This window comes from Streptomyces sp. NPDC001536, from assembly GCF_042894505.1.
In the GTDB taxonomy this organism is placed as follows: domain Bacteria; phylum Actinomycetota; class Actinomycetes; order Streptomycetales; family Streptomycetaceae; genus Streptomyces.
The window spans coordinates 398,879-514,221 of record NZ_JBIAVQ010000002.1 but is presented as its reverse complement, the minus strand read 5'-3'; the positions used below and the strand labels follow the sequence as shown (position 1 = coordinate 514,221).

87 protein-coding genes and 2 pseudogenes (2 of these 89 running past the window's edge) are annotated in these 115,343 nt (G+C 71.8%); 44 read left to right on the top strand and 45 right to left on the bottom strand.

Annotation, left to right across the window (positions count from 1 at the left end; genetic code table 11):
- Positions 1–138: pseudogene (locus ACFY0U_RS07420) on the bottom strand (glycosyl hydrolase); it reaches 1,130 nt to the left of the window's first position.
- Between the two features lie 8 nt (positions 139–146).
- Between ACFY0U_RS07420 and ACFY0U_RS07415 the strand changes: the two are divergent.
- Together ACFY0U_RS07415 and ACFY0U_RS07410 are read left to right on the top strand one after the other, a co-directional pair.
- Positions 147–1,208: an N-acetylglucosamine kinase gene (locus ACFY0U_RS07415; protein ID WP_388631614.1), complete on the top strand. Its 1,062-nt coding sequence runs from the start codon at positions 147–149 to the stop codon at positions 1,206–1,208.
- Positions 1,209–1,257: 49 nt separating this feature from the next.
- Positions 1,258–3,480 carry a glycoside hydrolase family 3 N-terminal domain-containing protein gene (locus ACFY0U_RS07410; RefSeq protein ID WP_388631611.1) on the top strand — a complete coding sequence of 741 codons (2,223 nt, stop codon included), beginning with the start codon at positions 1,258–1,260 and terminating at the stop codon, positions 3,478–3,480.
- Here the strand turns inward: ACFY0U_RS07410 and ACFY0U_RS07405 are convergent.
- From ACFY0U_RS07405 to ACFY0U_RS07380, 6 genes are all read right to left on the bottom strand, one after another.
- Entirely contained in the window at positions 3,470–4,351 is an 882-nt protein-coding gene (locus tag ACFY0U_RS07405; RefSeq protein ID WP_388631608.1) for a carbohydrate ABC transporter permease, read from the bottom strand. The two genes, ACFY0U_RS07410 and ACFY0U_RS07405, sit on opposite strands and share 11 nt — an antisense overlap.
- The gene (locus ACFY0U_RS07400) at positions 4,348–5,355 is read right to left on the bottom strand and encodes a carbohydrate ABC transporter permease (protein WP_388631605.1); all 1,008 of its coding nucleotides are present in this window, start codon (positions 5,353–5,355) and stop codon (positions 4,348–4,350) included. Before ACFY0U_RS07400 ends, ACFY0U_RS07405 begins: the two co-directional genes overlap by 4 nt.
- A 2-nt stretch (positions 5,356–5,357) precedes the next feature.
- On the bottom strand, positions 5,358–6,734 hold the full coding sequence (locus ACFY0U_RS07395) for an extracellular solute-binding protein (protein ID WP_388631602.1): 1,377 nt from the start codon (positions 6,732–6,734) through the stop codon (positions 5,358–5,360).
- A gap of 164 nt (positions 6,735–6,898) precedes the next feature.
- The gene (locus tag ACFY0U_RS07390) at positions 6,899–7,546 is read right to left on the bottom strand and encodes a peptidyl-prolyl cis-trans isomerase (RefSeq protein ID WP_388631599.1); all 648 of its coding nucleotides are present in this window, start codon (positions 7,544–7,546) and stop codon (positions 6,899–6,901) included.
- Positions 7,546–11,772: an NEW3 domain-containing protein gene (locus ACFY0U_RS07385; RefSeq protein ID WP_388631595.1), complete on the bottom strand. Its 4,227-nt coding sequence runs from the start codon at positions 11,770–11,772 to the stop codon at positions 7,546–7,548. The genes ACFY0U_RS07390 and ACFY0U_RS07385 overlap by 1 nt, the downstream gene beginning before the upstream one ends.
- A gap of 109 nt (positions 11,773–11,881) precedes the next feature.
- Positions 11,882–12,763, bottom strand: coding sequence for a MurR/RpiR family transcriptional regulator (locus ACFY0U_RS07380; protein WP_388631592.1), 882 nt, complete (start codon positions 12,761–12,763; stop codon positions 11,882–11,884).
- 176 nt (positions 12,764–12,939) lie between these two features.
- On the opposite strand from ACFY0U_RS07380, the gene ACFY0U_RS07375 reads away from it, so the two are divergent.
- Entirely contained in the window at positions 12,940–13,704 is a 765-nt protein-coding gene (locus ACFY0U_RS07375) for a sugar isomerase domain-containing protein (protein ID WP_388631589.1), read from the top strand.
- Between the two features lie 78 nt (positions 13,705–13,782).
- On the opposite strand, the gene ACFY0U_RS07370 is transcribed toward ACFY0U_RS07375, so the two are convergent.
- Positions 13,783–16,803 carry a beta-N-acetylglucosaminidase domain-containing protein gene (locus ACFY0U_RS07370; protein WP_388632377.1) on the bottom strand — a complete coding sequence of 1,007 codons (3,021 nt, stop codon included), beginning with the start codon at positions 16,801–16,803 and terminating at the stop codon, positions 13,783–13,785.
- A 133-nt stretch (positions 16,804–16,936) separates the two neighbouring features.
- Here ACFY0U_RS07370 and ACFY0U_RS07365 point away from each other — a divergent pair, with 133 nt between their 5' ends.
- From ACFY0U_RS07365 to ACFY0U_RS07345, 5 genes are all read left to right on the top strand, one after another.
- Positions 16,937–18,133: an MFS transporter gene (locus tag ACFY0U_RS07365; RefSeq protein ID WP_388631586.1), complete on the top strand. Its 1,197-nt coding sequence runs from the start codon at positions 16,937–16,939 to the stop codon at positions 18,131–18,133.
- 29 nt (positions 18,134–18,162) lie between these two features.
- A complete protein-coding gene (locus ACFY0U_RS07360) occupies positions 18,163–19,926 on the top strand; it encodes a beta-galactosidase (protein WP_388631583.1) in 1,764 nt (587 codons plus the stop codon).
- Positions 19,926–22,244: a beta-galactosidase gene (locus ACFY0U_RS07355; RefSeq protein ID WP_388631581.1), complete on the top strand. Its 2,319-nt coding sequence runs from the start codon at positions 19,926–19,928 to the stop codon at positions 22,242–22,244. Before ACFY0U_RS07360 ends, ACFY0U_RS07355 begins: the two co-directional genes overlap by 1 nt.
- 126 nt (positions 22,245–22,370) lie before the next feature.
- On the top strand, positions 22,371–23,438 hold the full coding sequence (locus ACFY0U_RS07350) for a LacI family DNA-binding transcriptional regulator (protein ID WP_388631578.1): 1,068 nt from the start codon (positions 22,371–22,373) through the stop codon (positions 23,436–23,438).
- A 213-nt stretch (positions 23,439–23,651) separates the two neighbouring features.
- Entirely contained in the window at positions 23,652–26,681 is a 3,030-nt protein-coding gene (locus tag ACFY0U_RS07345) for a SpoIIE family protein phosphatase (protein ID WP_388631575.1), read from the top strand.
- Positions 26,682–26,690: 9 nt separating this feature from the next.
- Here ACFY0U_RS07345 and ACFY0U_RS07340 read toward each other — a convergent pair whose 3' ends face one another.
- The 3 genes from ACFY0U_RS07340 to ACFY0U_RS07330 all read right to left on the bottom strand — a co-directional run bounded on the left by ACFY0U_RS07340 (position 26,691) and on the right by ACFY0U_RS07330 (position 31,352).
- The gene (locus ACFY0U_RS07340; protein ID WP_388632375.1) at positions 26,691–28,517 is read right to left on the bottom strand and encodes a SpoIIE family protein phosphatase; all 1,827 of its coding nucleotides are present in this window, start codon (positions 28,515–28,517) and stop codon (positions 26,691–26,693) included.
- A 691-nt stretch (positions 28,518–29,208) separates the two neighbouring features.
- Positions 29,209–30,666 carry a sensor histidine kinase gene (locus tag ACFY0U_RS07335; protein WP_388631572.1) on the bottom strand — a complete coding sequence of 486 codons (1,458 nt, stop codon included), beginning with the start codon at positions 30,664–30,666 and terminating at the stop codon, positions 29,209–29,211.
- The gene (locus ACFY0U_RS07330) at positions 30,663–31,352 is read right to left on the bottom strand and encodes a response regulator transcription factor (RefSeq protein WP_307024620.1); all 690 of its coding nucleotides are present in this window, start codon (positions 31,350–31,352) and stop codon (positions 30,663–30,665) included. Before ACFY0U_RS07330 ends, ACFY0U_RS07335 begins: the two co-directional genes overlap by 4 nt.
- A 150-nt stretch (positions 31,353–31,502) precedes the next feature.
- Between ACFY0U_RS07330 and ACFY0U_RS07325 the strand changes: the two genes are divergently transcribed.
- The 4 genes from ACFY0U_RS07325 to ACFY0U_RS07310 all read left to right on the top strand — a co-directional run bounded on the left by ACFY0U_RS07325 (position 31,503) and on the right by ACFY0U_RS07310 (position 37,621).
- Positions 31,503–32,843, top strand: a complete 1,341-nt coding sequence (locus ACFY0U_RS07325) for a ferric reductase-like transmembrane domain-containing protein (protein ID WP_388631569.1) — start codon at positions 31,503–31,505, stop codon at positions 32,841–32,843.
- Between the two features lie 10 nt (positions 32,844–32,853).
- A complete protein-coding gene (locus ACFY0U_RS07320) occupies positions 32,854–33,579 on the top strand; it encodes an FMN-binding protein (RefSeq protein ID WP_388631566.1) in 726 nt (241 codons plus the stop codon).
- 2 nt (positions 33,580–33,581) lie between these two features.
- Entirely contained in the window at positions 33,582–34,322 is a 741-nt protein-coding gene (locus ACFY0U_RS07315) for an FAD:protein FMN transferase (RefSeq protein ID WP_388631563.1), read from the top strand.
- A 197-nt stretch (positions 34,323–34,519) separates the two neighbouring features.
- Complete coding sequence (locus ACFY0U_RS07310; protein ID WP_388631560.1) at positions 34,520–37,621, top strand: ATP-binding protein; 3,102 nt, start codon at positions 34,520–34,522, stop codon at positions 37,619–37,621.
- Here ACFY0U_RS07310 and ACFY0U_RS07305 read toward each other — a convergent pair.
- From ACFY0U_RS07305 to ACFY0U_RS07250, 12 genes are all read right to left on the bottom strand, one after another.
- Entirely contained in the window at positions 37,611–38,828 is a 1,218-nt protein-coding gene (locus tag ACFY0U_RS07305; protein WP_388631557.1) for a cytochrome P450, read from the bottom strand. The genes ACFY0U_RS07310 and ACFY0U_RS07305 overlap by 11 nt on opposite strands.
- Before the next feature lie 148 nt (positions 38,829–38,976).
- A complete protein-coding gene (fxsT, locus tag ACFY0U_RS07300) occupies positions 38,977–42,306 on the bottom strand; it encodes an FxSxx-COOH system tetratricopeptide repeat protein (RefSeq protein ID WP_388631554.1) in 3,330 nt (1,109 codons plus the stop codon).
- The gene (locus ACFY0U_RS07295) at positions 42,303–43,604 is read right to left on the bottom strand and encodes a CHAT domain-containing protein (protein ID WP_388631551.1); all 1,302 of its coding nucleotides are present in this window, start codon (positions 43,602–43,604) and stop codon (positions 42,303–42,305) included. The genes fxsT (ACFY0U_RS07300) and ACFY0U_RS07295 overlap by 4 nt, the downstream gene beginning before the upstream one ends.
- Positions 43,594–45,510, bottom strand: a complete 1,917-nt coding sequence (locus tag ACFY0U_RS07290) for a magnesium chelatase (protein ID WP_388631549.1) — start codon at positions 45,508–45,510, stop codon at positions 43,594–43,596. Before ACFY0U_RS07290 ends, ACFY0U_RS07295 begins: the two co-directional genes overlap by 11 nt.
- On the bottom strand, positions 45,507–46,448 hold the full coding sequence (locus ACFY0U_RS07285) for an AAA family ATPase (RefSeq protein ID WP_388631546.1): 942 nt from the start codon (positions 46,446–46,448) through the stop codon (positions 45,507–45,509). The genes ACFY0U_RS07290 and ACFY0U_RS07285 overlap by 4 nt, the downstream gene beginning before the upstream one ends.
- The gene (locus ACFY0U_RS07280) at positions 46,445–46,807 is read right to left on the bottom strand and encodes a CU044_2847 family protein (protein WP_388631543.1); all 363 of its coding nucleotides are present in this window, start codon (positions 46,805–46,807) and stop codon (positions 46,445–46,447) included. The genes ACFY0U_RS07285 and ACFY0U_RS07280 overlap by 4 nt, the downstream gene beginning before the upstream one ends.
- A 77-nt stretch (positions 46,808–46,884) precedes the next feature.
- Positions 46,885–48,021, bottom strand: a complete 1,137-nt coding sequence (locus tag ACFY0U_RS07275; RefSeq protein ID WP_388631540.1) for an FxsB family cyclophane-forming radical SAM/SPASM peptide maturase — start codon at positions 48,019–48,021, stop codon at positions 46,885–46,887.
- A gap of 62 nt (positions 48,022–48,083) precedes the next feature.
- Positions 48,084–48,293, bottom strand: a complete 210-nt coding sequence (locus ACFY0U_RS07270; RefSeq protein ID WP_388631537.1) for a YxD-tail cyclophane-containing RiPP peptide — start codon at positions 48,291–48,293, stop codon at positions 48,084–48,086.
- A 112-nt stretch (positions 48,294–48,405) separates the two neighbouring features.
- Positions 48,406–51,393: an FxSxx-COOH system tetratricopeptide repeat protein gene (fxsT, locus tag ACFY0U_RS07265; RefSeq protein WP_388631534.1), complete on the bottom strand. Its 2,988-nt coding sequence runs from the start codon at positions 51,391–51,393 to the stop codon at positions 48,406–48,408.
- Positions 51,394–51,472: 79 nt separating this feature from the next.
- Complete coding sequence (locus tag ACFY0U_RS07260) at positions 51,473–52,729, bottom strand: FxsB family cyclophane-forming radical SAM/SPASM peptide maturase (protein ID WP_388631531.1); 1,257 nt, start codon at positions 52,727–52,729, stop codon at positions 51,473–51,475.
- A 35-nt stretch (positions 52,730–52,764) separates the two neighbouring features.
- On the bottom strand, positions 52,765–52,962 hold the full coding sequence (locus tag ACFY0U_RS07255; protein ID WP_388631528.1) for a hypothetical protein: 198 nt from the start codon (positions 52,960–52,962) through the stop codon (positions 52,765–52,767).
- Between the two features lie 15 nt (positions 52,963–52,977).
- Positions 52,978–54,060 carry a hypothetical protein gene (locus ACFY0U_RS07250; protein ID WP_388631525.1) on the bottom strand — a complete coding sequence of 361 codons (1,083 nt, stop codon included), beginning with the start codon at positions 54,058–54,060 and terminating at the stop codon, positions 52,978–52,980.
- Between the two features lie 496 nt (positions 54,061–54,556).
- Here ACFY0U_RS07250 and ACFY0U_RS07245 point away from each other — a divergent pair, with 496 nt between their 5' ends.
- Genes ACFY0U_RS07245 through ACFY0U_RS07235 form a run of 3 tightly spaced genes read left to right on the top strand, consistent with a single transcriptional unit; the run spans position 54,557 to position 57,020 of the window.
- Positions 54,557–55,663 (top strand): ABC transporter ATP-binding protein, encoded by a 1,107-nt coding sequence (locus ACFY0U_RS07245; RefSeq protein WP_388631522.1) that lies wholly within the window; start codon positions 54,557–54,559, stop codon positions 55,661–55,663.
- Positions 55,660–56,355 (top strand): ABC transporter permease, encoded by a 696-nt coding sequence (locus tag ACFY0U_RS07240; protein ID WP_388631519.1) that lies wholly within the window; start codon positions 55,660–55,662, stop codon positions 56,353–56,355. Before ACFY0U_RS07245 ends, ACFY0U_RS07240 begins: the two co-directional genes overlap by 4 nt.
- Positions 56,352–57,020 carry an ABC transporter permease gene (locus ACFY0U_RS07235; RefSeq protein ID WP_388631516.1) on the top strand — a complete coding sequence of 223 codons (669 nt, stop codon included), beginning with the start codon at positions 56,352–56,354 and terminating at the stop codon, positions 57,018–57,020. The genes ACFY0U_RS07240 and ACFY0U_RS07235 overlap by 4 nt, the downstream gene beginning before the upstream one ends.
- An 84-nt stretch (positions 57,021–57,104) precedes the next feature.
- Here the strand turns inward: ACFY0U_RS07235 and ACFY0U_RS07230 are convergent, their stop codons facing one another.
- The 4 genes from ACFY0U_RS07230 to ACFY0U_RS07215 are packed head-to-tail and all read right to left on the bottom strand — an operon-like array spanning position 57,105 to position 61,014.
- Entirely contained in the window at positions 57,105–57,713 is a 609-nt protein-coding gene (locus ACFY0U_RS07230; protein WP_388631513.1) for an ATP/GTP-binding protein, read from the bottom strand.
- A complete protein-coding gene (locus ACFY0U_RS07225; protein WP_388631510.1) occupies positions 57,700–58,116 on the bottom strand; it encodes a DUF742 domain-containing protein in 417 nt (138 codons plus the stop codon). Before ACFY0U_RS07225 ends, ACFY0U_RS07230 begins: the two co-directional genes overlap by 14 nt.
- 22 nt (positions 58,117–58,138) lie before the next feature.
- On the bottom strand, positions 58,139–58,612 hold the full coding sequence (locus tag ACFY0U_RS07220) for a roadblock/LC7 domain-containing protein (RefSeq protein ID WP_046263351.1): 474 nt from the start codon (positions 58,610–58,612) through the stop codon (positions 58,139–58,141).
- Positions 58,609–61,014 carry an ATP-binding protein gene (locus tag ACFY0U_RS07215; protein ID WP_388631507.1) on the bottom strand — a complete coding sequence of 802 codons (2,406 nt, stop codon included), beginning with the start codon at positions 61,012–61,014 and terminating at the stop codon, positions 58,609–58,611. Before ACFY0U_RS07215 ends, ACFY0U_RS07220 begins: the two co-directional genes overlap by 4 nt.
- Positions 61,015–61,363: 349 nt before the next feature.
- On the opposite strand from ACFY0U_RS07215, the gene ACFY0U_RS07210 reads away from it, so the two are divergent.
- Positions 61,364–62,326, top strand: a complete 963-nt coding sequence (locus ACFY0U_RS07210; RefSeq protein WP_388631505.1) for an ABC transporter substrate-binding protein — start codon at positions 61,364–61,366, stop codon at positions 62,324–62,326.
- A gap of 36 nt (positions 62,327–62,362) precedes the next feature.
- Entirely contained in the window at positions 62,363–62,572 is a 210-nt protein-coding gene (locus tag ACFY0U_RS07205) for a hypothetical protein (RefSeq protein ID WP_388631502.1), read from the top strand.
- Between the two features lie 13 nt (positions 62,573–62,585).
- Here the strand turns inward: ACFY0U_RS07205 and ACFY0U_RS07200 are convergent, their stop codons facing one another.
- The 7 genes from ACFY0U_RS07200 to ACFY0U_RS07170 form a co-directional block, all read right to left on the bottom strand.
- Positions 62,586–63,161 (bottom strand): ATP/GTP-binding protein, encoded by a 576-nt coding sequence (locus ACFY0U_RS07200; RefSeq protein ID WP_388631500.1) that lies wholly within the window; start codon positions 63,159–63,161, stop codon positions 62,586–62,588.
- Positions 63,148–63,504, bottom strand: a complete 357-nt coding sequence (locus ACFY0U_RS07195) for a DUF742 domain-containing protein (protein WP_388631497.1) — start codon at positions 63,502–63,504, stop codon at positions 63,148–63,150. Before ACFY0U_RS07195 ends, ACFY0U_RS07200 begins: the two co-directional genes overlap by 14 nt.
- 1 nt (position 63,505) lies before the next feature.
- Positions 63,506–63,937 (bottom strand): roadblock/LC7 domain-containing protein, encoded by a 432-nt coding sequence (locus tag ACFY0U_RS07190; protein ID WP_046263356.1) that lies wholly within the window; start codon positions 63,935–63,937, stop codon positions 63,506–63,508.
- Between the two features lie 136 nt (positions 63,938–64,073).
- Positions 64,074–66,758 carry a nitrate- and nitrite sensing domain-containing protein gene (locus ACFY0U_RS07185; RefSeq protein WP_388631494.1) on the bottom strand — a complete coding sequence of 895 codons (2,685 nt, stop codon included), beginning with the start codon at positions 66,756–66,758 and terminating at the stop codon, positions 64,074–64,076.
- A gap of 79 nt (positions 66,759–66,837) precedes the next feature.
- Entirely contained in the window at positions 66,838–67,839 is a 1,002-nt protein-coding gene (locus tag ACFY0U_RS07180) for a substrate-binding domain-containing protein (protein ID WP_388631491.1), read from the bottom strand.
- Positions 67,840–68,051: 212 nt separating this feature from the next.
- Positions 68,052–68,867, bottom strand: coding sequence for an SAM-dependent methyltransferase (locus tag ACFY0U_RS07175; RefSeq protein ID WP_388631488.1), 816 nt, complete (start codon positions 68,865–68,867; stop codon positions 68,052–68,054).
- Positions 68,868–68,967: 100 nt separating this feature from the next.
- The gene (locus ACFY0U_RS07170) at positions 68,968–70,470 is read right to left on the bottom strand and encodes an LCP family protein (RefSeq protein WP_388631485.1); all 1,503 of its coding nucleotides are present in this window, start codon (positions 70,468–70,470) and stop codon (positions 68,968–68,970) included.
- A gap of 171 nt (positions 70,471–70,641) precedes the next feature.
- On the opposite strand from ACFY0U_RS07170, the gene tatA reads away from it, so the two are divergent.
- Positions 70,642–70,827 carry a Sec-independent protein translocase subunit TatA gene (gene tatA / locus ACFY0U_RS07165; protein WP_388631482.1) on the top strand — a complete coding sequence of 62 codons (186 nt, stop codon included), beginning with the start codon at positions 70,642–70,644 and terminating at the stop codon, positions 70,825–70,827.
- Between the two features lie 83 nt (positions 70,828–70,910).
- Here the strand turns inward: tatA and ACFY0U_RS07160 are convergent, their stop codons facing one another.
- Both ACFY0U_RS07160 and ACFY0U_RS07155 read right to left on the bottom strand, forming a co-directional pair.
- Entirely contained in the window at positions 70,911–71,357 is a 447-nt protein-coding gene (locus ACFY0U_RS07160; RefSeq protein WP_388631479.1) for a DUF6114 domain-containing protein, read from the bottom strand.
- Positions 71,357–72,028 carry a DUF6230 family protein gene (locus tag ACFY0U_RS07155; RefSeq protein WP_388631477.1) on the bottom strand — a complete coding sequence of 224 codons (672 nt, stop codon included), beginning with the start codon at positions 72,026–72,028 and terminating at the stop codon, positions 71,357–71,359. Before ACFY0U_RS07155 ends, ACFY0U_RS07160 begins: the two co-directional genes overlap by 1 nt.
- Before the next feature lie 633 nt (positions 72,029–72,661).
- Here ACFY0U_RS07155 and ACFY0U_RS07150 point away from each other — a divergent pair.
- Positions 72,662–73,315, top strand: coding sequence for a Tat pathway signal sequence domain protein (locus tag ACFY0U_RS07150; protein WP_388631474.1), 654 nt, complete (start codon positions 72,662–72,664; stop codon positions 73,313–73,315).
- An 18-nt stretch (positions 73,316–73,333) separates the two neighbouring features.
- Here ACFY0U_RS07150 and ACFY0U_RS07145 read toward each other — a convergent pair whose 3' ends face one another.
- The gene (locus ACFY0U_RS07145; RefSeq protein ID WP_388631472.1) at positions 73,334–74,254 is read right to left on the bottom strand and encodes a lytic polysaccharide monooxygenase; all 921 of its coding nucleotides are present in this window, start codon (positions 74,252–74,254) and stop codon (positions 73,334–73,336) included.
- Between the two features lie 348 nt (positions 74,255–74,602).
- Here ACFY0U_RS07145 and ACFY0U_RS07140 point away from each other — a divergent pair, with 348 nt between their 5' ends.
- The 3 genes from ACFY0U_RS07140 to ACFY0U_RS07130 all read left to right on the top strand — a co-directional run bounded on the left by ACFY0U_RS07140 (position 74,603) and on the right by ACFY0U_RS07130 (position 78,536).
- A complete protein-coding gene (locus ACFY0U_RS07140) occupies positions 74,603–76,405 on the top strand; it encodes a S8 family serine peptidase (RefSeq protein WP_388631470.1) in 1,803 nt (600 codons plus the stop codon).
- Between the two features lie 288 nt (positions 76,406–76,693).
- Positions 76,694–77,341, top strand: coding sequence for a ScbR family autoregulator-binding transcription factor (locus ACFY0U_RS07135; protein WP_388631467.1), 648 nt, complete (start codon positions 76,694–76,696; stop codon positions 77,339–77,341).
- Positions 77,342–77,363: 22 nt separating this feature from the next.
- Entirely contained in the window at positions 77,364–78,536 is a 1,173-nt protein-coding gene (locus ACFY0U_RS07130; protein ID WP_388631464.1) for a damage-control phosphatase ARMT1 family protein, read from the top strand.
- Here ACFY0U_RS07130 and ACFY0U_RS07125 read toward each other — a convergent pair.
- Positions 78,529–79,785, bottom strand: a complete 1,257-nt coding sequence (locus tag ACFY0U_RS07125; RefSeq protein WP_388631461.1) for a cytochrome P450 — start codon at positions 79,783–79,785, stop codon at positions 78,529–78,531. The genes ACFY0U_RS07130 and ACFY0U_RS07125 overlap by 8 nt on opposite strands.
- A gap of 124 nt (positions 79,786–79,909) precedes the next feature.
- Between ACFY0U_RS07125 and ACFY0U_RS07120 the strand changes: the two genes are divergently transcribed.
- Genes ACFY0U_RS07120 through ACFY0U_RS07105 form a run of 4 tightly spaced genes read left to right on the top strand, consistent with a single transcriptional unit; the run spans position 79,910 to position 83,383 of the window.
- Positions 79,910–80,890 (top strand): ABC transporter substrate-binding protein, encoded by a 981-nt coding sequence (locus ACFY0U_RS07120; protein ID WP_388631458.1) that lies wholly within the window; start codon positions 79,910–79,912, stop codon positions 80,888–80,890.
- A complete protein-coding gene (locus tag ACFY0U_RS07115; RefSeq protein WP_388631455.1) occupies positions 80,887–81,681 on the top strand; it encodes an ABC transporter permease in 795 nt (264 codons plus the stop codon). Before ACFY0U_RS07120 ends, ACFY0U_RS07115 begins: the two co-directional genes overlap by 4 nt.
- A 38-nt stretch (positions 81,682–81,719) precedes the next feature.
- A complete protein-coding gene (locus tag ACFY0U_RS07110) occupies positions 81,720–82,586 on the top strand; it encodes an ABC transporter permease (RefSeq protein ID WP_388631452.1) in 867 nt (288 codons plus the stop codon).
- Between the two features lie 47 nt (positions 82,587–82,633).
- Entirely contained in the window at positions 82,634–83,383 is a 750-nt protein-coding gene (locus ACFY0U_RS07105) for an ABC transporter ATP-binding protein (protein ID WP_388631449.1), read from the top strand.
- 14 nt (positions 83,384–83,397) lie between these two features.
- Here ACFY0U_RS07105 and ACFY0U_RS07100 read toward each other — a convergent pair whose 3' ends face one another.
- Positions 83,398–84,633 (bottom strand): endonuclease/exonuclease/phosphatase family protein, encoded by a 1,236-nt coding sequence (locus tag ACFY0U_RS07100; RefSeq protein WP_388631446.1) that lies wholly within the window; start codon positions 84,631–84,633, stop codon positions 83,398–83,400.
- Between the two features lie 169 nt (positions 84,634–84,802).
- Between ACFY0U_RS07100 and cyc2 the strand changes: the two genes are divergently transcribed.
- The 3 genes from cyc2 (at position 84,803) to ACFY0U_RS07085 (ending at position 89,873) form a co-directional block, all read left to right on the top strand.
- Positions 84,803–86,965 carry a germacradienol/geosmin synthase Cyc2 gene (gene cyc2 / locus ACFY0U_RS07095; protein ID WP_388631444.1) on the top strand — a complete coding sequence of 721 codons (2,163 nt, stop codon included), beginning with the start codon at positions 84,803–84,805 and terminating at the stop codon, positions 86,963–86,965.
- 187 nt (positions 86,966–87,152) lie between these two features.
- A complete protein-coding gene (gene phsA / locus ACFY0U_RS07090) occupies positions 87,153–89,030 on the top strand; it encodes an O-aminophenol oxidase PhsA (protein WP_388631441.1) in 1,878 nt (625 codons plus the stop codon).
- A 258-nt stretch (positions 89,031–89,288) separates the two neighbouring features.
- Positions 89,289–89,873: a PDZ domain-containing protein gene (locus tag ACFY0U_RS07085; RefSeq protein WP_388631438.1), complete on the top strand. Its 585-nt coding sequence runs from the start codon at positions 89,289–89,291 to the stop codon at positions 89,871–89,873.
- On the opposite strand, the gene ACFY0U_RS07080 is transcribed toward ACFY0U_RS07085, so the two are convergent.
- Complete coding sequence (locus ACFY0U_RS07080; RefSeq protein ID WP_388631435.1) at positions 89,866–90,609, bottom strand: phosphodiesterase; 744 nt, start codon at positions 90,607–90,609, stop codon at positions 89,866–89,868. The two genes, ACFY0U_RS07085 and ACFY0U_RS07080, sit on opposite strands and share 8 nt — an antisense overlap.
- 282 nt (positions 90,610–90,891) lie before the next feature.
- Here ACFY0U_RS07080 and ACFY0U_RS07075 point away from each other — a divergent pair, with 282 nt between their 5' ends.
- Complete coding sequence (locus ACFY0U_RS07075) at positions 90,892–92,013, top strand: aminopeptidase P family protein (RefSeq protein ID WP_388631432.1); 1,122 nt, start codon at positions 90,892–90,894, stop codon at positions 92,011–92,013.
- A gap of 48 nt (positions 92,014–92,061) precedes the next feature.
- A complete protein-coding gene (locus ACFY0U_RS07070; RefSeq protein ID WP_388631429.1) occupies positions 92,062–92,997 on the top strand; it encodes an aminoglycoside phosphotransferase family protein in 936 nt (311 codons plus the stop codon).
- A 27-nt stretch (positions 92,998–93,024) separates the two neighbouring features.
- On the opposite strand, the gene treZ is transcribed toward ACFY0U_RS07070, so the two are convergent.
- Complete coding sequence (treZ, locus tag ACFY0U_RS07065) at positions 93,025–94,770, bottom strand: malto-oligosyltrehalose trehalohydrolase (protein WP_388631427.1); 1,746 nt, start codon at positions 94,768–94,770, stop codon at positions 93,025–93,027.
- Between the two features lie 185 nt (positions 94,771–94,955).
- Between treZ and ACFY0U_RS07060 the strand changes: the two genes are divergently transcribed.
- The 3 genes from ACFY0U_RS07060 to ACFY0U_RS07050 all read left to right on the top strand — a co-directional run bounded on the left by ACFY0U_RS07060 (position 94,956) and on the right by ACFY0U_RS07050 (position 97,455).
- Positions 94,956–95,507, top strand: coding sequence for an FHA domain-containing protein (locus ACFY0U_RS07060; protein ID WP_046260753.1), 552 nt, complete (start codon positions 94,956–94,958; stop codon positions 95,505–95,507).
- A 212-nt stretch (positions 95,508–95,719) separates the two neighbouring features.
- Positions 95,720–97,033 (top strand): M14 family zinc carboxypeptidase, encoded by a 1,314-nt coding sequence (locus ACFY0U_RS07055; RefSeq protein WP_388631424.1) that lies wholly within the window; start codon positions 95,720–95,722, stop codon positions 97,031–97,033.
- Positions 97,030–97,455 carry an SSI family serine proteinase inhibitor gene (locus ACFY0U_RS07050; RefSeq protein WP_388631421.1) on the top strand — a complete coding sequence of 142 codons (426 nt, stop codon included), beginning with the start codon at positions 97,030–97,032 and terminating at the stop codon, positions 97,453–97,455. Before ACFY0U_RS07055 ends, ACFY0U_RS07050 begins: the two co-directional genes overlap by 4 nt.
- Positions 97,456–97,477: 22 nt before the next feature.
- On the opposite strand, the gene ACFY0U_RS07045 is transcribed toward ACFY0U_RS07050, so the two are convergent.
- Both ACFY0U_RS07045 and treY read right to left on the bottom strand, forming a co-directional pair.
- Positions 97,478–98,728: a M14 family zinc carboxypeptidase gene (locus ACFY0U_RS07045; RefSeq protein WP_388631418.1), complete on the bottom strand. Its 1,251-nt coding sequence runs from the start codon at positions 98,726–98,728 to the stop codon at positions 97,478–97,480.
- Between the two features lie 336 nt (positions 98,729–99,064).
- Positions 99,065–101,455, bottom strand: a complete 2,391-nt coding sequence (treY, locus tag ACFY0U_RS07040) for a malto-oligosyltrehalose synthase (protein ID WP_388631416.1) — start codon at positions 101,453–101,455, stop codon at positions 99,065–99,067.
- An 81-nt stretch (positions 101,456–101,536) separates the two neighbouring features.
- Here treY and ACFY0U_RS07035 point away from each other — a divergent pair, with 81 nt between their 5' ends.
- Complete coding sequence (locus tag ACFY0U_RS07035; protein ID WP_388631414.1) at positions 101,537–102,940, top strand: MFS transporter; 1,404 nt, start codon at positions 101,537–101,539, stop codon at positions 102,938–102,940.
- On the opposite strand, the gene glgX is transcribed toward ACFY0U_RS07035, so the two are convergent.
- Positions 102,937–105,054, bottom strand: coding sequence for a glycogen debranching protein GlgX (gene glgX, locus ACFY0U_RS07030; protein WP_388631412.1), 2,118 nt, complete (start codon positions 105,052–105,054; stop codon positions 102,937–102,939). The genes ACFY0U_RS07035 and glgX overlap by 4 nt on opposite strands.
- A gap of 181 nt (positions 105,055–105,235) precedes the next feature.
- Between glgX and ACFY0U_RS07025 the strand changes: the two genes are divergently transcribed.
- The 4 genes from ACFY0U_RS07025 to ACFY0U_RS07010 all read left to right on the top strand — a co-directional run bounded on the left by ACFY0U_RS07025 (position 105,236) and on the right by ACFY0U_RS07010 (position 109,609).
- The gene (locus ACFY0U_RS07025) at positions 105,236–106,063 is read left to right on the top strand and encodes a Tat pathway signal sequence domain protein (RefSeq protein WP_388631409.1); all 828 of its coding nucleotides are present in this window, start codon (positions 105,236–105,238) and stop codon (positions 106,061–106,063) included.
- A 56-nt stretch (positions 106,064–106,119) separates the two neighbouring features.
- Positions 106,120–107,445: a copper amine oxidase gene (locus ACFY0U_RS07020; protein WP_388631406.1), complete on the top strand. Its 1,326-nt coding sequence runs from the start codon at positions 106,120–106,122 to the stop codon at positions 107,443–107,445.
- A gap of 102 nt (positions 107,446–107,547) precedes the next feature.
- Complete coding sequence (locus tag ACFY0U_RS07015; protein ID WP_388632373.1) at positions 107,548–108,789, top strand: SAV2148 family HEPN domain-containing protein; 1,242 nt, start codon at positions 107,548–107,550, stop codon at positions 108,787–108,789.
- 97 nt (positions 108,790–108,886) lie between these two features.
- Positions 108,887–109,609 carry a 3'-5' exonuclease gene (locus ACFY0U_RS07010; RefSeq protein ID WP_388631403.1) on the top strand — a complete coding sequence of 241 codons (723 nt, stop codon included), beginning with the start codon at positions 108,887–108,889 and terminating at the stop codon, positions 109,607–109,609.
- Positions 109,610–109,626: 17 nt separating this feature from the next.
- Here ACFY0U_RS07010 and ACFY0U_RS07005 read toward each other — a convergent pair whose 3' ends face one another.
- Positions 109,627–110,490 carry a phosphotransferase enzyme family protein gene (locus ACFY0U_RS07005; protein WP_388631400.1) on the bottom strand — a complete coding sequence of 288 codons (864 nt, stop codon included), beginning with the start codon at positions 110,488–110,490 and terminating at the stop codon, positions 109,627–109,629.
- A gap of 232 nt (positions 110,491–110,722) precedes the next feature.
- On the opposite strand from ACFY0U_RS07005, the gene ACFY0U_RS07000 reads away from it, so the two are divergent.
- From ACFY0U_RS07000 to mgt, 5 genes and pseudogenes are all read left to right on the top strand, one after another.
- Positions 110,723–111,658 (top strand): carbohydrate ABC transporter permease, encoded by a 936-nt coding sequence (locus tag ACFY0U_RS07000; RefSeq protein WP_388631398.1) that lies wholly within the window; start codon positions 110,723–110,725, stop codon positions 111,656–111,658.
- On the top strand, positions 111,655–112,488 hold the full coding sequence (locus ACFY0U_RS06995) for a carbohydrate ABC transporter permease (RefSeq protein WP_388631396.1): 834 nt from the start codon (positions 111,655–111,657) through the stop codon (positions 112,486–112,488). Before ACFY0U_RS07000 ends, ACFY0U_RS06995 begins: the two co-directional genes overlap by 4 nt.
- Positions 112,488–113,768, top strand: coding sequence for an ABC transporter substrate-binding protein (locus tag ACFY0U_RS06990; protein ID WP_388631394.1), 1,281 nt, complete (start codon positions 112,488–112,490; stop codon positions 113,766–113,768). The genes ACFY0U_RS06995 and ACFY0U_RS06990 overlap by 1 nt, the downstream gene beginning before the upstream one ends.
- Positions 113,769–114,029: 261 nt before the next feature.
- Entirely contained in the window at positions 114,030–114,809 is a 780-nt protein-coding gene (gene erm, locus ACFY0U_RS06985; protein WP_388631391.1) for an ErmE/ErmH/ErmO/ErmR family 23S rRNA (adenine(2058)-N(6))-methyltransferase, read from the top strand.
- Between the two features lie 25 nt (positions 114,810–114,834).
- Positions 114,835–115,343 (top strand): annotated as a pseudogene (gene mgt, locus ACFY0U_RS06980) (macrolide-inactivating glycosyltransferase) (it continues 731 nt past the right edge of the window).

Here is a 115,343-nt window from a genome sequence, read left to right as displayed (position 1 = left end):
CCGGGTCGAAGTCCTGCCAGGAGTGGAACCAACCGCGGCGGGGCGTGTAGTTGACGCCGAAGCGGAGCGTACGGATGGGATCCTCCTCGGGTTCGGTGCACGTCGGCTCTTGTTCTGCGCGAATGTATCAACCACCATAGTCAGTGATGGGCAATGATTTGAACCAGAACTTGGCAGACTCGGGCGACGCGCGGCACGACCTCGTCGTCGGACTCGACGCGGGCGGCACCCGCACCCGGGCGATGTGCGTGTCCGTGGCGGACGGCCGGCTGCTCGGCGAGGGCTCGGGGGGTCCGGGCAACGCCCTGACGGTCCCGGAGCCGCAGCTCACCGACCATTTGGCCGAGGCGATCGCCGCGGCGGTGCCGGAGTCGGCACGGGACCGGGTCGTCGCCGTGGCCGGCGGATTCGCGGGCGCGACGGGGGCCTCGGCGGACGACCCCGGGTACGTCCACGCCCGTTCCGCGCTCACAGAGGCCCTCCGCCGACTGGGCATCCCGCCCGGGCCGGTCGCCCTCTGCAGCGACATCGAGGCCGCCTTCGCCTCCGCACCCGGCACCCCGACCGACGGTCTCGCCCTGGTCGCGGGCACCGGTGCGGTCGCCGTGCGGATCGCCGGGCGCCGGGCCACGACCACGGTGGACGGCGACGGCTGGCTGCTGGGCGACGACGGCAGCGGGTTCTGGATCGGGCGCGGTGCGGTGCGGGCGGCGCTGCGGATGGCGGACGGACGGGGAGCGTCGACCGGGCTGGCGGTGTCGGTGGGGAGGGCTTTCGGGGTGCCGGAGGAGGCGCTGCCGGGTGGTGGTTCGTCGTACGACGTGGAGCGCGGCGGTCGACCGGACTGGTCCCTCACCCGCCGCGAGGACTACCGCAGACACCTGCTCCCCGTAGTCATGACCGACCCTCCGATCCGGCTGGCCCGCCTGGCCCCCCTCGTGGTCGAGGCGGCCCGGCAGAAGGACACCGTGGCCCTGGGCATCCTCGACGAGGCAGCCGACCAACTGACGGCGACCGTAAGGGCGTTGGCCCCCCGCGCCGGCGAACCACTCGTCGCCACCGGCGGTCTGCTCGGCCCTGACGGCCCCCTCACCGAACCCCTGACCATCCGCCTGCGGGCCCTCGGCCTGACCCTCGACTGGGTGGCGGACGGCTGCCGGGGGGCCGTGGCCCTCGCGCGGCTTGCGTACGGGGGCGACAACCGATGAAGGCACCCTCCCGCGCCCCCGTCCACCCCGAACACACCGGCGGCCCCCGATGAGCGAGCCCCTCTACCGCGACCCCACCACCCCCCTGGACGCCCGTGTCCAGGACCTCCTCGACCGTATGACCCTGCGCGAGAAGGTCGGGCAGCTCAATCAGCGGATGTACGGCTGGGACGCCTACCGCAGAACGCCCGGTGGCGACTTCGAGCTCACCGACGCGCTGTACGCCGAGACCGAGCGTTTCGCCGGGCTCGGTGCGCTGTATGGGCTCCAGCGTGCCGACGCGTGGTCCGGTGTCGCGCACGGGGACGGGCCCGGCGCGGAGGACGGGGCGGCGCTCGCCGAGATGGTGCAGCGGCATGTCGTCGAGCGGAGTCGGCTCGGTATCCCCGCGCTGTTCGTCGAGGAGGTGCCGCACGGGCTCATGGCCCTCGACGGGACGGTCCTCCCCGTCAACCTGGCCGTCGGCGCCACCTGGGATCCGGAGCTGTACGAGCGTGCCGCAGCGCACGCCGCCGCCGAACTCCGCGCCAGGGGCGGGCATGTCGCGCTGGTCTCGGCCCTCGACATCGCCCGCGATCCCCGCTGGGGCCGTACCGAGGAGTGCTTCGGCGAGGACCCCCACCTCGCCGCACGGCTCACCGAGGCGCTCGTGCGGGGGATGCAGGGCGCCGCCGGGGCCGAGTACTTCGCCGCCGACAAGGCCCCCGTCGTCCTCAAGCACTTCGCCGGACAGGGCGCCACCGTCGGCGGCCGCAACTCCGCCGAGTCCGAACTCGGCCTGCGCGAACTGCACGAGATCCACCTCCCCGCCGCCCGGGCCGGCGTCCGCGCCGGAGCGGCCGCGGTCATGGCCGCGTACAACGAGGTCGACGGCATGCCGTGCTCGGGAAATCGTGCACTGTTGACCGAACTCCTCCGGGACAGCTGGGAGTTCGACGGACTGGTCATGGCGGACGGCCTCGCCGTGGACCGGCTGGCCCGCATCACCGGGGACAAGGTCTCCGCGGGTGCCCTCGCCCTCAACGCCGGTGTCGATCTGAGCCTCTGGGACGAGGGGTTCACCCATCTGGAGGAGGCGGTCGAGCGGGGGCTGGTCGAGGAGTCGGTGCTCGACGCCGCCGTCGCCCGCGTGCTGCGGCTCAAGTTCAGGCTGGGGCTGTTCGACGGACCGCACGCGACGCCCCCTGCGCCGACCGGAGGCGAGCAGATCGGCAGAGACCTCGCCCGGGCCGCCCTCACGCTCCTCGACAACAAGGGGCTGCTGCCCATCCCGGCCACTGTCTCCCGTATCGCCGTGATCGGACCCCAAGCCGCCACCACCGCCCACCAGTTGGGCGACTACACCGCCCCACAGCGCCCCGGCACCGGCAGCAGCGTCCTCGACGGACTGCGCCGACTCGCCCCGCCCGGCGTGGACCTCCGCCACGCCCACGGCTGTGCCCTCACCGGCGACGAGCTCTCCGGCATCCCCGAGGCCGTCGCCGCGGCCGCCGCCTCCGACATGGCCGTGCTGGTCCTCGGCGGCAGCAGCGCACGCACCCCCGACACCGAGTTCGACGCCAACGGGGCGGCGCTCAGGGCGGTTTCGGAGATGACCTGCGGCGAGGGCGTCGACCTGGCCGACCTGCGGCTGGGCCCCGCCCAGTACCGGCTGCTGGACGCGGTCGTCGCGACGGGCACGCCCACGGCGGTCGTTCTGATCCAGGGGCGCCCGCATGTCGTCCCCGACACGGCCGGTGCGCTGCTCACGGCCTGGTACCCGGGCCCGTGGGGCGGCGACGCCATCGCCGAGGTGCTGCTCGGGCTCGCGGAGCCCACCGGACGGCTCCCCGTCTCCGTCCCGCGCTCCGGCGCCCAACTCCCCGTCTACTACAACCACAAGGACACCGAGTACGGCGGATACGTCGACGAGAGCGCGGAGCCGCGGCACTCCTTCGGGCACGGACTGTCGTACACGAGCTTCGCGTACGGCACACCCCGGGTCACCGACGGGACCGTCGCCGTCGAGGTCACCAACACCGGGAAGCGGTACGGGCGTACGGTCGTGCAGGTGTATCTCCGGCGCCTGATCACGTCCACCTGGCCGCGCGCCCTGGAACTGTGCGCGTTCGAAGGGGTCGGCCTGGAGCCGGGGGAGCGCCGTACGGTCGTGCTCCCGCTGTCGATGACGGAAGCCCGGACCGACTCCGCCGAGATCCGTGTCGCGGAGTCGGCCCGGGCGGCTCTGAGTGCCGTGCCGATCGTGCTGGACGTGCGAGGCGTCAGAGCTTGACGGCCCCGGACGACACGCCCTTGTAGAACCACCGCTGGGTGATCACGAACAGCACCAGCACCGGGATCACCGAGATGACGGACCCGGCCATGACCATCCGCTGGTCGTAGCCGAACGACGAGCTCTGAAGACGCGAAAGACCCAGCGTCAGCGTCATGTTGCTCTCCGAGCGCAACACGATCAGCGGCCACAGGAAGTCGTCCCAGGCGCTGATGAAGGTGTTGATGACCACCACCAGGATCGCGCCCCACGCGGACGGCAGATACAGATACCGGAAGCGCTGCCACTCGTTGGCGCCGTCGAGCATCGCCGAGTCCTCGATCTCACGCGGGACCGCGAGGAACGCGGCGCGCATCAGCAGGACGTTGATGGCACCGACGAAGCCGGGCAGCCACACGCCCGCCAGGCTGTCGACCAGGCCCAGGTCGCGGATGCTCAGGAACAGCGACACCATGATCGACTCGAAGGGGAACATCATCGAGGCGACCAGGACGACCCAGACCACCTTGCGGCCCTTCCAGCCGGGCTTGGAGAGCATGTAGCCGGCCGTGGTGGAGAAGACGAGCTGGCTGGTGATGGACAGGGCGACCACGATCAGGCTGTTCTTGATGTACGTGGCGACCGGGACCTGCTCGAAGACCGTGCGGTAGGCCCGCAGGGTCGGGTCGTGCGGCAGCAGGGTGGCGTCGGCGCCGAAGACGTCCTCGCTGGTGCTCTTCAGGGAGGCCAGCAGCTGCCAGACCAGCGGGCCCACGGTGAGGCCGAGCACGAGGAACAACAGCAGGTAGCGGACGACGAGTTCGCGCGGACGGCCGTAGTCCCGCCAGCGGGGCAGCAGGCGCCGGCGCGGGGCCGGAACAGCGGTCGTCACGACTCGTCCTCCTTCGTCAGGCGCTGCGCCAGCAGGGTCAGCCCCAGCGTCAGCAGGAACAGGGCCACGCTGACGGCGGAGCCGTAGCCGGCGTTGCCGGTGATGGGGTCCAGACCGACGTCCCGGATGTAGAAGGGGAGGGTGCGGTCGGCGCCGCCGGGGCCGCCGGTGGAGCTGCCGAGCATGTAGATCTCGGTGAAGACCCGCAGCGAGCCGATGCCGGTGAGCGTGCCGACGAGCATCATGGCCTGCCGTACACCGGGCACGGTGATGTGCCAGAAGCGGCGGACCGCGCCGGCGCCGTCCATCTGCGCCGCCTCGTGGAGCTCCTTGGGGACGTTCCCGAGCGCGGCCAGGTAGAAGACCATGTACCAGCCCAGGCCCTTCCACAGCGTCAGGCCCATCGCGGACAGCAGGATCAGCCACGGGTCGGACAGGAACGGGATGGCCGACCGGATCAAATGGGCCTTCTCCAGCCAGGTGTTGACCAGTCCGTCGTCCGCGAGCAGCCACTGCCAGCTCAGACCGACGACCACACTGGAGGCCAGCACCGGTGTGTAGAACGCCGAGCGGAAGAAGCCGATGCCCGGGAGGTTCTTCTCCACCAGCACGGCCAGCATCAGCGGCAGCAGCACCATCAGCGGGACGACGATCAGGGCGTACAGGATGCTGTTGCGGGTCGCCAGCCAGAAGTCCGAGTCGTCCAGCATCCGCGTGTAGTTGTCGAGCCCGACGAAACTCGCGGCGCCGCCCAGCGGCTTGGCGTTCGTGAACGACAGCAGCACCGTGTTGAGGAACGGGAACACCCCGAACACCACCGCGCAGACGATCGCCGGGGCCGTCCACAACCAGGGCAGCCACCAACGGCGGTACATCGCCGCCCCGTTGGCCCCGGCCGCCGGGCCCGGCAGCAGGGCCCGGAGTCGGGAGGGCCTCGCGCCCGGCGCGGAGGGGGTGCGCTCCGCGCCGGACACGGACACCGGCTTCGTGATCTGAGCCGTCACCGTCAGCCCGCCTGCTTCAGCAGCTCGTTGGCCTTCTCCTGGGCGTCCTTCACGGCGTCCGCCGCGCTCTTCTTGCCCTGCATGGCCAGCTGCACCTGGGACACGATGGCGTTCTGCACGGCCGGGGAGAGGTTGGTCTGGTTGGTGTCGGCCGTCTTCAGCTGGTCGGCGACGAGCTTGCGGGCCTGGGAGAACGGGTCGCTGCCGCTGACGTTCTGGAAGAACGGGTCGTTCAGCGACTCCGTGGTGGTCGGGAAGATCACCACGGCCGGGTCCTTGCACCAAGCCGTCTGGTTCTCGGCGTTGGTGAGGAACTCCGCGAACGACAGCGCGGTGGGCGCGTTCTTGCTGGTCGCGGCGACCGATATGTACTGCGGGGCGCCCGCGGAGGCGCGGCCGAGCGCGTCGTAGGGCTGCTGGCCGACGGCCGTCTTGTCGTAGACGGACGGGCTGTTCTGCTTCACGAACCGTACGAAACTCGGGTTCGTCGAACCGTAGGCCACCTTGCCCTGGCTGTAGAGCGTCGAGGGGTCGTTGCTGGAGGACAGCGAGTCCTTCGGCATCGCGCCCGCCTTGTACAGCTTCGCCATCCACGCGACCCACTCGGTGGTGCGCGGGTCGTCGGCGAAGACGGCGGACTTGCCGTCGGTGGAGAGGACCTTGATGCCCATCTGGTCGAAGTCGGCCGGTATGCGCCAGATGGGGTTGGCCATCGTGGCGTAGAACTTGCCGTCGGCGGCCTTGGCGACCTTCTCGTAGTCGGCGAACAGCCCGAAGATGCTCGTCGGGGGCTTCGCCGGGTCGATGCCGGCCTTCTCCAGCAGGTCCTTGTTGTACGTCAGGAGGACACCGCCGGTGTACCAGGGCAGCGTGGTGTGGATCGACTTGCCCGAGGCGTCCTTGAAGGTGCTGGTCTTCCAGAACGCCGGGACGAAGGGCTTGGACGCGTCGGGGTCCTTGGTGCCCACGTCCAGCAGGTAGCCGGCCTTGGTGAGGGCGGTCGCGGTGGGCGCGTTGACGTTGATGACGTCCGCCAGTGTGCAGGCCTGGGCGTCGGCGACCGTGCGGCTGGTGAAGGTGTTGTCGCCGGGGTCGTCGATCCACTTGACCTTGGTGCCGGGGTGGGCCTTCTCGAAGTCGGCGATCACTCCGTTGAAGAAGTCCCCGAAGTCCTTCTTCAGGTTCGTCGTCTGGAAGGTGATGTCGCCCTTGACCTCGCCGGTGAGCTTGCCCGACCCGACGTTGCCCTTGTCGACCTTGCAGCCGCCGGCTGTGGCGTCGCCGTCGTCCGAACCGCCGCCCGACAGGCCGCAGCCGGCGGCGGTCAGTGACAGAACGGCGAGACAGGTCAGGGTGCGGGTCAGTCTCTTTGCACGCATGTGATGGGCCCTCCTGCGACCGGGCGAGTCTGAGATGTGGCTGGTTCAATCAACCAACTTCGACTCCGATTGATGAAAAGGTGGACCAGAATTCATCGGAGGTCAATGCCTTGCCGTGTTGCTTTTCGGTTCCGTGGTGGTTCCGTGAGGGGTCAGCGACCCGATCAGTGCCGGTGTTCGTGGTCCGGGTGCGAGGGGTCGCCGGGGTGCTCGTACCCCGGTGCGTACACGACGTCGGCGCGTGCTCGGTCCAGCCAGTCGAAGAAGGCGCGGCGGGCTGCGGCGCGGCGGAGTTCGTGGAGGATGCCGTCGCGGACCTCGTCGTACGGCAGGAGGTCTGATGTTTCGTGGAAGGGGTCGGCGCCGCGTCTCAGCGCCGCGGGGGTGAGGAAGCGGTCGCGGTTGCGGTCGTAGTAGTCGTAGGCCGCCTCTTCGGGGATCTGTTGCTCGCGTTCCAGGTGTTCGAGGAGGGTGCGGGCGGCCGAGGAGTGGGCTAGGGCGACCGCGACGATGCTGCCCAGGTCGGCGACGTCGCGCTCCGCGGGGAGGGCGGTGATGGGTTGTTCTTCGGGTGCGGCGCCGTCGTGGCTGGTCGCGCAGTTCCCCGCGCCCCTAAGGCTGCGCTCCGCGCAGGCCTTTTGGGCGAGTTCGTCGATCACTACTACTTGCGTCGCCCACCGCCGGCGTTGTCGATCGGCCCGGGCCAAGGCTTCTGGTCGGGTTTCTCGGTCTCGGGCCGGGACTGCTTCCAGAAGGGCTTCCACGCGGTCCTTCGACACGGGCGCCCCGCCCACGGAGGCGGCATGTTCCATCACGGCTTCACCTCCAGCTCCACGGCCTCCGTGTACGCCACGCAGCCGTGCCAGCCCACCTTCGCCATCAGCCAGTACGAACCCGGCGGCACCGCCGAGCCGTCCACCTCGATCACGCACTCGGTCTCCGCTCCGCCGGCCACGGTGAAGCCCTGGACGCCCGGTGCGACCCCGGGCCAGGTGCCCCAGGAGGACACGGCCCAGAGGGTGCCGTTGATCGGGCCCCGGGTGGTGTTGCGCAGGGTCACGGGGACACGGGCACGTTCGTCTCGTCGTACGACGACACGCTCAACCCCTAGACGGGATACGAGCGTTGGTCCCGTGTGCCCGTCCGGCACGTCCAGCGCCACCACGTCCTCGTACGTCTGCCCGCCGTACGACAGGCGTGCGGCCAGCCAGTGGCGGCCGGGCTCGGGGTCGGGCGGCGGGGTCACCGTGACCTCGGTGAGGCTGAAGCCGGCGGGGCCGAGGGTGTACGGCAGCTCGGCGGGCTCGGTGGACCAGCCGGGGGGCACCTCGAAGGTCACCGTGCCCGACACCGGTGCGTCGGTCAGTTCCGAGCCGATGCGGACGGTGGCCGTCACCGGGCCGGAGACGGTGAGGGTGGTGGGGGAGACGTACACGGCGACCGGCATGTTGCCGCGCGGGGCGGGGCCGGAGTTGTGGAGCCAGTAGCGGGTGTGGACGGGCTGCGCGGGCTCGGCGGCGGCGATGCCGGGGTCCGGCGGGGTCTCCAGGGCGTCCGCGGGTGTGGCGAGGACGGTCGCCACCTCGAAGCCGGCCAGGTCGACCTCCAGCGTGCCCTCCGCGCCCGGCGTGAGCGGTTTCCCGGGCCTCTCCAGTACGTCCGCCCGGGCCCCCTCCGTCCACCCGTGCGGCCGCGACAGACGCGCCCGTGCGGGACGGCCGTTCACCTCGTGCACGCGGACGACGATCCCGTTCCCCGGGTCCGGCAGCGCCGTGCCGCCCCGGGCGAGCGGGGAGCCGGCCGGCTTGAGGGCGTCCAGCAACACCTCGCCGGCGGGCTCCAGTTGGAGCAGGGAGCTGTTCCGGGGCAGGAGTGCGGCCTGGGGTCCGGTCCGCAGCCTTGCGGTGAGCGGGCGGTTGAACTCATGGCCGCGCTGGGGCAGTTGACCCTCCCGCCAGTCTCCCTCGCCCGCGACGACGGCGTACTCGAAGGTGTGCGACCAGCGCTGGAGCTGGAAGGCGGACCCGTCGGGGGCCGTGCGGCGCGGTGGGTCGACCCAGATACCGGAGGGCCAGCCGGTGCAGGAGCGCATGAGGGACATGTAGAGGTCGCCGGACGAGGTGACCACACAGCCCGGTGTGCCGCGGTTCAGGACCGCGAAACTCCGGCCGTCCCAGGCGTCGCCGGGCGGCAGGGCCTCGCCGCTGCCCGCGGCGGTGGCCGTGACGGTGAAGTCGTCCAGGTCGGCGATGAGCGCGTCGACCGCCTTGGCGTCGTCCTCGCCGCCCGCCACGACGAGGAGCGGCAGCCGCTCCAGGTCCCGCAGATCGGCCCCCGGCACCCACTCCTCCCGCAGCGAGGCGCGCGGCGCGACCCACACGGCGGCCACGTCCCCCTCGGCGAGCTGCCGCCGCAGTTCGCGCCCGGCGGCCGGGTCCCAGCCGAGAGCCTCGGCGACCACGGAGTTGCGGTCGGGGCCGCCGACGGCGATCCGGATGTCGGGGAGATTGGAGTCGACCTCCAGGTCGCCGTAACGCGGGCCGCCAGCGATGGTCGAGGTCGCGGTGACCCCGGCGCGGACCAGGGCGGCGGCGAGCTCGGCGCCCAGCTCGCCGGCCACGTCCCAGTCGGAGTAGATCAGCTCGGCGACCCCGATCGAGCGGTGCCCGAGGAGCGCGCCGGAACCGTCGTGCACGGCGACCCGCGCGGTGGATCCCAGCCCGAACCAGGTGTTGGCCGGGTTGTCCAGCGTCCACGGGAACTGCTCGCTGTCCACCTCCACGAACCCGAACCCGCGCCCGATCACCGCGTCCGCCACCTCGTGCACCGGCAGCCCGCCGCGCACGTCGGACGGCCAGCGCACCCGGATGAGCCGGTCGGCGCCGTCGTATCCGTCGACGGTCGTGGAGACGTCGAGACGGTCGACGCCCTTCCACAGGGTCAGCCGCTGCGTGTACGTGAAGAGTCCGAGGTCGGCGCGGACCGTGACGCGCTGTCCGGCGGGAGAGTGCTCGACATCGATGTCGGCCTGAACGTCCTTGCTGCGAGCGGCGGTTGTGCCGGTCGGTGTGAGGTGCCAGGGGCCCTCGCCGAAGCGCGGGTGCCTCGGGTACTCCTCCTGGACGACGAGTTCGTTGCCGATGTCGCCGGCGCGCAGCAGTTCCCTGGCCCCTTCCCGCAGGGCTCGCAGGCTGCTGACGCCGCCGCCGCGCGCGGGGTCGACGGTCAGCTCGTAGAACTCGTTGCGGATCGTGGCCCCTTCGGCCGGCGTCCACGCGGAGGCGGTGCCCTCGGCGAGCGGGACGGCCTTGAGGCCCAGGCCCGGCACGTCCGGTACGACGACACTCAGCCGGCCGGCCTCCTCGCGCACGGACGGCAGGGGCAGCCCGGTGCTCTCGTCGACCGGCAGGAGCCCCTCGTCCTGGACGCTCAGCACGTCCTTGCGCGCCCAGGTCGCGGAGTTGAAGACCACCAGGTCCGCGCCGTCGCCCGGCAGCGGGACGACCCGGTCCGCGAGGGCCTGCGTCGCGTCGGCGTGCACGGTCTCGGCGAGGTCGTACAACTCCCGCCAGCCGGTGAGGAGATCGATGTAGACCTGGTCCGACTCCGAGCCGGTGATGGCGTCGTGATGGGCGCCGTAGACGAGCTGCCGCCACGCCTTGTCGAGCGCAGCGTCCGGATAGGGGTGCCCCGTGGTGAGGGAGGCGAGTGTCGCCCAGGCCTCCGCGTCGGCGAGGAGGCTCTCGCCGTACCGCTGGGCCTGCTTGGTGTCGATGTAGGAGACGTCCTTGCCGGTGTAGACCGGGTTCATGTCCCGGGTCTGCGGGGAGGCCTTGCGGCCTTCCTCGTCGAGTTCCGCACGCACGGCGGCGAAGAAGTCCCGAGGGATCGCGCTGATGAACCGCGGCCAGACGTAACGGGCGTTCCAGTCCCGGTGGATGCCCATCACCCAGCGGCACGGCGGCGCGTAGTCACCGCCGACGGGCAGCATGACGTTGCGGGTGAGCGCGACCTTCTTCAGGCCCTTGAACAGCTTGAACGCGGCCTGTTCCGCCTCCGGCAGGGTGGGCGCGTTGTCGATCGCCCAGCCCGCGCCGTAGTGGTTGACCATGTACGCGGTGAGGATGCCGCGCCCCGAGGGGGCGATCCAGTCGAACTCGGCCGGGAACTGCATCCGTTGGGGATCGCGGGGCTCCTCGCCGAAGACGGAGAGCGTCGGCCCCCACTGGTGGAACGGCCCGCGCGCCCAGGAGCTGGAGGTGACCCCGGCGTCCGCCATCAGCCCAGGGAACTGCGGATCGTGCCCGAACGCGTCGAGCTGCCAGGCGGTTTCGGGCGAGGCCCCCATGATCCCGCGCTGGTATCCGTCGCCGTACAGCGCGTTGCGTACGGTGGCCTCGGCGCCGGTGAGGTTGGTGTTGGGCTCGTTGTACGTGCCGCCCATGATCTCGACGCGGCCGGTGCGGATCAGCTGGCGCAGGAAGGCGCGCTCCTCCGGGAAGGCGTCCCAGTACGGCTTGAGGTAGTCGACCTCCGCGAGCACGAAGGTGTACGCCGGATCGCGCCGGGCCAGGTCGCAGTGGGCGCGCACCAGGCTCATCCCGGACTGGCCGCGCGAGTCGAAGGTGCGGGCCGGGAGACCGGACGAGGCCGGGTCGTCGGCCACGTCCCAGGTCTCGGTGTAGGCGGCCTGGGTGTTCCACCAGACGGGGTCGTAGTGGAAGTGGCTGACCATGAACATGGTCCAGCCGGGCTCGGCGGCCGTGAACGGGGCGGCGTGCCGGTCGCTGTGCTCACCGTCGACGGCGACGACCGTGATCTCGTCGCCGTCGCCGGTCACGGGTATCTCGGCGCGTGCGGTGCCGTCGTCGGCCGTGGTGACCAGCGTCTCCCCCACACTGCGCGGACCGCCCGGGCCCTCGGCCGTGAGGCGGACCGTGCGGCCCGGGACGTGGCTGATCTCGGCGACCACCACCTGGTACGGCTGTTCGGCGGTCCCGACGAAAAGCTCGGTCGACTCGACAGAGGTGACGCGCATGGGTCTCCTACGAGGATGCTCGGCGGAGCACCATCCTGGCACCGCAGGGATGGTTCAAACAACCATCTACGCGTGTTCTCGGTGAATCATCTATGCAATACCACTGCCGTCAGCGGGTGCGCCGACCCTTCGCCGAGTGCTGCGGCACGATGTGGTCGGTCAGTGCCAGGGAGGCGCTCGCGCGCTGGTAGGAGAGCTGCGCCACTCGGACGTACAGGCAGTCGAGCAGCACCAGGACGGAGTGCCGGCCGCCGATGCCGGTGAGGAAGTTGGTCTCCGAGGCGGATGAGACGAGCCGGATGTCGGCGGCCTTGGCGAGCGGTGAGCGCGGGTCGGAGGTGATCGCCACGGTGGTGGCACCCCGCTCCTTGGCCAGCTCGAACGGCTCGATGGTCTCCCGGGTGGCCCCCGAGTGCGAGATACCCACGGCCACGTCCGCCGGGGTGAGCAGCGCCGCGGACGTGGCCGCGCCGTGCACCTCGGTCCAGCCGCGCACCGAGCAGCCGATACGGAACAGCCGGGTCTCCGTCTCCAGCGCCACCGCCCCGCTGCCGCCGGTGCCGTAGAGGTCGATACGTCGGGCCCGGGCCATGGCCTGGGCCGCGCGCTCGATCGCGTCGAGGTCGATCCGGTCGATGGTCTGCTGGACGGCCCGCAGGTCGGCGTTGCCCACGACCTGCACGACCCGCTCCAGGCTGTCGTCCGGGGAGATGTCCGGGCCGATCTCGGCGGTGCCCCAGTCGGAGACCTCGCCGCGACCGTGCTCCTTGGCCAGTTCGATCAGCAGATGCTGATAGGAGTCCAGGCCGATGGCCCGGCAGAAGCGGGTCACCGTGGCCTGGGAGGTGCCGGTGCGGCGGCCCAGCTCGGCGGCCGAGCAGTGGGTGACGGCGGCCGGATCCTCCAGGATCAGCTCGCCGACCTTGCGCAGGGAGCCGGCCAGCCGGGGCAGCTCGGTGCGGATCAATGTCGTGACGTCCGTCGGAGGCATGGGAAGAAGGTACCAGCCACCGCTCAGGCCCCTCATTGAATACCAGGACCGGCTGCGAAGGCGGACCGGGAACCGATGTGCAGGACGATTGAATGCGCCGACCATCCTATGGTTTATTGATTCACCGATGGAGATGTATAGGGTGGTTCAATCCATCAGTAGGGAGTGAGTGCCGCGTGTCCGTCGAGTCCGTCAGCGCCCAGGGCTTCGCGCAGCAGAGCCTGACCGTCCTTCAGCAGATCACCGAGTCCGCCCGCGCCGACGTGGCCCGCGCCGCGGAACTGATCGCCGACTGTGTGCGCGCCGACGGCGTCATCCAGGCCTTCGGCACCGGCCACTCCCAGGCCATGGTCCTCGAAGTCGCGGGCCGCGCGGGCGGGTTGGTTCCCACGAACCGACTGAGCATCGCCGACCTCGTCCTGTACGGCGGTGACGACCCGTCCGTCCTCGACGACCCGCTCCTTGAGCGGCAGCCGGGGGTGGCCGCGCGGCTGTACGACCTCGCGGCGCCGCGTCCCCAGGACCTCTTCGTGATCATCTCCAACTCCGGCGTCAACAATGTGATCGTCGAGATGGCCCTCCACGCGAAGGAGCGGGGCCACAAGGTCCTGGCCATCACCTCCCTCGCCCACACCCACGCGGTCCCCGCCGGCCACTCCAGCGGCAAGAAGCTCGTCGATCTGGCCGACGTCGTGCTCGACAACGCGGCCCCGCGCGGGGATGCGTTGCTGGAGTTGCCGGGTGGGGGTGCGGTGTGTGCGTTGTCGACGCTTACCGGGGTGATGTTGGTGCAGATGGCTGTCGCCGAGGCGTCGGCTGTGCTGCTTGCCTCGGGGGAGCGGCCGCCGGTGTATGTGTCGGCCAATGTGCCGGGGGGCTTTGAGGGGAATCTGGAGCTGGAGAAGCGGTACGCGGGGCGGATCAGGCGTACAGCGAGTTAGGGAGGGTCGCGGGGAAGCTGCGGGCCGGTGGGGGCTGGTCGCGCAGTTCCCCGCGCCCCTAGGTGCGGATGCTGGCCGTTAGTTCATCGGTACTGGTGTCAGGGCTACGGCCAACGGATATGCGCCGGTCGTCAGCGCGTCCCCGGCGGTGGCGGTCGCGGTGTCGACCGGTACGAGCTTGTTCCCGTCGGCCGTCGTTACGTACGCCGTCTCGCCCTTCCAGTCCAGGCCCACGTCGAACGCCGATCTGCCGACCGTGACCTTGGTGCCGGGCGCGCCGGTCACCGTGTCCACCGGCGTGACGTAGTCCCCGGTGCTCGGGCTGACCCACAGCGTTCGGCCGTCCGGCGACAGGCCGAGTCCGTATGCCTGGCCGGTGACCAGGAGGGTCGGCTCGGTGTCGTTCGTCGTCGTGTCGATCGGGGTCACTGTCGAGCCGCCGGAGTTGGAGACGTAGACCGTCCTGCCGTCGGGTGCGGCGACGATGTTGAAGGGTCTCGGGCCCACGGGGATCGCGGTACCGGCCTTCGCGGTGGCGAGGTCGACCGGGCTGACCGTGTTGTCGTGGATGTTGGCCACGTACAGGGTCGTGCCGTCCGGGGTGATCGCCATGTTCTCGGGACCGCTGCCCACCGTGACCGGCGTACCCGCCTTGAGTGTCGCGGTGTCCACCGGCTGGACCGTCCCGTCCGTGTAGTTGGCCACCCACAGCGTCCCGCCGTCCGGCGTCAGTACGAGCCCGGCGGGCACGCGGCCCACGGCGACCGTGCCGGTGACCGAGCCGCTCGCCACGTCGATGACACTGACCGTGTCGGAACCCTGGTTGGCGGCAAAGGCGGTACGGCCGTCGGCGCTCACGACGACCTCGCCCGGGTTGTCGCCCACGGCGATGTTCTTGGTCGTACCGGACGCCAGGTCGATGGAACTCACCGACGCGCCACTGAAGTTGGCGGTCAAGGCCGTCAGCGAACCGGTCTTCTCGGTGACCTGCACGGGGATCGCCCGGTCGAGAACGCCCGTACCCGACACCACGACCGAGTGGACGCCCTCGGTGACCCCGGTCAGCGTGACGGTGGCCGAGGCGCTGCCCCCGGCCGGGACCGTCACGGTGCCCGCGGTCGGCGAGGCGGTGACGCCGGCAGGGACGTCCAGTTTCCAGCTGACCGTGCGGGCCTCCTTGTCCGAGAAGTCGAGTGTCACCTTCTCGGAGGCGCCCGGCTTCAGGGAGAGGGAGCCGGGGGAGAAGGCGGCGTCGACGCCCGGGTCGGGGGCGTTCTCCAGCATGGTCGTGTAGAGGAACTGGTCCATCACACCCGGCGAGACCTGCTCGGGGACGGCGTCCAACGCCTTGCGCTCACCTTGTAGTCGGGTCCAGTACTTCGACACCGCGTCCGGGTCGCCCCGCTTGTTGGCGAGCAGCAGATCGACGGCCGTCCGTCCCGCGCTCCCGTACCGGCCGAGCTTGTCCAGCCAGGCGGACGTCTCGTCGAGGAACCCCGGGTTGTCGAGCCGGGCGCGCAACTGGGCGGGTGTGGCGGCCATGTCGGTGAAGTACGAGCGGAGTGCGGCGGCGGCCCGGTCGAGCCCGCTGTCCTGCTCGTACGCCGTGCGGAAGTCGGCGATGAGCTGTGTCAGGGTGGGGGACTCGGTCGCGTCGAGCTGGGAGGAGTAGTTGTTCTCGGCGAAGATCCGCAGCCACTTGGCGGCGCCGGGACCCGCGAGGTCGCGGACCGAGGCGAGGAAGGCGGACCGGGGGTCGTAGGAGTCCGGGTTCCAGAGGTAGGCGGCCGAGGTGAACAGCGCGAGCTTGCTCGCCTCGCCCTGGACCATCGGATTGGCGGTGACACCGGTCGCCGCCTCGGCCACGCCGGCTTCTCGTCCCGTGTACGGGCCGAGGAGGAGGCGGCTGGTGACGTAGTCGTTGACCGGGTAGTTGTCCCAGATCAGGATCGGGTGGCCGAACACCGCGCGGGCTTGGGCGACGTGCTCGGCGGTGACGGTCGGCGCGATCACTCCCACGCCGGTCCACTCGACGACCACGGACGGGTCCAGCTTCTCGCGCAGGGCCGTCTTGTAGGGGGAGTCGGCGAGGTCGGAGTACTCGGTGGGGACCATCTCCAGGGGTTCGAGGCCGGTGTGGCCGGCCGAGAAGGACTCCCACGCCTTGTTGAGGAGATACGCCTGGGCCGTCCCCGCCGCTCCTCCGCCCGTGCCGAACTCCTGCTCGTCGGCGGCGCAGTTCCACTTCGTGTAGCTGATGTCGTCCAGCGGGACCGCGAAGGAGCGCACACCGATCGCGTACAGCGAGTCGAACTTGCGGGTGAGGGCCGCGATGTCGGAGTCGGAGGAGTAGCAGACCGACAGACCCGGGGAGAGGGCGTAGGTGAAGCGGACGTGGTTGGCGCCGGCGCGGTCGACCAGTTCCTTCAACTGGGCCAGTTCCGCGGGCGGGTACTCGTCCCGCCACTGGGCGCGCAGATAGGGGTCGTCCTTGGGGGAGTAGACGTAGACGTTCTGTTTCGTACGGCCGTAGAAGTCGAGCTGGCTCAGGCGCTCGGCATGCGTCCAGGGGGTGCCGTAGAAGCCCTCGATGACTCCGCGCAGGGCCGCGGTGGGCCAGTCGCGGATCTTCGTCTCGGGCAACTTGCCTGTGGTGGCGAGGAGTTGGCGCAGGGTCTGGGCGGCGTAGAAGGTGCCGGTCGCGTCGGATCCGGAGAGGGCGAGGAGGGTGCGGCCGTCCCGGCGGCCGGAGGCCAGGGAGTAGCCGCCGGAGGGGAGTCCGGCCGGGGACCGTGCGCCCAGTCTTTTCAGTGTGGCGACCGTGCCGGGGCCGTCGAGGTAGACCGTGAAGGCGGCCGACACGGGCGGCTTGTCGACCCTCACGATCCGGTCGGCGCCGGCCGCGCGCAGGGCCGACTCGACGACCTTGCGGGCCGAGGGGTCCGTGTCCGGGCCGACGACCTCCACGACCCGGTCGGGGACCGTGAACCGGTCCGGTCCGGTCTTCATGCTCCGGGGTTTCGGCCAGACCTCGGGGGTGAGCTGCCCGGGTGCCGCCGACGCCGGTGTCAGGGACGGGGTGGTGAGACCGGCGGCCATCAGCAGCACGGCGGCCACCCCCGCCGATCTCCTGGAGAGTCTCGAACGCAAGGTGAATTCATCCACCGGCGGAGTCTATTGATGCTGATTGAATCATTCAATGGTGCGACTGTCCGCAATCTTGACGGGCGGGATGTTACCGGTAACATTTCCTGTCGTGCTGAGAGAAGCCCGTGCAGTCGAAGCCCCGGTGTTCAGCCCGTCCGCCGTCGTCGCCTCGTGCGTCGGCTTCGTTCTGATCGGTGCGCTCCAGGCCCTGTACGGTCCGGCGATCCCGGCTTTCCGCGCGGAGTTCGGGCTGTCCCCGTCCGGGGCGGGACTCGGGCTGAGCGCGCACTTCGTGGGTGGCGTGGCCGGGGTGCTGCTCTTCGACCGGTGGTTCGGGCGGATCGGCAACCGGCGGATCCTCGGCGCCTCGTATCTCCTCATGGCCGTCGGTGCGGCGGGCTTCGCGCTCGCTCCCAGTTGGCCGCTCGCCCTCGCCGCCGCCCTGCTGGCCGGGCTCGGGTTCGGCGGTATCGACTACGGGCTCAACCAGCTGTTCGCCGTGGGCTTCGGGCACCGCTCCACGGCGATGCTGAACATCCTCAACGCCCACTTCGGCATCGGCGCGATCCTCGGACCGGCCGTGATCGGCGCGGTCGGCGCCGAGCGCTACCCGGCGGTCTTCCTCGCCTTCGCGCTGGTCAACCTGCCGCTGCTGTGGTGTCTGAAGGGCGTACGGGACAAGGCGCCGCAGCCGTCCGGCACGGCACCCGACCCCGGTGGCGTCCTCGGCCGCAGCCTCGGCTCGGTGCTCGCCGTGTTCGTCGCGCTGTACGTCCTGCACGTCGGTATCGAGGCCGGCGTCGGCGGCTGGGAACCGACCCATCTGGAGACCGTCGGCTACGGCGCCGGGGTCGCCGCCACCGCCACCTCCGTGTACTGGCTGATGATGACCGTGGGCCGGTTCCTGGTCGCGCCCCTCGCGCTGCGCTTCTCGGCGCAGACCATCATCACGGTCTCCTGCGCGGGGATGACGGTCTGTCTGCTGCTCGCGTCCATCAGCGAGTTGGCGCCCTACGCGTACGCCGGCGTCGGGCTGTTCATCGCGCCGATCTTCCCCACCGGACTGCCCTGGCTGCACAAGGCCGCCCCGCAGGCCCGGCGGGCCGGAGCCCTGGTCATCGCGGCCTCGATGGCCGGCGGAGTGGTGGCCGGACCGGCGCTCGGCAAAGTGATCGAGTGGTCGGACATCAAGGCCGTACCGCTGCTTCTCGCAGGAGTCTCGGCGGTGTGCCTCGCCGCGACCCTCTGGCTGATCCGCAGTACCTCAACCCGTTCGCACTGAACCCGCTCGCATCGAAGGGGAACACCAGCATGCCCGCACTGACGACGACGTCCGACGGTTTCCTGCTGCACGACGAGCCGTTCCGCATCCTCTCCGGCGCCATGCACTACTTCCGCGTCCACCCCGACCAGTGGGCCGACCGGCTGCGCAAGGCCCGGCTGATGGGCCTCAACACCGTCGAGACCTATGTGCCGTGGAACGTCCACCAGCCCGACCCCGAGGGCGAGTTGGTCCTGGACGGCTTCCTCGACCTGCCCCGCTATCTGAGCCTCGCCAAGGAGGAGGGGCTGCACGTCCTGCTCCGCCCCGGACCGTTCATCTGCGCCGAGTGGGACGGCGGCGGCCTGCCCGGCTGGCTCAGCTCGGACCCGGACATCCGGCTGCGCAGCTCCGACCCCCGCTTCACCGGGGCGATCGACCGCTACTTCGACCTGCTGCTGCCCCCGCTGCTGCCGTACATGGCCGAGGCGGGCGGTCCCGTCATCGCCGTCCAGGTGGAGAACGAGTACGGCGCCTACGGCGACGACACCGCCTACCTCAAGCACCTCGAACAGGCCTTCCGGAGCAGGGGAGTCGAGGAGTTCCTCTTCACCTGCGACCAGGCCGACCCCGAGCACCTGGCCGCCGGCAGCCTCCCCGGGGTCCTGGCCGCGGGCACCTTCGGCGGACGGATCGACGCGGCGCTGGACCAGTACCGTGCGCACCGGCCCGAAGACCCGCTGATGTGCGCGGAGTTCTGGATCGGCTGGTTCGACCACTGGGGCGGCCCGCACCACACCCGGGACGCCGCCGACGCCGCCGCCGACCTGGACCGGCTGCTCTCGGCGGGCGCCTCCGTCAACATCTACATGTTCCACGGCGGCACCAACTTCGGCTTCAGCAACGGCGCCAACCACAAGCACGCCTACGAGCCCACCGTCACGTCCTACGACTACGACGCCCCGCTCACCGAGTCCGGCGACCCCGGCCCCAAGTACCACGCCTTCCGCGAGGTCATCGCCCGCCACGCACCCGTCCCCGACGAGCCGGTCCCGTCCCCCGGCCCCAAACTCCCGCCGACCAGCGTCGTGTTGACCCATCGCGCCCCCCTGCTCCCGCACGCGGCCACCCTCGCCGCACCCCTGCGCACCGAAGACCCCGCGATGATGGACGAGTTGGGCCTCAGCTCCGGATACGCGCTCTACCGGGCCACCGTCCCCACGGCCGGCCAGGGCCTGCTGCACTTCGCGGGCGGGGTCGGCGACCGCGCCCAGGTCTTCCTGGACGGCGCCCCCGTCGGCGTACTCGAGCGCCGCCACCACGACGAGACCCTGCCCGTCCTCGTACCCCGCCCCGGCGCCACGCTGGACGTGCTCGTGGAGAACATGGGCGGCGTCAACTACGGCCCCCGCATCGGCGCCCCCAAGGGCCTGCTCGGTCAGGTCTCCTTCAACGGCGCCGTCCTGCGTGCCTGGGACAACCACCCGCTGTCCCTGACCGACCTCACGGCCGTGCCCTTCACCCCGTCGGACGCCACCACGGACGCCGTTCCCGCCTTCCACCGCGGCACCTTCGAGGTGGCCGAACCGGCCGACGCCTTCCTCGCCCTGCCCGGCTGGACCAAGGGCCAGGCCTGGGTCAACGGCTTCCACCTCGGCCGCTACTGGAACCGCGGCCCGCAGCACACCCTGTACGTGCCCGCGCCGGTCCTGCGCCCCGGTACCAACGAACTGGTCCTGTTCGAACTGCACGCCACCACCGGCACGACCGCCCGGCTCACCGACACCCCCGACCTCGGCCCGGAGACGTTCTGATGCCGCACCGCCTGAGCGTTCCCGCGCCCTCCGGGCCCCCGCTCACCGGCCATCTCCCCTTCGCCGACGCACCGGGCGTGCCCGACCCGATCGAGGTCACCAGCCGCTACCTCACCCGCGGCGGCCGCCCCTGGTTCCCGGTCTCCGGGGAGTTCCACTACAGCCGCTACCCGGCCGGGGAGTGGGAGGAGGAACTCCTCAAGATGAAGGCCGGCGGCATCACCGTCGTCGCCAGCTACGTCATCTGGATCCACCACGAGGAGATCGAGGGCCGCGTCCGCTTCGACGGCGACCGCGACCTGCGCCGCTTCGTCGAACTCTGCGCCCGCCACGGCCTCGACTTCATCCCGCGCATCGGCCCCTGGGTGCACGCCGAGGTCCGCAACGGCGGCCTGCCGGACTGGCTGTCGGCCCGCGACTGCGTGCCGCGCACCGACGACCCGGTCTATCTGGAGGCGGTCGGGGCCTGGTTCGCGGCGATCGCCGGAGAACTCCGCGGCCTCGACCGGGCGCACGGCGGCCCGATCGTGGCCGTCCAGATCGAGAACGAGCTCTACGACCAGCCGGGCCATCTGCTCACGTTGAAGCGCATGGCCCAGGAGGCGGGGCTGAGCGCCCCGCTGTGGACGTCGACCGCCTGGGGCGGCGTCCGGCTCCCGCCCGACGAACTGCTGCCGCTGTACGGCGGCTACACCGAGACCTTCTGGACCGAGGCCGACGGCGGCTGGCCCGACACCTGCCGCAAGCACTTCTTCTTCACCCACCAGCGCGACGACGAGGGCATCGGATCCGATCTGCGCCCGGTGCACGTCCGCGGCAGCGCCCCGGATGCCCTCGCCGACCGATTCCCCTGGGCCACCTGCGAGTTGGGCGGCGGCATGGCCGTCTCCTACCACCGGCGGCCGCGCGTGGACGCCGCCGACATCGCGGCGCTCGGGCTCACCAAGATCGGGTGCGGCTCGGTGTGGCAGGGGTACTACATGTTCCACGGCGGCACGAATCCGCCGGGTGAGCTGACCTCCCTCCAGGAGTCCCACGCCACCGGCTACCCGAACGACCTGCCTGTCCTGACGTACGACTTCCAGGCACCGCTCGGCGAGTACGGGCAGTACCGGGCCACGTACGACGAACTGCGGCTCCAGCACCTGCTGTTGGCCGACTTCGGGCATCTGATCGCACCGATGGAGTCCGTGCTGCCCGAGGAACGGCCGCGCGGACAGGACGACCGGGACACCTTGCGCTGGGCCGTGCGCGGTGACGGCGGTTCGGGGTTCCTGTTCGTCAACAACCACCAGCCGCACGAGCCGTTGCCGGACCATCCGGGGACGTCGTTCACGGTGGAGTTCCCCGAGGGCGGACCGGTGACGCTCCCGAGCACTCCCGTGACCGTCCCGTCGGGGGCCACCTTCTGCTGGCCGCTGCGGCTCGACGTGGGCGGGGTGCGCGTGGAGTGGGCGACGGCTCAGCCGGTGTGCACGGTGGATGACAGTGGTCGAACGGTGCTGGTGCTGGTGGCGGTTGAGGGGATCGCGCCTGAACTTGCCCTGGACGCTTCCACGGTGGGGTCGGTGAGGACGCCGTCCGGGAAGGTCACGTATCCCGACGGACGAGTGCTGGTGAGCGGGCTGCGGCCCGGGACCGACGCACTGGTCGAGGTGGAGACGTCGGGTGGTGACCGGGTCGGGCTGCTGGTGCTGGACGCGGTGACGGCTCGTACGGCCTATCGGGGTGTGGTGTGGGGGGCCGAGCGGCTTGTGCTGGCTGAGGGTGGGGTGGTGTTCGACCAGGGGGAAGTACGGGTGCACAGTGCCCCTTCTGCCGGGCAGCCGTCGTTCGCCGTGTTCCCGTCGCCGGATGAGCAGGGGATGTTCAAGCAGTGCGTCTTGTCGGGGGATGACGTCTCTGTCGGTGAAGCTTCGGTCACTCTCGTACGGGCTGCCGGTGCCGCGCCGGAGCCGGTCACCGGGGTGCTGGGGCGGGCCAGTGCGCCGGCCGACAAGTACTTCGACGCGGTGGCGGCCGAGTATCTCGTGGAGCTGCCGGACGGGGTGCCGCCGGGGACGCTGTTGCGTATCCACTGGACCGGGGATGTGGGGCGGGCGTATGTGGGGGACGCCCTTGTCGCCGATCAGTTCTTCTCGGGGCGGGTGTGGGACATCGGGTTGGATCGGGTTCCGGTGGGTTCGCTGCGGGTGCGGGTGCTTCCCGGATTTGAGGGCGCCGACGTGTATGTGCCGCCGGAGGCTGGGGGCGGTTGGGGTAGGGCGTGTATCGAGCGGGTGGAGTTGGTGACTGTTCGCCGTTGGGCTGTGGGGTGACTCGTTGGCTGCGGGCGTGTGGGGGCTGGTCGCGCAGTTCCCCGCGCCCCTGAGGGCGTTGGCCTGGGCCTGCGACCTATGCTGGGCCCGATTCGACCCCGAAGCCACTCCGAGGAAGCACCCGCGATGAACTCCCGCGCCGCCGACGACCCCGCCCCCAAAGGGCGCAGTCGTCGCAACTTCGCGGGCTCGCGGCCGGTGATGGATGACGTGGCGCGGTTGGCCGGGGTGTCCAAGCAGACCGTTTCTCGGGTGCTGAACGACAATCCGGCCGTTCGGGCCGAGACGCGGGAGGCCGTGCAGGCGGCGATGCGCAGTCTCGGGTACCGGCCGAGCCGCAGTGCGCGGTCGTTGGCCAGTGGGCGGACGCGGATGCTCGGGGTCATCTCCTTCGACGCCGCCCGTTACGGGCCCGCGAGCATCCTGACCGCCATCAACACCGCCGCCCAGAAGGCCGGTTACCTGCTGAGCTCCATGGCGCTGGACGACACCGCCGATCACGCCACGGTCGCGGAGGCCGTGGACCGGCTGTCGGCCGAGGGGGCGGACGGCGTCATCGCCATCGCGCCGCAGCACCGGGTGGGGAAGACGCTGGCGGACACTCACCTGGACACGCCGCTGGTGGTCCTGGAGAACGAGATCAGGGGCGGCACCCCGCTGGCCACCGCCGACTCCCGCAACGGCGCCCGCAAGGCCACCGAGCATCTGCTGGGCCTCGGGCACCCCACCGTGTGGCACATCGCGGGGCCCACCGGCTGGACCTCCGCCGACCAGCGCCTCAGCAGCTGGCAGGAGACCCTGAGAGCGGCGGGCGCCGAGGTGCCCGAGGTGCTCGTCGGGGACTGGAGCGCGGACTCCGGGTACGACCTCGGCCGGCGGCTGGCCCGGCGCCCGGACGTCACCGCCGTGTTCGCCTCCAACGACCAGATGGCCCTCGGCCTGCTGCACGCCCTCCACGAGGCCGGGCGCCGGGTCCCCGAGGACGTGAGCGTCGTCGGGTACGACGACATCCCCGAGGCGGCCCATCTGCTGCCGCCGCTCACCACCGTGCGCACCGACTTCGCCGAGATCGGCAGGCGTTCGCTGCGGCTTCTGCTGGACCGGATCGACGGGCGGACCGAGGAGCGGACCGAGCCGTTGATCCCCGTCGAGGTCATCGTCCGCCGCAGCTGCGGTCGGCCGCCGCAGGGCTGAGAGCCGCCAGGGGCTGACCGCCCGTCCCCGTCGCCCCCGACCGAACGCGTAGCGGAAGGGTCGAACGTGGGGACGAAAGGTGCCTCCGGGGCACTTCAGGAGTTCGTTGTGATCGGTATCACAAAGGGTCTAAGGTGAAAAACGACTGGGAGGACTCCGCCGGGGGGCGAGCCGAACGGCGGCGCGCCACCGGGCCCGTCTCCGGGTAGGGAAGTGATCCTGTTGTCCGTCGCCTGGGACGACATCGGCGGGCTCGTCGATGCCCACGAACGATTTCTGGCCGGAGCCCGAGTGGACGCGGACGTCCGCGGCTCCGTGCTCGACTCCTGGAAACGGTGCCGGTCCGTAGGGCTGGAACCGGACCGCCTCCAGGTTCCCTACGCGCCGGACCTCACCCTCGACGACCCGTTCCTGCACGCGGCCGAGCCGGTCCTGAAGAACCTCGCCGCCTCGCTCTCCGAGGCCGGCATGACCATCGCGCTGTGCGACGGACAGGGCCGCATGGTCCAGCGGCTCGGCGGCGGACGGCCGCTGTGCGACCGCCTCGACGAGGTGAGCTTCGCCCCCGGCTTCGACGCCTCCGAACGGGTCGTGGGCACCAATGGCGTCGGCACCGCGCTCGCCGAACGCAACCCCGTCTACGTCGTCGGCCGTGAGCACTTCGCCGACTGTCTCCAGCCCTTCGCCTGTGCCGGCGCACCCGTCCGCAACCCGCTCAGCGGACGTATCGAGGCCGTCCTGGACCTCACCTGTCTGCGCGACGACGGCGACCCCGCCATGCTGCGGCTGGTCCGCGAGGCCGCCCACGCCATCGAGGCGCGGATGCTGGAGCTGGCCACGGAACGCGAGCGGGCGCTGCTCGCCGCGTACCGGCGGGCGGCCGCCCGGGCGTCGACACAGTGGCGGCAGCCGGGGCGCCCGGACGGGGACGAACTCGGCCGCGTCGACCTGGCCGTGCTGCGCGAGAGGGCCGAGGAACTGCTCGACTCCCCGCACCGCACCCTCGACGAGGTGACCCTCTCCGGCGGCCGCACCGCCACCCTGCTGCGCCGTCAGGTCCGCGGCGCGGCGGGCGAGACGGGTGTCGTCGTCGAGGCCCGCATCGCCGGCAGCCCGCATGTGCGCCAGGTCTGCCTCAGCGCGCCGACCACCCCGGTCACCCCGACCCGGGCCCTCCCGCAGCCGACCGTCCCACCCGTGCCGGCGCCGGCCCCCTCCCCGGCACCGGCACGGCCCGCGGCGCGCTTCGCCGGGCTGCGGACCGTCGTACCGGCACCCGCCGAGATGGAGCGGGGCGCGCAGGGTGACACCGGGGCGCCCCTCAGCGGCGGGGCGCCCGCCGCGGCGGACGCGGCTGTCGGCGCCGAGCCGTATCCGGATGCGGCTGTGGGCGTCGCCACCCGGATGCCTGTCCGGCCCGGGACATCCGTCGCTGCCGAGGTCGCCGAGGGCGCCGTGGGAATCGCGTCCGTCGGCACCGAGCCCGCCGGCGACGCCCCCGCCATGGACGCTCCAGGTGTCGACGCCCGGCTCCTCCTTCTCGGCGAGCCCGGTGTCGGACGGCTGGCCCTGCTCGCGCGCCGGCGGCTGGAGCTGCTGCACGACGCGGGCGTGCGGATCGGCACCACGCTCGACGTCACCCGTACGGCGGAGGAACTGACCGAGGTGGCCGTCCCCCGGTTCGCCGACTTCGTCGCCGTGGACCTGCCGGACGCGGTGCTGCTCGGCGAGGAGCCGGGGCCGCTCGGCGCGGACACCCCGCTGCGCCGGGTCGCCCTGGGCGCCGTACAGGAGGAATCGCCTCTGCACCCGGTCGGCGACCTGGTGCGGTACGCCCCGTCCGCACCGCAGGCCCGCGGCCTTGAGTCCCGGCAGCCGATGCTCGAACCCGTGCTCGCCGCGGCCGGGGGCCGGCTCGACCACGACCCGGCCAGGGGCGAGCGGATCCTCGCGGCCGGTGTCCACTCCCTGGTCACCGTGCCGCTGCGGGCCCGCGGCACGACCCTCGGTCTGGTCAGCTTCTACCGGTCGCAGAGGGCCGCCCCCTTCGAGGACGACGACCTCTCCCTCGCCCAGGAACTCGCCGGCCGCGCGGCGATCTGCGTCGACAACGCCCGGCGCTACACCCGCGAGCACAACACCGCGCTCGCCCTCCAGCGCAGCCTGCTGCCGCGGGGCCGGTCCGAGCAGAGCGCCGTCGAGGTCGCCTACCGCTATCTGCCGGCGCAGGCCGGTGTCGGCGGCGACTGGTTCGACGTCATCCCGCTCTCCGGCGCGCGGGTCGCGCTCGTGGTCGGCGACGTCGTGGGCCACGGACTGCACGCGGCCGCCACGATGGGCCGGCTGCGCACCGCCGTCCACAACTTCTGCTCCCTCGACCTGTCGCCCGACGACCTCCTGACCCACCTCGACGACCTCGTCGGCCGCCTCGACCGGGGCGAGGGCTGGGCGGCGGAGAACAGCCCGGACTCCGGGATCGTCGGGGCGACCTGTCTCTACGCCGTCTACGACCCGGTGTCCCGGCGCTGCACCCTCACCCGCGCCGGGCACCCGCTGCCCGCGGTCGTCGAGCCCGACGGCACGGTGACCTTCGTCGACCTGCCGTCGGCGCCGCCGCTCGGGCTCGGCGGGATGCCCTTCGAGACCGTCGAGCTGGAGCTGGCGGAGGGCAGCCAACTGGTGCTCTACACCGACGGGTTGATCGAGGACCGGCACCGGGACATCGACGCCGGCGTCGAGCGCCTGGGCGCCGTGCTCGCGCAGGCGGGGCGGGCGCCGGAGGAGACCTGCGAGGCCGTCCTGGACGCACTGCTGCCGGCCCGGCCGAGCGACGACGTGGCCCTGCTGGTGGCCCGTACCCACGCCCTGGACCGCGACCGGGTCGCCCAGTGGGACGTGCCCAGCGACCCGGCGGCCGTCTCCCGCTTCCGCGCCGCGGTCACCGAACAGCTGGCCGCCTGGGGCCTGGAGGAGCTGTCCTTCACCGTCGAACTCGTCGCCAGCGAACTGGTCACCAACGCCATCCGGCACGCCACCGGTCCGGTCCAGCTCCGGCTGCTGCGTGACCGCGCCCTGATCTGCGAGGTCTCCGACGGCAGCAGCACCTCCCCGCGACTGCGCCGCGCGAAGAACGAGGACGAGGGCGGCCGCGGGCTGTTCCTCGTCGCCCAGCTCACCGAGCGGTGGGGAACGCGCTACACCCCCGACGGGAAGATCATCTGGACGGAGCTGCCGTTGCCGTGAGGGGCCCGGTCACGGCCGGTCGAGCTCGAACCAGACGACCTTGCCGGTGCTCAGCCGGGACGCCCCCCAGCGCCGGGCCACCCTGTTCACCAGGTACAGACCCCGCCCGCCCTCGTCCGTGGCCCGCGCCTGACCGAGCACCGGGAGCCGCGGCTCGTCGTCGGTGACCTCGCAGCGCAGGACGTCGGTGCGCAGCAGCCGCACGGTCAGGGGCCGCGACGCGTACCGCACCGCGTTGGTGACGACCTCGCTGACCAGCAGTTCCGCGGAGTCGCTCAGCTCCTCCAGCCCCCAGCGGGACAGCGTGCGCCGGACCAGCCGGCGGGCCCGGCCGGGGGTCGCCTCCGCGGGTTCCAGGAACCAGTACGCCACGTCGCTCGGCGCGATCCCCTCGAAGCGTGCGGCCAGCAGCGCGATGTCGTCGTCCCGGTCGCCGGGGCCGAGCATGTCGAGCACCTCGTCGCACAGCTCCTCCAGCGGCGGCGGACGATCAGGGCCGGTCAACTGCGCGGTCGCGGCGAGCTTCTCGCGCAGTTGCTCGATACCGGTCCACACGTCCCGCAGGCGTGACTCGACGAGCCCGTCCGTGTAGAGGAGCAGGGTGGCATCGGCCGGCGCGTCGAGTTCCACGGCTTCGAAGGCGACGCCGCCGACTCCGATGGGCGCGCCCGGAGGCACCCGCAGCACCTCCGTGCGGCCGCCCAGGTGCACCAGGAGGGGCGGCGGGTGGCCGGCGTTGGCGATGGTGATGCGGTGCGCGACGGGGTCGTAGACGGCGTAGACGCAGGTCGCCATGCGGTCGGCGCCCAGGCGCTGGGCCTGTTCGTCGAGATGGTGCAGCACGTCCTGCGGCGGCATGTCGAGACCGGCGAGCGTCTGGGCCGTGGTGCGCAGCTGGCCCATGACCGCGGCGGAGGTCATGGAGTGGCCCATGACATCGCCGACGACGAGCGCCACGCGGCTGCCCGGCAGGGGGATCGCGTCGTACCAGTCGCCGCCGACGCGGGCGGTCTCGGCGGCCGGGAGGTAGCGGGACGCCAGCCGGACGCCGGTGGGGCGGGGCAGGGTCTCGGGGAGCATGGCGCGCTGGAGCTCGTCGGCGATGTAGGCCTCACGGCCGTACAGGGCCGCCTTGTCGATGCCGAGGGCGCTGTGGGTGGCGAGTTGGGCGGCGAGCAGCAGGTCGTCCGGTACGAATGCGGGGTGTTCGGGGCTGCGCAGGAAGAGGGCGGCGCCGATGACGCGGCGGCGGCCGCGCAGCGGGGCGAGGATGGCGTGCTGTCCGTCGGGCGTGATCGACTCGCTGCCCTTGCCGAGGAGTTCGGGCAGGGCGGCCTGGGCCGCCGGCGAGTCCGTGAAGACGGGGCGTACGCCGCGCAGCACTTCGGCGAGCGCGCCGCCGCTCGGCACGGTGCAGCGCTCGGCGACGAGTTCGTCCAGCGCGGGTGGCTTGGGCCGTGGGTCGTCCACGGACCACAAGCCGTCCTCTTCGTGCGGGATCCGGTCGGTCCGGTGCAGCCGCAGGACGAGCGGTTCGACGGGACGTTCGTCGCCGACCGGCAGCGGTTCGCGCAGATAGACCAGGATCGCGTCCGAGAAGGTCGGCACGGTGGCCCGGCACAGCCCGATCACGATCTCGTCCATGTCGATGCCACGGGCGATCCGGCGGGTCGCGGCGCCGGCGAAGCGGAGGCGGTCGCCCTCGCGGTGCATGGGGGTGGGGGAGGCCGGGGACGGGGGGAGCGGCCTCGGCGTCGGGGCGGCCGTGGAGGGCGAGGCGGCCGGGGCCTCGCTCACGCCGAGGGCGACCTGCGCCGAGAGCTGGCCGACCGTCAGTACGTCGTCCGCGTCGAACGCCTCGCTGTCGGCCCGGCGGAGGAACACGGCCGCGCCGACCACGCCCCGCGCGTCGGACAGGGGGGTGAGAAGGACGCGATGTCCCTTGGGCAGCCGGGGAGCCGGGCCCAGCAGTTCGCGCAGTGCCGGGTCGATCGCGGGGGAGATCCGGCTCAACGTCTCACCCGCGCGCAGGACTTCGGCCAGGACACCGGACCGCGCCACCGAGGCGAGGGCCGGCGGTACGCCGATCGCGGCGCCCGGGTCCTGCCCCCGTCCGGAAGACCGCTCCGGGTCGGCCGCACCCCGGAACCGGCTTGCGGCCAGGCGGAGTTGGCCGGGGACCGGGTCCGGCTCGGGCGAGGCGCCGGGGCCGGTCGCGAGGTAGACGAGAACCGCGTCCGCGAAGTGCTCCACGCTCACCGCGCAGAGTTCGTGAACCACCTCCGCACGGTCCTCGGCGCGGGCGATGCGGCGAACTGCCGTGGCAAGCAAACGTTGGGGATCCGACCGCATCGCCTCTCCGCGCAGGTGACCACGGGGGTTGCCTCCCAGGGCACGGACTCCACAGCCCGGCGTCAGACATCCTCGGGGAGCCCGGAAGATCTGTCCAGCCGTTCATGGACAGCGATGTCTGCCAACTTGGCTTCCGCAAACGTGACTTGCCCGTCCGATGGCGCCGTTCAGTCGCTCAGCCGTCCGCCGCGTCACCCCGGCCCAGCGGCAGCGACACCGTGAACACCGTCCGGCCCGGCTCGCTGCTCACCTCCACCGTGCCGCCGTGGGCCCGTACCAGGGAGCGGGCCACCGCCAGTCCCAGCCCGCTGCCGCCGCGGTCGCGGCTGCGGGCCTTGTCGACGCGGTAGAAGCGGTCGAACACCTTCTCCTGGTCGGCGGGCGGGATGCCGGGGCCCGCGTCCGTCACCCGGACCAGCGCGCGGCCGGAGGCGACCGTGACCGCCACCGACACCGGGGTGCCGGCCGGGGTGTGCACGGCCGCGTTGGTGAGGAGGTTGTCCAGGACCTGGCGGACGCGATGCGGGTCCAGACGCAGCACCAGGGACCCCGGGCCCTCCGTCAGCGTCAGCGGGCGGTCCGGGTGCGCGGCCCGGAAGGCGTCGGCCGCCTCGTCGACCAGTTCCACCAGGTCCGTGTCCTTGGGCCGCAGCGGGGTGTCCACCTCGGCGGCGTCGAGACGGGCGAGCAGCAGCAGGTCGTCCAGCAGGACACCCATCCGGGCCGCCTCCGCGCGCAGCCTCGCCAGATGCCGCTCCCGCTCCTCGGGCGCGTTCGCGGCGGCGTACTGGAAGAGGTCCGCGTAGCCCCGTACCGACATCAAAGGCGTACGCAGCTCGTGCGAGGCGTCCGCGACGAACCGGCGCAGCCGCTGCTCGGCCTCCGCGCGCACCGCGAGCGAGTCGTCGATGTGCTCCAGCATCGTGTTGAACGCGGTGCGCAGCTCCTCGACCTCCGGGCCGCCGCCCTTGCGGTCCGCGCGCAGCGGCAGCCGGGCCTCGGGATCGGTGAGGTTGTGCGAGGAGATGCCGTGCGCGGTGTGCGCCATGTCGCTCAGCGGCTTCAGACCGTTGCGCAGCACCTTCCGCCCGAACAGCACCAGCGCCAGCAGCGCGAGCCCGAACGTGACGACCTGGATCGTGATCAGCTGCCCCACGGTCTCGTCGATCTCGTCCATGGGCGCCGCGCTGACCAGGACCACACCGGGCTCGACCTCACAGGCCCGCAGCCGGTAGTCGCCCGCGCCCTTGAGGTGGGAGGTGCGCAGCACCTCGGTGCCGGTGGCGGTCTGCGCCTGTGCCACGGACGTGAAGTCGTCGACGTCCTTCGGCAGGTCGGAGGCGTCCTCGGGGGCCCGGAGCTCGGCGGTGCCGTCCTTCACGTCGTACACGGCGTAGTACCAGCGGTAGTACTTCTTGCCCGCCAGTGAGCCGTGGGCCAGGATGCTCTTGGACTGGGCGACCTGGGCGAGCTGGAGCTGTTCGTTGAGCTGGGCCGACAGATAGTCGCGCATGTACGTGGTCAGCGCGGTGCCCACGACGCCGAACACCAGCAGCGCCAACGCGCCGAGGCCCAGTGCCAGCCGAGTGCCGAGCCGGAGCCTGCGATACGCCTGCCGGAACCGCCGGATCACTCGGCCGCCTGCCGGATCACATAGCCGAAGCCCCGGACGGTGTGGATCAGCGGATCACCGGTGTCGTCCAGCTTGCGGCGCAGCCGGCTGACGACCAGCTCGACGACGTTGGACCGGCCGCCGAAGCCGTACTCCCACACATGGTCGAGGATCTGCGCCTTGGTGAGCACGGTCGGTGACTTGCGCATCAGATAGCGCAGCACCTCGTACTCGGTCGGGGTGAGCGTGAGCAGCTTGTCGCCGCGGCGCACCTCGCGGGTGTCCTCGTCCATCGTCAGGTCGGCCACCCGCAGCACCGACCGCTGGAAGCCGGGCCCGGCCGAGCGCCGCAGCACGGTCCGCAGCCGGGCCATCAGCTCCTCCACCGCGAACGGCTTCACCAGATAGTCGTCGCCGCCCCGGGTCAGCCCCGCCACCCGGTCGGCGACCGCGTCCCGGGCGGTGAGGAACACCACGGGCACCATCGTGCCCGAGCTGCGCAGCCGCTCCAGGACGCCGAAACCGTCGATGTCGGGCAGCATGAGGTCGAGGACCACGATGTCCGGACGGAACGACGCGGCACGGCTCAGCGCCTCCTCCCCGGAGTTCGCCGTCACCGCGTCCCAGCCCTCGTACCGGGCGACGGTCGCGACGAGGTCGGCGATGGGCGGGTCGTCGTCCACGACGAGGAGGCGTACTTTTTCCACCCGTTCATAGTGCGTCACGCGGGCCCCGACTCCAGAGCCGATACTTCCTCGCGGCCACATCGATAACCACTTGAAAGTTGTACGACAGTAAATCGACAGGTCGCCCAAGCGAAGCTCGATTACCCAGGCCCCGATCAAGGAGCTCCGTCCGTGACGACGACCGTCAAACCGCCCACCGCGCCCCCCACGGCGATACGGCCCAAAGTGGTGGCCCGCACGGGCCTGTACGCCGTGATCGCCGCGAACGTGGCCGTGGTCGCCTTCTTCTTCTCCCAGGCCGGGTTCGCCTCCAACGCGCTGATCGTGATCGGCCGGCTCGCCGGTCTCTACGGCGCCCTGTTCATGGCCTTCCAGCTGCTCCTGGTGGCCCGGCTGCCGTGGCTGGACCGCCGGATCGGCATGGACCGGCTGACCTCCTGGCACCGCTGGACCGGCTTCGGCATCCTGTGGACGCTGCTCGCGCACCTCGTCTTCATCGCCTTCGGCTACGCCGAGGGCACCGAGGTGGGCCCCATCGGCACCGTCGTCGACCTCGCCGAGACCACCGAGGGCGTGCTCCGCGCGATCGCGGCCTTCGCGATCATCCTCGTCGTCGGCTGTGTCTCGGCCCGCTACGCGCGGCGCCGCCTCGCCTACGAGACCTGGCACTTCATCCACCTGTACACCTACGTCGCGGTGCTGCTGGCCTTCACCCACCAGGTCGCGGTCGGTACGACGTTCACCTCGTCGAACGCCGCGAAGACGTACTGGTACGGACTGTGGACCGTCGCCCTCGGCTCCGTGGTCCTGGGCCGGATGGTGCTGCCGCTGTGGCGCAACCTGCGCCACCGGTTCCGTGTCGAGGCCGTCGTCCCCGAGTCCGACAACGTCGTCTCGATCTACGTCACCGGCCGTGACCTGGACAAGCTGCCCGCCCGGGCCGGCCAGTTCTTCCTGTGGCGCTTTTTGACCAAGGACCGCTGGTGGCAGGCGAACCCCTTCTCCCTGTCGGCGGCCCCCGACGGCCGCACCCTGCGGCTCACCGCGAAGGTCGCCGGTGACGGCACCGCCGCCCTGCGCCACCTCAAGGTCGGCACCCGCGTCTTCGCCGAGGGCCCCTACGGCGCCTTCACCGCGCTGCACCGCACCCGCCCCGAGGCCGTCCTCATCGCCGGCGGTGTCGGCGTCACCCCGATCCGGGCGCTCCTGGAGGAGCTGCACGGCCACGCGGTCGTCATCTACCGCGTCGCCGCCGACCGGGACGCCGTCCTCTACGAGGAGCTGCGCGAGCTGGCCCACGCCAAGGGCGCCGAGCTGCACCTGGTCACCGGCCCGCCGGTGCCTGACAAGCTGGCCCCGGCCGAGCTGCGCCGGCTGGTCCCCGACATCGCCGACCGGGACGTCTTCCTGTGCGGACCGCCCCCGATGATGAACGCCGTGCTCGGCAGCCTGCGAGAGCTGAACGTGCCCAAGGCGCAGACCCACTTCGAGCGCTTCAGCCTGGCGGGATGAGGAAGAGATCGTGAAGCGAGCCATACCTGTAGTCGTCCTCAGCATCGCGGGCCTGGTCCCCATCTGGCGCTACGAGCCGTCCATCGGCGGCACCACGTCCACCACGGAGGCGGCCTCCACGCCGTCGGCGTCCTCCTCGTCCTCGGGTTCCGACTCCTCCTCGGGCACCGTCGTCAAGGGCACGACGGTGAACACCGACAAAGGCCCCGTGCAGGTCCAGGTGACCTTCCAGGGCGAGAAGATCACCGCGGTCAAGATGCTCCAGCAGCCGAACCACCCGCAGACGACGGCCGCGGTGCCGAAGCTGATCGCGGAGACGCTTCAGGCCCAGAGCGCGGACATCGACACCGTGTCCGGTGCGACGATCACCACCGAGGGCTACAAGGAGTCCCTCCAGGCCGCGATCGACGCGAACGCGAAGGCGGCGGCCGCCTCGCCCTCTCCCTCGCCGTCCGCCGCGGCCTCCACCGCCTCGGCGACGCAGACCGTCGACGGCTCGGCGGTGAACACCGAGAAGGGCACCGTGCAGGTCCAGGTGACCTTCGAGGGCGAGAAGATCTCCGCGGTGAGGATGCTCCAGCAGCCGAACCACCCGCAGACGACGGCGGCCGTGCCGAAGCTGATCGCGGAGACGCTGGAAGCGCAGAGCGCGGACATCGACACCGTGTCCGGTGCGACGATCACCACCGAGGGCTACAAGGAGTCCCTCCAGGCCGCGATCGACGCGAAGGGCTGACCATGCACAGGGTCGAACACGTCATGGGGTTCCCGGTCTCGCTGCGCGTCGACGACGAGCACGTGGGCGAGGAGACCGCGGACGCCCTCTTCGCGTGGCTGCGCGAGGTCGACGCCCGGTTCAGCCCGTTCAAGCCCGACAGCGAGGTGTCGCGGCTGGGCCGGGGCGAGCTGGCCGAGAGCGCGGTGAGCGCGGATCTGCGGATCGTGCTCGACCTGTGCGAGCACTACCGGGCCGCGACCGGCGGCGCGTTCGACGTACGGCTGCCGGGCCGGGGCCTCGACCCCTGCGCGGTGGTCAAGGGCTGGTCGGTGCAGCGCGCCGCCGAGCTCCTGAAGTCGGCGGGCGCCCGGCGCTTCGTCCTCAACGCCGGCGGTGACGTGGTCGCCGCCGGCGGGCCCTGGCGGGTGGGCGTACGCCATCCCGAACACGCCGACAAGCTGTGCACGGTCCTCGACCTCACGGACGGCGCGGTCGCGACCTCCGCCCGCTACGAACGCGGCGACCACATCATCGACGGCCGCACCGGCCGCCCGGCGACGGGCCTGCTCAGCCTCACCGTGGTGGCCGACACCCTGACCGAGGCCGACTCGGTCGCCACGGCCGCCTTCGCGATGGGCGCGGAGGGGGTCGACTGGGCGGCCTCGCTGGACGGGTGCGAGGTCTTCGCGGTGGACGCGGAGCGCCGGGTGCTGCGGACGCCGGGGTTTCCTGCGGCGGGGGAGCGGTCGACGGCGGCCTGAGCGGTCGGCGGTTCGGCGGGTGCGGTGCCTCGTCTGCGGGTCCGTCGTGGCTGGTCGCGCCCACGCGGCGGTAGCCGCACATGGATACAGCCCCGCGCCCCTTCGGGGCGCGGCGGACATCGCCGGGTTCGCTTGCCCGCTGATCGCTGGTCGCCGATCGGAGCGCGTCCGTGTGATCGGCTGACTAACCTGGCGCGGTGACCATCGAGTTGACGTTGCTGACGGCCGTGTCCCATCAGGGGCGGGAGATCACCGCGCCCCGGCTGCGCGGGCTGCTCGCGCTGTTGGCGGGGGAGTTGCGCGCGGGGTGCAGTGCCGGGCGGCTCGTGGCGGGGCTGTGGCCGGAGGAGCAGCCGGAGAATCCGGCGAAGGCGCTCCAGATCCTGGTCTCACGGGCCCGGCGGCAGCTCGGCGCCGAGGCCATCGCCAGCACACCCACCGGATACCGGCTCACCCTGCGCGAGGACCAGGTCGACGCCTGCGCCGTCCTGCTGCACACCGCGGCCGCCACCGAGAAGTCCCGCGCCCAGGACCACGCGGGCGCCCTCGCCGAGGCCGAGGCCGGACTCGCGCTCTGGGACGGCGGCGAGGCGCCCGACGACGAGGCCGTTCCCGGCGACCCGCTGAGCGCGCTGCGCGCCGAACGGGCCGCCGCCCACCACACCCTCGTCCGCTCCCGGACCCTCGCCCTGGCCCGCACCGGCCGCCGCGAGGAAGCCGTCGGACCACTCACCGCCCTGGCCGCGGCCCACCCGCGCGACGAGGAACTCCTCCTGGAGCTGATGCGCTGCCAGACGGCCACCGCCGGCGCCCCGGACGCCCTCGCGACATACGACCGCCACCGCCGCCGACTGCGCGACGAACTCGGCACCGACCCCGGCCCCGCCCTCCAGGAACTCCACCAGGAACTGCTGCGCGGCGAGGCCCCCGCCGTCCGGCGCGGCGTACCGCACGAGCCGAACCCGCTGCTCGGCCGGGACGCCGACGTCGCCGAGGTGACCCGGCTGCTGCACGGCTCCCGGGTCACCTCGGTCGTCGGCCCCGGCGGCCTCGGCAAGACCCGTCTCGCGAGCGCCGTCGCCCGGGACGCCGAGCAGCGGATCGTGCACCTGGTGCCGCTCGCCGGCGTCCGGGCGGACTCCGACGTCGCCGCCGAGGTGGCCTCCGCACTGGACGCGGCGGGCCCCGACCCGGTCACCGCCATAGCCGGCGCCCTCGGCACCGGACCCGCACTGCTCGTCCTGGACAACTGCGAACAGGTGGTGCGCGGCGTCGCCGACCTCGTACAGGCCCTCGTGTCACGGACCCGGGACCTGCGGATCCTCACCACCAGCCGGGCCCCTCTCGGACTGTCCTCCGAGACCGTCCACCCGCTGTCCGAACTGGACCCCGCCACCACCGTCGAGCTGTTCCGACAGCGCGCCCGGGCCGCCCGCCCCGGCGTCGAGCTGCCCGCCGACGCCGTGGCCACCCTGTGCCGCCGCCTCGACGGGCTGCCGCTCGCCGTCGAACTCGCCGCCGCCCGGGTCCGGGTGATGTCGGTCGCGGAGATCGCCCGGCGTCTGGAGGACCGGTTCGCGCTGCTGCGCGGCGGCCCCCGGGACGCCCCGCAACGCCACCGCACCCTGCACGCCGTCGTCGACTGGAGCTGGAACCTCCTGGAGGAACCGGCCCAGGCGGCGCTGCGCGCGCTGTCCGTCTTCCCGGCCGGGTTCACCGCCGAGGCGGCCGGTCAACTCGTCGACGACGCCTGGGAGTTCCTGGAAGACCTCGTCGACCAGTCCCTGCTGAAGGTCGCCGACACCCCGTACGGCGCGCGCTTCAGCATGCTGGAGACGGTCCGTGAGTTCGCCGCCGTGGACCGGGAGGACGCGGTCACCGACCGGTTCCTGGACTGGGCACGGGAGTTCGGGGCCACACACCACGACGCCCCCTTCGGCACCGACCCGTTCGCCTCCTGGCAGCTGATCCGCGCCGAACAGGACAACCTCGTCCAGGCGCTGCGGCTCGCGCTCGCCCGCGACGACCTCGCCACCGTCGCCACGGTCACCGCCGTCCTCGGCGCCCTGTGGAGCACGGAGACCAACTACCTCCGCATGATCACCCTCCTGGAGGACACCGCCCGGGCCCTGTCCCACTACCGGCCCACGGCCCGGTACGTCGAGGCGACCCGCACCGCGGCCGCCCTGCTGACCGCCAACCTGTTCCTGGGCGTCGGACCGGGCGCCGTCCGCACCCTGGTCGCCCTGCGCCGGCTGCCGCCAGCCGAGCCCGACACGATGGTGCGGGCCATCGCTGCCGTGCTGTGCGCCTTCCCGCACGTGCTCGCGGACCACGAGGCGCTGGACCGCCTGTGCCACTGCGACGAGCCGCTCCTCGCGGGTGTCGCCAACTACGTCGCCACCTATGTGTGGGAGAGCGAGCACCGGCCCGACCTCGCCCTCGCCGCCGCCCGCCGCATGGTCGAGGCGCTCGGCGACGGGGACATCCCGGTGCTGCGGATCTGGCCCGCCTCCCGGCTCGCCGAACTCTGTCTCCAGACCGAGCGCGGGGGCGAGGCGCTGGTGCACATGCGGGCCGCGCTGGACGCCCTGGAGAGCCTCGGCGAGTGGAGCGACACGATCGGGATGCGGTGGGGTCTGATGCTCGCCAACCTCCAGACCGGCGACCTCGACGCGGCCGAGCACTGGCTGGAGGAGGCGCTGCGGCACGAGCCGGAGTCCACGGCCTCCGACGCCTTCACCCCCGACCTGGGCGCCCGCGCCGAGATGGCGCTGGCCCGCGGTGACGTCGAGACGGGGCTCGGGCTGTGGCGCCGGGCCATGGAACGTCTGGAGCACGCGGAGAGCCCGGCCCCCGGCGAGGAACTCGTCATCCAGGGCTGGGTCCTGGAGCTCCAGTCCGCCGCCGTCACCGCCCACGCCCGGCACGGCCGCGTCCATCTCGTCGCGCCCCTCGCCACCGCGCTGCCCGACCGCCTCACGGCCCTGCTGACCCGCCCCGCGGCCACCCCGCGCTATGTGACCGTCGACTTCCCGGTGTGCGGTGCGCTGCTGCTCGCCCTGGGCACGATCGCCCTGGCCGACGGCGACGGCGCGCGCGGGGCACGGCTGACCGCCCTCGCCGAACGCTTCCGGGTACTGCGCAACTTCCAGCCCACGATGTCCTCGGCACTCGCCCGCGAGGCCGCCGAGAACGCCGACAGGGCGGCCTACGAGGACGCGCTGTCCACGTATGCCGCCCTGGACCCGCAGGGGCTCCGGGAAGCCGCCCTGGGGCTGCTGAGGGTCACAGTCTGACCGGCAGGCCCAGCAGGTGGAAGCCGTCGCCGGGCCAGTGCCCGAACGGCACGTCGGCGCGGTCCACCGCCAACTCCGGCGCCGCGGACCGTCGTACGACCAACTCCTCAAGAACCACACCCGTCACCAGCCGGCCGAGCGCCGCGCCGATGCAGTAGTGCGGGCCGTGGCCGAAGGCCAGATGGCCGTCACCGCGGCCGAACTCCCGCGTCACGTCCAGGCGTTCGGGGGTGTCGTAGGCGGCCGGGTCGTGATCGGCGGCGAACAGCGCGACCGTCACCGCCTCGCCCTTCCTCAGCCGGGTGCCGGCGAACACGAAGTCCTCGGTGGCGTAGAGAGTGGCGCCCATGCGGACCAGCGTGACGTGACGCAGGAGCTCGGGCACCGCCCCGCCGAGCAACTCCGGTGCGGCACGCAGCAGTTGCAGCTGGTCGGGGTGGTCGAGGAGGGCTAGGACGGCGTGCGCGAGGAACAGGGCGGGCGGGGTGATGCCGGTGTTGATGAGGAGGAAGAAGACGGTGACGATCTCGTCGTCGGTCATGCCGCCGTCCGCCAGCAGCGCCGACACCAGGTCGCCGGCGGGCTCGACGCGGCGCCGGGCCACCAGGTCCTTCGTGTACGCGACGATCCCGCCGAGCCCGTCCAGGACCCCGTTGCCGTCGCCGTACGCGAAGTCCCGGATCCAGCCGCACACCCTGCCCTGGTCGGCCGCGTCCACGCCGACGAGCTCGCAGATCAGGGCGGTGCTGAGCGGATAGGCGAACTCGCCCAGCAGATCGGCCCGTTCGCGTCCGGCCAGGGCGTCGGCCAGCTCCCGCGCCTGCTTCTCCACGAAGGGGCGCAGCGCGGCCACCCGGCGGGCGGTGAAGGCGCGGGTGAGCGGACTGCGGCGCCGGGTGTGCTCGTCGCCGTCGAAGAGGGCCAGATGCCCGGACAGGTAGGGCACGTACTCCTCGGGCAGGCCCTCCAGACCCGATGCCAGCAACTCGGCCTGCGGATCCGGCATGTCGGAGCCGGTGATCGCCGACCGGTCCCGGACCAGGCGGGGTTCGGTGAGCGCGGCCGTCACGTCCCTGTGGCGGGTGACGAGCCGTACCGGCGTGCTCAGACCGGGGAGGACGACATGGCCGAGGCCGGGGCGGGCGCGGAGGTCGGCGTAGGCGCCGACGGGGTTCTCGACGAGGTCGGGCGTGAGCTGCGTGGTCATGCCGGGGAGTGTGCGGGGGGCCGCCTTCAATGCGGTTTCAGAGCGGTTTCAGCATCCTCCTCGGCAGCTGCGAAGGCGTACGACGGACGGGGCACCGGCAGGGGGCCCGGTGGCCCGTCCGAGTGAGTGAAGCCCAAGCATCAGCAGTTCAGATGGGCTGCGGCTCGAAGTCCCAGTACGGCGGGTCGTCGGCGGCCGACGTCAGGGCCTCCGTGCAGGTCCGCAGCAGCGGATGCCCCTCGTCGACGACCTGGCGGGCCCGCCGCAGGGTGTCCTCGCGGAGCGCGGCGGCGTCCTCCCGGCGGCCGGAGAGATGGCGCACCGCGGCCACGTTCAGGGCGCAGCCCAGGGACCAGGGGTGGTCGGCGCCCACCGCGGCCCGCATCCCGCGCAGCGCCTGTTCGATCAGATTCCGGGCGTCGTCGTGGTTGCCCAGGCGCCAGTGCACCAGCCCCAGATTGCCCAGCACGCCCAGCGTGTTCGGGTGGTCGTCGCCGAGCAGGTGCCGGTAGTCCTCGCAGACCTGGAGCGTCAGTTCGGCGGCCTTGGGGGGATCGCCGTGCGTGCGCAGGAAGGACGCGCGGTCCGACTGGATCATCAACGTCATCGGATGCCGTGCGCCCTGCAACTGCCGGCACTGCTCCACGAGGCCGCGCAACAGCTCCCCGGCACTGTCGTAGTCGCCCGAACGGCGCCGGCACAGCGCCTGGTTGTGCAGGGCCAGCAAGGTCTGGGTGTGGTACTCGCCCATGGTCTCGCGGTGCAGCCGGGTGTTGGCGTCCTGGAGCTCGGCGGCCTCCCGATGGCGTCCCAGGAGCCTGAGCGAACGGGCATAGGTGAGACCGGTGAGCAGGGTCAGCCGATGGTTGCGGGGCAGCAACCGCTCCCGCAGGGCCAGCAGTTCACGGTGGACGGCGGCCGCCTCCAGATAGCGGCCCAGCAGTCCGAGGGCCACCCCGAGATTGTGCAGCGACCCCTGCGTGTGGGGTGCCTCCGGCCCCTCCAAGGCGTCGTACGCGCGCCACACCCGGTCGCAGAGCTGGTGCGCCTCCTCGAACAGACCCAGCGCCATCAGGGTCCCGCCGAGCCCGACCTGGGCCCGCAGCAGTTCCGCGTCGTCGGGCGCCCGCTCGTACTCCAGCTGCTCCACGACGGCCCGCCCGACGGCCTCCGCCTCCCGGTAACGCCCGCAGCGCCGCAGCATGTTGGCGTGCTGGTGGACCAGCACCAGCATCGACGGATGGGTCGGCGGCAGCCGCACCCGCCAGCGCGCCAGCACCTGTTCGCACAGCGTGAGCCCGGTGCTCTCCTCGTCCCGCAGCCGCAGGTACTCGATGCAGTTCAGGACGAGTTCGCGCACCGAGTCCTCGGCGCTCTCCAGCGCGCCGGACGGATACAGATGCGGCAGCAGTCCGGCGTACGTCGGCCAGGCGCGCACGTCAAAGGGGCGCTGCGGATCGGCCGAGACCAGCACCCGGCAGGCCACCGCCGACAGTTCGTCCCGGTCGGCGGGGGAGAGCGTGCGGCGCAGGAAGCGGTGGTAGAGGCGGTGCATCTCCACGCTGTCGACATAGGTGTCGCCGTCCGAGGTCTGCACGAAGTCCCGGCGTACGGCGGTGGACTCGGCCAGCCGGGCCAGCGCGTTCTGCCAGCGCACCGGGTCCGCGGCCAGCTCCGCCAGATGCGGTGGCAGATCGCCGGGGCGGGCGTGCTGGAGCTGGCGCACCGGGATCGAGCCGGGCGAGAACATGGCGAACAGACGCAGCAGTTCCGTCGTCTTGGGGTTGTCCTGCTCCAGGGAGTCGAGGGTGATGGCCCAGCTGGTCCGGAAACCGATCGGGTAGTCGGAGGAGACCTGGATGCCGATGACGTCCGCGTCGGCCCCGCGCAGCCGCGCGATGTAATCGGCCGCCGGCACCGGGGCGTTGGCCTCCAGCCAGGCCGCGGTCTGTCCGAGCAGCAGCGGGAAGTCCTCCACCGCCTCGGCGAGTTGGCCCGCCTCCTCCTCGGTGAGCCGCTCCACGTGCCGACGGGCGTAACTGACGCTCTCCGCCCGGGTGAACCGGTCCACCTGGATCTCCGTCACCCCGCCCGAGGCCGCCCAGCCGCGGGTGAGCGTGGTGATCGCGACATGGCCGCCGCTCTCCGGCAGCAGATCGTCCACCTGCTCCATGTCGTCGGCGCTGTCCACGATGAGCAGCCAGCGCCTGCGACCGGTGCGCAACGCCTCCCGCACCGCCCGCACCCGCTCGCCCAGCGCCCGGGCGTCCGTCAGCTGGAGCCGGTCGGCGAGATCGGCGAACTGCTGGCGGGCGGTGGCCCGGAAGCTCGCGCTGATCCACCAGACCACGTCGTACTCGTTGGCGAACCGGTGCGCGTACTCGATCACGATCTGGCTCTTGCCCACCCCCGAGATCCCGCGCAGCGCCACCCGCGCCCCGGCCGGACCGCCGCTCTCGAACAGCGCGTGCAGCTCCTCCAGGACCGGATCGCGGCCCGTGAAGCGGAAGTTGCGGCGCGGTACGTTCCACACCGCCGGTGGCGCGTCCGGGAAGCGCGGCGCGACGGGTACGTCCTCCTCGGCGTCCGGCTCGGTGTGCTCCAGACCGAGCGCGGCCAGCAGCCGGCGCAGCGCCTCCGCCGGGTCCAGGTCCCTGAGGGCGGGCGGGCCCAGTACGGCGGCCGCGGCGGGCAGCGCACGCGTGGACAGGTCGACCGCCGCGAACCGGTCCAGACGCGGTGCGACCACGTCGGCCAGCGCCCCGGCCCACTCGGCCTCGGTGCGGTGGCCGAGCCGCAGATACCCCTCGTCCAGGAGCAGCAGAACGCGGCCCGGGACACCGAGCAGTTCGCTCAACAGCCGGCTCAGCGGGACGCCCGGCGGCGGGTCCCAGCGCAGCAGATCGGTGCGGCAGCCGTGCCGCTGAAGCTGGTGCGCGGTCCAGGTGGCCCAGGCACGGTGGGTGCCCGCGTAGCTGATCGTGACGTGGTCGGGGGACCAGGGGTCGGAGGGACGGGGGACGGGGAGCGTGCCGGGGCGGGTGGTGCCGGAGAGGGTGGCGGGGCGGCCGTTCGCCGAGGGCACCACGATCTGCCCCGGCCCCGCGGGCACCGTCTCCACGACGATCTCGCTGGGCAGCTCGACCGTACGGACCGGTACCCCCCAGCGGTTGGTGATGGTCAGCCAGATCGTGCCGGGCCCGGGCGTGCGGTCGGCGGTCACCACGAAACGCGCCGGGCCGTAGGTGCCGCCGAAGCGGTGGAGGACGACGCTGGGCTCGCTCAGCGCCTCGCACACGAAGTGCGGGGCGCCGTCCAGGGCCACCCCGAAGTCGAACTCCTCCTCCTCGTAGGGCCAGTCCTCGTCCCCCGCCGGCCCGTTGAGGTCGACGGTGACGAGATAGCTCTGCCCGGCCTGCGCCTTGCGGGGCCAGCCGACCAGGGGCTCGACCAGCAAGGAGGAGGCGTCGCCGGTCATGCCCTCACCTCCTGGGCGCGCACCCGCAGCCGGAGCGTGGTGAGCGGGTGTCCGAAGTAGAGGAACATGAAGCTGTAGAGAACCAGCAGGATCTCCTGCTGCCGCTCGGTGTAGGCGCGGCCGCCGACGTCGAGCCACGACAGCGGGTCGGGCAACCGGGCCACGGCACTGGCCCGGAACTCGCGCAGGGCACGGGCGACGGGCAGGTCCGGGTCGGCGCACACCCGGCCCACCAGTTCCCTGATCAGCAGATGGGCGATGTCGTCGCCGACCTTCCCGGACGTGGCGATGCAGCCGCCGGCCCCCTTGCGCAGGAACAGCTCGGCGAAGCCCCGCAGGGCGTTCTCGCCACGCCAGCGGTTGTCGAACAGGCGGCCGGACTCACAGGCGTTGAGGCAGACCAGGGTGGACCCGCCCCGGAGCGCGGGCATGGCCTGCCGGTTGAGGTCGCTCCAGCTGACGGAGGCGATCCTCACCTCGTGGGCATGGGCGCCGTACTCGGCGTGGCACCCCATGTACACGAGGCCCGCGCCGAGGTCCGGGCGGGTGAGTTCGGTGAGGAAGGTCCGCGGGGTGCCGATGTGCGCGCGGTGCACATACTCCTCGAACACCTCCACGTCCCGTCTCATCTGCTCGGCGTAGTAGCCCAGGACATGGCCCGAGCAGGACGCCGGGGCGCCGAAAGGGGTGGTGCCGGCCTCGCGGACGGTGGTCCAGCGCACCACCGTCACCAGGGCGCCCAGGATCCCGGAGACCAGCCCGTGCTCCTGGTGGCCCGTCAGATGCAGCAGCTCCCAGGGGATGTCGTAGTCCGTGTCGTCCCAGACCACCAGCTGAAGGTCCGCACCGTGCCGGGCCCGCAGCACATTGATCCAGCGGACCAGGGGCTCCTGGCCCTGGGACCACTCGGCCAGCCCCAGCAGGATCTCGCTCGGCGGCATCGTGCTGCCCGGCCGCAGGTTGTGCAGCACCAGGTCGTCCGGGCGCAGCCGGGTGTACTCGGAGTCGAGGCGGCTCTCCAGCTCACCGCTGTGCCCGGTCAGCCAGAACGCGTCCTGCCCCGGCTCGCCGTAGGCCCGCTGCACCGAGAGCTTCGCGAACCCGGCGGGCAGCCGGGCGTCCGGATCGACGGGTGCGGCGGGCAGCCGTACGGCCTCGTGGGACTCGGCCACATGCTCCGGTACGGCGGCGGGGCGCGGCGCGGCCAGCGGCTCGGGCGCCGGCGGCCGGGCGGGCATGCCGGGCCCCAGCGGGATCGCCCCGCCCAGACCGCGGGGGCCGGTCGGTTCAGCGGACACCGGTCACCCCCCGTGCGGTGCGTCCGGCGACGGTCACTCCGCCGAGGGCGTCGGCGAGCTGGAACGTCAGGTCCGGGTACGGCTGGCGGGCGGCGTCCACGACCACGGAGTGCAGTCGCATCCGCCCCATCGCGCCGATCCGCCCGGCCGCCGAGAGCGCGTCCTCGATGCCGGTACGGCGCACCGGGCCGGGCAGCCGGTCGCCCGTGCCGGTGTCGAGCGGAACGTTGCCACGGCCGTCGGAGACCACCACGAGCCATGCCTCGACGAGGTTGGAGCGCTGTTGGAAGGCCCGGCGCAGCAACTGGTCGGTCATCGCCAGACCGTGGGCGAGCGGGCTGCTGCGTCCGGGCGGGCGGTGCAGGGCGCGGCCGACGCGGGGGTCCAGGACGCTGCGGGCGACGAAGTGGTCGGCCTTCAGTTCGTGTGCCGCGTCCCGGTTGCCGACCTCGACCACGCAGATGGAGGCCCGTCCGGTGTAGGCCCACTGAAGGTAGGGAGCGAGGGCAGGCTGCCAGTCCCAGCCGCGGCGGCAGGTGTGGTCGAGCAGCAGCACCAGCATGCGTTCCGCGACGGGGAGCCGGGCGTAGCTGCGGAAGTCGCCGGGCAGCACGACGAGGCGGCCGTCGCCGTCCGTGCGCAGGGCGCGGCGGCCGGGGAGGTTCTGGTGCTTGGCGGCCTCGATGGCGGTGGCGACGAAGGCGAGGTCGCGCAGGGTGGTGGCCGACCGTACGCCGATCACGGGACCGCGTGCCGAACTGGGCTCCGGGCGCCGCTGCCAGGGGATCCGCAGCGGGGCGAACTCCCGCAGGAACCGGGCGTCGTCCTCGGGGAAGGGCGAGCCGACGCCGTCCCCGGCATCGGCGGCGAAGGTGTCCAGGGCCTCGGCGGGTCCGGCGGGCACGGCGACGGCGGTGCCGGGTATCCGGTCCGCGGGGCCGTCGTCGGTCACCGGGTCCGGCTTCGCGGGTTCGGGTACGGGCCGGCGCTCGCCGTCGCCGTCGTGCGTGACGGGACTGCGGTCGGCGGGCAGGCCGGAGCCGGGCGGCACGGGGGGCCGCGCGGCGACGCCGATCAGCCGAGCGGCCTCGTCGACCCGCTCGGCCCCACAGCTGTCGTCACCCCCGAACACGGCCAACGCCCGGGCCAGCCGCGCGAGACCCAGGGCCCGCCGACCGCCCCGGTCCCCGTCGAACAACGCCACCACCCGAGCGGCGGCCTCCTCGTCCATCGCACACCCGCCCCGCCGCCCCGCCGCCAGCACATCCCGCCAGCCTTCGGGCAGCTCACCGCGGACGAGGGGGTCGGATCCGCCGGGCCGCCCTTGGCCGTCGGGGCGGTCGAGTACGTCGAGCAGCCGGTCCGGTTCCAGTCCCGCCGCGTTGAGGCGGATCGGGAAGCGGTCCAGGAGGTGGGGGGAGAGGCGGCCGACCTCCGACTCACGGCACGCGGCCAGCCAGCGGGCCCGGGGGCGCCAGCGGGCGCGGAAGCCGGAGCGTTCGACGGCGGCGACGTCGGCGCCGAGGAGCTGTACGGCGGCCCGCATGCCGGGCAGGCTCAACCGGACCAGGTCGGGGACCACGACCAGGGTCGAGGCCTCCGGGTCGGTGTCGACCAGCGGGCCCGGGGCGAGCGAGAAGTTCATCCCGGCGCCCTCGTGCCGCAGCGTAGGCCGCAGCCACAGCTCGTCGTCCCCGGTGACCGAGCCGAGCATCGCCCGCCGCACCGGCCGCCCGTTCCGCAGCCCGAGCACCCGGGCGAACGCGTCCGTCACCGGCGCCACCATCTCCGGCTCCAGATCGAACAGCAGCACCCCGTCAAGGCCGGGCCCCAACGCGGAACACGCCAGCACCCGCAACAGCCGCTGCCGCGGCCCGGCCGCCCGGCCGTCCGGCTCCGCCGTCATCCCAGCAGCCCGTCGAGCAGGTCAGACTCCTCCGGTGTCCATTCGACGGGGCCGCCGTGAGCCGCCTCGGGGCGGCGGTGGCGCAGGGAGAGGGGGGCCACCTTGCGTACGTGGTGGGGAGTGACCTCGTCCGTGCCCTCGAAGGCCGCGAGCGCTCGCGCGGCCCAGGCGGTGACCACCTCACCCCGGTGCCCCACCGCCCGCAACTGCGTGGCCACGTCGGCGCAGAGCTTGGCGATGTCCTCGCTCAGCCGTACGTCCTGCACGGCCGCCCGCGCCGCGTTGAGCCGCTCGCGCAGCGCCTCGTCGGCGGCGAGCCCGTCGGCCAGCCAGGAGGACTCCGTCCCGGCCTCGTCGTCGAAGCGCAGTACGGCCAGCACCATCGCCCGCCGCGCCTCCTGGTCCAGCTCGGACACGGCGACCATCAGCCCGAACCGGTCGAGCAACTGCGGCCGCAGGCCGCCCTCCTCGGGGTTCATCGTGCCGACCAGTCCGAAGCTGACGCTGCGCACGGTGTCGATGGCCTCCCGCTGCACCGACAGCACCCCGGTGGAGACGACGTCGAGGATGATGTTGACGATGTGGTCGTCCAGCAGGTTGACCTCGTCTATGTACAGCATCCCCTTCTCGCCGGCCTCCTCGAGAAGCCCCGGCTGCGTCCGTGCCTCCCCCTGCATCAGCGCGTCGAGCTCCCACCCGCCCAGCACCCGGTCGTCCGTGGCGTTGATCGGCAGGGTGACCGGCAGCTCGCCCCGGGTCAGCAGCGAGAACGCCCGCACCACTGTGGACTTGGCGGTCCCGCGCTGCCCGCTGACGAGGACGCCCCCGATCCGCGGCGCGATGTAGTTCAGTTCGAGCGCGAGCTTCAGTTCGGCCTGTCCGACCACATAGCTGTAGGGCAGGATGTGGATCCCGGAGCCGGCGGTCCCACCGGTCACGAGTCGCCCCCCGTGTGCCAGCGGAACGTGACCTGGAGCTGTGCCTCCGCCCCGGACTTCACCAGCACCGCACCGAGTTCGGCGTCCAGCTTGATCGACAGCTGGAGCTCCACCTCGTCGGGTTTCAGCCCCTCGCCGAGGTCGTGCAGCCGCTCCGCCGCCTGCCGCGCACACCGCCGGGCCAGGTCCAGGCCGTCGGCGTAGACGTCGCGCGCCACCTCCAGCACCCGGTCGGCCGGGCCCCGGGTGTCGATCCCCTGGTACACGTCGTCGACACCGCCCGTGGCCCAAGCGCCGTCCACCTCGACGTACACCGGCCCGTCCCGGCCGTCCGCCGCCACCCCTGTCACGATCGTCATGCAGCACTTCCCCCGTCCTGCGAGCCGGATCCCTGTGCTTTCCTTCCCCGTTCCCGGCTCGCTCAACAGCCTTGTGCTCAGCGGTTGTTGATCGTCCGCAGGGGGGTTGCGAGGTCGGCGGCGCGGCGCACCCGGTCGGCGATGTGCCGGATCAGCCGCTCCAGGTCGGCGCAGTACACCGAGGGGTTCAGAAAGCCCTCGCCGGCCCGGTAGCGGTGGGCGTAGTTGCCCCCGCCGCACACGGCCGCCAGCGGGCACACCAGGCACTTGGGGGCGAGGGCCCGGCGGCCCAACTGCCGTGCGACGACGCCGGGATGGTCCAGGACGTCGTCGAAGGAGTGCCGGAAGACATCGCGTCCGGTGGCGGGCGCGCCCTCGTACGCCGTCTTCAGCGAGTCCACCTGCTCGATCGCCCCGTCGGTGTCGACGACCACCGCGACCATCGGTGAGTTCCCCACGGCCTCGGCCCCGCCGTCCAGTCCGAGGAGCAGCCCGATGATCTCGCGGAACAGCCGGATCGGGACGGGGCGTTCAGCGGAATCGAACCAGAGGTCGAAAACCTGGATCAGCCAGTCGGCGTACGGGTGGGGGCCCGCGGCGGCCGGTGGATGCGCCCAGTTGGCGTGCGGCAGCAGCAGATCCATGGAGGGCGGGTCGAGCGCGGTGAGCGAGGTGTACACCTCGACGGGGTCGGAGTCCGGGTCGATCACGCTCAGAATCCCGGCGTAGGCCTCCGGATGCCGCCGCAGCACCTCAAGACCGGCCGAGGCCGCCGCCCAGGACGAGCGCCCGGCGTGGTTGACGCGGTGCCGGTTCAGCCACGGGGTGCCGCCGTCCACGCTCACCCCGACGCCGATCCCGGCGTCGGCCAGCCGCCGCACCCGGTCCTCGGTGAGCAGGGTGCCGTTTGTTTGCACGCTGGCGTCCACCCGGCACCCCGGGCCGACGGCCTCCCGCACGGCGGTGACATAGCCGACCAGGGTGTCCACCCCGGCCAACAGGGGCTCGCCGCCATGCAGGTTGACCTGTAAGGAGGACAGTCCGTGGGCCGCGGTGTGGTCCGCGATCCGTGCCGCGGTACGCCGGACGACCTCGGCGGACACCCCCGGCGGGCGGTCCCGCCAGCTGTGGTCGGCGCCTTCGTAGACGTAGCAATAGCCGCAGGCCAGGTTGCAGCGGCTGTGGACCTTCAGGACGAACTGCCGGAAGGGCACGGCCCGTACACCGGACCGCCGTAACCCGGCGACGTCCAGTGTCTCAAGAGGCCACCGGGCGGTCACAGTTGATACGGACCGTCCTCGTAGAAGGCCATCGCGGGTCCGCCGCGCAGCTTGCGGGGCAGCAGGCCCGTGGCGACCGCCGCGAGCACCGGATGTGATGACTCACGGGACAGCGCCAGCAGGTCGAGATCGGTGAGGTCGGGCAGTTCGGCGCCCGGCTCCCGTGCTCCAGCCGATAGCGGCCTGTCCTCGTCTGTACCCCGCACACTCACCTCTCAGGACGGCCGAACCTGCCTCTTGACGAGAGGCCCGGCCCATGCTGCCCGGCCGAGACCCCACCAGGCAAGTTCCCACGAGGTGCTAGCGCCGAGCTGTGACCTAGGTCGGGAGCGGCTCGAAGTCCCAGTAGGGCCGTTCCCGGCGTCGGATCGAGAGCGTGTGGGGATGCTGGGCACCCAGTGTGTCGGAGAGCTGCTGGAGCGCCTCGTGCTCCAGCTTGGAGGCCTCCTGCCCGCGTCGCAGTGTCCGCAGGTCGGCGGCGAGCGCCGCCTTGCAGGAGAGGGTCAGGGGGTGGGTCTCGCCCAGGGTGGTGCGCGCCGACTCCAGTACGGCGCGCGAGAGTTCGGCCGCGCCTTCCTCGTCCCCGGCGAGACTGCGGGCGCCCCCGGCGTTGAGCCCGGCACCGAGAGCCCAGGGGTGGGACGGGCCGACCGCGGCGCGCATGTCCCCGAGCGCCTGTTCCGCGATCCGGAGCGCCTCGTCGCGCTCCCCGTACTCCCACAGGGCCAGCGCCACATTGCCCGCCGTGCCCACCGCGTACGGATGCTGGGGGCCGACCAGTTTGGCGTACTGCTCGGCGACCCCCGCCGCCGACTCCCGGGCCTGTTCCAGGTTGCCGTGTTCGCGGTTGAAGGTGGCGAAGTCGGCCTGCACCAGAAGGGAGTCGGGGTGGTTCGGGCCCTGCCGCTGCACGAACCGCTCGACCACGCTGCGCATCAGCGACTCGGCGCCCAGCAGATCGCCCTTGCGCCTCATGCACAGCGCCAAGTTGTGCTCGGCGAACAGGGTCTGGGGGGTGTAGCGGTCCATCGTGTTGCGGTGGGCACGGACGTTGAGCTCCTGGCGTGAGGTCGCCTCGTCGTAGCGTCCGAGCAGGCGCAGCATCCAGGCGTAGAACATGCCCGAGCGCAGGGTGAGATGGTGCCGCGGGGTCAGCAGCCGCTCACGGATCAGCAGGATGTCGCGGTGCAGTTCCAGCGACTCCTTGTAGCGGCCCAGCAGGCTGGTGACCACGGCGAGGTTGCCGCGGTCCTGGAGGGCGCGCGGGGCGTCCGCGCCCAGCGTGCTGGTGTACGCCTGCACGCACTCCTTGAACATGCCGTGCGCCTCGTCGTACCGGCCCAGCGACACCAGGGTGCCGCCGAGTCCGTTCTTGGCGCGCAGCAGGTCGGGGTCGTCGTCGGCCCGGGTCTCCGCGAGCTGGTCCAGGACGGCGCGTCCGACGGCCTCGGCCTCCAGGTAACGGCCGCTGCGGCGCAGCATGTTGGCGTGGTCGTGGATCAGGATCAGCATGTCCCGGTCGTCGGGACCGAGCCGGGTCCGCCAGCGGGTGACGGCCTGCTCGCACAGTCTGAGGGCGGCCCGGTTCTCGCCCCGTACCCGCATGTACTCGATGCAGTTCAGCACGAGTTGGCGCACCACCGGGTCGGGGCTGTCCAGTGCTCCCGCGGTCTCCAGGTGCGGGATGAGCTCGGCGTAGCGTGTCCATTCGCGGGTGTCGATCGGCCGGCGCGGGTCGGCGCCGGCCAGCAGGGTGCAGGCGATCGTCGACAGCGCGTCACGGCGGTCCTCGGTCAGGGTGCTGACCAGGAAGCTGTGGTAGAGGCGGTGCATGGAGACGCGGTCCACGGCCGGTTCGGCGTCGGAGGACTCGACGTAGTCCAGTCGGACCGCGGTGGACTCCGACAGCCGGCGCAGCGCGGTGTGCCAGCGGATCGGGTCGCCCGCCAGGGCCGCGAGATGGTCGGGCAGGTCGGAGGGGTGGGCGGCCTGCATCAGACGGACCGGAATGGCGTCCGGGGAGAACAGGGCGAACAGGTGGAGGAGCTCCACGGCCTCGGGGTTGTTCTCCTGGAGCGTGTTGAGAGTTATCGACCAGCTGGTCTGGAAGCCCATCGGGTAGTCGGAGGAGATCCGGATGCCGATCTGGCTGGCCTCGCCGCGCCGGATCATCGAGATGTAGTCCTTGGCGGGCATCGCGTTGGCGTCGAGCCAGGCCGCGGTCTGCGCCAGCAGCAGCGGCAGGTCCTGCACGGCGTCGGCGAGCTGGTCGGCCTCGGCGTCGTTCAGCCGCTGGGCGCGCCGGCGGACGTAGGCCACGGACTCGGGCCGCCTGAAGGGCAGCACCTCGATCTCGGTGACATTGCCGGAAGCCGCCCAGTCCTGGGTGAGGGTGGTGATCAGGACATGGCCGTTGCCCTCCGGGAGGAGGTCCTCGATCTGTTCCATGTCGTCCGCGGAGTCAAGGATCAACAGCCATCTCTTGTACGGCGTCCCGGTCCGCAGCGCCTCGTGGACCGCGCGGATCCGCTCGCCCAGCTCCTGGCCGACCGGCAGTTCCAGGCGCGGGGCGAGCTGCGCGAACTGCTCGCGCGCCGGCGCGCGGAAGCGGGCCCCGACCCACCAGACGATGTCGTAGTCGTTGCCGAAGCGGTGCGAGTACTCGTTGGCGATCTGGCTCTTGCCGACGCCCGAGATGCCCCGCAGCGCCACCCGCGCACCGCTGCGGCCGCCCCGCTCGAAGCGGGCGTGCAGCTCCTCCAGGATCGCGTCGCGGCCGGTGAAGCGGACGTTGCGGCGCGGCACGTTCCACACCGACGGCGGGTCGTTGGGGAAGCGGGGGGCGGCGGTGCCGGAGGGGGCGGCGGGCTCGGCGGACGCCTCGATGTCCAGGCGGCGCAGGATACGGCGGCGGGCCTCCCGCGAGTCCAGGTCGCGCAGGTCGACCGGGCGCAGCGGGGCGGCCGTCGCGGGCAGCGCCCTCGTCGCCACGCTGACCGCGGAGAACCGGTCCACGTGGGCCGGCACCACCTCGTGCAGCGCCTCCGTCCACTCGGCGTCCGAGCGGGGGCCCAGCGAGAAGTACCAGTCGTCCAGGACCAGCAGCACCCGGCCCGGCGCCTGGAGCAGGTTGCGCAGCGCCTCGGCGAGCGGCATCCGCAGCGGCGGGTCCCAGCGCAGCAGGGTCGTCTCGTGGCCCAGCTGCTCCAGCTGGTGCGCGATCCACGTCGCCCAGGGCCGGTTGAATCCCGCGTAGCTGATGGTGAAGTGCTCGTGGGACTCGGCGCCCTTGGACTTGTCGGCCATCCGACCGTCTCCCCTTACACCGAAATCAATAGATTGATGTTTTTTGTCGGTTTCGCGTGCACTTTAAGCGATACGTGGCTCAATCCGGGGGCATCACCGCGCTCAGCCGCCCGGCCGCGTGCCGTACGAGGCGCTCCAGGTCGGCGCAGAACACCGACGGGTGCCGAAAGCCCGTACCGCGGGAGTAGCGGTGACCGTAGTTGCCGCCCCCGCAGACGCGGCCCACCGGACAGGCCCGGCACTCGTCCGCGAGGCCTGCCACGCCCAGCTGGCGGGCGACGATCCCCGGATGGTCCAGCGCCTCGTCGAAGGCGTGCCCGAAGACGTCGAGGCCGGTGGCGGTCGCGTGGTCGTAGGCGAGGTTGAGGGAGTCGATCTGCTCCACCGAGCCGTCGGTGTGCACGACCACCGCGCAGGTCGGGGAGAGACCGATCGACTCGGTGGTGCTGGGCACCCCGAGCAGCAGCGCCACCACCTCCGTGAACAGCCGCACCCGGGGCTGGGAGCCGTCGGGCGCGCCGTCCCACCACAGGTCGAAGGCGGCGGCCAGCCAGTCGCCGTAGGGGGTGGGCACGGCCGGCCACGCCCCCGGGGCCCGGGCGGGCAGGCCCGGTGGCGGGTTCGACCAGTTGGCGTGCGGCAGCAGCAGGTCCAGGCGGGGCGGACGCAGCTCGGCGAGCGAGGAGTACACCTCCCCGGGGTCGCTCGTGATGTCGATGGCGCACAGGATCCCGGCGTACAGCTCGGGCCGGTCCGCCAGCAGTCGCGCGGCCCGCTCCGCCGCCGGCCAGGAAGGGCGCCCCGCATGGTCCACGCGGCGGGCGTTCAGATGCGCGGTGCCGCCGTCCAGGCTCAGCCCGACCCGGATGTTCGCGTCGGCGAGCCGGTCCAGGGTCCGGTCGGTGATCAGCGTGCCGTTGCTCTGCACGGTGGCCCGCAGTGCGACGCTGGCCGGCAGGGCCCGGCGTACGGCGGCCGTGTACTGGAGGGCGGTGTCCGCACCGGACAGCAGGGGTTCCCCGCCGTGCAGGTCGATCCGCACCTCGGACAGCCCGTGGGCGACGGCGTGTTCGGCGATCCGAAGGGCCGCCTGCCGCATCACGCCCGGCGACACCCGCGCCGGGCGGCCCCGCCAACTGGCGTCCTCGCCCTGGTAGATGACGCAGTAGGTGCAGTCGAGATTGCAGCGACTGTGCACCTTCAGGACGAACTGGCGGAAGGGGGAAGGGCGTTGTCCGGCACGCCTGAGGGCCGCCACGTCCAGCTCGGCGTGCGGCCACGGCGCGAACTCCCGGTCCCGGGCGATCCGTAAGCTGTCGTCCGAAGCGGTCTGCACAGCGTCGCCTCCCCCTGGGCGGCCCCGTGCCGCCGCTAGCGTTCTACCCCCGGGGAGTCCTCGTGATACGCCACGAGGCCGCCGTCGGCGTCGCACGACCGGGCCAGCAGTGTGGCCAGCACCGCGCCCAGCACGGGGTGGTCCACCCGGGCGCGCAGCGCGGCCAGATCGACGTCCCTGTACTCGGGCAGCGGCGTCCCCGCATGTCCGTCCCGAACGGTCGGCTCCGTCACCCTGCACACACCCTTTCACCGTCCCCGTGTTGCGGCGAGCGCGGCCATGCGCTCGAACGTCGACCGGGCCTGCGGCCCCTGTGCCGCCCCGGCCCGCTGCCACAGCGCCCAGGCGGTCCGGTACGACTCCAGCGCGTGCTCCGGTCCCGCCGTCCGTTCCAGCACCACCCCGCGCTGGTGGTGCGCCCGCGCGGCCAGCAGCGGCTCTCCGGCCCGGTCCGCACTGCGTACGCCGTGGTGGTACGCGTCGGCCGCCAGGTCCAGCCACTCGGGTGCCCCGGCGTCCCCGGCCAGCGTCAGCAGTACGTCGCCGCGCTCCAGCCACGCCAGTGCCGCCGTACGGTCGTCGCGCGCGCCGCGTGCCGCGCGGGCCAGCACCCATTCGGCCTCGTGCAGATCGGTCGGCGTTCCGCCCGCGCCGTGATGATGACGCAGCGCCCGCCCGAACAGAAGCCGCCGGTCGGCCAGATGGGGATCACTGTCGGCCGTCAGCGCCAGCGCCGCGCGCAGCACCCGTACGGCATCGGTGGCCACCGGCAGTTCCCCGCCCCGCTCGGCCCGGGCGACCAGCACCTCGCCACGGCCCGCGAGCAGCTCCGCCCGCTCCGGGTCGTCACGGTCCAGCAGGGCCTCGGCCTGGGTGAAGTACCCGTCGGCGGCCTGGAGTTCGGCGGGCTCGGCGGTGTGCCGGTAGCGGGCGGTGTGCGCCTCGGCCAGCCGGCGCAGAGCCGGCACGCGTAACGCCGGGCCCTGGTCGCGGACCGCGTCCACCGCCCGCTCCAGCGCCTCCAGGACCCCGGGATGCCCGGTGTCACCGGCGGCCACGGCACGCGCCTCGGCCAGGTCCAGCAGGGCCCGGCAGCGCACGGCGGACGGGGCGCTGTGCCGGCCGGTGAGCCGGACTCCGCTCTCGAAGTCCGCCGCCGCCCGCAGCGCCAGGGTCCGCGCCTCGTCCGCCGCGTCACGGCCCCGGGCGTCGCCGGCGAGCGCCAGCAGCAGCCGCCCCCGGGCCAGCACCGCCGGGTCGAAACCGGGCCGGCCGGGAAGGGAGGAGGGTATTCGGGGACCGCCGCCCGCGGCCGATCCGCCGGAGGCCACGGCCGTCACCGGGCCCGACGGACGCAGGCGGGCGCGTACGAACCGTTTCGGTCACTCGCGTGCGGCGGACGCGCGACGGGGCACCGCACCGCGCGGGCAGAGCCTGTCCGGCGGGTCAGGCCGGCTGCGGCGAACGGTCCGGGCGAGCCGAGCCGGGCGGGGTCCGGTGCGTGCGGCCGCGAGGAGGAGGGAGTCGACGCGACAGGGGTCTCCCCGGTGGGGAAGTGGGCACCAGGGCTCGCGACGCCGGCCTGACCCGTCGGACAGGCCCTGGGCCACTCACTCACGTCGCGCTCCTCGTCATGGACGGTCGGATGCGTGCGAACTCCATGACAGTACGCGCGCCCTGCCCGGTCAACAGTGCTTTCCGGCCGCCCCGCCGGATCGTGCCCGCTGAAGCGCGTCAACACGAGCCGTCTAGACTCACCCGCAACGGCCCGCCCCACCACGGCCGAAAGCGGTCCACCTCGGCCAGACCCGAAGGGTATTCGGCGTTTTGATACGGATAGATTCAGTCACCAAGCGGTACCCGGACGGCACGGTGGCGGTCGACCGGCTCTCGTTGGAGATACCCGACCGCTCGATCACCGTCCTCGTCGGCCCCTCGGGCTGCGGCAAGACGACCACCCTGCGGATGATCAACCGCATGGTCGAACCCACCGAGGGCACCATCCTCCTCGACGGCAAGGACATCCTGCGGCAGCCGGTCAACACGCTGCGCCGGTCCATGGGTTACGTCATCCAGAACGCCGGTCTCTTCCAGCACCGCACGATCATCGACAACATCGCGACCGTGCCCCGGCTGCTCGGCTGGAGCAAGGACAAGGCCCGGGAGCGCGCACGGGAGTTGATGGAGCGGGTCGGGCTCGACGCCGCGCTCGCCAAGCGCTACCCCTACCAGCTCTCCGGCGGCCAGCAGCAGCGCGTCGGCGTGGCCCGGGCGCTCGCCGCCGATCCGCCGGTGCTGCTCATGGACGAGCCGTTCTCCGCCGTGGATCCCATCGTGCGCAAGGGGCTTCAGGACGAACTCCTGCGTATCCAGGAGGAGTTGGGCAAGACGATCGTCTTCGTCACCCATGACATCGACGAGGCCGTGAAGATCGGCACGATGGTCGCCGTGATGCGCACCGGCGGCCGGCTCGCCCAGTACGCGCCGCCGGCCGAGCTGCTCTCCGACCCGGCCGACGCGTTCGTCGAGGACTTCCTGGGCGCGGACAGGGGGGTGCGGCGGCTCTCCTTCTTCCCGTCCACAGGGCTGGAGCTGACGATGGCACCTGTCGTCACGGCGGACGCCGGCACCGAGCGGGCGGACACCGACGCCGAGTTCCTCCTCGTGACGGACGCCGACGGCAGGCCACTCGGGTGGACCGAACCGGAGGGGCTTGGCGGGAACGGCCGACTGCTGTCCTACGGACGCCCGTTCGTCGTCGGCACCGACTCGCTGCGGGCCGCGCTGGACTGCGCGGTGCTCTCGCCCACCGGGTGGGCGGTCGCCGTGGACACCGACGGGAAGGTCGCCGGGGTCGTCTCCCAGCAGACCATCGCCGAGGCCATCCGCGGCGCGCACGCGCGGGGGCTCACGGACGCGAAGGTCGCCGGATGAACTGGGACCGGATGTTCGACATCCCCAGCGACCTCCAGCACAGCTGGCTGGGCCTGGTCGGGCTGCACCTGCGCGAGGCCCTGCTGCCGGTGCTCGCCGGACTGCTGATCTCGCTGCCGCTGGCCCAACTCTGCGTGCGTTTCCGCTGGCTGTACCCGCCGGTGCTGTGGGCGACGACCGTGTTCTACGCCATCCCCTCGCTGGCCTTCTTCGTGCTGCTCATCGACTACACCGGCATGACCGAGCTGACGGTGATGATCCCGCTCACCGTCTACAGCCTCGTCGTGCTGGTCCCGGCCGTCGTGGACGCCGTCCGCTCGGTCCCGCAGGAGACCCTCGCCGCCGCGAAGGCCATGGGCCTGGGACCCGTACGCCGCTACGTCCAGGTCCAGTTGCCCATCGCCGTACCCGCGATCATCGCCGGACTGCGGGTCGCCACCGTGTCGAGCGTCAGCCTCGTCAGCGTCGGCACCCTCATCGGCAACCAGGGCGCCCTCGGCAACCTGCTGAACGACGCCACCATCTACAACCGGCCGGAACTCGCCGTGAACGCCGTGCTGTCCATGGCCGTCCTCGCGATCCTCGCCGACGCCGCGCTGGTGCTCCTGCGCCGTCTGCTGACGCCGTGGATGCCGCGCCCGCAGCGCCGCAAGCGCAAGGCCGCCCCCGTCCTGGAAGAGGCAGCACGGTGAACCTGCTCACCCACATCGGCAACTTCTTCGGCGACAGCGCCCACTGGCAGGGCTACGACGGCATCCCCACGCGGGTCGCCGAGCACCTCCAGTACACCCTGGAGGCGCTGCTCATCGCCGCCGCGATCGCCCTGCCGGTGGGCCTGGTCACCGGCCACTACGGGCGCGGCGGGACCGTCCTCTCCCTGATCGCCACCGCGGGGCGGGCCCTGCCCACCTTCGGTCTGCTGGTGCTGCTCACGCTGCTGCTGGGCTTCGGCCTCGTCAACGTGATGACCCCGCTCGTCGTCCTCGCCGTCCCGCCGATCCTGGTCACCACCTACGAGGCGATGCGCACCGTCGATCCCTCCTCGGTGGACGCCGCGCGGGGCATGGGCATGAGCGAGGCCGGGGTCCTCTTCCACGTCGAACTCCCGGCCGCGCTCCCGCTGATCCTCAGCGGCCTGCGCTCCGGAGCCATCCAGATCGTCTCCACGGCGACCATCGCGGCCTACGTCAGCCTCGGCGGCCTCGGCCGCTACATCGTGGACGGCCTCTACCAACGCGACTACGAGAAGGTCGTCGGCGGCGCCACACTGGTGGCGGGCCTGGCGCTGCTCACGCTCGCGGTGTTCTGGGCGGTGGGACGGGCCACCGTGTCCCGGGGAGTACGCCGGAGCGTTTGAGCGGTCCGGGCGGAGCCGCGGGGTCACGCCCACGCGGGTCCGCCGCGACCGGTCCCACCGGCCCGCACCTGAATCGCCGCCCTCTCAGCGGAGCGACTCCGTGCGGGCCAGCGCCAGTTCCAGTACGACCAGCAGCGCGTCGCGGACCGAGCCGCGTTCGCGGGCGTCGAAGATGACGACGGGGACGTGGTCCGCGACGTCGAGCGCCCAGCGGACCTCCTCCAGCGTGTGCTCGACCTTTCCGTCGAACGCGTTGGCGGCCACCGCGAACGGGATCTTCCGGTGCTCGAAGTAGTCGACCGCGGCGTAGCAGTCGTCGAGACGGCGGGTGTCCACGATCACCAGGCCACCCAGCGCGCCCTCCACGATGTCGTCCCACATGAAGCCGAAGCGCTCCTGCCCGGGCGTGCCGAACAGATACAGCTTCAGGGTCGGGTCGATGGTGATGCAGCCGAAGTCCATCGCGACCGTGGTCGTGGTCTTGCGCGGGGTGTGCGTGAGGTCGTCCACGCCCGCCGCGACCTCAGTGATGGCCGCCTCGGTGGTCAGCGGCTCGATCTCGGAGATGGCGCCGACGGCGGTGGTCTTGCCCACGCCGAAGCCGCCCGCGATCACCATCTTGACCGGGAGCGGTGGCCGCACGGCGGCTGCCGGACCGGACCCGTCGAGGGCGGCCGGTTCAGTCGGAGTCACGGAGTACCCCTCGGGAGTCGGGGATGGCGCGCAGGCCATCGATCACTCTTCGCAGGACGGAAGCGTCGTGCGTGTCGTCGGAGTCGGGCACGTGCACCGTCAACTGCCCCTCCGCGCGCAGGTCCTCGGCGAGCACCCGGACCACGTTGAGGTGCAGCCGCAGCCGGGCCGCGAGTTCCGCGATGGACTGCGGACGGCGGCAGGCGGCGACGATGTCGTGCTGCTCGAAGGAGAGCCCGTCGAGCGCGCCGAGACCCTCGACGGTGGCCACCACCTGGGTCTCCACGGGCATCGGCCGGCCGGCCGCGCTGGGCGCCACCCGGCCGGCGGTGACCAGGAACGGCCGCACGGCGGAGGCGGGCCCGACCGGGTCGGGCCCCGCGGCTGAGGAGCCGTCCGCCATGGCGTGTCCGTCCCGGTCCCGGTCAGAGCGCCGACGGGGAGCCGACGCTGTTCTTCAGCGCCAGCACCAGTTGGGGACTGAGCGCGCTGCCCGCCCGGTTGGCGAACAGCGTCATCTCGTAGGCGATGTTGCCCAGCTTGGCCTCCTTGTCGGTGACCACGCCGAGGACGGCGCCGCTGCCGATGGCGGAGACCAGGACATGGCCGCCCTCCAGGTCGATGATGACCTTGTTGAGGCCGCCCAGGCCGTAGTTGCCGGACGCGCCGGCGGCCAGGCTGGTGATGCCGGAGACGATCGCCGCGAGGCGCTCGGAGTCGGCGTGCTCACGCAGTTCGGAGACCGCGATGAGCAGTCCGTCCGAGGAGACGGCGATGGCGTCCACGACGCCCGCGGTCTCGGTGGCGAAACGATTCAACAGCCAGGTGAAGTCGGCTGCCGCGGCCTTCAGCTCGGCCGGTGTGTTCCCCGTCGGAGTGTCACCTGTCGACGTACTCACTGTTCCGCTCCTTCCGGGAGGTGGTTCTGGTCGTGCTTGCGGGGGGTCTGGTGCGGTTCCGTGTCGCTGTCGCGGTGGGCGCGTTCCACGGCGGCCTCGAACTCCTCGAGGGCGCTGCGGACGGCCTCCGCGTCGGCGGGGCGGGGTGCCTGGCGGGTGCTCGCGGGGGCGGCGTCGACCGTGGTGCGGAGCGTGGCTCCGCGGACGCGGCGGCGCAGCGGGCGGGCGGTGCCGGAGGTGTCGTCGGCGGGTGCCGGTTCCTCGGTGCGGGCCTTGGGGATGAAGGGCAGGCCCTCCGAAGCGGCCGGGTCCTCCGAAGCGGCCGGGTCCTCCTCGCGGCGTACCCGGCGGGGGAGCGGCCCGTCGTGCTCGTCGGCGGGGACCGGCGGGCGGGGGCCCGCGTCGTCCGTGGCCGCCGCCGGGGTGGTCGGTGCCGTCGGCTGCGCCGCGGCCGCCGTCAGCAGCAGCGACGGCGGGAGGGTCACCTCGGCCGTGACACCGCCGCCCGGGGTGCGGGACAGAGCGACGTCGATGTCCCAGCGGCGCGCCAGCGAGCCGACCACGAAGAGGCCGAGCACCTTCGAGGGCACCAGGTCGAGACGTTCGCGGCGGACGATGCGGGCGTTCTCCTCGTCGAGCCGCTCGGGGTCCATGCCCAGGCCGTGGTCGGCGACCACGATCGCCGCGCCCTCGGTGGTGTTCTGCACGAACACCTCGACGGGGCTGTCCGCGGGCGAGAACGACACGGCGTTCTCCACGAGTTCGGCCACCATCAGGGTCAGGTCGCCGATGATGTCGGGCGCCACCGCCACCTCGGTCCGCGCGAGCAGCTGGACCCGCTGGAAGCCCTCGATCTGGCCGAGCGCGGCCCGTACGACATTGGTCAGCGCGATCGGTCCGGCGTCCAGGACGGTCTCGCGGATGCCGGCGAGCAGCATCAGGCTGTCGGCGTTGCGGCGCAGACGCACCGCGATGTGGTCGATGCTGTAGAGGCGTTCGAGCAGCTCGGGGTCGGTCTCGCCGCGCTCCACCGCGTCGATCAGGGCCAGCTGCCGGGTGGTCAGGTTGCTGACCCGGCGGCCGACGTTGCCGAACATCTCGGCGACGTTGCGGCGGCTGAGCACCTGGCGCTCCAGAAGGGCGACCGCGGTGGTCTGCACATGGTTGAAGGCCTCGGCGAGGTCACCGATCTCGTCGCGTGCGGTGGCCGGCATCTCCCGCAGCCGCGCCGGGCGGTCGTCCTCGGCGTCGTCGTCGGCCACCCGGGCGAGCTCGCGCTCGGCGTCCTCGGCTACCTGCTGCGCGGCCTGGGTCAGGGCCTGGACCGGGCGGACCACGGAGCGCCGTACGAGCACCGAGAACGCGAGCCAGACGACGAAGCCGAGCAGCGCGAGGCCCAGCAGCAGGACGGCGTTGCGCAGGGCGGCGTCGGAGGCGCGCTCGGCACGGTCGGCGATCTGGTCGATCAGCGAGGTGGTGATCCCCAGCCGGATCGCGGCCTGCTTGCGGTAGGAGGGGTACGAGTCGAGTGCCGTCTCGAACTTCTCGCGGATCTCGGCGGGGGAGTCGGCCTGGAGGGAGCTGGGGTCGATCTGGAGCTCGGCGTACTGCCGGTTGATCGCGGCCTGCGGGGTGTTGTGCTCGATCCCGCCGAGCTGCTCCGCCTGCTCGGCGGTGGCGAACCGCGCGAACCGGTCGGCCTGGTGGGTGTACTCGTCGTAGGAGCCGACCGCGCCGATGAACTCGATGAGCGCGTTCGAGTCGCCGGTCGTCGCGGAGAACACACCGGTCTCGAAGGCGCTGTGGGCGGCGTCGGCACGCAGCAGGGAGTCGAGCAGGTTGCCGGTGAAGGTGGTCGCCAGAGCCGTGTTGCGGTCCAGGCCGAGGCCGTCGATCAGGCCCTTGGCGGCGCTGGTGTAGGCGGGATCGATGTTGTCGGCGGGCAGGTACGCCTGCTCGATGGTGTTGCGCAGGCTCTCCAGGCCGTCGATCTCCCGCAGGGCCCGGGCCTCGTCCTCGGGGAGCCGGTCGCCGAAGGCCTTGCGGACCTCCTTGACCTGGTTGTCCACCGCCAACTGCGCCGTGCGGTACGGGGTCTGGGAGGGGGTGCCGCCGTCGTTGGTGGCCTCGTGCCGCACGGAGAGCAGGATGGCCTGCTGGTGCTCGGCCTCCAACCGGTCCACCAGCGTGGCGACCTCGGTGCTGGTGCGCACGAGCTGTGCCGCGTCGGCCGCCTCCGAGGACTGCTGGACCTGGTCGGTGATGAGGTAGGCGAGCAGCACCGCGACCACCGTCAGCGGCACGCCGACCAGCACGTTGAGCTTGTGCCGGAACGGCCGGCGATCGGCGAAGCCACGTATGCCACCCGGGGCCGGGGGCGGCGCCGTCTCGCTCGTGGACACCAGGCCTCCTTCAAGGGGGATGACGGCGCGCGAAGACCTCACGTGACCGAATCTGATCGTGTCGGATGGTGCGGAACCGCACCAATGGGGCACCGGCACGCCACTGTGTCCGAACGCCAACGACCCGGAGACTACCGTCTCTTCGGAGGGCCGATCACGCCACCCTGAGTCAAGAATCCATTACAACGGGACGGCTCCCGGGTGACCGGCCTTTCAGCGGCTTTTCACAACCGGTCGCGCATTGACGCCAATTGGTGACCAGGGTGCACTTGACTGAGTGAGAACTGGCTGGATTGGATCAGTGTCAGAGCTTGTTTCTCATCAGCCCACACAGCCCGGAACGGGAATCGTGACTTCCAACGCCCCACGCAGCAGGTCCATCCGGAAGCATCCCGGCGTAGCCGCCGTCGCGCTCGCCGCCACCGCGGCCCTGCTGGCGGGATGCGGCTCCTCCGACGACACCTCCGACCCGCTCAAGGAGGACAAGGGGAGCGGCAGCGGCGACACCGTCGTCGTCGGCTCCAACAACTTCGCCGAGAGCATCCTCCTCGCCGACATCTACGGCGAGGCCCTCAAGGCCAAGGGCATCAAGGTCACCTACAAGCCCAACATCGGCAGCCGCGAGACCACTTACGGCCTGCTGAAGAACGGCTCCATCACCGTCCTGCCCGAGTACAACGGCTCGCTGCTGTCCTACCTCGACCCCAAGGCCGAGCAGAAGACGGCCGACGCGGTGAACGCCGCGGTGAAGACGAAGCTCGACAGCACGCTCACGCTCCTCGAGTCGTCGCCCGCCGAGGACAAGGACTCCGTCAGCGTCAACGCGGAGACCGCGAAGAAGTACAACCTCACCGCCGAGTCCACGCTCGCCGACCTCAAGGACATCGCGCCCGAGCTGGTCATCGGCGGCTCGCCCGAGTTCCAGACCCGCCAGCAGGGCCTGCTCGGCCTGAAGTCCGTGTACGGCCTGGAGTTCAAGTCCTTCAAGGCGCTCGACGCGGGCGGCCCGCTGACCCAGGCGGCGCTGACGAAGAACACCGTGCAGGCCGCGGACATCTTCACCACCGACCCGACCATCGTCAAGGAGAAGTTCGTCGTCCTGAAGGACCCGGAGAACCTCTTCGGCTTCGCGAACGTGACCCCGCTGGCCTACAAGTCCGGCCTCTCCCAGGAGGGCGTGGACGCGCTCAACGCGGTCTCCGCCAAGCTGGACACCGAGACGCTCCTGGACCTCGACTCCCAGGTGCAGCTCGAGAACAAGGACCCGCTGGACGTCGCCCAGGCCTGGCTGAAGTCGGCCGGACTGTCCTGACGCCCCTCCGTGGACTCCACGGACGGACCGACACGGGTGCCCCGCGACACGCAGGGCACCCGCGTCGTCCTGTACGGCACGACGCCCGACGTCGCGCCGGTGGCACGGCTCGCCGACGGCGCCGCCCGGACCTCACCGGCCTTCACTCCGGCCGCCGAGGCGCTCCCCTTCTGCACGATGGACAGCGAGATGACGGCGGACGTGGCGGCGGCGGTGGAACTGCCGCCGTTGCCGGCGGAGTTGTAGCCCCCAACCATCCCTACCGCGCCGCGTCGGCGATCAACTGGTCGATGAGCGCGATCAGTACGTCCCGGGAGGACTCGCGGTCGCGGGCGTCGCACAGCAGGACCTGGACATGGTCCGGCAGGGCGAGCGCGTCACGGATCTCCTCGGGTGGATAGGGGTGGTCGCCGTGGAAGCCGTTGACGCCGACGACGAAGGGGATGCCCCGGCGTTCGAAGAAGTCGATCGCGGCGAAGCTGGACTCCGGGCGGCGGACGTCGATGAGGACGACGGCACCCAGGGCGCCCAGGGCCAGGTCGTTCCACATGAACCAGAACCGCTGCTGGCCGGGTGTGCCGAAGAGATAGAGGATCAGATCCCGGCTGATGGTGATGCGGCCGAAGTCCAGGGCCACGGTGGTGGCCTTCTTCTCCTCGATCCCGTCGAGGTCGTCGATGCCCAGACCTGTCACGGTCAGCGGTTCCTCGGTGCGCAGCGGGACGATCTCGCTGACCGAGCCGACCATGGTGGTCTTGCCGACGCCGAAGCCACCCGCGATCAGGATCTTGACCGTGTCGGGTGCCGGCCGGGCGATGGTGTCAGAGTCGGCCAAGGCCGTCCCTCACTTTCTGCAGCAGGTCCAGGTCGACGGTGGCGGCGACCGGGTGCGGCGGGCGGACCGTGATGCGGCCCGCCTCCAGCAGGTCGCAGAGCATGATGACGATCACGCTCATCGGTAGGTCGAGCAGTGCGGCGAGTTCCGCGACGGCGATCGGCTCGGCGCACCGGCGCAGGATGCGCTGATGCTCCGGCTGTGCGCGGGGGGCCCGGGTCGGCGGCGGGTCCACCGCGGTCACCATCGAGATGAGGGTGAAGTCGGCGCGGCTGGGGCGGGTACGTCCGCCGGTCAGTGCGAACGGCCGTACGAGACGGCCTGCCGTGTCGCCTCCGTTCACCTCACGCGCCGGAGTCGGCGGTGGGGCCGACGCCTGCCCGCGGAGCGGCGCTGAGGTGCTCGCCGATCTTCTTCACCAGCATGTTCATCTGGTACGCGACCACACCGACGTCGGCGCCCTGGTTGGTGAGCACGACGAGGTGGGCGCCGGGGCCGGCGGAGGTGAGGATCAGATAGCTGTGCGCCATCTCGATCAGCGCCTGCCGCACCGGGCCACCGCGGAAGTCCATGCTGACGCCCTTGCTCAGACTCATGAGCCCGGACGCGGTCGCGGCCAGCCGCTCGGCGTCATCACGCAGGAACCCGGTCGACTTGCTGACGACCAACCCGTCCTCGGACAGCACAACGGCGTGATTCACCTCGGCGACCCGCTCCACGAGTCCGGTCAGCAGCTGGTCGAGCTGGGTGTGGGTGGCGGGGGTGGGGCGTGTCATGGGGGCGTCCTTCGTCGGCGGGCGGGGCGGTGGCGGGGTGGTCGGGGGCCGGGGGTGCGAGCAGCGGTCGGGGTGTGGCGGTCGGGGTCGGGGACGGCAGGCGGGGCGCGGGGTTTGGAGCGTGGGGTGTGGCAGGTCAGCGGTCGGCGGGGGTGTTCGTGCCGGTGGCTGGGGGCTGGGGGCCGGGGTTGTCCGGTGCGGTTGTTTCCTCCTGACCGTACGGCGCTTCGGTGGGGGCGGAGGGTTGGGGGTGGGGGTTTTCCGGTTCGCTGTTCTCCGGGTCCCGGCCGTCCGGCGCCCCGGCGTCCTCCTCCCGCGCGCGGAACGTGCCGCGCTGGAATCCGGCGAGTGAGGAGGCGGCGCGTTCCGCGGTGAACTCGTCGTCGGAGCCGTCCTGTTCGGCAGGCGCCGCGTCCTCGCGGAGCTCGACGGCGAGGCTGGTCTGGGGGACCCGGCGGGGGAGCGGCGCCATGCCCGGGCGGCGCCCGGGTTGCCTGACCTGCGCCGCACGCCCCGCATCACCCGCGCGGGAGTGCTCCGAGTCGTCCCGCACACCCCGCCGACGCGCGGGCAGGGGCGGGACGGCGGCCTCGGCGCCGGAGTCGGCCAGTTGAGCCGCCCCCGTGGTTGCCGCCGGCTCGCTGCCCTGTCGGACGGGCTCTTCGGCGTCGGCGTTCGGTTGCACAGGGGACCGCGTGGTCGTGGCCTCCGCCACACCGTCCGTACCGTCGTGCCGGGCGGCGGCAGGTTCAGAGGTGTCCCCCGTGTCCCCCTGCACATCGGGTTCGACGGCATGCCGCACAGGGCCCGTTCCGATGCGGGCCCGGCTCGTGGTCGTGCCCCAGGTCGTGTCTGGCCCGGTCGCCTCCCCTGTACCCGGCGCATCGGTGTCCGCGAGCTCCCGTACGACGATCTCCTGCGGCAGCAGCACGATCGCCGTCGTGCCGCCGTAGGGCGACGGGCGCAGGGTGACCGTGATGCCGTGGCGGGTGGCGAGGCGGCCGATGACGAACATGCCGAGGCGGAGGTCGTCGGCGAGGGCGACCACGTCGAACTTCGGAGGCACCGCCAACTGGGCGTTGAGGGAGGCGTAGTCCTCCTCCGACATACCGAGCCCACGGTCCTCGACCTCGACGGCCAGCCCCTTGGCGACCGACGAGGCCTGCACCGTGACCGGCGCCGGCGCGGGCGAGTACACGGTCGCGTTGTCGATGAGCTCGGCCAGCAGATGGATCACGTCGGCCACCGCGGGTGGCGCCAGGTACACGTCCTCCTCGGTGTGCACCTCCACCCGCTGGTACTCGGCGACCTCCCCCACCGCACTGCGCAGGATGTCGATCAGCGCGACCGGCTCCTGCCAGCTGCGCCCCGGCCGCTCACCACTGATGACGACGAGATTCTCCTCGTACCGCCGCAACTGGCTGGCCGTGGAGTCCAGTTCGTACAGACCTTTCAGCACCTCGGGATCGGTGTGCCGGCGCTCCAGCGCGTCCAGCTTGGTGAGCTGGAGGTTGACCAGGTTCTGGCTCTGCCGGGCGATGCCGAGGATCACCTTCTGGAAGCCCCGCCGGGTGTCGGCGAGTTCGATCGCCGTGTGCACCGCCGTACGCTGCGCCTTGTTGAACGCCCGTGCCACCGCGCCGAGTTCGTCACCGCCGTAGTCCAGCGGCGGCGCCGCGAGATCCGCGTCGACCGTCTCGCCGCGCTCCAGGCGCGAGACCACGTCGGGCAGCCGCTCCTCGGCGAGGCTCAGCGTGGCCTCCCGGAGGCCGTGCAGCCGCCGGGACAGCGAACGGGTGATCCGCCAGGACATGCCCACGCACACCAGCAGCCCGAGCAGCCCGCCCGCGCTCAGCGAGGCCGCGGTGAGCAGCAGACTGTCCGCCTTGTCCGCGCTGCGGTCCAGCAGCCCTGACGTCTGCTCCTGGATCAGCCGGGTGTACGCGGCGGCGACCTTGTCCAGCGCGGCGGTCCACTTCTTCTGCGCGTCGGGCAGCGCGACCCTGCCGTCGGCCGCCCTCGTCCGCGCGGCCAGCACCTGGTCCTCGACCTCCGACAGGGTCCGCCACTCGGGGCTCTGGAGGATCCGTTCGGTCTCCGTCTTCGCGCTGCCGCTCAACTGCGGGACGATCTGGTCCTCGACGAGCCACCGCTGGGTGTCGACCAGCTGCGCGAACCCGATCCACTCCTTCTCGGTGAGGTGCCCGGTCGGCCAGGCCAGGGTGAGCCGCGCGTCCTCCTGGGAGACCAGCTCCGCCGCGTGCTCCAGCGCGACCAGCGGGCCGGCCTGTGAGGTGAGGTCGCCGTCGTCGACCTGGGAGAGCTCCTGGAAGGCGTGGACCTGTTCGTCGATGATCGAGCTGTACTGGTCCAGCACCTGCGCGGGGGTGATGTCGGTCGGGTCGTCCACCTGGTCCCGGTAGTACTCCAGGCTGCCCAGCGAACCGAGCACCGAGTACAGCCGGTCCGAGATGCGCGACGGCGCGTCGGCGATCGCTTCGGACCGTCCGACCAGCTTGTTCACCGCCAGGTCCGTCTCCTTGCGCTGGGCGTCCAGCGCGACCCGGGAGCTGCGCGGCGAGGCCAGCAGGGCCGCCGACAGACTGCGTTCGCGCTGGAGGGCGAGCGTCGCGTCAGTGCCCATGGCACCGGTCGACCGGCTCAACTCGGTCTGTCCGCGCAGCCGCAGGCCCTCGGTGAACATCTGCGTCGTCGTCACACCCCACAGGGCGGTGAGCGTGACGCTGGGCACCAGGGCCAGCAGGATCAGGGAGAGACGTATGGAGCCGAGACGGCGCCGGGCACCTGTCCGTGGAGACATTCGTCGTCCTAGGCGATGAGCAGGGAGGGGGGGTGGGGACTACCGATGAGGAGCTGGGGGAGAGGTGTGATCCGGTCGGTCAGCGGGTTCCGTTGGCCGCGAACTTCGCCACCGCGTCCACGTTCGCCTTCGTCACGAACGCCGGACCGGTGAGGACGGGGGACACCCCGCCGCCGCTGACATTGCCGTTGGTCCGGTACAGCCACAGCGAGTCGACCGCGAGATACCCCTGGAGGTAGGGCTGCTGGTCCACGGCGAACTGCACGGCACCGCTCTTGACCGCCTTCACCAGGTCGTTGTTGAGATCGAAGGTGGCGACGCGCGCCTTGCTGCCCGCGTCCTTCACCGACGCCACCGCGGTGAGCGCGAACTGCGCGCCGTTCGTGACGACTTCGTCGACCGTCGGGTCCTGCCGCAGCTGGGCCGTGAGCACGGCGGCCATGGCCTTGGTGTCGGTGCCGTCCACATAGAGGTTCTCGGTCTCGCCGCCGAAGGCCTTCTTCACCCCGGCGCAGCGCGCCTCCAGGGCGACGTTGCCGCGCTCGTGGATCACACAGAGCGCGTGCCGGGACTTGAGGCCGTCCAGCTTGTCGCCGACGGCCCGGCCTGCGACGCTCTCGTCCTGGCCGAAGAACTCCAGCAGTCCGCCGGACTGCCAGGAGTCGATACCGGAGTTGAGGCCGACCACGGGGATGCCGGCCGCCTTGGCGGCGGCGACGGGTCCCCGCATCGCCTGCGGTTTGGCGAGGGTCACCGCGATGCCGTCGACCTTGTCGCGGACCGCGTCCCGTACGAGGTCGGCCTGTCCGGCCGCGTCCGGGTCGCCGGAGTACGTCAGCTCGATGCCGTCCTTGGCGGCGGCCGCCTCGGCGCCCTTCTGCACCAGGTCCCAGAAGGTGTCGCCCTCGGGGGCGTGGGTGATCAACGCGATTCTGAGCCCGGCTCCGCCCGCCTTTCCGGCGGAGGTGCCGGAGTCCGGCGAACCACCGGACGCTGAGCAGCCGGCCGCGAGCAGACAGACGGCGGCGGCCAGGGCGGCAACACGTCTGGGGGAGACGGGAGGTGGGGGAGGAATGATCATGATGGTGCGGCACCTCGCTGTGCGGCCGAGCTGGAGGAACGGCGAGAGGGAGCACCCGGAGGACGTTCGACGCCGCGTACGCCGTCCGGATGACTCTCGCTGGCCGGAGCCAATCGCGTGGGGCCGTCGATAGTCAAGTGAGCAGCGACTTTATGTGAGTTGTCGGTGCCGCTTCGTGATGTTCAGGTGCGGACCAGCTGTCCATGGTCCGGCTACGGCTTGCGCCCCACCGCCCCGTACATCGCGATGTCCTCGTCACGGATCGGCTCCGTGTCCGTGCCGTCCGGATGCCACTTGTGGACCTGGACGATCCCGGGGGCGACGAGATCGAGGCCCGCGAAGAACTCGGCGGCCTCCGGGTGGGTGCGCAGCCGCATGGGCATGTCCCGGGCCGCGTACTCACGGGCGACACGACCGACCTCCTCGGGGGCGAACTCGGCGGTGCCGATGGACATCGCCAGGTAGCTGCCGGAGGGGAGCGGTTCGAGGAGCCGGCGGACGATGCTCACGGCGTCGTGCTCGTCCAGCATGAAGTGCACGATCGCGATGACGGTGAGCGCGACCGGCTCGCCGGGATCGAGGGTCTCGCGGAACTGCGGGGAGTCGAGAATGGCCGCCGGGTCGCGCATGTCCGCCTCGACGTACGACGTCCTGCCCTCGGGTGTGCTGTTCAGCAGCCCCTCGGACAGCGCGAGGACCAGGGGGTCGTTGTCGACGTACACGACCCGTGCGGCCGGGGCCGCCGACTGGGCGATCTCATGGATGTTCGGCGAGGTGGGGATGCCGGAGCCGATGTCCAGGAACTGCCGTATCCCCGCCTCCGCGGCGAGCCACCGCACGGCCCGGTTCATCCAGTCGCGGTTGGCCCGCATGTGCACGGGCAGCGCGGGCCACTCGCGGCACATGGCGTCGCCCGCCTCCCGGTCGGCGGGGTAGTGGTCCTTGCCGCCGAGGATGTAGTCGTAGATCCGTGCGGCGTGCGCGGTCTCGGTGTCGATGCGGTCGGTGGGCCGTCCGTTGGCGGGCAATGTGCCCCTCCTGTCGCGTGGAGTACGAGTGCGAGGTTCAACTTCCCATCAAACACAGGGAAGTTGTGCGACATCGCACGTGTCCGGCCGTCCGGCGACCTCATCCGTACGTCAGGTTCGAGCAGGGGTTGTCGTCCGCGGACCGGGCGCCGTCCGCGACCTCCGTGGGTACGGCCGTCGGTGTCGCGGCGGGGGTGGCGGCGTACGACCGGCCGAGCACGACGCTGATCCCGGACCCCGTGACGGACTCCAGCTCGGCACCCGGGAAGGCCTCGGCGACGGTACGGGCCCGGGACAGCTCGCCGGGACCGTACTCGACCGACGTACCGGCGTGGTCCTGGGTGGCCGCCGTCGACGTACCGGTGACCGTGAACCCGTCCGACGCGAGCGTCGCGGCGGCCCGCGCGGCCAGGCCGGTCACCGTGGTGCCGTTGTAGACGGAGACGTCGATGCCGGCCCCGGAGACGGGTGAGGCGGAGGCGGTCGGCACGGCCTTCGTCCTCCCGGTCTTCCCGCCCGCGTTCTTGCCGTCGATCGTCCGGTCCGCCTTCAGCATGGCGAACAGCTCGCTCGCGTCCGGTTGCACGATCGCGACGCGCGACCCCTCGTACCGCCAGGGCACGGTGACGAACTTGGTGTTGTGCAGATCGATGTCCTTCAGCGCCATGGCGAAGGAGATGAGCTTGTCGGCCGTGCCCAGTCCCGGGTCGACGGTCAGGGACTTCGTGGCCGCGTCGGCGAGCGGCAGCAGCCTGGTCGGGGTGAGCCCCCTGCTCTTCACCTCCTTGAGCAGGCCGGCCACGAACGCCTGCTGGCGTTTGATGCGGCCGATGTCGGAGCCGTCCCCGATGCCGTGCCGGATCCGGACGTAGTCCAGCGCCTTCTGCCCGGAGACGGTCTGCTCACCCTTCCTGAAGAGCAGCTTGCCCGGGGTCGTGCGGTGGGGGTTGAGGTCGTTCTGGTAGACGTCCTGGGGCAGGCACACCTTCACCCCGCCCACCACCTCGGTCAGCCGGGCGAAGCCCTTGAAGTCGACGACGACGGTGTGGTCCACGCGCAGCCCGGTGAGCTGCTCGACGGTGTTCTGGGTGCAGGCGGGGTTGCCCTTGGCGGTGTCGCCGACCGAGTAGGCGGCGTTGAACATCGTGTCGGTCTGTGTCTTCGTCCAGCCGCCGGCGGGGAGCTTGCACGGCGGGATGGTCACCAGGGTGTCGCGGGGGATGGAGACCGCGAGGGCGTGCCGGTGGTCGGCGTAGATGTGCAGCAGGAACGTGGTGTCGGAGCGTCCTATGTCGTCCTTGTCACCGCCGCCGAGCTTGTCGTTGCCGCCGGTGCGGGCGTCGGAGCCGATCAGCAGGACGTTCTCGCCCTCCGAGGAGGCCGCGTCCGGGCGGTGGGCGGAGAGACCGCCCGAGTCGAAGGTGCTGATGTCGCCGTCCAGCTTGAGATAGAGCCAGCCGGCGCCTGCCGTCGCGAGCACCAGTACGGAGAGGCAGACCAGCAGCACGACGCGTATCCGACGGCCCCGGCGACGTCCGGCCCGCCGGCGGCCGCTGTGCCGGTGCCGCGGGGGTGCGGGCCTTCGCGTGCTGGTGATCGTCATGCGCGCCCTCTTGCGAATTGCGGGGGTTTGTCATGTTCGCCCTGGGTTGTACAGTTGCGCACCGCAGCAACCGTCATCCGCCGGGCGGCCGGGGCAAGTGTGCTCGACCGACGTAAGAGCGAGTTGAGAAGAACTCCGAAGAACGCGAGAAGAGCGAGAAAGGTCGCGGCCGTGCTCCGTAACGGACTGGAACCCTGGCACCTGCTGATCGTGGCGATAGTCGTCATCGTGTTGTTCGGCTCGAAGAAGCTGCCCGACACGGCACGGGCGCTCGGCAGGTCCATGCGCATCCTCAAGAGCGAGGCGAAGGCGCTGAAGGACGACGAAACGACGGCTACCGAGCCCAACTCCCCCTGAAACACCGGCTGTTCACGCCGCGCACATCAGGTGGCTCGGGGTGGGCAGTCGGTGGTTCAGGGGGAGTCGGTGGTGGAACGGGTTCAGGCGGGCTGTTCCTTGGTGGCGCCCTGGAGCGCCGCCACCCGCGCGGCCTTGCGCCGCTTGCGGCGGCTCACGCGCGGCTCCTGGTCCGGCAGCCAGCCGAAGGCCATGCAACTGCCGACCACACCGAGCAGCAGGCCGATGAAGAAGCCGCCCAGGTTGGACGTGAGCCAGGTGCCCAGGGTGAGCAGCACCCCGGTGATCGAGTAGAAGAGGCGCTGGGCGGGGTTGAACAGGATGAGCAGCCCCAGCACCACCATCAGCGCCGGCAGGAGATAGCCGGCCAGTCCCTGCATGCCGATGTGCAGGACGACCTTCAGCGACACCTTCATGGTGAGCAGGATCTCGGCCCCGCCCAGGGCGAGCAGCAGCCCGCCCCAGTACGGACGATCGGCCCGCCAGTCACGGAAGGCCGACCGCACTCCCCGCTGCGGAGTGTCCGACATCAGCACCCCGAGCTGCTGAAGCTGAGCTTGAGCCCCGGAAGCTTGAACACCGCGGCCGTGGTCGCGTAGTTGGTCTGCCGCAGGTTGGCGATGTGCACGGTGTCGGACTGCTGGCTGAAGACACCGATCGGACCCTTGACCCCGGCCTTGGTGAGCGTGCTGGCGTCGTTGCCGATCTCGATGTTGGTGAAGTCCGCGTCGCCCGACAGCTGGGTCGAGTCGGTGGTCAGGTCGGTCGCCTGCACCTTCTGCGATCCGCTGCCCGCCTTGATGAGCAGGTTGGTGCCGCCGAGGTCGACGCTCTGGCACAGGCTGTCGAGGGTCGCGTTCTTGATAGCGGAGGTCACGACCAGCACCTGCCCGCCGGTGTCACCCTCGTTGGGGCTGCCCGGCGCCATGTTGTCGAGCCCGCCGAACTGCTCGAACCCGGTGCCGTTCAGCTCCTTGGCGGTGACCGTGAACGGCATCCCGGAAATCGCGAACTGCACGCCCAGCGCGCCCTCCGCGGTGAGAACCGCGAGCGTCGCGGCGACCAGCGTGGCCGGCACCGCCATCACGGCGGCCCGGCGGGCCCGGACCCGTCCGCGTCTGACGGGGTCGGGCGAGGAACCGCTTTCCGGGTTCTCGGGGGTGTGGTCGGCGGACGACGAGACGTCCGAGGACGAGGCCATGTGTGCTCCCAGGTGCTTGGAAAGTGCGGTCTGGCATCTCACTGGCACGTTGTCCTGGCGCGGACAGCGCATGCGGCGCGCGACCCCTCACAACTCCCGGCGTACGCAAGGGCTTTCTCGCTACTCCGCAGTAGCCGCTGAGGAAGTTACCCGGGGTTACTTTCGAGGGTCAAGGGAGTTGTGGAAAAAGGGTGTCGGTTGTGTCCCACCTGTGCGTCAAGGAATTCCAGCGTCCCGGCAAAACCATTGAACGATCGTCAACTCCCCTGTTCCTCCTTGACGTTGACTGAGCATCAGGTCTACAACTCTCACTGGTTCACCCGGATCCGTGGCGCCGGATCCGTCACGCGGCACTGCCCGCGTCTCCCGGACGTCCTGTCCGTACCGGGCACCTCCTGTGCCCGCCTCCCTCCCAGGCACCCACACGGTCGCTTCCCCCCTCGGTCCGTGCCGAGTGCCTTTCCGCCCGGTCCGGCCGGAGGCCACCCCACGGTTCTCCGGCCGGTCACCGGCCGGCTGCCGTTGCCGGTCCGTCACGTACGGAGAAGGCGTGACGGGCCGGTGACGGCGGACGCCGCGTCGCGTCCCCCCACCCCTGTAGGACCCCCCACCTCGGAAATGAGGCACACCCGCATGCGTACGCGAACCCTGCTCACCCTCACCGCCGCCCTCGCCGCCTTCACCCTCCCGGCGATCTCCCCGGCGTCGGCCGCCGACAACGTCCTGACCACCGGCTCCGCGGGCGGCGACGCCGTCGCCACCGGCACCACGGTCACCGCACCCCTGGCGAGCGGCACCACGGCGACGCTCTACTCCAGCGACACCGGTACCACCGGCATCACCTGCACCACCTCGCAGTTCACCGCGACGGTCGACAGCAACCCGGCCGCTCCCGGCACGGCCTCGGAGTCCCTCACCGCGCACACCTTCAGCAACTGCACCTCGAACAACGTGGGCGTGCTCGGCGTCACCAGCGTCACGGTCAACAATCTGGGCTACACCACCGCCGTGGCCTCCGGCGGCACCGTCACCGTGACCCCGGGGACCAGCGGGGCCATCCAGACCACCGTCGTGCTCAGGACCCTGCTGGGCAGCGTCACCTGTGTCTACCAGGCGACGAACGGCAGCCTCACCGGCGCGGCCTCCAACGCCGACAACAGCATCCAGTTCACCAACCAGCAGTTCACCCGGAGCTCCGGCTCCTCGCTCTGCCCGAGCGCCGGCTACTGGACCGCGAAGTACGCCCCGGTGGCCACCTCCGACGGTGCGACGGTCTTCGTCAACTGACCTTCGCGCAAACGGCGTTCAGCGTCGACGCAGATGCAGCGCCAGGGCGGCGCCCCCGGTGAGCACCAGCACCGCGGCGGCGCCGCCCGCCACGAGCGGGGCCGAAGGGCCGGAGTCCGCGGTGGGTGTGGAGGCCACGGGAGTGGTGTCCGGGCTCGCCTTCGACGGCGGCGGTGAAGGTGTCGCCGTCCGGGGCTCGGCGCTCGGTGAGGCACTCTTGCGGGCCTTCGCGCCCGCGCCCGCGGTCGTGGAGGGGGAGGGCGAAGGCGTGCTCGGCTCCTTCGTCCTCTCCTTCTCGGCCGCCGGGAACACCACGTCGGAACACGAGTAGTAGGTGTCCGGCGTGCTGCTGTTCTGCCAGATCGTGTACAGCACATGGCGACCGGTGCGGTCGGAGGGCAGCTTCGCCCGCAGCCGGTACGCGCCGCCCGTCAGCGCCGGGTCCTTGACCTCGGCGAAGGGCTGCGAGGGCAGGTCGGACCAGGTGAGCGGCTTCGACGGGTCGTAGCCGGGCTTGGTCAGGAACATCTTGAACGTGCCGGTGTGCGGGATCGTCGAGGCGTACGTCATCGTCATCGAGGCGCCTGGCGTGAGGCGCGTCGACGGCCAGTCGGTGCGGGTCAGGTCGAGCCCCTTGTAGGCCGGCAGGCCGCCGCTGCACAGCTCGCCGTCGGGAACGGTCTGGCGGTCGCGGCCGTTCACGTTCGCGATCCGCAGGTTGTCCCAGGCCGCGAAGGAGCTGCCGTTCGCGGCGACGGCGGCGCGGCAGGCCGCCGTACCCGCCCGCTCGCCGCCGTCGGGGGAGCAGGCATAGGCACGGCTCACCGGATCCGTCGGCGCGCCGTGCGCCTGCGCCGGACCCGCCGCCCAGACGGTGAGCAGCAGCGGGGCGGCGGCGGTGGCCGCCAGAACGGTGCGGTATGCGGTCATCCGGGGCATCCGGAACGTCTCCTCGGCCGACACGGGAACGGTTTGCTCCCGTGCAGTACGGAAATCGGGCCCGGCGCGTTCAGTGCGGGACAGCGGGGGTGAAAGGGTCCATTCCCTCCCAACTCCCCGACGACAAGGGTGGGTTTCCCGCCGGATCGAGGGTTTCCCCTGTATTCACATGACCTGCCCTTTGCCTATCGTTCGACCACAGCCGACCCACAGGTAACCCCTTCAACGATCGGCACCGCGCTCGGCCGGCCACCGCGCCGCTTTTCGATCTACCCCCCGCCGCTTCACCGACGAAGCGATCAGACCGCCGCTCCGCCCTGCCCGGAGACGGCTACGAAAGGCAAGCCCTTGCGTACCTCCCCCTCCCTGCGACGGAAGACGATCTCCGTCGCCGCGGTCTCCGCCGCGCTGTTCACGGCGGCCACCGCCACGGTGGCCACGGCCCAGGAGGCCGCCGCCCCGAAGGCAGCCGCCGTCCCCACCGCGCAGACCGAGGCCGCCCCCGGCATCACGGCCGAGCGCCTCATCGTCGGCTACAAGTCCGGTGCCACCGAGGCCAAGTCGAACAAGGCCGCCGAGGCCGACGCCGCCGCCAAGGGCAAGGAGGCCGGCGAGGACCTCGACTTCCAGCGCCGTCTGGGCACCGGTGCCGCCCTCGTCGACCTGGGCTCCGACCTGACCCGCACCGATGTCGCCGACGTGGTCGCCGAGTACAAGGCCGACCCGCAGGTCGCCTACGTCGTACCGGACCGCCTGAACACACCGCAGGCCGACCCGAACGACACCGAGTACGCCAAGCAGTGGGACCTGTTCGAGTCCACGGCCGGTATGAACGTCCCCGGTGCCTGGAGCACCACCACCGGCTCCGGCGTCACCGTCGCCGTCATCGACACCGGCTACGTCGCCCACACCGACCTCGCCGCGAACATCGTCGCCGGCTACGACTTCATCGCCGACACCGCGGTCTCCGTCGACGGCAACGGCCGTGACAACAACCCGGCCGACCCGGGCGACTACTACGCGGCCAACGAGTGCGGCTCCGGCATCCCGGCGTCCAACTCCTCCTGGCACGGCACACACGTGGCCGGCACCATCGCCGCGGTCACCAACAACAGCAAGGGCATCGCGGGCATCGCCTACGGCGCGAAGATCTCCCCGGTGCGCGTGCTCGGCAAGTGCGGCGGCTACGACTCCGACATCATCGACGCCATCACCTGGTCGTCCGGCGGCACCGTCTCCGGTGTGCCCGCCAACACCAATGTCGCCAAGGTCATCAACATGAGCCTCGGTGGCGACGGTGCCTGCACCACCGCGACCCAGACGGCGATCAACAACGCCGTCAGCCGTGGCACCGTCATCGCCGTCGCCGCGGGCAACGACAACGACAACGTCGCGAACCACTCGCCGGGCAACTGCAACAACGTCATATCCGTCGCCGCGACCAACCGGACCGGCGCCAAGGCGTCGTACTCCAACTACGGTTCGCTCGTCGACATCTCGGCCCCCGGCGGCCAGACCAGCACCGGCACCGCCAACGGCATCCTGTCGACGCTGAACTCCGGCGCCACCACCGCCTCCACCGAGAACTACGCCTACTACCAGGGCACCAGCATGGCCACCCCGCACATCGCGGGCCTCGCCGCGCTGCTGAAGTCGGCCAACTCCTCGCTGACCCCGGCCCAGATCGAGACCGCCATCAAGAACAACGCCCGTGCCCTGCCGGGTGCCTGCTCGGGCGGCTGCGGCGCGGGTCTCGCGGACGCGGCGAAGACGGTCGCGGCCGTGAGCGGCGGTACGAGCACGGGGACGACGTTTTTTAATACCACCGCCGCGTCCATCCCGGACAACGGCTCGGCGATCGAGTCCTCCATCGCGGTCACCGGCCGCACCGGCAACGCCCCCTCGGCGCTCCAGGTCGCGGTGGACATCACCCACACCTACCGCGGTGACCTGGTGGTCAGCCTCGTCGCCCCGGACGGCACGGTGTACACCCTGAAGGCCGCCAGCTCCTCGGACTCCGCGGACAACGTCAACACCACCTACACGGTGAACGCTTCGAGCGAGACGGCCAACGGCACCTGGAAGCTGCGTGTCCAGGACACGGCCGCGCAGGACACGGGCACGCTCAACAGCTGGAAGCTGACCTTCTGACCTTCTCGGTCTCGAACTTCTGAGCACGCCTTGAGCAGGCGGGCCGGCCGGTGCGGATGGGGCACCGGCCGGCCCGCCTTTTGTACCGCCCGCCCTGTTTCTCCCGCCGGCGCCTGCGATACGCGCACAAGTGATCTACAAGTTGTGGGAGGCCTGGAAACTGGACGGAGTTGGGGTGTCCGGTGATGGCCGTCGGACGGTGAGATATCGTGTACAGGGAGTAAGAAACAAACGGCATGGCCTGTTCTTTTCAGGGCATGCGCTCTCGCCCCCAGGAGAGACCCGCCTATGGCCAGGCAGTTACGAGCCGAACAGACTCGCGCGGCGATCATCGCAGCCGCCGCCGACCTGTTCGACCGGCGCGGATACGAGTCGACGAGTCTCAGCGACATCGTCGATCACGCCCAAGTCACGAAGGGCGCACTCTACTTCCACTTCGCGGCGAAGCAGGATCTCGCTCACGCCATCATGGAGATCCAGTTCAGAAACCTGGACCGGCTCACCGAGGAGATGGACAGCCGCGGCTGCACCGCGCTCGAGGCCCTGATCCGCTCCACGTTCGGCATGGCGCGACTGTCCCTGGAGGGACCGCTGCCGAGCGCCGGGCTCCGGCTCGCCACCGGCGGCCTGGAGCTGCCGCCCGAACTTCCGCACCCCTTCACCCAGTGCCTGGGCATCGCCACCCGCAGACTCCACGACGCGGTCAACGAAGCCGACCTCCATCCGGACATCGATGTCGACGCCGCCGCGCACTCCCTCGTCGCGTCCCTCGTCGGCACCCGGGTCGTGGGCCACTCCCTCGAACCCGTCACCCGCCACCCCCGCCGACTGGCCGGCCTGTGGCACATCCTCATCCGCGGCATGGTGCCGGTGCCCCGCCGCGCCCGCTATCTGAGCCTCGTCACCCACCTGGAGCGGGAGCTCAGAACCACGTGATCCGCGCGGTACCGTGGCGCCCATGCCCGACACCCCGCCCGTGATCCTCGGCTCCGAACCCGGCTCGTTCCCGCACAGCGTGCTCGCCGAGCGGCATCCCGCGATCATCCGGCAGGTCCGCGAGGCCTTCCCCTACGGCCCCGAGCAGCACCGCGCCCTCGACGCGCTGCTGGAGAACTGCACCAAGGGCGTCATCGAACCGCTCCCCACCGCCGCGCCGGACCGCGCCGCATGGGCGGCCTGGGGAGCGGACGAGTACACCGGCCGCTCCTGGTTCGACGTGCCGTGGCTCTGGTCGGAGAGCTGGTTCTACCGCCAACTCCTCGAAGCCGTCGGCTACTTCGGCCCCGGCGCCTGGCAGGGCATCGATCCCTTCCGCCCCTTCAAGCTCGCCGAGCTCGAATCCCCGGAGACCGACGAGGAACTGGCCGCTCTCGACGCCCTCGACGGCCGGCCCGCCGACGAACAGGCGGCGGCCCTGCTGCACGGCTCCCTGTGGGGCAACCGCGCGGACCTCGGCTTCCGGCTGTCCGACGCCGACGCCGAGGGCCGGGCCGCCGTCCCCGGCCTGGTCGCCGACGACAGCGCCGCCCTGTGGTCGCTCCTCGACGGCGCGGACACCCTCTGTCTCGTCGCCGACAACGCGGGCCGCGAACTCGTCCCGGACCTGCTCCTGATCGCCCACCTCCTCGCCCAGGGACGGGTCCGGCGGGCGATCCTGCACGTCAAGCCGTATCCGTACTACGTCTCCGACGCCACGACCGCCGATGTGGTCGACGCAGTGCGCCGACTGACCCGAGCACCGGGCGCGGCGGCCGACCACGGGCGTGCTCTGTGGTCGGCGATGGCCGACGGCAGCCTCACCGTGCGCGCCCACCCCTTCTCCTGCGCCCCGCTGCCGTACGAGGCGATGCCGGACGACCTTCGGGCCGAGTTCGCCGCAGCCGCGCTGACCGTCGTCAAGGGCGACCTCAACTACCGCCGCCTGGTGGGGGACCGGATGTGGCCGCCCACGACACCCTTCGCCGGTGTCACGGCGTATTTCCCGGGCCCGGTGGCCGCTCTGCGCACCCTGAAGTCCGACGTGATCACCGGCCTCGCCCCCGCGACGGAGACCGCGCTGGTGGCGGCGGAGGGACAGCGCTGGCGGACCGGGGGCACGCATGCGCTGATCCAGGTGCGAGGGCTCAAATAGCCCGCACGGGCAGGGATTTGAGTCCGTTGATGAAGTTCGACACCAGCCGTCTCGCCGGTCCCGCCGTCCGCAGGACCGGCAGCACCCGCAACGCCTCCGCGTAGAGCACCCGCAACTGCAGCCGGGCGAAGTGCGCGCCCAGGCAGACGTGCGGTCCGTCCCCGAAGGACAGGTGCGGATTCGGTGTACGCGACAGATCCAGCCGGTCCGGGTCCTCGAAGACCCGCTCGTCGCGGTTGGCGGAGGCGTGGAAGACCACCACTTTCTCGCCCGCGCGGATCCGCCGCCCCGCCAGCTCGGTGTCCTGCGTGGCGGTGCGGCGGAAGGTGAGCACGGGCGGGTGCCAGCGCAGCAACTCGTCGACGGCGGTGGTGAGTTCGTGGCTGCCGACGCGCAGTCGTTCGTACGACTCCGGGTGCTCGGCCAGGGTGAGCAGTCCGCCGGGTGCCGCGCTGCGGACGGTGTCGTTGCCGGCGACGGTGAGCAGGAAGAAGAACATCTCCAGCTCGGCGTCGGCGAGTTCGGCGTCGTGCGCGAGCGTGGTCATCACGTCGTCGGCGGGGTAGCGCCGCTTGTAGGCGGCGAGTTGGCGGGCGTACGCGAACATGTCCTTGAGCAGCGCGGGCGACCGGGGGTTCACCGGCTTGCCCGCCGCGTCCAGCACCGGGACGCCGGCCTCGTCGGGGTCCTGGTAGCCGATGACCCGCTGCGTCCAGTGCAGCAGCAGCCCGCGCTCCGTCTTCGGGACGCCGAGCAGATCGGCCAGGTTGAGCAGGGCGTAGTCGTCGGTCACCGCCGCGACGAGGTCGACGGTGCCGTCCCCGGCGCGGGCCGTCTCCAGAGCGTGGGCGAACAGCGTCCGGGCCCGCTCCTCGGCGACCTGCGTGAACCGGCCGATACGCCCCGGCGTGAACGCCCGGCTGACCAGCCGCCGCAACCTCCCGTGCTGCGGCGGGTCCTGATTGAGCATCATGCGCCGGATGAACGGCAGGTCCTCCGGATCGGGATCGCGGATCTGGGTCGCGCCCAGGGACGACGAGTACGTCGCCGAGTCCTTGAGCACCCGGGCGACATCCGCGTGCCGCGTCACCGCCCAGAACCCGGGCCCGGCCGGCCACCCCAGCACCTCGGGCTCGTCCTGCCGCACCACCGGGTGGCGGTCGCGCAGCACGCGATAGGCGTCGTACGGCACACCGTCGGCGTACCGTCGCGGATCGAACACGTCGAGCCCGGCCAGGGTAGGGGTCATGCGACCACGGTGACCCGGGAGGAGACGCGCGGCAAGGCGGCGTACGGGTGCATGGCCGCGGGTGGCGCTTTGTTGGCTTGCTTTTGTGTAGTGATCATGCCAAGCGGGGCGACATCATGCCCGAATGGCGTCACGTCCATGGTGTTCGGGAAGAGGAAAGGCGGCGGCCGCCGCGATCGCCCTCGCGGTCGCGCTCACGGCCTGCGGCGACGACAACGACAACGACTCCACGTCCTCGGACGGCGGGCGGCGCACGGTCACCGTGGCCGCGCTGCCCCTGGTCGACTGCGCCATGCTCTACATCGCGCGGGACCGGGGCCTGTTCGAGAAGGAGGGCCTGGACGTCCGCGTCCAGCAGATCCAGCAGAGCCTCCAGGCGCTGCCGCCCCTGTCCAAGGGGCAGATCGACATGGTCGCGAGCGCGAACTACGTCACCTACTTCCAGGCCCACGAGAAGGGCACCCTCGACATCCGTATCGTCGCCGAGTCGATCAGGGCCGCGCCGAAGATGATGGACGTGCTGGTGCCGAACGACTCCGACATCAAGTCCGTCGCCGACCTCACGGGCCGCAAACTCGCCGTCAACGTCCTCAACAACGTCCAGACGCTGACCTTCAACGAGATCCTCGCGGAACAGGGCGCCCCCGGTGAGCCCGACTACCGGCAGATCCCCTTCCCGCAGATGGGCGCCGCCCTGGACAAGGGACAGGTCGACGCCGTGCACGCCGTCGAGCCCTACGACAGCGCCATCCAGGACGAGTTGGGGGCCCGGGTCCTCGTGGACGGGGCGTCCGCGCCGGTCGAGTCCATCCCGCTCAGCGGATACATCACCACCCAGAGGTACGCCTCGAAGAACGCCGAGGCGCTGGCCGCGTTCCAACGGGCCCTCAAGGCGGCCGTGAAGATCGCCGAGGCGGACCCCGGGGCCGTGCGCGAGGTGCTGCCGACCTACACCAAGGTGACCGAGCAACAGGCCGAGTCGATGGACCTGCCGCTCTTCCCGGCGACCATGGACGCGGCACAGATCGCCCGGCTCACCGAACTGATGAGGAAACAAGGGATGTTGAGCAAGCTGATCGATCCGGCGACGTTGCTGGTGCGGTGAAGCGGACAGGGCGGCTGCGGGAGTGGTGGCTGGGCGTTCTCGGCGTGCTGCTCGCCTTCGGGGTGTGCGAGGCGGTGAGCCGCGCCGGGGTCGTCCGCCGCAGCTACTTCCCGCCGGCCTCCGAAGTCCTCGGCAGAGCAGTGGAGTTGGCGGGCGACGGCGCGTTCCTGGACGGAGTCGGCGCCACTCTGCGGGCCTGGGCGCTCGGACTCGGACTGGCCTGCGCCATCGCCGTCCCGCTCGGCCTGCTCTTCGGCAGCGTGCCCGTCGTCGACGCCGCCGTACGCGCGATCGTGGAGTTCCTGCGGCCGCTGCCGTCCGTGGCGCTGATCCCGCTGGTCTCCCTGCTGCTCGGCTCGGGCACGGAGACCAAGGTCGCGCTCGTCACCTACGCCTCCGTGTGGCCGATCCTCTTCAACACCGTCTACGGCCTCGGCGAGACCGACCCCCTCGCCAAGGAGACCCTGCGCGCCTTCGGCTTCGGCCGTCTGTCGGTCCTCCTGCGCGTCGAACTCCCCGGCACGGCCCCCTTCATCGCCGCCGGCATCCGCATCTCGGCCGCCGTCGCCCTCATCCTCGCCGTCGCCACGGAGATCCTCGCCGGCTTCGGCGAGGGCCTCGGCATCTACATCGCCCAGGCAGGCCTCGCCACCGACGGCACCCGCGACGTCCTCGCCGGCGTGGTCTGGGCAGGGACCCTCGGGCTCGTCATCAACGGGGTGCTGGTGTGGGCGGAACGAAGGCTGTTCCCGTGGACACCGGCGCACCGGGGGGCCGGGGTGGCGTCATGAAGCGGCATGGCGCCGGTCCACTGCCTGTGGGGCCACGCTTGCCACGCTCCACCCGCCGCAGGCCACCGGATGGCACGGCCGGGCCCCGGTCCTCGAAAACGGCGCTGCGCCGGCGCCCCCCGACCGGCCTGCGGCACGCCCTTCTGCGCTGGCTGGTTCTCGCCGTCGCCGTGGCCCTCTGGGAGGTGACCGCCCGGGCGCACGGCAGCGTCTACTTCCCGCCGCCCGGACGTATCGCACGCCACGTGCACGAGCTGTGGTTCTCCGGTCCCCTCCGCCACGCGTTCCTCTCCGAGGCCGCCGTCGCCGACATCCTGCCCAGCCTCGGCCGGATGGGCGCCGGGTTCGGGCTCGCCGCCGTCGCCGGGATCGCGCTCGGCGTCGCGGTCGGCCGCTCGCGGCGCGCGTACGCCCTGTGCAACCCCGTCCTCCAGTTCGCCCGCGCCGTCCCGCCACCCGCGCTGGTCCCGGTCTTCGTCGTGGTCCTCGACTTCGGTACGCCGATGCAGATCGCGTCGATCGCCTTCAGCGCCGTCTGGCCGGTCCTCATCAACACCGCCGAAGGCGCCCGCAACACCGACCCGCTGCGCCTCGACGTCGCCGCCGTGCTCCGGCTGAACCCCCTCGAACGGCTCCGCTTCCTCATCCTCCCCTCCGCGCTGCCCCGCATCTTCGCGGGCCTGAGACTGAGCCTCTCCCTCTCCCTGATCCTCATGGTCTTCTCGGAACTGCTCCCGGGCACCGCCAACGGCATCGGCTTCACCCTCACCGACGCCCAGACCCGCTCCGACCTGCTCACCGTCTGGGCGGCCCTGGTCCTGCTCGGCGCCCTCGGCCATCTGCTCAACACCGGCCTGCTGGCGATCGAGAGACGCCTCGTCGGCGGCGGGAGGACGACCGCATGACCCCTACCGAGCCACCCCACGACCCCCGGGCCAGGTGACACCCGCACATGCTCCGCCTCGACGCGGTCGGCCAGTACTACGGCGACCACCCGGTCCTCACCGACCTCACCCTCACCGTCCCCGACGGTCAACTCCTGTGCGTGGTCGGCCCGTCCGGCTGCGGCAAGTCCACCCTCCTGCGCACCGTCGCCGGACTGCTGCCCGCCCGCGAGGGCACGGTCACCGTCGACGGCACCCCCGTCACCGGTGTACCCGACCGGCTCGCGGTCGTCTTCCAGGACTACGGCCGCTCGCTCTACCCCTGGCTCACCGTCCGCGACAACGTCGCCCTCCCGCTGCGCCGCCGCGGCCTCCGCCGGGCCGAGCGACGTGCCGAGGCCGCACGCATCCTGGAACGCGTCGGCCTCGACGGCGCCGCCGGACGCCACCCCTGGCAGCTCTCCGGCGGCATGCAGCAGCGCGTCGCCATCGCCCGCGCCCTGGTCTGCCGCCCCTCGCTGCTGCTCATGGACGAACCCTTCGGCTCCCTGGACGCCCAGACCCGCGAGGATCTGGAGGACCTCCTGCTGGAGGTGCACCGCACCGACGGCACGACCATCGTGTTCGTCACCCACGACATCGACGAGAGCGTCTACGTCGGCGACCGCGTCGTCGTCCTGTCCCCGGGCCCCGGCTCCCGCGTCGTCCTCGACCTGCCGGTCGAACTGCCGGGCAAGCGCGAGCAGATCGGGACCCGGGGACTCCCGGAGTTCGTGGCGCTCAGAGCGGAGGTCGGACGGGCGGTACGGGGCACCTAGAAGCCCCTCTCCCGTCAGCCGACCCGCACGTCCTGCCACACCAGCCGGTGGTCCGAGGTCGGCACATTCGTCCCGCCCCCGACCAGCCGGTACAGCGGATCGTCCGACGTCGGCCAGAACACCCCGTTCCCCACCGGCTCCAGGCCCTTGGACGGCAGGACGTGGTCGACCCGCAGATTCCCGGGCGCGTTGTCGTTGAAGTCGGACGTGTCGTACGCCGGGTTCCCGACGTGCGAGGCGTTGGCGCCGCCCTGCGAACGCGCCGCCTCCACCCCTCCCGCGCTCGCCGGCGGGGTGGCGGGCAGCCGGATCGCCGGGTGCTCCAGCAGCTGCCGTACGGCGTGGTCGTAGCTGTCCCCGTCGTACGGATCCGCGTTGAGGTCGCCCGCGATCACGAACCGCGACCCCGGGCGCAGCCCGCCGCGCCGCCCCTTGTCGTCGTACAGGTAGGAGCTGCGACGCGGCCCGGAGATGTAGTCGGCCCACAGGCGGATCTCGTCGTGGTTGCGCCGGCCGTTGCGGTCCTCGGGGCCGTCGAAGGTGGGCGGGGTCGGATGGGAGACCAGGAAGTGCACGGTGGAGTGGCCGATCCGCACCGGCACGTCCCAGTGGCTCTTGGAGGACAGCCGGAAGATCGCGCGGGCCTCGTCGCTGTAGTAGCCCGGCGGCATCACATGGCCCGGCATGTCCTTCCACAGGAAGTGCTGGAAGGTGCGCACCGCGCGGGCGTCGATCGGGTGCTTGGAGAGCACGAGCATGCCGTACTGCCCCGGGAACCAGCCGTAGCCGAAGGCGTCCTGGCCGTACGCGTCCGAACCGGGCGTGGTGACCGCGCCGTTGCGCCCGTCGAGGTCCACGCCCGAGGCGACGCCCGTGTTGACGGGAGCGGTGTAGCGGTACGGGAAGCGGATCGGCCTGGCACCGCTCTGGCCGACGGCGAGGTAGTTGCGCAGGAACAGCCGGGCCGCCGTGCCGGCGTCGTCGAAGTCGAACTCGTTGATCAGCAGGACGTCCGGGTCGACCCGCTGGATCGTCTCGGCCGCGTTGCGCGCCTGCGCGTTGTCCGGGGTGGACAGGTCGGTGACGAGCGCGCCCTGGGTGCCGCGGTTCAGGGACGCGTTGAACGTGGCGAAGCGGACGGTGCGGCGGCCGGTCGCCGAGGCGGGGACCGCGGTGGATCCGGCGAGTGCCGCACCGGCGACGGCGGCGAGCGCGGTCCGGCGGGAGAAGGCTCTGTGGTCGTGGTTCATCGGGACTCCGGTCAGGGAGGGGACACGTGAACGGGTGAAGTCTGCGCGCGTAGAGATGAACGCCACAAGACCCGTCGAGAACTCCCGAGTTCAGCCCTGATTCACGCGATGGTGTGATCATGTGCCGTGCCGCGGATGCCTCCGGAAGGGCCTGGGTAGGGCCCCGCCCATGACGCAGCCCTTCGAACTCCCGCACTTCTACATGCCGTATCCCGCGCGGCTGAACCCGTACGTCGACGAGGCCCGCGCCCACTCGACCCGGTGGGCACGCGACATGGGGATGCTGGAGGGATCCGGGGTCTGGGAGCAGTCCGACCTCGACGCCCATGACTACGGACTGCTCTGCGCCTACACCCATCCCGACTGCGACGGCCCGGCCCTGTCGCTGATCACCGACTGGTACGTGTGGGTCTTCTTCTTCGACGACCACTTCCTGGAGATCTTCAAACGCACCCAGGACCGCGCCGGCGGCAAGGCCTACCTCGACCGGCTGCCCCTGTTCATGCCGATGGACCTCGCCACCCCGATGCCCGAGCCGCAGAACCCCGTCGAGGCGGGCCTCGCCGACCTGTGGACGCGGACCGTGCCGGCCATGTCGGCCGACTGGCGCCGCCGCTTCGCCGTCGCCACCGAGCATCTCCTCAACGAGTCCCTGTGGGAACTGTCCAACATCAACGAGGGGCGGATCGCCAACCCCGTCGAGTACATCGAGATGCGCCGCAAGGTGGGCGGCGCCCCCTGGTCGGCGGGGCTCGTCGAGTACGCGAGCGCCGAAGTGCCCGTCGCCGTCGCGGAGTCGAGGCCGCTGAGGGTCCTGATGGAGACGTTCTCCGACGCCGTCCATCTGCGCAACGACCTCTTCTCCTACCAGCGGGAGGTCGAGCACGAGGGGGAGAACAGCAACGGTGTGCTGGTCCTGGAGACCTTCTTCGGCTGCACCACCCAGCAGGCCGCCGACACCGTCAACGACATCCTCACCTCCCGGCTCCACCAGTTCGAGCACACCGCCCTCACCGAAGTGCCCGCGCTCGCCCTGGAGAAAGGTCTCTCCCCGGCCGAGGTCGCCGCGGTCGCCGCCTACACCAAGGGACTTCAGGACTGGCAGTCCGGCGGCCACGAGTGGCATCTGCGCTCCAGCCGCTACATGAACGAGGGCGCCACCTCCACCTCGCCCTGGCAGGGCCTCACCGGCCCGGGTACCTCCGCCGCCGACATCGGAGCGCTCCTCGCCTCGGCCGGGGCGGAACGGATGCGGGCGTACACGCATGTGCCGTACCAGAAGGTCGGTCCGTCCCGGCTCCCCGACTTCCTCATGCCCTTCGAGGTCGAGCTCTGCCCGCATCTGCCCGGCGCCCGCCCCCGGCTCACCGAGTGGATGCACCGCATGGGCATGCTCCAGGAGGGCGTCTGGGACGAGGACCGGCTCGCCGCGGCCGACCTGCCGCTGTGCTCGGCGGGACTCGACCCCGACGCGACACCCGAGGCCCTCGACCTCAGCGCGCAGTGGCTCGCCTGGGGGACGTACGGCGACGACTACTACCCGCTCGTCTTCGGCCACCGCCGCGACCTCGCCGCCGCCCGGCTGATCACCCAGCGGCTGTCGGACTGCATGCCGGTGGCGGGCGAGGCGGTTCCGGAGCCCCTCAACGGCATGGAGCGCGGCCTGATCGACCTGTGGCGGCGCACGGCGGCGCAGATGACACCGGAGCAGCGGCGCACCTTCAAGGACTCGGTGAACGTGATGACCGAGAGCTGGGTCTGGGAGCTCTCCAACCAGCTCCAGAACCGCATCCCCGACCCGGTCGACTACCTGGAGATGCGCCGCGCCACCTTCGGCTCCGACCTCACCCTGAGCCTGTCCCGGATGGGCCACGGCTCCGCCGTCCCGCCGGAGGTCTACCGCAGCGGCCCGGTCCGCTCGCTGGAGAACGCGGCCATCGACTACGGCATGCTCATCAACGACGTCTTCTCGTACCAGAAGGAGATCGAGTACGAGGGCGAGGTCCACAACGCGATCCTCGTGGTGCAGAACTTCTTCGGCGTCGACTACCCGTCCGCGCTCGATGTCGTCCACGACCTGATGACCCAGCGCATGCAGCAGTTCCAGCACGTCGTCGCGCACGAACTGCCCATCGTCTACGACGACTTCGGCCTCTCGGACGAGGCGCGCGAGATCATGGGCGACTACGTGGCCGACCTCCGGAACTGGATGGCGGGCATCCTGCACTGGCACCGCAGCGTCGACCGCTACAAGGCCGAATACCAGTCCCGCCGGTCCCACGGCTTCCTCCCGGACCGGCCGCCGGCCCTGCCGCTGTCGCTCACCGGCTGACCGGCACTCCGGGTTCAGTCCTGTCACCGAACGTAACAGCCGCCACTGACAACGGGAGTTCGCGCTTCCAGGCGCGGTTTTCGGACCTTCTCGTGCGGAACGGGATATTCAGGGAACGTCGGCGATGCGCCAGGGGTCTTCCGGGGTGAGGGAAACAAGACCGCAGAACACACGGGGGTGTTCGATCTTGACCGACATCATCGAGAGGATCACGGAGAGCGACAAGGGGGAGCAGAAGGCGGCGCCGGGCGAACTGGCGCCGTATGTCGCGCCGTTGCCCGTCCCGCCCGTCCTGAAGCCCGCCACCGGCGATGTGCTGCGCGAGACGGAGATCGCCCTTCAGCCGACCTGGGTCCGGCTGCACCCGCAACTGCCACCGACCCTGATGTGGGGGTACGAGGGTCTGGTGCCCGGCCCCACCATCGAGGTGCGGCGCGGACAGCGGCTCCGCATCGCCTGGACCAACCGCGTTCCCAAGGGCAGCGAATACCCGGTCACCGCCGTCGAGGTACCGGTCCGCCCGGCGGGCGCCCCGCCCGCCACCACCGAGCCCGGCCGCGGCGGCGTCAAGCCCAGCGCGGACGTGGCCGCCCTGCCCGCCTGGTCGGTGACCCATCTGCACGGCGCCCAGACGGGCGGCGGCAACGACGGCTGGGCGGACAACGCCGTGGGATTCGGCGACGCCCAGCTCTCCGAGTACCCGAACGACCACCAGGCGGTCCAGTGGTGGTACCACGACCACGCCATGAACATCACGCGGTGGAACGTGATGGCGGGCCTGTACGGCACCTACCTCGTCCGTGACGAGGAGGAGGACGCCCTCCATCTCCCCTACGGGGAGCGGGAGATCCCGCTGCTGCTCGCCGACCGCAACCTCGACACCGACGAGGACGGACTGCTCAACGGCCGGCTGCTGCACAAGACGGTCGTGGTGAACCCGTCCCACCCGGAGACGGGCAAGCCGGTCACGACACCGTTCCTCGGCCCGTACACCACGGTCAACGGCCGTATCTGGCCGTACGCCGACGTGGACGACGGCTGGTACCGCTTCCGCCTGGTGAACGCGTCCAACGCGCGGATCTACGACCTGGTCCTGGTGGACGAGGACGACCGTCCGGTGCCGGGCATCGTGCACCAGATCGGCAGCGACGGCGGGCTGCTGCCGCGGCCCGTGCCGATCGACTTCGACGGCGCGCTGCCCACCCTGACGGCCGCCCCGGCCGAACGCTTCGACCTGCTGGTCGACTTCCGCGGCCTCGCGGGCCGCAGGCTCCGGCTGGTCAACAAGGGGCCCAACCAGCCCGTGGGCGTACCCGACCCGGTGGGCAATGTGCGCTACCCGGCGGTCATGGAGTTCCGGGTCCGTGAGTCCTGCGAGACCGACACCTTCGAGCTGCCCGAGGTGCTCTCGGGCTCCTTCCGCCGGATCACGCACGACGTGGCGCACGGCCACCGGCTGATCGTGCTCACGCCGCCCGGCACCAAGGGCGCCGGCGGACATCCCGAGATCTGGGAGATGGCCGAGGTCGAGGACGCGAGCGGCATCCCGTTCCCGGCCGAGGGGATCATCCAGGTCACCGGTCCCGACGGCACCACGAAGACGTACCGGCGCACGGCCCGGACCTTCAACGACGGACTGGGCTTCACCATCGCCGAGGGCAGCCACGAGCAGTGGAGCTTCCTCAACCTCGCGCCGATTCCGCACCCGATGCACATCCACCTGGCCGACTTCCAGGCGCTGGGGCGGGACCCGTACGTGGTGACGGGCTTCGACCAGGCGGTGGGCGGCACCCGCACACCGATCGCGTACGACCCGACCCGGACGATCCCGCTGGCGCCCAACGAGCTCGGCCACAAGGACGTCTACCGCGTCCCGGGCAACCAGATGCTGCGGATCATGGGCAGGTTCGACGGGGCGTACGGCCGGTTCATGTACCACTGCCACTTCCTGGAGCACGAGGACATGGGCATGATGCGGCCCTTCGTCGTCCTGCCGCCCGAGGCCCTGAAGTTCGACCACGGCGCCGGCCACCACGGCGGGCACGGGGAGGGGCACACGGGCTGACCCCGGTGGCACGTCACGCGCCCGTACCCGACGGACCGGGTACGGGCGCGTGACGTCGGACGGCAGACCGGCCGAGTGCCGAACGCACACGATCTTGAGCGGCCCGAACACCCATGGCTTCCCGTTCTTGACCACCGGTCAGTCTCACTCGTTCGTGGCTCGTCAGGCGCCGCCGTCCCGGGTAGCCACCAGCCGGGAGCGACCCCGTTCCCCCACTGCCTCAAGGGCGTGGGCGGTGCCCCCAGCCGGAGGCAAGCCATGGAACAGACCGCGTTGCGTCCGAAGCCGATGCCCGGCCAGGAGCCGGGGGGCGGCAGCAGACCCCGTGCCGCCCGGCACCCGCACGCCGCACCCCGCCGCGCCCGAAAGCTGCGGACCCTGCTGCTCGCGCTGTTCGTCGGCACGGTCCTGGTGCTGTCCGGCGTCGGCCTCGGCACGGTCGGCGCCACGGTGATCGGCATGAGCAGACTCGCCGAGATGCAGCGGCAGCTGGAGCGCACCCCGCCCGTCTCGACCCGCTCGAACCCGTCGTCGCCCTCGCCGTCCGCCGCGTCGCCCACCCCCGCGCCGGCCCCGCCCACGGCCACCCTCGGTGTGGAGGCCGTCGACGCCGCGAAGGCGGGCGCCCTGATCGTCGGCGTGCATGTGCCGGGTCCGGGCTTCGCGGCGGGCCTGGTGCGGGGCGACGTACTCCTCCAGGTCGGCAAGGCCCGCGTCGACTCGGCCGCCGACCTCGCCCGCGCCGTCGCCGACACCCGCCCCGGCAAGGAGATCACCTTGACGGTCCGTCATCAGAGCGGCGGCTACCAGCAGTTGACCGCCGTACCCGGAATCGTCACGTGACGACCCGGAAGTGGCTGGTGAGCCGCCCCGTGTCGTCGAGGATGTGGAACGCGAACCCGACCGGCGCGTCCCGGTCCGCGATCTGCTCCCCCTCCCAGGGCATCCGCAGCGTCCACGTCACCCCCGGACCGACCACCAGCGGCCGCCCGGCGAAGACGGTCGCGGCGGGCGTGTGGGCGTGGCCGGTGATGATCCCGGCGATCCCGGGGCGGCGTGCGAGCAGCGCGGCCAGCCGGTCGGGCTCCCGCAACGGATAGGAGTCGGGCAGCGGGTGGTGCAGTGCGACCGGCGGGTGGTGGAAAGCGAGCAGTGCGCGCCGCTCCCCGCCGAGGTCGTCCAGCGTCGCCTCGATCCAGTCGTACGTCTCCTCCTCCAGGGCCCCTTCGTCCTGGCCCGGGATGCTGGAGTCGCACATCAGCACCGCGGCGTCGTCGAAGACCCGCACGCTGTTGACCGGCCCGTCCGCCGCCGGCAGCCCGAGCAGGGCCTTGCGGTACGGGGCTCGGCTGTCGTGGTTGCCCGGGCAGGTCAGCACCGGGAACGGCGCGTCGCCGAGGATCCGCGCGACCTCCTTGTACTCCGCCTCCGCGCCGTGGTCCGCGATGTCCCCCGTCACCAGCAGCGCGTCCACCCGCCCCGGCAGGCCCCACAGCCGGTCGCGCACCAGCTCCGCGCGCTCCGTGGCCCGTTCGCTTCCGTCCAGATGCAGATCGCTGATGTGCGCGAGCACGAGCACGGTCGTGTGCCTCCCCGGAGATCGACCCTCATCACGTACGTGAATCCAAGCACTGTGGCTAATGCTTGCGCAATCGATAACCGTTAATCCCGGACAATCGCTGGTCGGCGACGAGACCGGTGTGTTCGTCCGGCACCCGGCCCCTGCCATGGCCGACGGACCCTCGCGAACACCCCCCGCGCCCGCCGCACCCCCGGCAAACACCGTGAACCGGCTCGCGCCGCCCCCGCTGTCCGGGCAGGATGCTGCCCGTAGTCTCATCGCCTGCCCTGGGAGGCCCGGATGACCGGCAGTACGCCCTTCACCGCCGACGACTACCGGGCCCGCATGGAGCGCGCCGCCCGGGCGGCCGCCGACGCCGGACTGGCCGGACTCCTCGTGGCACCCGGCCCGGACCTGGTCTGGCTCACCGGCTACACCCCGACCGCGATCACCGAACGGCTCACCCTGCTGGTCCTCGCCGCCGGCCAGGCTCCCGTCCTCGTCGTGCCCACCCTGGAGGCCCCGGACGCCGCGCACGCCACCGGCGCGCCCGCGCTGACCCTGCGCGACTGGACCGACGGCAAGGACCCCTACGCCGCCACCGCCGCCCTCCTCGACTCCGGCGGCCGGTTCGGCATCAGCGACAACGCCTGGGCGATGCACCTGCTGGGGCTCCAGAAGGCGCTCCCCGGCACCTCGTACGCCTCCCTCACCGACGCCCTGCCGATGCTGCGGGCCGTCAAGGACACGGCGGAGCTGGAGCTGCTGGCGGCCGCGGGAGCGGCCGCTGACGCAACGTTCGAGGAGATCCGGAAGGTTCCCTTCGGCGGCCGCCGGGAGTCCGAGGTCGCCGCCGACCTCGCCGCTCTGCTGCGCCGCTTCGGACACTCCCAGGTCGACTTCACCATCGTCGCCTCGGGCCCGAACGGCGCCAACCCGCACCATGAGATCGGCGACCGGGTCATCGAGCGCGGCGACATGGTCGTCCTCGACTTCGGCGGCCTCAAGGACGGCTACGGCTCCGACACCTCCCGCACCGTCCACGTGGGCGAACCCACCGACGAGGAACGCCGGGTCCACGACCTCGTGCGCGAGGCCCAGGAGGCCGGCTTCCGCGCGGTGCGCCCCGGCGTCGCCTGCCAGGAGGTCGACCGGGCGGCCCGCAAGGTCATCGCCGACGCCGGCTACGGCGCGTACTTCATCCACCGCACCGGCCACGGCATCGGCGTCACCACGCACGAACCGCCGTACATGATCGAGGGCGAACAGCAGCCCCTCGTCCCCGGCATGTGCTTCTCCGTCGAACCCGGCATCTATCTGCCGGGACGCTTCGGGGTGCGCATCGAGGACATCGTCACGGTCACCGAGGACGGCGGCCGCCGCCTCAACGACACGACCCGAGACATGGTCATAGTGGACTGAGCAGCCATCAGGAGCCCCAGCACACCCCCGAGTGACTACGGCGCGACCATGACCCAGGCACCGACACCCACCGCGGACACCGTCCGCCGGCTGGTCCGTTCCCTCCTCAAGGACGCCTCCGCCGGCGCCGGACCCGACGTCCGGCCCGTCGCCGAGAGCGCCGAGCCCGCCACCTGGTGGGTCGGCACCCGCCATGTGCTGCGCCTCGCCCCCGACCGCGAGGCCGCCCTGCGCCAGCGCCGCGAACTGCGGCTGCGCGACCTCGTCCGCCCGCACGTTCCGCCCGCCGTTCCGACGAGCGTGGCCCACGGCGAGTGGACGCCGGGGCTGACCTACACGCTCGACGCCCTGGTCCCCGGCGGCACCGCGCGTGAGCACGACGTCTCCGCCGTCGGCGAGGCCGACCTGGCCGCGCTGCTCACCGGACTGCGCGAGGTGCCCGTCCGGCAGGCCGAGACCCTCGGCGTCCCGCGCACCGCCCCGCGCTCCCTGGAGGCGCTGCGCCGAGCCGCCGAACGCTCCGCCCGACTCCTCGCCGCCGCCGACGAGTTCGACCCGGGACGTCTGCACCAGCTGACCCAGGCGGCCGCCGTCCAGCTCGCCGCCCAGCCCGGCACGGCCGTCCTCGTCCACCACGGACTCACCGGCGACCACCTCGTGGTCAGCGCCGACGGCCGGGTACGCGGCGTGCTCGGCTGGGCGGAGGCGATCGTCGGCGACCCCGCCGAGGACATCGCGGGACTCGCCCTCGCCGTCGGTTCCCCCGCCGCCGTCCGTGCCGCCACGCTCGCCGGCTACGGCGCCCGCCCCTGTCTGCGCGGCCTGTGGCTCGCCCGCTGCGACGCGGTCGTCCACCTCGCCGAACGCCTGGAGGGCCGCGGCGCCACGCCGCTCGCGGAGCTGCGGGTGCAGCTCGGGAACGCCTGGGAGGCGATCCTGCTGGAGCGGGTGACGGAACTGCGGGAGGGCGACGAGGAGGAGTGACCGCGCCCCTCACGCGCGCCGAGTCCCTCACTCCTGGAGGAGCACCACGCACGACTCCCCGGGCACATGCAGCACCCCGTCCGCCCCCGGCCCCTCCACGGGCTCCCAGGCGGCCAGTACACGCGCCTGACGCGGCCCCAGGGGGATCGCGGCGGGCCCCTTGGCCAGATTCACCGCCACCCGCACGTCCCCGCGCCTGAAGGCCAGCCAGCGCCCCCGCTCGTCGTACGCCACCTTCGTGTCGGCGAGGTCGGGGTCGGTGAGGTCGGCCTGTTCGCGGCGGAGCGCGAGGAGCCGGCGGTACCAGTCCAGTACGCGCGCGTGGGGTTCGCGTGCGGGCTCGGACCAGTCGAGGCAGGAGCGGTCCCGGGTCGCCGGGTCCTGCGGATCGGGCACGTCCTCCTCCCGCCAGCCGTGCGCGGCGAACTCCCGCCGCCTGCCCCGCCGTACGGCCTCCGCCAGCTCGGGATCGGTGTGGTCGGTGAAGAACTGCCAGGGCGTCCCCGCCGCCCACTCCTCGCCCATGAACAGCATCGGCGTGAACGGAGCGGTCAGCGTCAGCGTCGCCGCGCAGGCCAGCAGCCCGGGGGAGAGGCTCGCCGAGAGCCGGTCGCCCTGGGCGCGGTTGCCCACCTGGTCGTGGGTCTGGCTGTAGCCGAGCAGCCGGTGCGCGGCCACCCGCGAACGGTCCAGCGGGCGCCCGTGCCGGCGGCCCCGGAAACTCGAGTACGTGCCGTCGTGGAAGTACCCGCCGGTGAGCGTCTTGGCCAGCGCGGCGAGGGGGGCGCGGCCGAAGTCGGCGTAGTAGCCCTGGGACTCGCCGGTCAGCGCGGTGTGCAGACAGTGGTGGAAGTCGTCGTTCCACTGCGCGTGCAGCCCCAGTCCGCCCTCCGCGCGGGAGGTGATCAGCCGCGGGTCGTTCAGGTCGGACTCGGCGATCAGGAACAGCGGCCGGCCCGTCTCGGCGGCGAGCGTGTCCACCGCCGTCGACAGCTCCTCCAGGAAGTGGCACGCGCGCGTGTCCGCCAGCGCGTGCACCGCGTCCAGACGCAGCCCGTCGATCCGGTAGTCCCGCAGCCACGCCAGCGCGCTGCCGAGCAGATACGCCCGCACCTCGTCCGACCCGGGCGCGTCCAGATTCACCGCCGAACCCCACGGTGTGTGGTGGGTGTCCGTGAAGTACGGCCCGAACGCGGGCAGGTAGTTGCCCGACGGCCCCAGATGGTTGTGTACGACGTCCAGGACCACCCCGAGACCGAGCTCGTGCGCCCGGTCGACGAACCGTTTCAGCCCCTCGGGCCCGCCGTACGGCTCGTGCACGGCCCACAGCGACACGCCCTCGTACCCCCAGCCGTGCCGGCCGGGGAAGGGGCACAGGGGCATCAACTCCACGTGCGTGACGCCCAGTTCGACGAGATGCCCGAGGCGCTCGGCGGCCGCCTCCAAGGTGCCCTCACGCGTGTACGTGCCCACGTGCAGCTCGTACAGGACCGCGCCCGGCAGCGGCCGTCCGGACCACTCCGTGCGCCACGTGTACCGCCCCTGGTCGACGACCGCGCTCAACCCGTCCGGGCCGTCGGGCTGCCGACGCGAGCACGGGTCCGGCAGCACGGGACCGTCGTCCAGCGCGAAGCCGTACCGCGAGCCGTCCTGTGCCTCCGCCTCGCCTCGCCACCATCCGGTCCGCTCAGGATCGCGTTCCAACGCGCGCGTGGCGCCGTCGCACTGGAGCGTCACACGGTCGGCCTGCGGTGCCCACACCTCGAACTGCACGGACGGTTCCCCTTCGTCTGCTCACCGTGATGTAGCCCGTCCATCGTGCTTCAAACGGAACCGATCCGCTTTTGAATCTTCCCTTTTGCGGCGGGTGTCGTGGCAGGTGGCGTCACGTGTACGCGCGTGGCGGCTGTTCTCACGTTTTCTGGACACCCGGCGTTCACTGCCCGACAATCACGAACGTGACGTCGTCCTTCGAGTTCAACACGTATCCCGCGCGGCTCTCCGACGCGGAGCGCGACAAGGCGCTGAACGTGCTCCGTGACGGCGTCGCCATGGGTCGGCTGTCGCACGACACGTTCATCCGGCGCATGGAGCTGGCGCTCGCCGCCCGCCGCTCGGACGAACTCGCGGCGCTCACCGCCGACTTGCCCTCCGAGGGACGCTTCTCCCGGCTGGTGTTCGGCTCCGTGGAGGCGGTCTCCGGCTTCACCCAGCGGCTGCGCCGCGCCTGGCAGGCCGAGCGGCTCCCCAAGCTGCTGCTGCCGCACCCCGGCAACGGCTATCCGCTGCGGATCGGCCGCGACCCCGCCAACGGCCTGAGGCTGACCCACGAGACGGTGTCCCGGGTGCACGCCGAGCTGAGCCGCCAGGGCGGCATGTGGGTGCTGCGGGACCTCGGTTCGACCAATGGCACGACGGTGAACGGACGGCGCGTCATCGGGGCCGCCGTGGTCCGTGAGGGCGACCAGATCGGCTTCGGCCGGATGTGGTTCCGGCTCTCCGCCGACTGAGCCCGGCCGTCCGCGAACTGAGCCGAACCTTAGCTCTGGCCTGGGGTTTACGTCCTGTCGAGGGCTCAGATCCCTTTGCCGAACGCGGTGTTGACGTACCCCACAAGTCGTGACTCACTGTGCGTACACCATGCACACCAGGTGAACCGACGGCACCAAATTCGTGGAGGTGTGCCCTGCCGCCACTCCTCCGCTACCCGACCGTCGACGAGTTGGGCGCCCGGGCGTCCGCACTCGTCGCCCGCCACCCCGGCGACGCCAGACTGCGCACGGTCGGCACGTCCCGCGCGGGCACGCCGCTGTGGCTGCTGTCCATCGGCCACGGCACCCACCAGGCCCTCATAGTCGCCGGCCCGCACGCCAACGAACCCGTGGGCGGCGGCACCGTCCTGCGGCTCGCCGAACGCGCCCTCGCCGACCCCGTGCTCACCGAGGGCGCCGACGCCACCTGGAACCTGCTGCTCAGCCTCGACCCCGACGGGCTGCGCCGCAACGAGGGCTGGCTGCACGGCCCGTACACCCTCGGCCGGCACTTCCGGAACTTCTTCCGGCCCGGCTTCCTGGAACAGCCCGAGTGGCTGCCCGACGGCGCCGACGCCGTCACCCTGCCCGAGACCCGCGCGCTGCTCGACCTCCAGGACGAACTGCGCCCCTTCCTCCAGTGCTCCCTGCACGGCGTCGACGTGGGCGGCGGCTTCGTCGAGCTGACCCACGACCTGCCCGGCCTCGCGGGCCGCGTCGCCCACCACGCGGCCCGCCTCGGCATCCCACGCGAACTCGGCCCCTACGACACCCTGTACTGGCCGGTCCTGGGACCCGCCGTCTTCCGGATCCCGCCGCCCCGCCGCGGCGACCTGGCCGCCGCCATCACCGAGGCCGCCGTCGAGTCGACCTGGTACCACCCCCACCGGTACGGCACCGTGACCGCGATCGTCGAGGCGCCCATGTGGGGCGTACCCGCCGTCGAGGACGGCTCCCCGCCCGCCGACGCGGCCGCCGTGCTGCGGACCGTCAGCCACACCCTGCGCCACGACACCCAGCGCCTGGAGCGCCTCTTCGCGCGCGTCCGCCCCTTCGTCGCCGCCGCCCCGGACGCGGAGCGGCTGCTCGCACCGGTCGACGACTATTTACTGGTCTGCCCCGGCATCGCCGACTCCTGGGACCCCGACGTCGACGACGGCTCCCATCCGCTGCCGCCCCTCAGCACCGGCCATCTGGCCGCCCTGCGGATCTCCGGCCGCCGCCTGACGCTGCGCACCGCGGGCCTGCTGCACCAGCTCGTGACGGCCGCCGGGACCGATCCGGCCGGTGCCCTGCCCGAGCTGGACCGCCTCATCGACGAGTGGTGCGCCGACTACCGCGACGGCTGCGGGGCACGCTGGATCCCCGTCGCACGCCAGGTGGAGTACCAGACGCGGGTGGTGCAGACCGTGTTCGAACTGGCCGTGCGGCACACGCGCGTGGGCTCCCGTTCGGGTGAGTCGGGGTGGGGATCACAGGCGGCGGTGCCGATGCATCTGGAATGACGAACCGCACCGCATCGAAGGCGGCACGAGGCACTCTCCTCGCCGCCGCCCTCCTCCTCGCCACCACGGCCCCCGCGCAGGCGGCACCCGAGGACTCCCGCGCCGACGACGGGCTCTTCCTGACGGTCACCCAGGGCGACGCCCGCTCCAGCGACACCCGCGGCACGCTGCTGCTGTGCGACCCGCCCCAGGGACACGGGCGAGCGGCCGAGGCCTGCGCGGAACTGGAGGCGGCGGACGGCGACATCGCCGCGCTCCCGGTGAAGGACACCAACTGCCCGATGATCTACGCCCCGGTGACCGCACGCGCGCAGGGGCAGTGGAACGGGCGGCCGGTCGACTACACGGAGACCTTCTCCAACGGCTGTGTGATGGCCGGACGGACCGGATCGGTGTTCGCGCTCGACGGCCTCGTCCCCTGACTCCGGCTGGTGGCGGCGGGGCTCAGGCCGCCCTCGCGCGCGCGTGGAGTGCCGCTGCCACCACCGTGCGGGACTGGTGCTCGATCTGGTGTTCCAACGGCACCCAGCGGGCCCGGAAACGGTCCGCGAAGGCCTCGCTCCAGGTCGCCACCAACCGCTCCAGACGGGGCGCCGCACGGTCGTCGTTCTCCAGCAGCACCCGCAGCAGCATCGACGCCGCCCGCAGCGGCAGCCGGCGCGCGAACGCGTCCACGCTGCCCACGTACGCGCGCGTGTTGTCGGCGGGCGGGGTGTGCATCCAGTCCGCCGCCAGCCCCGGCACCAATTCCAGGCCCCACCGGGAGGCCCGCAGCAGCGGCCCGTCGACGTCCGGCAGCCGAGGCGTGGCGTCGGCGAGCACCCGCTCCACCTGCCGCGCGTCCTGGAGCAGCCGCCCCGCCAGGCGCCGCAGCGCGACGGCCGGTGCCGGATGCGGCGCCGGGTCGTCGACCAGGTCGCTCGCCCACATCGGCACCTCGACGATCGCGGTCAGCCCGCCGTACCGATGCGCGTGGTACCAGGTGCTGTTGCGCGCGTCGTCCGGCATGCTCGGGTACGCCGCCCCCGCGCCCGGCGCGGGCATCACATGCACCCCGGGCCCGGACGCGGGCCAGCCCGCGGCGTCCGAGGCACCCGTCTCCACCGGGATGTTCAGCTCCGCCGCGGACTTGGCGAACGGCTCCGCGAGACCCGGGATGTCCTTCGTCAGCTGCACCCAGCTGCCGCCCAGATCGGTGCCGTGCAGGGTCACCTGGAGGTAGGGGCGCAGCTCGTCGATGACGCCGGTCAGGGCGCGGGTCTCCGGCGGCAGCCGGTCCGGCGGCAGCACCGCCGGGGACCATTCGGGCTGCTCGTGGCCCGCGGGCCGGAAGAAGCCGAGGTGGTAGTCGTAGAGGCTGCGCGGCGCGGGCGTGACGTGCAGGCTCGCCCCGTCGGGGTCCGCGCACAGCAGGAAGTGCCAGGACGTGCCCAGCCTCAACTCCCGTTCGTTCACCACGCGTTCGGCGACATCGAGGAGGGTGGCGCCGCCGGTCGGCTCGTTGGCGTGGGCGCCGGCGACGACGAGCACGGCACGCCGGGCATGGCCCACGGACAGCAGATGCAGGGGTCTGCCCGCCCGGGAGCGGCCGACCTGTCGCAGGGTGCACAGAGCGGGCCGGCGAGCGGCCAACGCCCTCGCGGACGCGACGACTTCGGTCACTGTGGGGTAGCGCAGCTCCGGCAGGAGACTCACCCCCGACACATCCGCATCCGCCCGGCTTCGCAATCCGCAGTACCCCACGCCCTCTGTGCGGTGTCAAGCACATGACGGGGGAGCCTCCAGGGGGCGCCCAGATGCATTTACCGCCAGCAGGAAGGACGGTGGGTGCCAGCAGGGGTGTCGGGGTCGGATGGGGCCGGACCCGGGCGTCGGCACGCCCCTCCGGACCGCTTCCGACGGCCGTTCACGGGGTGGACCGAGCGCGCGCCGTCGCCCGTCACCGCGCGCCGGCCGCCCGGCCCGGGCTCCGGGAGCGCACGCCGTCACAAGCCGGAGGCCGGACCGTGCGACGGCGTGCGACGAGGGCGCCTACGCCCGAGGCGAACCGGCCGGGTCGACTCCTTCGCCTTCCGCTCCCACCCGCTCCAGCAACGCCACCGGCACCCCCTCGAAGAGCTCCGCCACGCGCGCGTGCCCCGTGAACTCCCGCTCCGGAGACAGGACATCGGCCCATCGTCCCGGCGGCAGCGGCAACCGGGTCTCGCGCCAGCCGCCCGCCTCCGCCAGCCGCAGCGACAGCCGGGTCACGGCGGTGACGACCTCCCCGGAGCGGGCGAACGCCAGGCAGTGGGCCGCCGCCGGGCCCTCGGCGGCCAGCGGGGCGTACGTCGCCGAATCGCCGAACACGGCGGGGCGCCGTGCGCGCAGCCGCAGCGCCGCCGCGGTGAGCGCGCCCTTCTCGCCGGGCTCCTCGGGCGGGAAGCGCACGGGGCGGCGGTTGTCCGGATCCACCAGGGCCCGGTACTCGGCCTCCGTGCCCTGGTAGAGGTCCGGCACCCCCGGCATCGTCAGGTGGAGCAGCGCCGTACCGAGCATGTTCGCCCGGACGGAGGGCCCCAGCGCGCTCCGGAAGGCGGCCACATGCTCGCCCGGCGCCCCGGAAGGACCCGCCGCGATAAAAGCCGCCACCGCCTCCTCGTACGCCGGCTCCTGCTCCGTCCAGCTCGTGTACAGCCCGGCCTCGCGCACATGCTTCAGCAGCGCCTGCCGCACCCGCTCCACATCCGCAGGGCCGAGCCCGAACACCGTCTGCCAGGCCGCCCACGCCAGCTGAGCGTCGGGCACGCCCTCGCCGGTGCGGGTCACCTCGGCCAGGACGTCGGCCCAGCGCTGCGGGCACTCGGTGAGCACGGCCAGCGCGGCCCGAACGTCGGCGCTGCGCTTGGTGTCGTGCGTCGACACGACCGTCCCGGTCGCCGGCCAGTCGCGCTGCACGCGCGCGCAGTACGCGTGGAAGTCGTCCGGGGACACCGCCGGAGCACCCGGATTCCCGCCCACCTCGGTCGCCGACAGCAACGGCACATAGCGATAGAACGCCGTGTCCTCCACGGACTTGGCCCGCAACGCCGACGAGGTCTGCGCGAACCTGGTCCCGAACTCCACGTGCTCGGGCCCCTCACCCGCCCGCCCCAGCACCAGATCGCGGACCACGTCCACCGCACCGGCCTCCTCGGGCACCACGAACGCCTGCCGGGCCTCCTCCGCGGCCTCCTCGGTGACGACGGAGGCGGCGTCGACCGAGCCGTAGGGCCGGTAGACCTCCATGCGGACCAGCAGCTCCTGAAGGGCGGTGCGCAGCGCCCACGGCGCCCGGTCGCGCAGCGCGGGCTCCGGGGACGTGGCGCACAGCCGGACCGCCACCCGGGTCAGCCGCTCGGTCTCGGCGGCCAGCTCGTGCGCGAGCACCTTGTACGCCGCCCGCCGCACCGTCGCCTCCCAGTCACCGCCCCGGTCCGTCTGCGGGGCCGCGAACCGGCGGTACTGGCCCAGGAGTTCGCCGAAGCCGGCCGGGTCCGTGAACACGCCGTCGATGTGCCGCAGGGCGTCGTACCCGGTGGTGCCCGCGACCGGCCAGGACGCCGGCAGCGCCTCCCCGTCCGCGAGGATCTTCTCCACCACCGTCCAGCGGCCGCCGGTCGCCTCGTGCAGCCTGCGCAGATACGCGTCGGGGTCGGCGAGACCGTCGGGGTGGTCGATCCGCAGCCCGTCGACCACGCCCTCGTGAAGCAGCTGGAGGATCTTGGCGTGGGTGGCCTCGAACACCTCCGGGTCCTCCACCCGCACCCCGATGAGCTCCGAGATGCTGAAGAAGCGCCGGTAGTTGAGCTCTGTCCGGGCCAGCCGCCACCACACCGGGCGGTACCACTGCGCGTCCAGGAGCTGCGGCAGCGGCAGCTCCTCGGTGCCCTCGCGCAACGGGAAGACGTGGTCGAAATAGCGCAGGACGTCGCCGTCGACCCGCAGATCACCGACGACCGAGCCGAGCGGGCCGCCCAGCACCGGCAGCAGCACCTGTCCGCCCTGCGCCTCCCAGTCGATGTCGAACCATCGCGCGTACGGCGACTTGGGGCCCTCCCGCAGCACCTCCCACAGGGCGCGGTTGTGGCGCGGGGCCATGGCCATGTGGTTCGGCACGATGTCCACGACCAGGCCCAGCCCGTGCTCCCGCGCGGTGCCGGCCAGCGCGCGCAGGCCCTCCTCGCCGCCCAGTTCGGCCCGCACGCGCGCGTGGTCCACGACGTCGTAGCCGTGCGCGGAGCCGGGGACCGCCTCCAGGACGGGGGACAGGTGCAGGTGCGAGACGCCGAGCGTGGCCAGGTACGGCACGGCGGCCGCCGCGGCGTCGAAGGGGAACTCGGGCTGCAACTGCAGCCGGTACGTGGCGGTCGGCACCACCGGGTCGGGTCGCTCAGGTGTCATGCAAACCTACGTACCCGCCCCGCCGCCTTTCGTGTCATCGCCCTGTGCACGTCCCCTCGCGCGCGTGGTTGGCTTCGAGCGATGGGGACCATGGGACGCACCTACCGCGAGGTCATCGGCCTGACCGGGCCACTGCTGCCGGTCGTGTCCTTCCTGGGCCGACTGCCGACGGCCACCATCCAGTTCGGCAGCGTGCTGCTCGTCGCCCGCACCAGCGGCTCGCTGACCGCCGCGGGGCTGACCGGCGGTGCGCTGGCGCTCGGCCAGGTGGCCTGCGGTCCGCTGGTGGGCCGGCTCGCCGACCGGCACGGTCAGCGGACGGTGGTGCTCGCCTTCTCCCTCGCCAACGCCCTGGCGATCACGGCGCTGGTCGCCGGAGCACTGGCCGGACTGCCGACGTCGTTCCTGGCGCTCCTCGGCGCGACGGCGGGTGCGACCGTGCCGCTGATCGGCCCCCTGGCCCGCGCCCGACTTGTCGCTCTGGCCCGCCGCGCGGACGCCCCCGACACCACGGTCGCCACCGCCCTCTCCTTCGAGAGCACCCTCGACGAGATCTCCTTCGTCCTCGGCCCCGCCCTGGTCGGCCTCGCCGCGGTCCTGGCCCACCCGGCCCACGCACTGGGTGCGGCCGCGGTGTTGGTGGGCGTGTGCGGAAGCGGTTTCGCGCTGCATCCGACGGCGACGCGACGAAACGCTCCCGTCGAGACGCCTGCGACTCGACGCCCCGGTCCCGTCGCGACGCCGACTGCACGACGAAACGGTCCCGTCCCCACGCCGGTGACGCGACGAAACGGTCGCGTCGCGACGTCCGCGACGCAACGCTCCGCATCCGTACCCGTCCCGACGTCCCCCACCCACGCCGCCCGCCCCCGCATCCCCCGCTCCGTCCACGCCCTACGCGCCGCCCTCGCCCTCCAGGGCGCCATGTTCGGTGCCTGCCAGGCCGGCATCACCGCGCTCACCGAGCGCCTCGGACAACCCGACCAGGCGGGGCTCGTCTACGCGGCCATGGGGGTGATGAGCGCCGTCGCGGGCCTGTCCATGGCCGCCGTACCCGCCAGCGTCCCGCTCGCGACACGCTGGCGGACGGCCACCGCGGCCGCGTTCGCGCTCTCCCTGCCCCTGCTGTGGACGGACGGCCTGGTCGCGCTCTACGCGGTCGTCACCGTCCTCGGTGTCGCCTACGCCCCGCACCTCATCACGGTGTTCGGGCTGACCGAGCGCGCGGTGCCGCCGGCGCGGCTCGCGGAGGCGATGGCGTTCGCGACGAGCGCCCTGGTCGGCGGCCAGGCACTGGCGATCGCCGGCACGGGGCGGCTCGCCGAGTCGTACGGCCCCGCGGCGGCGTTCGGCGCCGCGAGCGCGGCGGCCGCGCTCGCCTGTGCGATCGCCCTGACGGCGCGGCCGACGTCGTACGCCCAGGACACCGGAAGCACACTCCACGCGCGCGTGCCCACCGGCAGCCCTAGCCCGGGCACTTCCTAGACGGGCCGCTGCAACACCGTCATGCTCCGGTCCACCAGCGTCAGCCGGTCCCCGCCCTGCACCTTGGGGCCCGTGCCCGGCGGCACGCCCTCGGCGAGGGCGGTGTCGACGACGACCTCCCACTGCCGGCCGTGGTTGACCGGTACCACGAAGTCCAGCGTCCGGTGCGAGGGGTTGAACATCAGCAGGAACGAGTCGTCGCCGATGCGCTCCCCGCGCGGGCCGGGTTCGGAGATCGCGTTGCCGTTGAGGAACACCGAGATGGCCGACGCCTGCGCCCGGTCCCAGTCCCGCTGGGTCATCTCCTCGCCCTCGTGGGTGAACCAGGCGATGTCCGAGAGCTCGTCATGGGTGCCCTCCACGGGCCGCCCGTGGAAGAAGCGCCGCCTGCGGAAGACCGGATGGTCCCGGCGCAGCCACACCATCGCGCGCGTGAAGGAGAGCAGATCGCCGAAGACCTCGCCCTCCTCGGGCCACTGGACCCACGCCAGCTCGCTGTCCTGGCAGTAGGCGTTGTTGTTGCCGCGCTGGGTGCGGGCGAACTCGTCGCCATGGCTGAGCATCGGCACGCCCTGGGACAGCATCAGGGTGGCGATGAAGTTCCGCATCTGCCGGGCGCGCAGCGCCAGCACGTCCGGGTCGTCGGTCTCGCCCTCGACCCCGCAGTTCCAGGACCGGTTGTGGCTCTCGCCGTCCCGGTTCTCCTCGCCGTTGGCCATGTTGTGCTTGTCGTTGTACGAGACGAGGTCGTGCATCGTGAACCCGTCGTGGCAGGTCACGAAGTTGATGGAGGCCAGCGGGCGCCGCCCGTCGTCCTGGTACAGGTCGGAGGAGCCCGTCAGCCGGGACGCGAACTCCGCGACCGCCCGCCGCTCACCGCGCCACAGGTCCCGGACCGTGTCGCGGTACTTGCCGTTCCACTCGGTCCACAGCGGTGGGAAGTTGCCCACCTGGTAGCCGCCCTCGCCGACGTCCCACGGCTCGGCGATCAGCTTCACCTGGGAGACCACCGGGTCCTGCTGCACCAGGTCGAAGAAGGACGACAGCCGGTCCACCTCGTGGAACTGCCGGGCCAGCGTCGCCGCGAGGTCGAAGCGGAAGCCGTCGACATGCATCTCGGTGACCCAGTAGCGCAGCGAGTCCATGATCAGCTGGAGGACGTGCGGGGAGCGCATCAGCAGGGAGTTGCCGGTGCCCGTGGTGTCCATGTAGTAGCGGGGATCGTCGGTGAGGCGGTAGTACGACGCGTTGTCCAGGCCTCGGAAGGACAGCGTCGGGCCCAGGTGGTTGCCCTCGGCGGTGTGGTTGTAGACCACGTCGAGGATGACCTCGATGCCCGCCTCGTGCAGCGCCCGGACCGCCGACTTGAACTCCAGGACCTGCTGGCCGCGGTCGCCCCAGGAGGCGTAGGCGTTGTGCGGGGCGAAGAAGCCGATGGTGTTGTAGCCCCAGTAGTTGTTCAGGCCCATGTCGACCAGCCGGTGGTCGTTCACGAACTGATGGACCGGCATCAGCTCCAGCGCGGTGACGCCCAGTTCCGTCAGGTGCTCGATGACCGCGGGGTGCGCGAGGGCGGCGTAGGTGCCGCGCAGTTCCTCCGGCAGGCCCGGGTGGAGCATGGTGAGGCCCTTCACATGGGCCTCGTAGATCACCGTGTGGTGGTAGTCGGTGCGCGGGCGGCGGTCGTCGCCCCAGTCGAAGTACGGGTTGACCACGACCGAGCTCATGGTGTGCGGGGCGGAGTCCAGGTCGTTGCGCTTGTCGGGGGAGTCGAAGTGGTAGCCGTAGACCTCCTCGCCCCACTGGATCGCACCGCTGATCGCGCGCGCGTACGGGTCGAGGAGCAGCTTCGCGGAGTTGCAGCGCTGTCCGCGCTCCGGGGCGTACGGGCCGTGCACCCGGAATCCGTAGCGCTGGCCCGGCATCACGCCGGGCAGGTAGGCGTGCCGGACGAACGCGTCGCTCTCCCGCAGTTCCACCGCCGTCTCCGAGCCGTCGTCGTGCAGCAGACACAGCTCTACTCGGTCCGCGGCCTCGGTGAAGACCGCGAAGTTGGTGCCGGCGCCGTCGTACGTGGCACCGAGTGGATATGCCTCTCCAGGCCAGACCTGCATGGATACGACTCTTTCAGCTCGTGCCCGCCGCCGGGGCGCCTTGGCCCCGAGTCTCCCCGAAAGTGATGGAACCACCTATGACTTACGTCCCTCTTACCGATCGACCAGTGCATACGCGGTATGCGCAGACCTGTGGGGCAATCACATACTCCCGTGGACCAGGGGGAGTAGGGGGAAAGACGTGCGCGAAATAGTGCGCCGCCACCTTGGCAAGGTGGTGGCCGGTGCGGCCATCGCGGTGGCCTCGACCGCCGTGATGGTCGGAATCACCCTGCCGGGCACGGCCGGGGCCGACGAAACGGGAGGGACCAAGGGGGGCGGCCAGGCGGCCGCCGCCGGGCAGCAGCAGGGCCAGGAGGCGCAGGGCTCGGCCGCCGGGCCGGGCGTCGTCGAGGAGGCCCCCGCCGAGGGCGAGAAGGGCAAGGGCCGCGACCCGCTGACCGACGACGAGATGGAGCGGGTGGCGAAACTCGCCCTCAACCGGCAGCTGTTCAACGCCAGTGAGGACGTCGACGGGGACCGCGGCCCGCAGCAGCTCGGCATCGACCTCGCCGACCCCGAGGCGAGCGAGCTGGACGACGCGAACGCGCCGCGGCGCGCGGACGTGACGTACTACGACTACAAGGACGACACCCTCGTCACCCGGACCGTGAATCTCGACACCGGCAAGGTGGAGGGCACCTCCACCAGCCACGGCGTGCAGCCGCCGCTGAGCCGGGCCGAGACGACCGAGGCGGCCCGGCTGCTGCTCGCCGACCCGCTGTCCGCGGGGCTGAAGGCCGACTACAAGGACGCCACCGGCAAGGAGCTCACCTCGCCGGACCAGCTCCAGCTGAACAGCATGGTCTTCAGGGCGAACCCGGGGATCAGGCCCGCCGCGCTCACGGCCTGCGGCGAGCACCGCTGCGCGACGCTGACCCCGAAGGTCAAGAACGGACCGTGGATCGACACCCGGGACCTGGTCATCGACCTGAGCACCCGCAAGGTCGTCGAGATCGACCGCGGCTGAGCCGCCCGTCCGTTCACTTTTCCTACTTGCTCCTCCTGTAAGGGAGTCATTTCTTCATGCGCGTGAACAGAACGAGCCGTGTCCGCAGGCGGACGGCCCTGGGTGTCACCGTCGTCGCCCTGGCGGCCGGTGTGACCACCGGTGCGGGCCCGGCCACCGCCCAGCCGAAGGCCGCCCCCGCTGCGGCGGCCGCCGACTGCAGCACGGCCTACCAGATCGAGAAGAAGCTCGCCTCCGGCACGACCTGGCGGATGTGCTGGCGCTTCGAGAGCAAGGCCGGGATCGTCCTGGAGGACATCTCCTACCAGCCGCCCGGCGAGACCAAGCCGATCAAGGTCCTCAACAGCGCCCGGCTCGCCCAGATCCACGTGCCGTACGACGACGGCAAGAGCGAGTACAACGACCTGACGACGTACAACTTCGGCGACGGCCTGATGAACCTGACCGCCGCGGAGTGCCCCGGCGGCACGATCAAGACGGTCAAGGTCAAGAACACCTCGTACTACCAGGACCCGAACATCAAGGGCCTGTGCACCACCACCAAGACCCGCGGCCACGCCTACCGCCTCATGAACTACGAGCAGAACAACACGGTCTACCAGGCCCAGGGCAAGGACCTGCTCGTCTACACGGTCAACAAGGTCGACTGGTACGAGTACATCACCGAGTGGCGCTTCCAGGACGACGGCACCGTCACCATGAACGTCGGCGCGACCGGCAGCCTCTCGCCGTACGACTACGACGCCGGTGACGGCCGCAGCTGGCCGATCGGCAAGGGCGCCGCGGCCAAGGCGGACAGCCACAGCCACAACGTCTTCTGGAAGCTGGACTTCGCCCTGGACGGCTCCTCCAAGACCAAGGTCGAGCAGTACGACTCGAAGGTCAGCGCCCCGGCCGGCGCCGGCAACGGCCCGACCGCCAAGACCACCCGCACCACGGTGACCAAGGAACTGGCGGGCGACAGCAAGAACATGCGCTGGTGGCGCGTGGTGAGCACGGCGGGCAAGAACAAGGACGGCCACCCGCGCTCGTACGAGCTCGTCCCCGGGCCCAGCAGCAAGTACGCCGGTCGCCCCTTCACGAAGCACGACGTGTACTTCACCGAGTACAAGAGCTGCGAGAAGTACGCCAGTGAGAACCAGCCCGGCTGCGCCACCGGATCGGGTTCCTCCGTCGACAAGTTCGTGAACGGACAGACCCTCACCCGGCCCGTGGTCTGGATGAACGTCGGCTTCCACCACATAGCCCGGGACGAGGACCAGCAGCCGATGCCGGTCCACTGGCAGGGCTTCTCCATCGCCCCGCGCGACGTCACGGCTATGAATCCGCTCACTCCGGCGGCCCTCGCCGGGCAGAACGGCGACTGGAACCGCGGTAGTTGAGAAACGACCTGTCCATCCGGCTGCACCGCCGACCGCTCCCGGAGTACCCTTCCTTGATCGTTGGCAAGGGGAGTGCTCGGGGGAGCGGAAGGCGGTGCGCGGGTGGGCTCGGGAGGGCTGGAGTTGCCCCCTGGTGACGAGGGTCACGAGGGGAACTCCGCAGACGTCCCGCCCGGCACGGTGTCGCTGGCACGGCCCATGGACGCCGCCGGTTCCATCGGGCCGGAGCTGGACTGGGACGCCGACGCCTGGCGCGAGGTGCGTACGCGCGCCCAGCGAGCCGGGCGGGCCTACATCTGGCTGAACCTCGTCGAACAGCGGTTGCGCGCGGTCGTGGCCGCTGTTCTGCGTCCCATCTACGAACCCGTCCACGGCGACGACTGGGTGGTCGCCGCCGCCGGGCCGGCCGGCCAGGAGTGGGTGCAGCGCGCGGTCGCCGTACGCGAAGTCAGCCGCCGCAAGGGCTATTTGCTCGATCCGGCCGACGACAACGTCCTGAGCTTCCTCACGTTGCCGCAGCTGCGCGAGCTGATGGTGCAGCACTGGCCGTGCTTCGAGCCCTACTTCGACGAGCGCCGGGACGTCGAACTCGCCCTGGACGAGCTGGAAGTGACCCGGAACGTCGTCTCGCGCAACCGGGCCCTGTCCGAGGCCGTCCTGGGCCAGGCCGAGCGGGCCTCGGCGAAACTGCTGGAGATACTCGGCGCCGGCGGCGATGTGCCGTCCGCGCGCCGGCTGCCCGTGGACGCGGTCGAGGACCTGGTCGGCGACCGGTACGCGGACGTGGTCGCCGTGCACCCCGACCGGGTGCGGCTGCTGCGCCAGTTCCCCGCCGAGGACATCTTCGGCGGCGCCCGCCGCCTCGACGCCGTCGGCATCGGCCTCAACCTGCTCGTGCAGAACTTCTCCGGCCGCCGCCTGGTGCGCCTGGCCGAGGCGGGCTGCCGGGTACGGCTGCTGTTCCTCAACCCGGCCTCCAGCTCGGTCAAGCGGCGGGAGCGTGAACTCGGCATCAAGCGCGGTGAGTTGAGCCGGGCCGTGGAGATGAACATCCTGCACATGCGCCGGGTGCGGTCCCGGCTGCGCGACCCGGGCGCCTTCGAGATCCAGGTCTACGACGAGACACCGCGCTTCACCGCCTATCTCGTCGACGGGGACGGCGCCGACGGGGTCGCGGTCGTGCAGTCCTATCTGCGGCGGTCGCGGGGCATGGAGGCGCCGGTCCTGGTGCTGCGCAACGGGAACAAAGTGGTCAAGCCGGGCGAGATCGACGAGAGTGGGCTCTTCCCGACCTATCGCGAGGAGTTCGAGACGTCCTGGGTGGATTCGCGGCCGGTGTCCTGATAGTTCCGTAAGCGGAACGCGGTCCTCTGATTGTCAGTGGCGCATGGGATCGTGGAGACCACTGGGGGAAAGCACCACCAAGAAGGGGGGCCGCCGCATGGGCTGGCACCAGGAGCTGCTGATCGGCTTCGACCTGGAGACGACCGGGACCGATCCGCGCGAGGCGCGCATCGTCACGGGGGCCGTGATCGAGGTCAGGGCGGGACAGCCCATAGGGCACCGCGAATGGCTGGCGGACCCGGGCGTGGAGATCCCGGCGGACGCGGTGGCGGTCCACGGGATCAGCAATGAACGCGCGGCCACGGAGGGCCGCCCGGCCGACCAGGTCGCGGACGCCATCGCCGACGTGCTGGTGAGCTATTGGAAGACAGGCGTCCCGGTGGTCGCCTACAACGCGGCCTTCGACCTCACCCTGCTCTCGGCGGAGCTGCGCCGCCACGCCCTCCCGTCCCTACGGGACCGCCTGGGCGGAGTGGACCCCGCCCCCGTCATCGACCCGTACACGATCGACCGCTCCGTCGACCGCTACCGCCGCGGCAAGCGGAACCTCGAAGCCGTCTGCACGGAGTACGGAGTCCCGCTCGACGCCGCCCACAACGCCTCGGCCGACGCCCTCGCCGCGGCCCGGCTCGCCCACGCGATAGCCGACCGCCACCCCAAGATCGCCGCCCTCGGCCCGGCGGAACTGCACCGCCGCCAGATCGAGTGGTACGCGCAATGGGCGGCGGACTTCCAGAGCTTCCTGCGCCGCAAGGGGGAGACGGACGCGGTGGTCGACGGGACGTGGCCGCTGCGGGAGTTGGCGGACGAAACGGTCTGACCCGCCGGGCGAGCGGCTCAGAACGGATACCACCGCACCGTCTCGTCCCCGTCCCGCAAAGACGCCACCCGACGCTCGAACTCGGCCAGCGCCGCCGGGTTGACGGGGGCGTGCTGGGCGACCCAGGCGCAGCTCGCCGTCTCGCGGGCGCCCCGGAGGACCGAGCAGCCCTCCCACTCGCGCACATCCCAGCCGTAGGCCTCGGTGAAGTTGTCGTACGCCGCGTCGGGCAGGCCGTAGCGGTCGCGCGACAGGGCCATGACCACCAGATCGTGCTCGCGCAGGTCCGCGGAGAAGGTCTCCAGATCCACCAGGACCGGACCGTCGGGGCCGATGTGCACATTGCGCGGGAGAGCGTCGCCGTGGATGGGGCCGGGCGGCAGCTGCGGGGTGAGCGCGGCCGCGGCCGCCGCGAAGCCGTCCCGGCGCTCCCGGAGGTATGCCGCGTCCGCGGGGTCGATCGCGTCACCGGCGAGACGCAGCCAGCGTTCCACCCCGCCCAGCAGCTCCCGGGGCGGAAGCGCGAAGGCGGGGGAGGGGAGCGCGTGGACGACCCGTAGGAGTTCGGCCAAATCCCGGGGCTCGGCGGGCCGTACGGGATCGGGCAGCCGGTGCCACACCGTCACCGGGTGCCCCTCCACGAGCAGCGCCTTGGGCTCGGCCGCCCGCACCGCCGGCACGCCCGCCTCGGCCAGCCATGCCGCGATGTCCAGCTCCCGGCGGGCCCGGTCCAGGAGCTCGGCGTCCCGGCCCACCTTGACGGCCAGGTCACCGGCGGCGAACACCGCGTTCTCACCCAGCGCCAGCAGCCGCGCCTCGGCGGCCGGGCCGGGCAGCACTCCCGCCGCGGCCAGTACGTGCCGCGCCCGTGCCTCGTCCATCGTCCGCCTCCGTGTCCTCGCCCCGGTCCGTGCCGGATGTCCCTGATATGCCGATGTGCTCGTGCACACGGCGTCGACTTCCCGCCATCCGTCGGCCAGTCTCGCATTCGCACAGGTCGGACGGTGTGCGCGGTGCCTTGACGACCCATAACCCCTTCACGACCATGACGGAGGCCCACCGGGGGCGGGGCCCGACCGGCCCCGTCACGAGCCCTGCGAAGGAGCCGATCACGTGACAACGGTGACCGTGACCAAACGGTCGACGCGGGGCGCGCCACGCGTCGGCGGCGGCCGGCGGATGGTGGACCGCGGGGCCTGGTTCCTGGTGCTGCCCGCGCTGATCCCGATCCTGGTGCTGAGCGTCGGCCCGCTGCTGTACGGGATCCTGCTGGCGTTCACGGACTCCCAGTCCGGCCGGACCCGGTCCACCCAGTGGATCGGCACCCTCAACTTCCAGGACCTGCTGCACGACACACTGTTCTGGGAGTCGTTCCGGATCGGCCTGGTGTGGGCCGTCGGGGTCACCGTGCCGCAGTTCCTGCTCGCCCTCGGTCTCGCCCTGCTGCTCAACCAGGACCTGAAGCTGAGATGGCTGGCCCGCGCGCTGGCGATCATCCCGTGGGCCATGCCCGAGGTCGTCGTCGGCGTGATGTGGCGCCTGGTCTACAACCCGGACGCCGGCGTCCTCAACGAGACCCTGCGCGACCTCGGCCTCGGCGACGGCCGCGACTGGCTCAGTGGTCTGGCCACCGCCCTGCCCGCGGTGATCGTCGTCGGCATCTGGGCCGGCATGCCGACCACCACGGTCGCCCTGCTCGCCGGCCTCCAGAACACCCCGCGTGAACTGCACGAGGCGGCGGCGGTCGACGGAGCCGGTGCCTGGCGGCGTTTCCGGACGGTCACCTGGCCCGCCCTGCGGCCGGTCGCCCTGGCCATGGTCGCGCTCAACCTGATCTGGAACTTCAACTCCTTCGCCCTGGTCTACGTGCTCACCAGCGGAGGACCCGGCGGCCGCACCCGGCTGCCCATGCTCTTCGCCTACGAAGAGGCCTTCCGCTACGGCCAGTTCGGGTACGCGGCGGCGATGGGATGTGTGATGGTCGCGGTGATCTCGATCCTCCTCGCCGTCTTCCTGGTGGGCCGGATCAGGGGAGGTGACGAGGCATGAGGACCAGCACCACGGGCCGCGTCGGACAGTACGCCGCCCTGCTCGCGTATCTCGTCTTCCTCGCGTTCCCGTTCCTCTGGCTGATCTCCACCGCGTTCAAGTCGCCGCGGGAACTGGGCAGTCTGCACCCGACCTGGATCCCCGAGGACCCCACCCTCGACAACTTCCGGCAGGCCTTCGACGAACAGCCGCTGCTGCGCGCCGCGGGCAACTCCCTGCTCGCCGCCCTCGGCGCCGCCCTGATCGCCGTACTGATCGCGACCCCGCTGGCGTACGTCATGGCCCGGCACCGCACCCTGCTGGCGCGGGCGGCGACCGGCTGGGTGGTGGTCAGCCAGGCGTTCCCGCTGGTGCTGGTGATCATCCCGCTGTTCCTGGTGCTCAAGAACCTCCAGCTCATCAACTCCCTGTTCGGACTGGTGCTGGTGTACGTGGTGTGGGCGCTGCCGTTCGCGCTGTGGATGCTCGTCGGATACGTCCGTGCGGTGCCCGTCGAACTGGAGGAGGCGGCGGCCGTCGACGGGGCCGGGAAGCTGCGGACACTGGTGTCGGTGACGGCGCCGCTGCTGGCGCCGGGGATCGTGGCGACGGCCCTGTTCGCGTTCATCACGGCGTGGAACGAGTTCTTCTTCGCGCTGGTCCTGCTGAAGACCCCGGAGAAACAGACCCTGCCGGTCGTCCTCACCCACTTCATCGGCGCGGAGGGCGTCGCCGACCTGGGCCCGCTGGCCGCGGCCGCGTTCCTGGCGACCCTGCCCTCCCTGGTCGTCTTCGCGCTCATCCAGCGGCGGATCACGAGCGGGATGCTCACCGGGGCGGTGAAGAGCTGATGCGTACGCGATGGTTCATCACCCTGGTCATGGCCCTGCTGCTCACGAGCTGCACCGGCGACGGTGACAGCGGCGACGACGGCACCGTCACCCTCCGCTTCCAGTCCCTGGCCTGGCAGGAGGAGTCCGTCGAGGCGAACCAGGAGCTGGTGAAGGAGTGGAACGCGACCCACCCGGACGTCAAGGTCGAGTACGTCCAGGGGAGTTGGGACAGTGTCCACGACCAGCTGCTCACCTCCTTCGAGGGCGGCGAGGCGCCCGACATCATCCATGACGCCTCCGACGACCTGGCGGACTTCGCGTACGGCGGCTATCTCGCCGATCTGACCGACCTGCTGCCCGCGCGCCTCACGTCGGACATCCCGCAGCGGAGTTGGGACACGACGACCTTCGGCGACGGCGTCTACGGCGTGCCCTTCCTCCAGGAACCGCGGGTGCTGATCGCCAACGCCACGTGGCTGAAGGAGTCCGGCGTACGCATCCCGACCCCCGACGACCCCTGGACCTGGCCGGAGTTCCGGCAGATCACCGACCGGCTGAGCGGCGACGGGAAGCACGGCGTCGCCTGGCCGCTCAAGGAGCCCGTCTCGGCCACGCTCAACCTGTCCCTGTCGGCGGGGGGACAACTCTTCCACCGCGGCTCCGACGGCAAGGTGACGATCCGGTTCGAGGAGGGCGACGCGGTCGTGCCGCGCACCATCCACGACCAGGCCAACACCGACCGCAGCGCCTCGCCCACCACCCTCGGCAGCGGCGGCTCGGACACCCTGCCCGGCTTCTTCGCCGGCAAGTACGCGATGGTCCCGCTCGGCTTCTCCTACCGGCAGCAGATCGTCCAGCAGGCACCCAAGGGCTTCGACTGGCAGGTGCTGCCCGCCCCGGCCGGCGCCGAAGGACTCAGCCAGGGCGTCAGCCCGCAGACGCTCTCCGTCGCCGAGGACAGCCCGCACAAGAAGGAGGCCGTCGAGTTCGTCGACTTCCTGCTCCAGCCGAAGAACATGGTCCGCCTCGCGCTCGGCGACTGGATGCTGCCCACCGGCACCGAGGCACTCAAGGACCCGGCCCTGCGTACGGGCAGGAACGACTGGGCCACCGGCACCGCCCTCGCCGCCCACCTCCGCTCGGCGCCCGCGCAGTCCGTGCGCGGCTATCCCGAGTGGAAGGACAAGGTCGCCACGCCCGCCTTCCAGGAGTACTACAGCGGGGCGATCGGACTCGACGAGCTGCGTGAGCGGCTGGAGAAGGACGGCAATCTGGTGCTCGCCCGCTATCAGCGCTGAGGTAATTCGGTTGTCGGCTCCCACGGTCCGCGCCTAGCGTGCCGTCCGTGGGAGCCTGCAACGCGATCAACATCTCCGGTCACGGCCGGGGCTGCACGTACTCCATCCGGATGCGTGGCGGCCTCGGTGCCCTGACCGGTCCGGGGAGCGACACTCTCTGACGCCTGCGCGCGTCCGAGCTCTTCCTTCTTCATCCCCCATGTCTTCCGGTCGGGGCCTTCGTCTGCCCGTTTCCGTCACGGAAGACAAGGACCACTGGCCATGGGCCGCCCCACCCGTGTTTCCCGCGCGCTCTCGCAGAACTTCCTCACCGACCGCGCCGCCACCGCCCGCCTCGCCGAACTCGCCGTACCACGCCATCAGCAGAACCCTCTGATGCTCGAAGTCGGCGCGGGCAAAGGCGCGCTGACCGAGCTGCTCGCCCCGCGCTGCCGGGACCTGCGCGCCTACGAGATCGACCCGCGACTCGTCCCCGCCCTCCGGGCCCGGTTCGCCCGCGCACCCCAGGTGCGGGTCGTGGCCGAGGACTTTCTCACCGCCCGCCCTCCCCGTACGCCCTTCTCCGTCGCCGGTAACGTGCCCTTCTCGCGCACCGCGGCCATCGTCGACTGGTGTCTGCGAGCGCCCGCCCTCACCGACGCCACCCTCCTCACCCAGCTCGAGTACGCCCGCAAACGCACCGGGGACTACGGGAGTTGGACCCGGCTGACGATCCTGACCTGGCCCCGCCACGAGTGGCGGCTCGCCGGACGGGTCGGCCGGGACAGCTTCCGGCCCGTGCCGCGGGTGGACGCCGGGATCGTACGGATCGAACGGCGGCGTACCGCGTTGCTCGTCGACGGCGCGTACGAGAGCTGGCGGCGGCTGGTGACGCTGGGGTTCTCGGGAGTCGGCGGCTCGCTGTACGCGTCGCTGCGCCGGGCGCACCCGAGACGGCGGGTCGACGCGGCGTTCCGCGCGGCACGCCTCGACACGAAGGCCCTGGTCGGAGAGGTGACTCCGGCCGCCTGGCTGAGGCTGCACGAGGTGCTGGCCCCGTGAGAATCCAGAACCCCGCCGAAACAAGTTGCACGAGACGTCTCGTCTCGTTTAATGTCGACGGCATGACCACTCCCGCACACATCGCCATGTTCTCCATCGCCGCCCACGGCCACGTGAACCCGAGCCTGGAAGTGATCCGGGAGCTCGTCGCGCGCGGCCACCGCGTCACCTACGCCATCCCGCCGGCCTTCGCGGAGAAGGTCGCCGAGACCGGCGCCGAGCCCAGGCTCTGGAACTCCACCCTGCCCGGCCCCGGCGCCGACCCGGAGGCGTGGGGCACCACGCTCCTCGACAATGTGGAGCCGTTCCTCGCCGACGCGATCCAGGCGCTGCCGCAGCTGATCGAGGCGTACGACGGGGACGAGCCGGATCTCGTCGTGCACGACATCACCTCGTACCCGGCCCGCGTCCTCGCCCACCGCTGGGGCGTGCCCGCCGTCTCGCTCTCGCCGAACCTCGTCGCCTGGGAGGGCTACGAGGAGGAGGTCGCCGAGCCGATGTGGGCGGAGCCGAAGAAGACCGAGCGCGGACAGG

Excerpts from the sequence above, each read along its gene's own strand:
- ACFY0U_RS07085 (WP_388631438.1), top strand. The coding sequence starts at position 89,289 with ATGGAACAGACCGCGTTGCGTCCGAAGCCGATGCCCGGCCAGGAGCCG.
- cyc2 (WP_388631444.1), top strand. The coding sequence starts at position 84,803 with ATGACGCAGCCCTTCGAACTCCCGCACTTCTACATGCCGTATCCCGCG.
- ACFY0U_RS07355 (WP_388631581.1), top strand. The coding sequence starts at position 19,926 with ATGCCGCACCGCCTGAGCGTTCCCGCGCCCTCCGGGCCCCCGCTCACC.
- erm (WP_388631391.1), top strand. The coding sequence starts at position 114,030 with ATGGGCCGCCCCACCCGTGTTTCCCGCGCGCTCTCGCAGAACTTCCTC.
- ACFY0U_RS07385 (WP_388631595.1), bottom strand. The coding sequence starts at position 11,772 with ATGCGCGTCACCTCTGTCGAGTCGACCGAGCTTTTCGTCGGGACCGCC.
- ACFY0U_RS07380 (WP_388631592.1), bottom strand. The coding sequence starts at position 12,763 with ATGCCTCCGACGGACGTCACGACATTGATCCGCACCGAGCTGCCCCGG.
- ACFY0U_RS07305 (WP_388631557.1), bottom strand. The coding sequence starts at position 38,828 with ATGACCACGCAGCTCACGCCCGACCTCGTCGAGAACCCCGTCGGCGCC.
- ACFY0U_RS07100 (WP_388631446.1), bottom strand. The coding sequence starts at position 84,633 with ATGAACCACGACCACAGAGCCTTCTCCCGCCGGACCGCGCTCGCCGCC.
- ACFY0U_RS07415 (WP_388631614.1), top strand. The coding sequence starts at position 147 with ATGGGCAATGATTTGAACCAGAACTTGGCAGACTCGGGCGACGCGCGG.
- ACFY0U_RS07170 (WP_388631485.1), bottom strand. The coding sequence starts at position 70,470 with ATGACGATCACCAGCACGCGAAGGCCCGCACCCCCGCGGCACCGGCAC.
- ACFY0U_RS07150 (WP_388631474.1), top strand. The coding sequence starts at position 72,662 with ATGCGTACGCGAACCCTGCTCACCCTCACCGCCGCCCTCGCCGCCTTC.
- ACFY0U_RS07365 (WP_388631586.1), top strand. The coding sequence starts at position 16,937 with ATGTTACCGGTAACATTTCCTGTCGTGCTGAGAGAAGCCCGTGCAGTC.
- fxsT (WP_388631534.1), bottom strand. The coding sequence starts at position 51,393 with ATGGCCGACAAGTCCAAGGGCGCCGAGTCCCACGAGCACTTCACCATC.
- ACFY0U_RS07155 (WP_388631477.1), bottom strand. The coding sequence starts at position 72,028 with ATGGCCTCGTCCTCGGACGTCTCGTCGTCCGCCGACCACACCCCCGAG.
- ACFY0U_RS07180 (WP_388631491.1), bottom strand. The coding sequence starts at position 67,839 with ATGATCATTCCTCCCCCACCTCCCGTCTCCCCCAGACGTGTTGCCGCC.
- ACFY0U_RS07390 (WP_388631599.1), bottom strand. The coding sequence starts at position 7,546 with ATGGAACATGCCGCCTCCGTGGGCGGGGCGCCCGTGTCGAAGGACCGC.
- ACFY0U_RS07280 (WP_388631543.1), bottom strand. The coding sequence starts at position 46,807 with ATGACGATCGTGACAGGGGTGGCGGCGGACGGCCGGGACGGGCCGGTG.
- ACFY0U_RS07050 (WP_388631421.1), top strand. The coding sequence starts at position 97,030 with ATGACGAACCGCACCGCATCGAAGGCGGCACGAGGCACTCTCCTCGCC.
- ACFY0U_RS07225 (WP_388631510.1), bottom strand. The coding sequence starts at position 58,116 with ATGGCGGACGGCTCCTCAGCCGCGGGGCCCGACCCGGTCGGGCCCGCC.
- ACFY0U_RS07125 (WP_388631461.1), bottom strand. The coding sequence starts at position 79,785 with ATGACCCCTACCCTGGCCGGGCTCGACGTGTTCGATCCGCGACGGTAC.
- ACFY0U_RS07370 (WP_388632377.1), bottom strand. The coding sequence starts at position 16,803 with ATGGCCGCCGGTCTCACCACCCCGTCCCTGACACCGGCGTCGGCGGCA.
- glgX (WP_388631412.1), bottom strand. The coding sequence starts at position 105,054 with ATGCAGGTCTGGCCTGGAGAGGCATATCCACTCGGTGCCACGTACGAC.
- ACFY0U_RS07160 (WP_388631479.1), bottom strand. The coding sequence starts at position 71,357 with ATGTCGGACACTCCGCAGCGGGGAGTGCGGTCGGCCTTCCGTGACTGG.
- ACFY0U_RS07075 (WP_388631432.1), top strand. The coding sequence starts at position 90,892 with ATGACCGGCAGTACGCCCTTCACCGCCGACGACTACCGGGCCCGCATG.
- ACFY0U_RS07190 (WP_046263356.1), bottom strand. The coding sequence starts at position 63,937 with ATGACACGCCCCACCCCCGCCACCCACACCCAGCTCGACCAGCTGCTG.
- ACFY0U_RS06990 (WP_388631394.1), top strand. The coding sequence starts at position 112,488 with ATGCGTACGCGATGGTTCATCACCCTGGTCATGGCCCTGCTGCTCACG.
- ACFY0U_RS06995 (WP_388631396.1), top strand. The coding sequence starts at position 111,655 with ATGAGGACCAGCACCACGGGCCGCGTCGGACAGTACGCCGCCCTGCTC.
- ACFY0U_RS07360 (WP_388631583.1), top strand. The coding sequence starts at position 18,163 with ATGCCCGCACTGACGACGACGTCCGACGGTTTCCTGCTGCACGACGAG.
- ACFY0U_RS07020 (WP_388631406.1), top strand. The coding sequence starts at position 106,120 with ATGCGCGTGAACAGAACGAGCCGTGTCCGCAGGCGGACGGCCCTGGGT.
- ACFY0U_RS07350 (WP_388631578.1), top strand. The coding sequence starts at position 22,371 with ATGAACTCCCGCGCCGCCGACGACCCCGCCCCCAAAGGGCGCAGTCGT.
- ACFY0U_RS07315 (WP_388631563.1), top strand. The coding sequence starts at position 33,582 with ATGCACAGGGTCGAACACGTCATGGGGTTCCCGGTCTCGCTGCGCGTC.
- ACFY0U_RS07005 (WP_388631400.1), bottom strand. The coding sequence starts at position 110,490 with ATGGACGAGGCACGGGCGCGGCACGTACTGGCCGCGGCGGGAGTGCTG.
- ACFY0U_RS07105 (WP_388631449.1), top strand. The coding sequence starts at position 82,634 with ATGCTCCGCCTCGACGCGGTCGGCCAGTACTACGGCGACCACCCGGTC.
- ACFY0U_RS07120 (WP_388631458.1), top strand. The coding sequence starts at position 79,910 with ATGGCGTCACGTCCATGGTGTTCGGGAAGAGGAAAGGCGGCGGCCGCC.
- ACFY0U_RS07145 (WP_388631472.1), bottom strand. The coding sequence starts at position 74,254 with ATGCCCCGGATGACCGCATACCGCACCGTTCTGGCGGCCACCGCCGCC.
- ACFY0U_RS07410 (WP_388631611.1), top strand. The coding sequence starts at position 1,258 with ATGAGCGAGCCCCTCTACCGCGACCCCACCACCCCCCTGGACGCCCGT.
- treY (WP_388631416.1), bottom strand. The coding sequence starts at position 101,455 with ATGACACCTGAGCGACCCGACCCGGTGGTGCCGACCGCCACGTACCGG.
- ACFY0U_RS07135 (WP_388631467.1), top strand. The coding sequence starts at position 76,694 with ATGGCCAGGCAGTTACGAGCCGAACAGACTCGCGCGGCGATCATCGCA.
- ACFY0U_RS07240 (WP_388631519.1), top strand. The coding sequence starts at position 55,660 with ATGAACTGGGACCGGATGTTCGACATCCCCAGCGACCTCCAGCACAGC.
- ACFY0U_RS07290 (WP_388631549.1), bottom strand. The coding sequence starts at position 45,510 with ATGACGGCGGAGCCGGACGGCCGGGCGGCCGGGCCGCGGCAGCGGCTG.
- ACFY0U_RS07395 (WP_388631602.1), bottom strand. The coding sequence starts at position 6,734 with ATGCGTGCAAAGAGACTGACCCGCACCCTGACCTGTCTCGCCGTTCTG.
- fxsT (WP_388631554.1), bottom strand. The coding sequence starts at position 42,306 with ATGACCGGCGACGCCTCCTCCTTGCTGGTCGAGCCCCTGGTCGGCTGG.
- ACFY0U_RS07130 (WP_388631464.1), top strand. The coding sequence starts at position 77,364 with ATGCCCGACACCCCGCCCGTGATCCTCGGCTCCGAACCCGGCTCGTTC.
- ACFY0U_RS07185 (WP_388631494.1), bottom strand. The coding sequence starts at position 66,758 with ATGTCTCCACGGACAGGTGCCCGGCGCCGTCTCGGCTCCATACGTCTC.
- ACFY0U_RS07010 (WP_388631403.1), top strand. The coding sequence starts at position 108,887 with ATGGGCTGGCACCAGGAGCTGCTGATCGGCTTCGACCTGGAGACGACC.
- ACFY0U_RS07035 (WP_388631414.1), top strand. The coding sequence starts at position 101,537 with ATGGGGACCATGGGACGCACCTACCGCGAGGTCATCGGCCTGACCGGG.
- ACFY0U_RS07070 (WP_388631429.1), top strand. The coding sequence starts at position 92,062 with ATGACCCAGGCACCGACACCCACCGCGGACACCGTCCGCCGGCTGGTC.